The organism is Pseudomonas sp. Leaf59 (assembly GCF_920984685.1).
Taxonomy (GTDB): Bacteria; Pseudomonadota; Gammaproteobacteria; order Pseudomonadales; family Pseudomonadaceae; genus Aquipseudomonas.
This window is the reverse complement of the sequence record NZ_CAKLBR010000019.1, coordinates 1-112,278: the sequence shown is the minus strand read 5'-3', so window position 1 is coordinate 112,278 and position 112,278 is coordinate 1. Positions and strand designations below refer to the sequence as shown.

At 62.3% G+C, this 112,278-nt stretch carries 98 protein-coding genes and 6 pseudogenes; 59 read left to right on the top strand and 45 right to left on the bottom strand.

The window, feature by feature from the left end; genetic code table 11:
- Positions 1-305 precede the first annotated feature (305 nt).
- From dxs to LUB09_RS19085, 3 genes are read left to right on the top strand one after another with little or no spacing between them, the layout of a single operon-like run.
- A complete protein-coding gene (dxs, locus tag LUB09_RS19095) occupies positions 306-2,135 on the top strand; it encodes a 1-deoxy-D-xylulose-5-phosphate synthase (protein ID WP_231423408.1) in 1,830 nt (609 codons plus the stop codon).
- Positions 2,132-3,061 carry a 4-hydroxy-3-methylbut-2-enyl diphosphate reductase gene (gene ispH / locus LUB09_RS19090; protein ID WP_231423407.1) on the top strand — a complete coding sequence of 310 codons (930 nt, stop codon included), beginning with the start codon at positions 2,132-2,134 and terminating at the stop codon, positions 3,059-3,061. Before dxs ends, ispH begins: the two co-directional genes overlap by 4 nt.
- A gap of 30 nt (positions 3,062-3,091) precedes the next feature.
- The gene (locus LUB09_RS19085) at positions 3,092-4,063 is read left to right on the top strand and encodes a terpene synthase family protein (protein ID WP_209982426.1); all 972 of its coding nucleotides are present in this window, start codon (positions 3,092-3,094) and stop codon (positions 4,061-4,063) included.
- Positions 4,064-4,084: 21 nt separating this feature from the next.
- On the opposite strand, the gene LUB09_RS19080 is transcribed toward LUB09_RS19085, so the two are convergent.
- On the bottom strand, positions 4,085-5,440 hold the full coding sequence (locus LUB09_RS19080) for an MATE family efflux transporter (RefSeq protein ID WP_209982429.1): 1,356 nt from the start codon (positions 5,438-5,440) through the stop codon (positions 4,085-4,087).
- A gap of 196 nt (positions 5,441-5,636) precedes the next feature.
- Between LUB09_RS19080 and LUB09_RS24140 the strand changes: the two are divergent.
- Both LUB09_RS24140 and LUB09_RS24135 read left to right on the top strand, forming a co-directional pair.
- A pseudogene (locus tag LUB09_RS24140) lies at positions 5,637-6,143 on the top strand (MCP four helix bundle domain-containing protein); the annotation flags it as partial.
- 75 nt (positions 6,144-6,218) lie between these two features.
- Entirely contained in the window at positions 6,219-7,283 is a 1,065-nt protein-coding gene (locus LUB09_RS24135) for a methyl-accepting chemotaxis protein (RefSeq protein WP_442964107.1), read from the top strand.
- 37 nt (positions 7,284-7,320) lie between these two features.
- On the opposite strand, the gene LUB09_RS19070 is transcribed toward LUB09_RS24135, so the two are convergent.
- Positions 7,321-7,983, bottom strand: a complete 663-nt coding sequence (locus LUB09_RS19070) for an isochorismatase family protein (protein WP_209982433.1) — start codon at positions 7,981-7,983, stop codon at positions 7,321-7,323.
- Between the two features lie 144 nt (positions 7,984-8,127).
- Here LUB09_RS19070 and LUB09_RS19065 point away from each other — a divergent pair, with 144 nt between their 5' ends.
- A complete protein-coding gene (locus LUB09_RS19065; RefSeq protein ID WP_209982435.1) occupies positions 8,128-8,907 on the top strand; it encodes a TSUP family transporter in 780 nt (259 codons plus the stop codon).
- Here the strand turns inward: LUB09_RS19065 and nudC are convergent.
- Both nudC and LUB09_RS19055 read right to left on the bottom strand, forming a co-directional pair.
- Positions 8,875-9,708 (bottom strand): NAD(+) diphosphatase, encoded by an 834-nt coding sequence (gene nudC, locus LUB09_RS19060; RefSeq protein ID WP_209982437.1) that lies wholly within the window; start codon positions 9,706-9,708, stop codon positions 8,875-8,877. The two genes, LUB09_RS19065 and nudC, sit on opposite strands and share 33 nt — an antisense overlap.
- 5 nt (positions 9,709-9,713) lie before the next feature.
- Entirely contained in the window at positions 9,714-10,526 is an 813-nt protein-coding gene (locus tag LUB09_RS19055) for a crotonase/enoyl-CoA hydratase family protein (protein WP_231423405.1), read from the bottom strand.
- A 204-nt stretch (positions 10,527-10,730) separates the two neighbouring features.
- Between LUB09_RS19055 and LUB09_RS19050 the strand changes: the two genes are divergently transcribed.
- The 6 genes from LUB09_RS19050 to LUB09_RS19025 all read left to right on the top strand — a co-directional run bounded on the left by LUB09_RS19050 (position 10,731) and on the right by LUB09_RS19025 (position 19,076).
- Positions 10,731-11,285 carry a UPF0149 family protein gene (locus LUB09_RS19050; protein WP_209982440.1) on the top strand — a complete coding sequence of 185 codons (555 nt, stop codon included), beginning with the start codon at positions 10,731-10,733 and terminating at the stop codon, positions 11,283-11,285.
- Positions 11,286-11,375: 90 nt separating this feature from the next.
- Positions 11,376-12,632, top strand: a complete 1,257-nt coding sequence (locus tag LUB09_RS19045) for a 3-phosphoshikimate 1-carboxyvinyltransferase (protein WP_231423404.1) — start codon at positions 11,376-11,378, stop codon at positions 12,630-12,632.
- Between the two features lie 32 nt (positions 12,633-12,664).
- Positions 12,665-13,054 (top strand): hypothetical protein, encoded by a 390-nt coding sequence (locus LUB09_RS19040; RefSeq protein WP_231423403.1) that lies wholly within the window; start codon positions 12,665-12,667, stop codon positions 13,052-13,054.
- Between the two features lie 173 nt (positions 13,055-13,227).
- Positions 13,228-14,469 (top strand): multidrug efflux RND transporter periplasmic adaptor subunit MexE, encoded by a 1,242-nt coding sequence (mexE, locus tag LUB09_RS19035; RefSeq protein WP_231423402.1) that lies wholly within the window; start codon positions 13,228-13,230, stop codon positions 14,467-14,469.
- A 15-nt stretch (positions 14,470-14,484) separates the two neighbouring features.
- On the top strand, positions 14,485-17,664 hold the full coding sequence (locus LUB09_RS19030; protein ID WP_231423401.1) for an efflux RND transporter permease subunit: 3,180 nt from the start codon (positions 14,485-14,487) through the stop codon (positions 17,662-17,664).
- Complete coding sequence (locus LUB09_RS19025; RefSeq protein ID WP_231423400.1) at positions 17,661-19,076, top strand: efflux transporter outer membrane subunit; 1,416 nt, start codon at positions 17,661-17,663, stop codon at positions 19,074-19,076. The genes LUB09_RS19030 and LUB09_RS19025 overlap by 4 nt, the downstream gene beginning before the upstream one ends.
- A 153-nt stretch (positions 19,077-19,229) precedes the next feature.
- Here LUB09_RS19025 and LUB09_RS19020 read toward each other — a convergent pair whose 3' ends face one another.
- A complete protein-coding gene (locus LUB09_RS19020; protein ID WP_231423399.1) occupies positions 19,230-20,249 on the bottom strand; it encodes an AraC family transcriptional regulator in 1,020 nt (339 codons plus the stop codon).
- 168 nt (positions 20,250-20,417) lie between these two features.
- Here LUB09_RS19020 and efeU point away from each other — a divergent pair, with 168 nt between their 5' ends.
- From efeU to efeO (LUB09_RS19000), 4 genes are read left to right on the top strand one after another with little or no spacing between them, the layout of a single operon-like run.
- Complete coding sequence (efeU, locus tag LUB09_RS19015; protein ID WP_231423398.1) at positions 20,418-21,263, top strand: iron uptake transporter permease EfeU; 846 nt, start codon at positions 20,418-20,420, stop codon at positions 21,261-21,263.
- A gap of 10 nt (positions 21,264-21,273) precedes the next feature.
- Entirely contained in the window at positions 21,274-22,476 is a 1,203-nt protein-coding gene (gene efeO, locus LUB09_RS19010; RefSeq protein WP_231423397.1) for an iron uptake system protein EfeO, read from the top strand.
- 13 nt (positions 22,477-22,489) lie between these two features.
- A complete protein-coding gene (gene efeB / locus LUB09_RS19005; protein WP_209982458.1) occupies positions 22,490-23,794 on the top strand; it encodes an iron uptake transporter deferrochelatase/peroxidase subunit in 1,305 nt (434 codons plus the stop codon).
- Between the two features lie 16 nt (positions 23,795-23,810).
- On the top strand, positions 23,811-24,629 hold the full coding sequence (gene efeO, locus LUB09_RS19000) for an iron uptake system protein EfeO (protein WP_209982460.1): 819 nt from the start codon (positions 23,811-23,813) through the stop codon (positions 24,627-24,629).
- 63 nt (positions 24,630-24,692) lie between these two features.
- On the opposite strand, the gene LUB09_RS18995 is transcribed toward efeO (LUB09_RS19000), so the two are convergent.
- Together LUB09_RS18995 and pssA are read right to left on the bottom strand one after the other, a co-directional pair.
- Positions 24,693-29,444: a hypothetical protein gene (locus tag LUB09_RS18995; protein WP_231423396.1), complete on the bottom strand. Its 4,752-nt coding sequence runs from the start codon at positions 29,442-29,444 to the stop codon at positions 24,693-24,695.
- 259 nt (positions 29,445-29,703) lie between these two features.
- On the bottom strand, positions 29,704-31,047 hold the full coding sequence (gene pssA / locus LUB09_RS18990) for a CDP-diacylglycerol--serine O-phosphatidyltransferase (protein ID WP_231423395.1): 1,344 nt from the start codon (positions 31,045-31,047) through the stop codon (positions 29,704-29,706).
- A 150-nt stretch (positions 31,048-31,197) separates the two neighbouring features.
- Between pssA and LUB09_RS18985 the strand changes: the two genes are divergently transcribed.
- The gene (locus tag LUB09_RS18985; RefSeq protein WP_209982464.1) at positions 31,198-31,677 is read left to right on the top strand and encodes a nuclear transport factor 2 family protein; all 480 of its coding nucleotides are present in this window, start codon (positions 31,198-31,200) and stop codon (positions 31,675-31,677) included.
- A 58-nt stretch (positions 31,678-31,735) separates the two neighbouring features.
- On the opposite strand, the gene LUB09_RS18980 is transcribed toward LUB09_RS18985, so the two are convergent.
- Both LUB09_RS18980 and LUB09_RS18975 read right to left on the bottom strand, forming a co-directional pair.
- Complete coding sequence (locus tag LUB09_RS18980; protein ID WP_231423394.1) at positions 31,736-32,893, bottom strand: PQQ-dependent sugar dehydrogenase; 1,158 nt, start codon at positions 32,891-32,893, stop codon at positions 31,736-31,738.
- 13 nt (positions 32,894-32,906) lie between these two features.
- Positions 32,907-33,221, bottom strand: a complete 315-nt coding sequence (locus LUB09_RS18975) for a hypothetical protein (protein WP_209982468.1) — start codon at positions 33,219-33,221, stop codon at positions 32,907-32,909.
- Positions 33,222-33,404: 183 nt separating this feature from the next.
- Here LUB09_RS18975 and ku point away from each other — a divergent pair, with 183 nt between their 5' ends.
- On the top strand, positions 33,405-34,244 hold the full coding sequence (gene ku, locus LUB09_RS18970) for a non-homologous end joining protein Ku (protein WP_209982471.1): 840 nt from the start codon (positions 33,405-33,407) through the stop codon (positions 34,242-34,244).
- A gap of 113 nt (positions 34,245-34,357) precedes the next feature.
- Here the strand turns inward: ku and lpxO are convergent, their stop codons facing one another.
- Positions 34,358-35,257, bottom strand: coding sequence for a lipid A hydroxylase LpxO (gene lpxO / locus LUB09_RS18965; RefSeq protein ID WP_231423392.1), 900 nt, complete (start codon positions 35,255-35,257; stop codon positions 34,358-34,360).
- 695 nt (positions 35,258-35,952) lie between these two features.
- Entirely contained in the window at positions 35,953-37,296 is a 1,344-nt protein-coding gene (locus tag LUB09_RS18960) for an LPS O-antigen chain length determinant protein WzzB (protein ID WP_231423391.1), read from the bottom strand.
- A gap of 272 nt (positions 37,297-37,568) precedes the next feature.
- Between LUB09_RS18960 and LUB09_RS18955 the strand changes: the two genes are divergently transcribed.
- Positions 37,569-37,955, top strand: coding sequence for a TIGR03067 domain-containing protein (locus tag LUB09_RS18955; RefSeq protein WP_231423389.1), 387 nt, complete (start codon positions 37,569-37,571; stop codon positions 37,953-37,955).
- A gap of 137 nt (positions 37,956-38,092) precedes the next feature.
- Here the strand turns inward: LUB09_RS18955 and LUB09_RS18950 are convergent, their stop codons facing one another.
- On the bottom strand, positions 38,093-38,905 hold the full coding sequence (locus LUB09_RS18950) for a class I SAM-dependent methyltransferase (protein ID WP_231423388.1): 813 nt from the start codon (positions 38,903-38,905) through the stop codon (positions 38,093-38,095).
- 148 nt (positions 38,906-39,053) lie between these two features.
- On the opposite strand from LUB09_RS18950, the gene LUB09_RS18945 reads away from it, so the two are divergent.
- Entirely contained in the window at positions 39,054-40,295 is a 1,242-nt protein-coding gene (locus tag LUB09_RS18945; RefSeq protein ID WP_231423410.1) for an MFS transporter, read from the top strand.
- 46 nt (positions 40,296-40,341) lie between these two features.
- On the opposite strand, the gene LUB09_RS18940 is transcribed toward LUB09_RS18945, so the two are convergent.
- Positions 40,342-40,545, bottom strand: a complete 204-nt coding sequence (locus LUB09_RS18940; RefSeq protein ID WP_231423387.1) for a hypothetical protein — start codon at positions 40,543-40,545, stop codon at positions 40,342-40,344.
- Between the two features lie 161 nt (positions 40,546-40,706).
- Here LUB09_RS18940 and LUB09_RS18935 point away from each other — a divergent pair.
- The 3 genes and pseudogenes from LUB09_RS18935 to LUB09_RS18925 all read left to right on the top strand — a co-directional run.
- Positions 40,707-40,926, top strand: a pseudogene (locus LUB09_RS18935) (integrase); the annotation flags it as partial.
- Positions 40,927-40,931: 5 nt separating this feature from the next.
- A complete protein-coding gene (locus LUB09_RS18930; RefSeq protein ID WP_082638529.1) occupies positions 40,932-42,518 on the top strand; it encodes an ABC-F family ATPase in 1,587 nt (528 codons plus the stop codon).
- A gap of 321 nt (positions 42,519-42,839) precedes the next feature.
- Positions 42,840-44,012, top strand: coding sequence for an MFS transporter (locus LUB09_RS18925; RefSeq protein ID WP_209982482.1), 1,173 nt, complete (start codon positions 42,840-42,842; stop codon positions 44,010-44,012).
- On the opposite strand, the gene LUB09_RS18920 is transcribed toward LUB09_RS18925, so the two are convergent.
- Together LUB09_RS18920 and LUB09_RS18915 are read right to left on the bottom strand one after the other, a co-directional pair.
- The gene (locus LUB09_RS18920; RefSeq protein ID WP_209982484.1) at positions 44,006-45,043 is read right to left on the bottom strand and encodes an alpha/beta hydrolase family protein; all 1,038 of its coding nucleotides are present in this window, start codon (positions 45,041-45,043) and stop codon (positions 44,006-44,008) included. The two genes, LUB09_RS18925 and LUB09_RS18920, sit on opposite strands and share 7 nt — an antisense overlap.
- A 219-nt stretch (positions 45,044-45,262) precedes the next feature.
- Positions 45,263-45,874: an FMN-dependent NADH-azoreductase gene (locus LUB09_RS18915; protein WP_209982486.1), complete on the bottom strand. Its 612-nt coding sequence runs from the start codon at positions 45,872-45,874 to the stop codon at positions 45,263-45,265.
- A gap of 127 nt (positions 45,875-46,001) precedes the next feature.
- Between LUB09_RS18915 and LUB09_RS18910 the strand changes: the two genes are divergently transcribed.
- Both LUB09_RS18910 and LUB09_RS18905 read left to right on the top strand, forming a co-directional pair.
- Positions 46,002-46,910, top strand: coding sequence for a LysR substrate-binding domain-containing protein (locus tag LUB09_RS18910; RefSeq protein ID WP_231423386.1), 909 nt, complete (start codon positions 46,002-46,004; stop codon positions 46,908-46,910).
- Positions 46,907-47,263 (top strand): MmcQ/YjbR family DNA-binding protein, encoded by a 357-nt coding sequence (locus tag LUB09_RS18905; RefSeq protein WP_231423384.1) that lies wholly within the window; start codon positions 46,907-46,909, stop codon positions 47,261-47,263. The genes LUB09_RS18910 and LUB09_RS18905 overlap by 4 nt, the downstream gene beginning before the upstream one ends.
- Here LUB09_RS18905 and LUB09_RS24130 read toward each other — a convergent pair.
- On the bottom strand, positions 47,252-47,500 hold the full coding sequence (locus tag LUB09_RS24130) for a DUF1294 domain-containing protein (RefSeq protein WP_442964106.1): 249 nt from the start codon (positions 47,498-47,500) through the stop codon (positions 47,252-47,254). The genes LUB09_RS18905 and LUB09_RS24130 overlap by 12 nt on opposite strands.
- A 131-nt stretch (positions 47,501-47,631) precedes the next feature.
- Positions 47,632-48,462 carry an undecaprenyl-diphosphate phosphatase gene (locus tag LUB09_RS18895; RefSeq protein WP_209982493.1) on the bottom strand — a complete coding sequence of 277 codons (831 nt, stop codon included), beginning with the start codon at positions 48,460-48,462 and terminating at the stop codon, positions 47,632-47,634.
- 220 nt (positions 48,463-48,682) lie between these two features.
- Between LUB09_RS18895 and LUB09_RS24125 the strand changes: the two are divergent.
- From LUB09_RS24125 to LUB09_RS18875, 5 genes and pseudogenes are all read left to right on the top strand, one after another.
- A pseudogene (locus tag LUB09_RS24125) lies at positions 48,683-49,459 on the top strand (cache domain-containing protein); the annotation flags it as partial.
- A gap of 123 nt (positions 49,460-49,582) precedes the next feature.
- Positions 49,583-50,317: a methyl-accepting chemotaxis protein gene (locus LUB09_RS24120; RefSeq protein ID WP_373460627.1), complete on the top strand. Its 735-nt coding sequence runs from the start codon at positions 49,583-49,585 to the stop codon at positions 50,315-50,317.
- Positions 50,318-50,403: 86 nt separating this feature from the next.
- Positions 50,404-50,967: a nicotinamide riboside transporter PnuC gene (gene pnuC / locus LUB09_RS18885; protein WP_231423381.1), complete on the top strand. Its 564-nt coding sequence runs from the start codon at positions 50,404-50,406 to the stop codon at positions 50,965-50,967.
- Entirely contained in the window at positions 50,964-51,500 is a 537-nt protein-coding gene (locus LUB09_RS18880; protein WP_231423409.1) for an AAA family ATPase, read from the top strand. The genes pnuC and LUB09_RS18880 overlap by 4 nt, the downstream gene beginning before the upstream one ends.
- Positions 51,501-51,585: 85 nt before the next feature.
- Positions 51,586-53,106 carry an FAD-dependent oxidoreductase gene (locus LUB09_RS18875; protein ID WP_231423380.1) on the top strand — a complete coding sequence of 507 codons (1,521 nt, stop codon included), beginning with the start codon at positions 51,586-51,588 and terminating at the stop codon, positions 53,104-53,106.
- 506 nt (positions 53,107-53,612) lie between these two features.
- Here LUB09_RS18875 and ggt read toward each other — a convergent pair.
- On the bottom strand, positions 53,613-55,337 hold the full coding sequence (ggt, locus tag LUB09_RS18870; RefSeq protein ID WP_231423379.1) for a gamma-glutamyltransferase: 1,725 nt from the start codon (positions 55,335-55,337) through the stop codon (positions 53,613-53,615).
- Positions 55,338-55,505: 168 nt separating this feature from the next.
- Between ggt and LUB09_RS18865 the strand changes: the two genes are divergently transcribed.
- Positions 55,506-56,645, top strand: coding sequence for a MalY/PatB family protein (locus LUB09_RS18865; RefSeq protein WP_231423378.1), 1,140 nt, complete (start codon positions 55,506-55,508; stop codon positions 56,643-56,645).
- A gap of 61 nt (positions 56,646-56,706) precedes the next feature.
- Here the strand turns inward: LUB09_RS18865 and LUB09_RS18860 are convergent, their stop codons facing one another.
- Positions 56,707-56,922 carry a TOBE domain-containing protein gene (locus LUB09_RS18860; RefSeq protein WP_003173733.1) on the bottom strand — a complete coding sequence of 72 codons (216 nt, stop codon included), beginning with the start codon at positions 56,920-56,922 and terminating at the stop codon, positions 56,707-56,709.
- Between the two features lie 174 nt (positions 56,923-57,096).
- Here LUB09_RS18860 and LUB09_RS18855 point away from each other — a divergent pair.
- A pseudogene (locus LUB09_RS18855) lies at positions 57,097-57,207 on the top strand (ABC transporter ATP-binding protein); the annotation flags it as partial.
- Here the strand turns inward: LUB09_RS18855 and LUB09_RS18850 are convergent.
- Positions 57,204-58,118: a FecR domain-containing protein gene (locus tag LUB09_RS18850; RefSeq protein ID WP_231423377.1), complete on the bottom strand. Its 915-nt coding sequence runs from the start codon at positions 58,116-58,118 to the stop codon at positions 57,204-57,206. The pseudogene LUB09_RS18855 and the gene LUB09_RS18850 overlap by 4 nt on opposite strands.
- Entirely contained in the window at positions 58,115-58,633 is a 519-nt protein-coding gene (locus tag LUB09_RS18845) for a sigma-70 family RNA polymerase sigma factor (RefSeq protein WP_209982507.1), read from the bottom strand. The genes LUB09_RS18850 and LUB09_RS18845 overlap by 4 nt, the downstream gene beginning before the upstream one ends.
- Before the next feature lie 186 nt (positions 58,634-58,819).
- Between LUB09_RS18845 and LUB09_RS18840 the strand changes: the two genes are divergently transcribed.
- Positions 58,820-59,200, top strand: coding sequence for a RidA family protein (locus tag LUB09_RS18840; protein WP_209982509.1), 381 nt, complete (start codon positions 58,820-58,822; stop codon positions 59,198-59,200).
- On the opposite strand, the gene LUB09_RS18835 is transcribed toward LUB09_RS18840, so the two are convergent.
- Positions 59,188-59,814: a helix-turn-helix transcriptional regulator gene (locus LUB09_RS18835; protein ID WP_231423376.1), complete on the bottom strand. Its 627-nt coding sequence runs from the start codon at positions 59,812-59,814 to the stop codon at positions 59,188-59,190. The genes LUB09_RS18840 and LUB09_RS18835 overlap by 13 nt on opposite strands.
- Before the next feature lie 70 nt (positions 59,815-59,884).
- On the opposite strand from LUB09_RS18835, the gene LUB09_RS18830 reads away from it, so the two are divergent.
- The gene (locus LUB09_RS18830; RefSeq protein WP_231423375.1) at positions 59,885-60,988 is read left to right on the top strand and encodes an alanine racemase; all 1,104 of its coding nucleotides are present in this window, start codon (positions 59,885-59,887) and stop codon (positions 60,986-60,988) included.
- A gap of 95 nt (positions 60,989-61,083) precedes the next feature.
- Here LUB09_RS18830 and LUB09_RS18825 read toward each other — a convergent pair whose 3' ends face one another.
- The gene (locus LUB09_RS18825) at positions 61,084-61,752 is read right to left on the bottom strand and encodes a GNAT family N-acetyltransferase (RefSeq protein WP_231423374.1); all 669 of its coding nucleotides are present in this window, start codon (positions 61,750-61,752) and stop codon (positions 61,084-61,086) included.
- A 173-nt stretch (positions 61,753-61,925) separates the two neighbouring features.
- On the opposite strand from LUB09_RS18825, the gene LUB09_RS18820 reads away from it, so the two are divergent.
- Positions 61,926-62,777 (top strand): CAP domain-containing protein, encoded by an 852-nt coding sequence (locus LUB09_RS18820; RefSeq protein WP_231423373.1) that lies wholly within the window; start codon positions 61,926-61,928, stop codon positions 62,775-62,777.
- Between the two features lie 171 nt (positions 62,778-62,948).
- Positions 62,949-65,137, top strand: a pseudogene (locus tag LUB09_RS18815) (ATP-binding protein).
- Position 65,138: 1 nt separating this feature from the next.
- Here LUB09_RS18815 and LUB09_RS18810 read toward each other — a convergent pair.
- From LUB09_RS18810 to LUB09_RS18795, 4 genes are all read right to left on the bottom strand, one after another.
- Positions 65,139-66,305 carry a GGDEF domain-containing protein gene (locus LUB09_RS18810; protein WP_231423371.1) on the bottom strand — a complete coding sequence of 389 codons (1,167 nt, stop codon included), beginning with the start codon at positions 66,303-66,305 and terminating at the stop codon, positions 65,139-65,141.
- Between the two features lie 52 nt (positions 66,306-66,357).
- Positions 66,358-68,595: a 1,4-alpha-glucan branching protein GlgB gene (gene glgB, locus LUB09_RS18805; RefSeq protein ID WP_231423370.1), complete on the bottom strand. Its 2,238-nt coding sequence runs from the start codon at positions 68,593-68,595 to the stop codon at positions 66,358-66,360.
- Complete coding sequence (gene treS / locus LUB09_RS18800; RefSeq protein WP_231423369.1) at positions 68,592-71,939, bottom strand: maltose alpha-D-glucosyltransferase; 3,348 nt, start codon at positions 71,937-71,939, stop codon at positions 68,592-68,594. The genes glgB and treS overlap by 4 nt, the downstream gene beginning before the upstream one ends.
- A gap of 92 nt (positions 71,940-72,031) precedes the next feature.
- Complete coding sequence (locus LUB09_RS18795; RefSeq protein WP_231423368.1) at positions 72,032-74,020, bottom strand: alpha-1,4-glucan--maltose-1-phosphate maltosyltransferase; 1,989 nt, start codon at positions 74,018-74,020, stop codon at positions 72,032-72,034.
- 203 nt (positions 74,021-74,223) lie between these two features.
- On the opposite strand from LUB09_RS18795, the gene LUB09_RS18790 reads away from it, so the two are divergent.
- Both LUB09_RS18790 and LUB09_RS18785 read left to right on the top strand, forming a co-directional pair.
- On the top strand, positions 74,224-74,382 hold the full coding sequence (locus LUB09_RS18790; RefSeq protein WP_209982529.1) for a hypothetical protein: 159 nt from the start codon (positions 74,224-74,226) through the stop codon (positions 74,380-74,382).
- A 205-nt stretch (positions 74,383-74,587) separates the two neighbouring features.
- Positions 74,588-75,220 carry a hypothetical protein gene (locus tag LUB09_RS18785; protein WP_231423367.1) on the top strand — a complete coding sequence of 211 codons (633 nt, stop codon included), beginning with the start codon at positions 74,588-74,590 and terminating at the stop codon, positions 75,218-75,220.
- Between the two features lie 31 nt (positions 75,221-75,251).
- On the opposite strand, the gene LUB09_RS18780 is transcribed toward LUB09_RS18785, so the two are convergent.
- On the bottom strand, positions 75,252-75,746 hold the full coding sequence (locus LUB09_RS18780; RefSeq protein ID WP_209982532.1) for an MgtC/SapB family protein: 495 nt from the start codon (positions 75,744-75,746) through the stop codon (positions 75,252-75,254).
- 135 nt (positions 75,747-75,881) lie between these two features.
- On the opposite strand from LUB09_RS18780, the gene mapR reads away from it, so the two are divergent.
- Positions 75,882-77,291: a GntR family transcriptional regulator MpaR gene (gene mapR, locus LUB09_RS18775; RefSeq protein WP_231423365.1), complete on the top strand. Its 1,410-nt coding sequence runs from the start codon at positions 75,882-75,884 to the stop codon at positions 77,289-77,291.
- On the opposite strand, the gene LUB09_RS18770 is transcribed toward mapR, so the two are convergent.
- Together LUB09_RS18770 and LUB09_RS18765 are read right to left on the bottom strand one after the other, a co-directional pair.
- A complete protein-coding gene (locus LUB09_RS18770) occupies positions 77,288-78,034 on the bottom strand; it encodes an SDR family oxidoreductase (RefSeq protein ID WP_231423364.1) in 747 nt (248 codons plus the stop codon). The genes mapR and LUB09_RS18770 overlap by 4 nt on opposite strands.
- Before the next feature lie 54 nt (positions 78,035-78,088).
- Positions 78,089-80,185: a putative bifunctional diguanylate cyclase/phosphodiesterase gene (locus LUB09_RS18765; RefSeq protein WP_231423362.1), complete on the bottom strand. Its 2,097-nt coding sequence runs from the start codon at positions 80,183-80,185 to the stop codon at positions 78,089-78,091.
- Positions 80,186-80,602: 417 nt separating this feature from the next.
- Here LUB09_RS18765 and LUB09_RS18760 point away from each other — a divergent pair, with 417 nt between their 5' ends.
- From LUB09_RS18760 to LUB09_RS18735, 6 genes are all read left to right on the top strand, one after another.
- Positions 80,603-81,853: a ribonucleotide-diphosphate reductase subunit beta gene (locus tag LUB09_RS18760; protein WP_209982540.1), complete on the top strand. Its 1,251-nt coding sequence runs from the start codon at positions 80,603-80,605 to the stop codon at positions 81,851-81,853.
- An 84-nt stretch (positions 81,854-81,937) separates the two neighbouring features.
- On the top strand, positions 81,938-82,426 hold the full coding sequence (locus LUB09_RS18755) for a DUF1289 domain-containing protein (protein ID WP_231423359.1): 489 nt from the start codon (positions 81,938-81,940) through the stop codon (positions 82,424-82,426).
- A gap of 63 nt (positions 82,427-82,489) precedes the next feature.
- The gene (locus tag LUB09_RS18750; RefSeq protein WP_209982544.1) at positions 82,490-83,410 is read left to right on the top strand and encodes a class I SAM-dependent methyltransferase; all 921 of its coding nucleotides are present in this window, start codon (positions 82,490-82,492) and stop codon (positions 83,408-83,410) included.
- A gap of 150 nt (positions 83,411-83,560) precedes the next feature.
- Positions 83,561-84,277, top strand: a complete 717-nt coding sequence (pcsA, locus tag LUB09_RS18745) for a phosphatidylcholine synthase (protein ID WP_003239175.1) — start codon at positions 83,561-83,563, stop codon at positions 84,275-84,277.
- Between the two features lie 104 nt (positions 84,278-84,381).
- Entirely contained in the window at positions 84,382-85,200 is an 819-nt protein-coding gene (locus LUB09_RS18740; RefSeq protein WP_209982546.1) for an alpha/beta fold hydrolase, read from the top strand.
- Between the two features lie 163 nt (positions 85,201-85,363).
- Positions 85,364-86,362: an NAD(P)H-quinone oxidoreductase gene (locus tag LUB09_RS18735; protein WP_231423357.1), complete on the top strand. Its 999-nt coding sequence runs from the start codon at positions 85,364-85,366 to the stop codon at positions 86,360-86,362.
- Positions 86,363-86,667: 305 nt separating this feature from the next.
- Here the strand turns inward: LUB09_RS18735 and LUB09_RS18730 are convergent, their stop codons facing one another.
- The 3 genes from LUB09_RS18730 to LUB09_RS18720 all read right to left on the bottom strand — a co-directional run bounded on the left by LUB09_RS18730 (position 86,668) and on the right by LUB09_RS18720 (position 89,173).
- A complete protein-coding gene (locus LUB09_RS18730; RefSeq protein ID WP_231423354.1) occupies positions 86,668-87,792 on the bottom strand; it encodes an alkene reductase in 1,125 nt (374 codons plus the stop codon).
- Positions 87,793-87,869: 77 nt separating this feature from the next.
- On the bottom strand, positions 87,870-88,547 hold the full coding sequence (locus LUB09_RS18725; RefSeq protein WP_003239372.1) for a type 1 glutamine amidotransferase domain-containing protein: 678 nt from the start codon (positions 88,545-88,547) through the stop codon (positions 87,870-87,872).
- Positions 88,544-89,173, bottom strand: a complete 630-nt coding sequence (locus LUB09_RS18720; RefSeq protein ID WP_209982552.1) for a TetR/AcrR family transcriptional regulator — start codon at positions 89,171-89,173, stop codon at positions 88,544-88,546. Before LUB09_RS18720 ends, LUB09_RS18725 begins: the two co-directional genes overlap by 4 nt.
- 171 nt (positions 89,174-89,344) lie before the next feature.
- Here LUB09_RS18720 and LUB09_RS18715 point away from each other — a divergent pair, with 171 nt between their 5' ends.
- A complete protein-coding gene (locus LUB09_RS18715; RefSeq protein ID WP_209982555.1) occupies positions 89,345-90,289 on the top strand; it encodes a GlxA family transcriptional regulator in 945 nt (314 codons plus the stop codon).
- Here LUB09_RS18715 and LUB09_RS18710 read toward each other — a convergent pair.
- A complete protein-coding gene (locus LUB09_RS18710; protein ID WP_231423352.1) occupies positions 90,267-90,770 on the bottom strand; it encodes a GNAT family N-acetyltransferase in 504 nt (167 codons plus the stop codon). The two genes, LUB09_RS18715 and LUB09_RS18710, sit on opposite strands and share 23 nt — an antisense overlap.
- 177 nt (positions 90,771-90,947) lie before the next feature.
- On the opposite strand from LUB09_RS18710, the gene LUB09_RS18705 reads away from it, so the two are divergent.
- On the top strand, positions 90,948-91,820 hold the full coding sequence (locus tag LUB09_RS18705; RefSeq protein WP_209982559.1) for an undecaprenyl-diphosphate phosphatase: 873 nt from the start codon (positions 90,948-90,950) through the stop codon (positions 91,818-91,820).
- Positions 91,821-91,842: 22 nt separating this feature from the next.
- Here LUB09_RS18705 and rtcA read toward each other — a convergent pair.
- Positions 91,843-92,775: pseudogene (gene rtcA, locus LUB09_RS18700) on the bottom strand (RNA 3'-terminal phosphate cyclase); the annotation flags it as partial.
- A 59-nt stretch (positions 92,776-92,834) separates the two neighbouring features.
- On the bottom strand, positions 92,835-93,422 hold the full coding sequence (locus tag LUB09_RS18695) for an NUDIX domain-containing protein (protein WP_209982561.1): 588 nt from the start codon (positions 93,420-93,422) through the stop codon (positions 92,835-92,837).
- Between the two features lie 172 nt (positions 93,423-93,594).
- On the opposite strand from LUB09_RS18695, the gene LUB09_RS18690 reads away from it, so the two are divergent.
- A complete protein-coding gene (locus tag LUB09_RS18690; protein ID WP_231423349.1) occupies positions 93,595-94,521 on the top strand; it encodes an alpha/beta hydrolase in 927 nt (308 codons plus the stop codon).
- Positions 94,522-94,698: 177 nt separating this feature from the next.
- Here the strand turns inward: LUB09_RS18690 and LUB09_RS18685 are convergent, their stop codons facing one another.
- Together LUB09_RS18685 and LUB09_RS18680 are read right to left on the bottom strand one after the other, a co-directional pair.
- Positions 94,699-95,412, bottom strand: coding sequence for a DUF72 domain-containing protein (locus LUB09_RS18685; RefSeq protein ID WP_231423347.1), 714 nt, complete (start codon positions 95,410-95,412; stop codon positions 94,699-94,701).
- 72 nt (positions 95,413-95,484) lie between these two features.
- A complete protein-coding gene (locus tag LUB09_RS18680; RefSeq protein ID WP_231423346.1) occupies positions 95,485-95,694 on the bottom strand; it encodes a hypothetical protein in 210 nt (69 codons plus the stop codon).
- Between the two features lie 193 nt (positions 95,695-95,887).
- Here LUB09_RS18680 and LUB09_RS18675 point away from each other — a divergent pair, with 193 nt between their 5' ends.
- Entirely contained in the window at positions 95,888-96,391 is a 504-nt protein-coding gene (locus LUB09_RS18675; RefSeq protein WP_231423343.1) for a DUF4142 domain-containing protein, read from the top strand.
- Between the two features lie 30 nt (positions 96,392-96,421).
- Positions 96,422-96,982, top strand: a complete 561-nt coding sequence (locus tag LUB09_RS18670) for a type 1 glutamine amidotransferase domain-containing protein (RefSeq protein ID WP_231423341.1) — start codon at positions 96,422-96,424, stop codon at positions 96,980-96,982.
- Positions 96,983-97,042: 60 nt separating this feature from the next.
- On the opposite strand, the gene LUB09_RS18665 is transcribed toward LUB09_RS18670, so the two are convergent.
- Entirely contained in the window at positions 97,043-97,249 is a 207-nt protein-coding gene (locus tag LUB09_RS18665) for a hypothetical protein (RefSeq protein WP_209982573.1), read from the bottom strand.
- A 303-nt stretch (positions 97,250-97,552) separates the two neighbouring features.
- Between LUB09_RS18665 and LUB09_RS18660 the strand changes: the two genes are divergently transcribed.
- The 5 genes from LUB09_RS18660 (at position 97,553) to LUB09_RS18640 (ending at position 100,812) form a co-directional block, all read left to right on the top strand.
- On the top strand, positions 97,553-98,029 hold the full coding sequence (locus LUB09_RS18660) for a hemerythrin domain-containing protein (RefSeq protein WP_209982575.1): 477 nt from the start codon (positions 97,553-97,555) through the stop codon (positions 98,027-98,029).
- Between the two features lie 157 nt (positions 98,030-98,186).
- Entirely contained in the window at positions 98,187-98,474 is a 288-nt protein-coding gene (locus LUB09_RS18655) for a hypothetical protein (protein ID WP_231423340.1), read from the top strand.
- A gap of 302 nt (positions 98,475-98,776) precedes the next feature.
- Complete coding sequence (locus LUB09_RS18650; RefSeq protein WP_231423338.1) at positions 98,777-99,382, top strand: SCO family protein; 606 nt, start codon at positions 98,777-98,779, stop codon at positions 99,380-99,382.
- On the top strand, positions 99,382-99,858 hold the full coding sequence (locus tag LUB09_RS18645) for a copper chaperone PCu(A)C (RefSeq protein WP_209982579.1): 477 nt from the start codon (positions 99,382-99,384) through the stop codon (positions 99,856-99,858). The genes LUB09_RS18650 and LUB09_RS18645 overlap by 1 nt, the downstream gene beginning before the upstream one ends.
- 60 nt (positions 99,859-99,918) lie before the next feature.
- On the top strand, positions 99,919-100,812 hold the full coding sequence (locus LUB09_RS18640; RefSeq protein ID WP_231423337.1) for an AraC family transcriptional regulator: 894 nt from the start codon (positions 99,919-99,921) through the stop codon (positions 100,810-100,812).
- Here the strand turns inward: LUB09_RS18640 and LUB09_RS18635 are convergent.
- Positions 100,754-101,341: a LysE family translocator gene (locus LUB09_RS18635; protein WP_209982583.1), complete on the bottom strand. Its 588-nt coding sequence runs from the start codon at positions 101,339-101,341 to the stop codon at positions 100,754-100,756. The genes LUB09_RS18640 and LUB09_RS18635 overlap by 59 nt on opposite strands.
- 419 nt (positions 101,342-101,760) lie before the next feature.
- On the opposite strand from LUB09_RS18635, the gene LUB09_RS18630 reads away from it, so the two are divergent.
- Entirely contained in the window at positions 101,761-102,150 is a 390-nt protein-coding gene (locus tag LUB09_RS18630; RefSeq protein WP_231423336.1) for a helix-turn-helix domain-containing protein, read from the top strand.
- Between the two features lie 58 nt (positions 102,151-102,208).
- Complete coding sequence (locus LUB09_RS18625; protein ID WP_231423335.1) at positions 102,209-104,953, top strand: ATP-binding protein; 2,745 nt, start codon at positions 102,209-102,211, stop codon at positions 104,951-104,953.
- Here the strand turns inward: LUB09_RS18625 and LUB09_RS18620 are convergent.
- Positions 104,900-106,345: a winged helix-turn-helix domain-containing protein gene (locus LUB09_RS18620; protein WP_231423333.1), complete on the bottom strand. Its 1,446-nt coding sequence runs from the start codon at positions 106,343-106,345 to the stop codon at positions 104,900-104,902. The genes LUB09_RS18625 and LUB09_RS18620 overlap by 54 nt on opposite strands.
- A gap of 148 nt (positions 106,346-106,493) precedes the next feature.
- Entirely contained in the window at positions 106,494-107,444 is a 951-nt protein-coding gene (locus LUB09_RS18615; protein ID WP_209982590.1) for a GlxA family transcriptional regulator, read from the bottom strand.
- Between the two features lie 179 nt (positions 107,445-107,623).
- Between LUB09_RS18615 and LUB09_RS18610 the strand changes: the two genes are divergently transcribed.
- Positions 107,624-108,346, top strand: a complete 723-nt coding sequence (locus tag LUB09_RS18610) for a pirin family protein (RefSeq protein WP_231423332.1) — start codon at positions 107,624-107,626, stop codon at positions 108,344-108,346.
- Between the two features lie 44 nt (positions 108,347-108,390).
- Here the strand turns inward: LUB09_RS18610 and LUB09_RS18605 are convergent, their stop codons facing one another.
- From LUB09_RS18605 to LUB09_RS18595, 3 genes are all read right to left on the bottom strand, one after another.
- A complete protein-coding gene (locus LUB09_RS18605; RefSeq protein WP_231423331.1) occupies positions 108,391-109,566 on the bottom strand; it encodes a sugar transporter in 1,176 nt (391 codons plus the stop codon).
- 124 nt (positions 109,567-109,690) lie between these two features.
- Positions 109,691-110,047 (bottom strand): type 1 fimbrial protein, encoded by a 357-nt coding sequence (locus LUB09_RS18600; protein WP_209982596.1) that lies wholly within the window; start codon positions 110,045-110,047, stop codon positions 109,691-109,693.
- 85 nt (positions 110,048-110,132) lie between these two features.
- The gene (locus LUB09_RS18595; protein WP_209982598.1) at positions 110,133-111,131 is read right to left on the bottom strand and encodes a bile acid:sodium symporter family protein; all 999 of its coding nucleotides are present in this window, start codon (positions 111,129-111,131) and stop codon (positions 110,133-110,135) included.
- An 85-nt stretch (positions 111,132-111,216) separates the two neighbouring features.
- Between LUB09_RS18595 and LUB09_RS18590 the strand changes: the two genes are divergently transcribed.
- Positions 111,217-112,005 carry an AraC family transcriptional regulator gene (locus tag LUB09_RS18590; protein ID WP_209982600.1) on the top strand — a complete coding sequence of 263 codons (789 nt, stop codon included), beginning with the start codon at positions 111,217-111,219 and terminating at the stop codon, positions 112,003-112,005.
- Positions 112,006-112,278 lie beyond the last annotated feature (273 nt).

Here is a 112,278-nt window from a genome sequence, read left to right as displayed (position 1 = left end):
CAGGCTTGTCCTGCGTTGGGCTGCGCAGCAGCCCCAAAACCAGACGCTGAGCCGTATCAGGTACACCGCGTTTTGCTTGATTGGGGGCGCTTCGCACCCCAACGCGGGGCAAGCCCGCTCGCCACAACAAGCTAGCCTTCGCGCGTATACAACCCATTGATCGCCTTGTGAATAACGTCAATTCGAAATCAAACTAAGGCCAACCCTTGTTTTCTGCCCTTGATTCACTAAGTTTACATTTCGTTTCCTCAATCCCATTTGGTCCGCAGTACCGTCCGATGGCATAGACACTTCGGAGTCATGCTATGAACCAACGCCTCGGCACTGTCGACAACCCTGCTGATCTGCGTGCCTTGCCCACGCAAGCGCTGGCCTCGTTCGCTGATGAACTGCGCAATTTCATCCTCAACAGCGTCAGCGCCACTGGCGGGCATCTGTCTGCGAACCTGGGCACTGTGGAACTGACCATCGCCCTGCATTACGTCTTCGATACCCCCGACGACCGGATTATCTGGGACGTGGGACACCAGGCGTATGCCCATAAAATCCTGACCGAGCGCCGTGCGCAGATGGGCACCATTCGCCAGTTTGGCGGGATTTCAGGCTTCCCCCGACGCAGTGAATCCCCTTACGACTGTTTTGGCACCGCCCACTCCAGCACCTCGATCTCGGCCGCGCTGGGCATGGCCATTGCCTCCCGCCATCACGCGCGCAAGAGGCATTGCGTCGCGGTGATCGGTGACGGCGCATTGAGTGGTGGCATGGCCTTTGAAGCCATGAACAACGCGGGGTTGTATCGGGACCTTCCCCTGCTGGTAATCCTGAACGACAACGCGCTGTCCATCTCGCCGTCGGTAGGCATGCTGCGCGAGCACTTGGACGCGTTGGCCGCCAGGCGCAGTGACGGCCCTTCGGCAAACCTGTTCGAGGCCATGGGTTTCACCTACACAGGCCCCATCGACGGGCATGACCTCGGGCAATTGCTCGACGTGCTCTACACCTTGAAAGACCGTCGCGGGCCCCAATTGCTGCATATCGTTACCGAAAAAGGCCACGGCTACCCGCCCGCCGCGGCCGACCCGGTGCTCTATCACGGGCCGGGGAAATTTGACCCCATCGTCGGTATTCGCTCGGCGGCCCCTGCTGCACCTACGTATACGCAGGTGTTCGGTCAATGGCTGGCTGATGAAGCCGAGCGCGACCCACGAGTGGTCGTGATTACCCCCGCCATGCGTGAAGGATCGGGCCTGGTGGAATTTGAGCGTCGATTTGCCGATCGCTACTTCGACGTCGGTATTGCCGAGCAGCATGCGCTGACGTTTGCCGCAGCCTTGGCAGCCGAGGGCATGAAACCGGTGGTGGCCATCTATTCGACGTTCTTGCAGCGCGGCTACGATCAACTGATCCATGACATCGCCCTGCAGCAGTTGCCGGTGGTACTGGCCATTGACCGCGCCGGGATCGTCGGCGCCGATGGCGCAACCCATACGGGCGCATTCGATATTGCCTGCCTGCGCTGCATTCCCAACCTCATCTTGATGGCCCCCGCAGACGAAGACGAATGTCGACAGATGCTGCACACCGCACTGCAACAATCCGGACCCTGCGCGGTGCGTTACCCACGAGGGTCAGCAAACGCATCCAAACCGTGCTGCGAACCGAGGGAACTGCCGATTGGCAAAGGTGAGATTCGTCGCACCAGCACCCAGGCCCACGGGCAGCGCATCGCCGTCCTGGCATTTGGCTCAATGACGCAAAGGGCGCTGGAAGCGGCAACACTGGTCGATGTCACAGTGGCCAATATGCGGTTCATAAAACCGCTGGACGCCGAGCTGATCCTGTCGCTCACGCAGGCACATGACGCACTGGTGACCGTTGAAGAGGGCTGCATCATGGGCGGTGCCGGATCAGCCTGCCTGGAGTATCTGGCCGGCCTGAAACAACGCCCGCCGCTGCTGCAACTGGGCTTGCCCGACCATTTCATCGAACATGGAACACCTGACGAGCTATTAAGCCACTACCGCCTGGACGCAATCGGCATCGCCCGTTCAATACAGCAATTCGCCCGTGAGCAGCAGTTGGGTTCCCTGGCGCCCGACGCTATGTCGGCCTGCCAGGCGAGTGCACGAACATGAACATTTTCCTGGCTCAGCCACGGGGTTTCTGCGCCGGTGTGATACGCGCCATCGACACGGTCGAGCAGGCCCTGGAGCAACATGGCCCCCCTGTCTACGTACGGCATGAAATCGTGCACAACCGCCATGTTGTTCGGACATTGCAGGATCACGGCGCCATTTTTGTCGAAGAGCTTGACCAGGTGCCGAGTGGTGCCGTGACCATTTTCAGTGCACACGGTGTGACGCGCGCTGTGGAGCAGGAGGCGTCGCAGCGCCATCTTCATGTGCTGGATGCCACCTGTCCGCTGGTGACCAAGGTGCACAACCATGGCCGCCAGTACGCCTCCATGGGTTATCGGCTGATTCTGATCGGCGAACCCGGACATCCTGAGGTCATCGGCATACTGGGCCAGATAGACGCCTCGATCACCCTGATCCAGACGGTCGATCAGGTCAACGCACTGGGATTTTCTCCCCGTACACCGCTCGCTTATCTCACCCAGACCACCTTGAGCGTCGACGACACGCGCAAGGTGGTCGACGCCCTGAAACGGCGCTACCCCGACATCGTGGGGCCGTCCAGCCGCGATATTTGCTATGCCGTGCAAAATCGCCAGCGAGCCGTACGCGAACTCTGCACACAAGTGGATGTGTTACTGATCGTCGGCAATGCCAACAGCGCCAACGCGATGACGTTGTGCACGTTGGCCAATGACAGCGGCACGCCCAGCTATCTGGTGGCCGACGGCAGCGAAGTGGATCCACGCTGGTTTACACCGCAGATGAGCGTTGGCATCAGTGCAGGCGCTTCAACCCCCGAGGCCTCGGTGCAGGATGTGATTGCAGCCCTGGCACGCATTGAACCGTTGCACATACACACCTTGCCCGGTCGCGAGGAGCACGCTCAGTTTCAACTGCCTCACGGGTTGATCGCCCGACAATAACCGTCACGCTATAACGCAGGAGCAGGCACGATGAATAACCTCCGTCTGGAGATACCGCCGCTGGAATGCCCTTCACCGACGCATATCGATGAAGCGCTTGGCAATCACGTCAACGACCTGTTACTGGCGTGGGTCAGTGAGGTGGGCATATTCGAGGGGCAGACGGACAAGGTACGCGCTTCCAATTTCGGGCGATTTGCGATGCTCTGCCACCCCGATACCGACGTACCGGACCGCCTGCTGCTGTCGGCAAAATGCATAGCGGCGCTGTTCGCGGTGGACGATCAGTATTGTGACGATGAACGCAGCGGCTCGGCTCCCAGGCTGCTGGGCCCGCGCCTATCGCTGGCGCTGGCGGCACTGGACAAGGCCTATCTGACCTCGCCGCACGATTTGTCATTGCAACGCGCGCTGAGCGCCGATCCGGTATTGCGCGGCCTGCAAGGTTATATGAGTCATCTGGCGCGCTACGGCTCCGAGCCCCAGATGGCTCGCGTTCGGCTGGAGACGATTGCCATGTTCGTCACCATGAACGCTGAAGCCTCATGGCGCATCGAACTCAGTCTGCCCTGCGTCTGGGAATACCTGGCGCAGCGACAGGTCAACAGTTTTCTACCCTGCATGGCGTTGATCGATATTGTGGGCGGCTATGAACTGGACGCCGCTGTATATTTCTCCGCGCCGGTGCGCGAAGTGGTCAATCTGGCGGCCAGTGCAACCATCATTGCCAATGACGTCTACTCCGCGCCCAAGGAAGCGCAGCCGCAAATAGGCGACTTCAACCTGCCATTATTGTTGGCTCACGAACAGCACTGTTCCTTGCAGGAAGGCCTGTGGCTGACCGCCGACATCCACAACAGCATCATGCATCAGTACCAAGCCCGGGAACGTGCACTGCTCGAACACGCCTCGCCATCCCTGCAACGCTTCCTGACCGGCGTAAAAGCCTGGCTGGCCGGCAATAACGAATGGCACCGCCACAGCGCGCGCTATCAGGTATGAGTCAGCCTGATTGCGCGTCTGTCAGATCAACCGCTTGATCTGCTTGTGGCGCCACACCAACCGGTAGTACGCGATCTGCAGGGCGAGCATCATCAGGTAGGTCACCGGAAACGCCATCCACACGCCTTCGAGGCCGAAGTGCGCATTGAGCAGGTACGCCACCGGCAGCTCGACGAACAGCACACAGACAATCGAGATCACCACCGGCATCAGCACCACGCCGCTGGCGCGCATGATGCCGCCGATCACGGCCTGGAAGCCGAACACCAGGATGCTCCACAGCATGATGTGCAACAGGTGTTCGGCATTGACCCGCGCGGTGTCGTCGGTGATGAACAACCCCAGCAACCAGTGTGACAGGCCGTAACCCAGCACGATCAGGCCGCCGGTCAGGCAGGTATTGATCAACAGCCCGGCGCGCAGGATCGGCCCGATGCGCTCCACACGCCCCGCGCCAATCGCCTGGGCACCGAGGATCGAGGCGGTGATGGCAATCGACAGCGCCGGAAACTGCACATAGTTGACGATCTGCGTCACCGCGCCATAGGCCGCGGTGGCTTGGGAACCGTGGCCGTTGACCAGTGCCAGAATCACCAGCTCCGACAACGACAGCACCACCATCTGCAGCCCCGTCGGCAGGCCGATGCGCAGCACCTTGCCGAGGATCGCACGGTCCAGGCGTAACGCCGCGAGCAACTGGCGATCCGGCGCCATCACGTGCTTTTTATGGCGCAGGCGCAGGATCAAAAACAGCATGGCCAGGGTGTTGCCCACCAGCCCCGCATAGACTGCGCTCTGGATGCCCATGGGCGGCAGGCCGATCCAGCCGCGAATCAACGCGGGGGTCAGCAGCAGCCCCGTCAGGGTCGAGACCATCAGCGCCAGCAGTGGCGACACCGTGTCGCTGACCCCGCGCAGCAACTGCGTATAAAGGATGAACACCAGCAGCAGCGGCATGATCAACATCATTACCTGCGCGTAACCCACCGCATCGTCGAGCACGTCCAGCGGTGTACCCAGCGCCTGCAACGCCGGCCGCGCAAACAGGCTGCCCAGCACGGCCGCGATGAGCCCCACCAGCGCGCCGAGGGTCAGCGTGGCACCGGTGATGACCTTGACCATGCCCGTCTCGCCAGCCCCCCACGCCTGGCCGATCAATACCGAAGCGCCCGCCCCCAGGCCGATCACCAGGGCAATGAAAAAGAACACGATGGGAAACATCCCCGACACCGCCGCCAGCGCCTGGGTGCCGAGCATTTGCCCGACATAAATACCGTTTAACGTGCCGGAAAAGCTCTGCAGGAAGTTGGACAGCACCATCGGTGCGAGAAAGAACAGGTAGGTCTGCCACAGCGGGCGTTGCACAAGGTTTTGCATGAAAAAACGGTGCCTCGAAGAACTAACGCATCCACAAGTTATACCGTATGTGGATCCAATGTTCCCGCGCTTGATCAATTTGCTCAATGACAAGTGCGCGAATTACTGATTGGACGCGCCGGTTGCGGGTGAGTAGATTCCATGCCGGGAATAGCTATTAGCCATCATCTCTCATCCCTCTGGAATCGAGCCTCACATGAAAAAACCTGTCTCGCTGGCGATGCGTATCGGCCTGGGCTTTGCTTCCACCCTGTCACTGTTGGTGCTGATCACCGCCGTGGGTATCCAGCGCGTGGGCTTTATCGACAGCACGCTCAAGGACGTCGCCGAAAAAGCCGCCGTGGCCCAGCGCTACGCCATCAATTTTCGAGGCAGCGTGCACAACCGCGCCATCGCTATTCGCGATGCGGTACTGGTCACGGATGAGACCGCGCTCAATCGGCACCTGGCCGAGATCGACCAGCTCAAGCGAGACTATCAGGACGCCGCCCTGCCACTCGACCGCCTGTTCGGCAACGGCGGCGCCAGCGCCGAGGAAACCCGCCTGCTGAACGATATCAAGGCTATCGAGACGCAGACCCTGGCGTCTTCGGAGCGCGTCATCAGCCTGCGCCGCAATAACGACATCGCCGGCGCACAGGCGCTGTTGCTGGCCCAGAGTTCAGACCTCTATTCCGAGTGGCTCAAACGCGTCAACGCATTGATTGACTTTGAAGAGGCGCGGATCCGGCACCAGCTTGGCTCGGTGCAAACCGCAGCGAGCAACTTCGCGATATTGATGCTGCTGGCCAGCGCCGTGGCGATTGTGTTGAGCGTACTGGTGTCGCTGCTGATCATCCGCAAGGTCAAGGCCACCCTCGGTGCCGAGCCGGAAGAAGTGGCCGAGGCGATCCGGCGCCTGGCTCAGGGTGACTTGAACCAGCGTATCGAGACGCGTCACCCCGACAGCGTAATGGGCATTCTCAAAAATGCCCTGATTCGCCTGGGCGACACCATCACCGAAGTGCGCGCATCGGCCCAGGCCTTGCGGGATTCATCGGTGACCCTGTTGTCTGCGGCTGGCGACAACCGCCAGCAGATCACCCTGCAAACCAGCGAAGCCCAGCATGTGGCCGCCGCCATTACGCAAATGGCCGCGTCGGTCAATGAGGTATCGGGCTACGCCTCGGCCGCCGCCAGGGCCACCCTGCAGGCCGATGCCGAAGTCAACAGCGGCCACCGTCTGGTGGGTGAAGTGAGCGTGGCGATTGAAGAACTGGCGGAAATTCTCGAACAGGCCACTACCCGCGTGAATCAGGTGTCCAGCGACAGCGAAAGCATCGAAACGGTGATTGAGGTGATCAACTCGATTGCCGCGCAGACCAACCTGCTCGCCCTGAACGCCGCGATTGAAGCCGCACGCGCCGGTGAACATGGCCGCGGCTTTGCGGTGGTGGCCGACGAAGTGCGCTCGCTTGCAACTCGCACTCAGGAGTCCACCCAGGAGATCCGCGACATGATCGGCAAACTGCAAAGCGGCACTCAGAGCGCCGCCGACATCATGCAGCGCAGCCGCGCCCTGGCCCAGACCACGGTCGGCCAGACCCGCGATTCGCAAGTGTCATTGGGCAAGATCAGCGAGGAAGTCGGCGCGATCAACACCATGAACGCGCAGATCGCCAGCGCCTCGGTGCAGCAGAGCGCCGCCGCCGAAGAGGTCGCGCAGAACGTCACGCGTATCCACAGTTCCACCGTGCAATCGGCAGTTGGCTCCGAAGTGGTGGAAAACGCCAACCAGGAACTGGCGGAACTGGCGGACAGGTTGAGCACCAAGGTAGCCTTTTTCAGCGTGGCGACCCGCTGACCGCCATAGGTCCCGTTATCTTTTTTTGGCCGTCTGATCAATCGCAGGAATGGGAACGTACGAGCGTCGCGGCCAGTTCTTCACGGGTCCGGCTGATGACGGCGCCTGCCGTGAGCAACTGATCGACGGCATCCAGGCCGCCCTCCGGCGTGATCGCGCGGCAGGCCGGCAGGTGCAGCACCACCGCCAGACCCGCCTTGAGCAGTTGCAGGGCGGTGATCTTGACGCAGTAGTCCAGAGCCAGGCCGCCGACGATAACCCGCTGCACGCTGTGAGCCTTGAGGTACTCGATGACGCCCGTGGAGAGCTTGTCATGCAGATCGTGGTAACAGGCACCGTAGGGATGCAGGTCGGGTTCGACGCCTTTCCAGACGAAGTAATCGTAGTCGTAGGGCGTGGGCAGTTCATCCAGCAGGGTGAAGCCCTCGGTGCCAGGCACACAGTGGTTGACCCAGGTGACATCGGCATGCGCCAGGCCCGTGGGCTGCAGCATTTCGCTGTGCCGAGAGACTACCCAGGGTGCGTGCGGGGTGTGCGCGTCCTTGCTGCCAATACGATGACCGGCAAGGCTGGCCATGTAGTTGAGCTCGGCGCCGATCTGGTCACCACCGGCCACCGGCAACTCATTGGGGCACAGTGGCGTGAAGCTTTTCTGGGCGTCGACATCGAATGAGGCGATGGCGATTTTTGCGAGGGGCATGGCGGTTCTCCCGTGGCCAGGCAGGAAGTGTATAGAGGTCCGTTTTTTGATTACAGTTTTGCGATTGAAAGCCTGACGGTCAGGTAAGATAGCGCCGTTTGTCACAGCCACCCCGTTGTGCCCGCCAACCCAAGTCGACTGCCCATGCCCTTCGAACTCAGCGTAGACCTCACCACCCTGGCCATCCTCGCCGTGGTTGCCTTTGTCGCCGGTTTTATCGACGCCATCGCCGGCGGTGGCGGCTTGCTCACCACGCCTGCCCTGCTCACGGCCGGCATGCCGCCGCACCTGGTGCTGGGCACCAATAAGCTCAGCTCGACCTTCGGCTCGGCCACCGCCAGTTTCACCTTCTACCGGCGCAAGCTGTTCCATCCGCGCCAGTGGGTGCACGCCATCGTCGGCACCCTGATTGGTGCACTGACCGGCGCCGTGGTCGCGCATTACCTGCCCGCCGAAACGCTGAACAAGATGCTCCCGGTGATTGTTTTCGCCTGTGGTGTGTATCTGCTGTTCGGCGGAACGCCCAAGGCGCCGCTGGATGCCGATGCGCCGATCAGGAAGAAATGGCAGGCCACCCAGGGCTTCGGTCTGGGTTTCTACGACGGCGTGGCCGGGCCCGGCACGGGCGCGTTCTGGACCGTCAGCACGATGCTGTTGCACCCCATCGACCTGGTGAAAGCCAGCGGCGTGGCGCGCAGCATGAACTTCGTCAGCAACGCGGCGGCGCTGACGGTGTTCATCATCAACGGATCGGTGGACTGGATCGTCGGCCTGGCCATGGGCCTGTCGGTGATGTGCGGTGCATTCTTTGGCGCACGCAGCGCAATCAGCGGCGGCGCCAAATTCATTCGCCCGGTGTTCATCACCGTGGTGCTCGGTCTGACCGTACGCCTAGCCTGGCAACACTGGTTCAGCGTGGCCTAGGCGACGGGCCAGGTACAGGTCGATGAGATAGCGCGCAATCGAGCGCGACGCGGGCAACGGCGGCAACGCGTGGATATTGAACCACTGCGCGTCCTCTATCTCGTCGGCCTGGGGCACGATCTCGCCGCCGGCGTATTCGGCATGAAAGCCCAGCATCATCGAGTGGGGAAACGGCCAGCATTGGCTGCCCCTGTACTGAATGTTCTTCACCTCCACCTGCACTTCTTCACGCACCTCACGAATCAGGCACTCCTCGGCCGACTCGCCCGGCTCGGCAAACCCCGCCAGCGTGCTGTACACCCCCGTGACAAAGCGCGGTGAACGCGCCAGCAGAATCTCGTCGCCGCGGGTCACCAGCACGATCATGCTCGGCGAAATGCGCGGGTAACTGCGCAAATCGCAGGGCGGGCAGAACATCGCGCGCTCGCGCGGCACCTGGACCATGGGCTGACCGCAACTGCCGCAGAAACGGTGCTCACGCGCCCAGGTGCCGATTTGCGCCGCATAACCCAGCACCTTGTACAGGGTGTGATCGCCCTGCAGCATGAAGCCGCGCAGGCCCTGCCAACTGCAGCCTGGCACGTCGGCGGCACTGTTGAGCTCCAGCAGGTACACCGGCTCGCCATCGAGGTGGCCGATACCGTGCTCGGCGAACACCGACAGGTCCTGGCGCTTGAGCCATTCACGCGGAAACAGCGGGCCATTGGCGTCCTGTAAAAAGCCCTCGCGGCTGCGCGCAACGGCCCAGCCACCGGGAGTCTCGTTGTCCAGCAGCGTTGTGGTAATCCAGCCTGGAGTCATGTCGGTCAATCCACAAAGTCGGGTTTCTGTTTACTCATATGGGCCGCGATGGCCACGCGCAAATCGTTGGATTGCAACATAGCCGCGTTCCAGGTGGCAACGTATTCCAGACCGTCATTGACGCTGTGGTCCCGCATGTAGCTGAGCATGGCCTTGGTGCCAGTCACGGCAATTGGCGATTTGGCGGCAACCTCGCGGGCAATCTCCAGGACCCCGGCCAACAGGCTGGCGTGATCGGGGTACACACGGTTCACCAGGCCAATGCTGCGCGCTTCTTCGGCGCCGAACTGACGGCCGGTGTAGGCCAGTTCGCGCAGCATGCCGTCACCGACGATGCGCGGCAGGCGTTGCAGGGTGCCGACATCAGCGGCCATGCCAATGTCGACTTCCTTGATGGAGAATTGCGCATCCTCGGCGGCGTAACGCATGTCGCAGGCGCTGATCAGGTCGATGGCGCCGCCGATGCAGTAGCCCTGGATCGCCGCCAGCACCGGCTTGCGGCAATTGTCCACCGCGTTGAACGAGGCTTGCAGCTCGAGGATCTTGCGCCGCAGCAGCCGTGCGTTACGCCCCACGTCCTTGCCCAGGTCATTGGCCACCTGGGCCAGCAGCATCAAGTCGATACCCGACGAGAAATGCTTGCCCGCACCGCTGAGTACCACGGCGCGCACGGCGTCGGTGTCTTCGACCCATTGAAAGATCTCGACGATTTCACGCCAGAATGCCGCGTTCATCGCGTTGATCTTTTCCGGGCGATTGATCTGCACATGGGCAACGTTGCCGCTGAGTTCGACAACGAAGGCTTGGTATTCGGACATGGCAGTGATCCCTGACTGACGATTGATAAGGGCCAGACTATAACAAGGCTGCGCAAGGGCGCATCGGCCAAAAGCCGGACGCGCCCTTATCGGCGCCATGGGCACCGAGCCGCTGGGAAAATGCTGGATAAAACCCCGCGCACCCGCCATCCTTCGCGCTTTAAGCCGCCCGCTCGCGGCGCTCCATGCTCAAAGGACATGCCCATGCACAGCCACCCTCTCGCCCTGGCCGATTTCGACTTTATCGACGAAACCCTGCTCAAATACGGCGACGACCATTCGGTACTCAACCTGGCAGAACTCGATGGCTACTTCACCGCGCTGGTGTCGAGCCCGGCCCGGGTGGATGTCGGCGAGTGGTTCCCGGCGATCTGGGGCGGACACAACCCGGCCTGGGAAAGCGCGGACGAAGCCCAGGGTTTCCTCGAACTGTGCGTACGCCACATGAATACCCTGGCCGCCCAACTGGCTAACGATGCCCGGGGGTTCAAGGCCCGTTTCGATGACACCGAGCATCAGGGCCACACCCTGACCCTCGCCGAAGAGTGGTGCTTTGGCTACATCCGTGGCGCGGCCATCGCCCACTGGCCTGACCTGCCGCCCGAGCAGGCCGCGCACCTGGAAAAAATCGCCCAGTGCGCCGAGCAGGACAACTTCGAGCTGCCGGCCGACCTCGATGTACAGGCGCACCAGCAGCGCGTCAGCGAGATCGAACCGGCCGCGCGCGCCCTGCACGATTACTGGTTGGCCTTGCGCTAAGCCTCGACAAGCACCGCTGCTTTGGCCGATTATTCGAGTCCGCCCGTCGGCCACTCCGTGCCACCTTGCCCTGATCAGGAGCCTTGCACCTTGAGTTCGCAGAAAACCGTGACCGTTACCCCGCCCAATTTCCCCCTGAACGGCAAGGTCGCGCCCCCCGGCTCCAAATCCATCACCAACCGCGCCCTGTTGCTGGCCGCCCTGGCCACCGGCACCAGTCGCCTGACCGGCGCGCTGAAAAGCGATGACACCCGGCATATGTCGGTGGCCTTGCGCGAGATGGGCGTGACCATCGATGAGCCGGATGACACCACCTTTGTGGTGACCGGTTCCGGCAAGCTGCAACGGCCCCTGCAACCGCTATTTCTCGGCAATGCCGGCACGGCGATGCGCTTTCTCACCGCCGCTGTGGCCACCGTGCAAGGCAGCGTCGTGCTGGACGGCGACACCTACATGCAAAAACGCCCGATCGGCCCGCTGCTGACCGCCCTCGGGCAGAACGGCATTCAGGTCGACAGCCCCACCGGCTGCCCGCCGGTGACCGTACACGGCGTGGGCAAGGTGCAGGCCAAGCGCTTCGAGATCGACGGCGGCTTGTCCAGCCAGTACGTCTCGGCGCTGCTGATGCTGGCGGCGTGCGGCGAAGCACCGATTGAAGTGGCACTGACCGGCAAGGACATTGGCGCTCGTGGCTATGTGGACCTGACGCTGGACTGCATGCGCGCATTCGGCGCGCAGGTGGAGGTAGTCGACGACAGCACCTGGCGCGTCGCCGCGACCGGCTACCGTGCCCATGACTACCTGATCGAGCCGGATGCGTCCGCCGCCACCTACCTGTGGGCGGCCGAAGTGTTAACCGGCGGCCGTATCGATATCGGCGTGGCCGCGCAGGATTTCACCCAGCCGGACGCCAGGGCCCAGGCGGTGATCGCGCAGTTTCCGAACATGCCGGCCACCGTGGTGGGCTCGCAGATGCAGGACGCGATCCCGACCCTGGCGGTATTGGCCGCCTTCAACAACACCCCGGTACGCTTCACTGAACTGGCCAACCTGCGCGTGAAGGAATGTGACCGCGTGCAGGCCCTGCACGACGGCCTCAACGAAATCCGCCCGGGCCTGGCGACCATTGAGGGCGATGACTTGCTGGTAGCCGCCGACCCGGCGCTGGCCGGCACTTCCTGCAATGCGCTGATCGACACCCACGCCGACCACCGCATCGCCATGTGCTTTGCGCTGGCGGGGCTGAAGGTCGCGGGCATTCGCATCCAGGACCCGGACTGCGTGGCCAAGACCTATCCTGATTACTGGAAAGCCCTGGGCAGCCTGGGCGTTGCGCTGACCTATTAAGTCGGTGGCGCCGCAATGGGGAGGGAATGCACATGACAATTCGCCAACCCTGCCCACCCGGCGCCTGTATTTGCGCCCGTGAACAGCTGCTGCAGGCGCCGGGTGCGGACCTGCGGGTGCTTGGCCTGACGCGTCAGGAAGAAAAAAAGCTGCTTGCCCGGCTGGAAGATCTCAAGAGTCTGCAGGACCTGGAGCACATGCAGCAGCGCATGTATGAGCTGCTGGGGATTCGCGTGCAGGTGGCGCCCGGGCATACCGAGGTCAGGAGCATGCGGGGAATTCAGATTGTCATCGATGAACTGCAGGGAATGTGCCGCAAGACACGGCAGGCGATTCCGGCGGCGATTCGCCGGGGCCTGGAGAAACGGCCGGAGATTGCTTATCGGTTGCTTGATGCTTATGACTTGTTTGGCCAGGGGTGATGAGACGGCATATCCATTGCTGAGGTAACGGATAGGTACCCAGGCCCAAGCCAGCATCCCCCCTCCTGCTTATATCATTCCGAATGATAGTCACCTTCGCCTCATTCGATTCGTGACATACCCCTACCCCGCGCATGATCCGCCCATCTCAAATACATTGGCGGATGCACCTCATGGAACAGTCACTCAAACACTTGCGCTTCCCCCTGGCGATATTGGCCGTGGTGGTGATGAGCGCCTGCGGCAAGACCCCCGATCAGGCCGCCGCCATGCCACCGGCGAAAGTCAGCGTGGCCAAGGTGCTGGAACAACCGGTCAACGAGTGGGACGAATTCACCGGCCGTCTCGAAGCCCCGGAAACTGTGCAGATTCGTCCTCGGGTCTCTGGCCAGATTGATCAAGTCGCTTTTACCGAAGGCGCTTTGGTCAAGAAAGGCGACCTGCTGTTTCAGATCGACCCGCGCCCGTTCCAGGCGCAAGTGCGCCAGCTTGAAGCCCAGTTGCAACAGACCAAGGCCGCCGCCAACCGCAGTGACAACGAAGCCCAGCGCGGTGACCGTCTGCGCCAGAGCAATGCGATTTCCGCCGAACTGGCCGACTCGCGCACCACCGCCGCCCAGGAAGCCCGCGCTGCCGTCGCCGGGATCCAGGCGCAGCTGGACCTGGCCAAACTGAACCTGAGCTTTACCCGCGTGACCTCGCCGATCAGCGGCCGGGTCAGCCGCGCGGAGATCACCGCCGGCAACCTGGTAACGGCCGATACCACCGCGCTGACCAGCGTGGTTTCCACCGACAAGGTGTATGCCTACTTCGACGCCGACGAGCGCGTGTACCTCAAGTACACCGAGCTGGCGCGCCAGGGCCGCCGTGGCGCGACCACCCCGGTGTACCTGGGCCTGTCCAATGAGGCCGGCAACCCGCACCTGGGCCAGATGAACTTCGTCGACAACCAGGTCAACCCGGCCACCGGCACCATTCGCGGGCGCGCCGTGTTCGATAACAGCAAGGGCGAATACACCCCTGGCCTGTATGCCCGCCTCAAGCTGGTGGGCAGCGGCACCTATTCTGCCGTGCTGATCAACGACGAGGCCGTGGGCACCGACCTTGGCAAGAAGTTCGTGCTGGTGATGGAAGGCGACAAGCCGGCCTATCGCGCCGTGGAGCTGGGGCCGAAGATCGAAGGCTTGCGCATCGTGCGCAGCGGCCTGGGCAGGGACGACACCATTGTGGTCAAAGGCCTGCAGCGCGTGCGCCCGGGTACGCCGGTTTCCCCGGAGACCATCCCGATGGCCAGCCAGGAAACCCTCGCCGCCCTCGCCCAACAACGACAAGCGCTTGAAGCCAGCAACCTCGAACAGGTGGCGCCGGAAAAAACCGCGCCCAAGCTCGCTGCTGTCGCGACTCCACGCGGTTAAGGGATACGACTCAAGATGAATTTTTCCAAGTTCTTCATTTCGCGGCCGATCTTCGCAGCGGTGCTGTCGCTGTTGATCCTGATCGCGGGTGCAATCTCGCTGTTTCAATTGCCGATCAGCGAATACCCGGAAGTGGTGCCACCCACCGTGGTGGTACGCGCCAACTTCCCCGGCGCCAACCCCAAGGTCATCGGCGAAACCGTGGCCGCGCCGCTGGAGCAAGCAATCACCGGCGTCGAGAACATGCTGTACATGTCCTCGCAATCCACCGCTGACGGCAAGCTGACCCTGACCATCACCTTCGCCCTGGGCACCGACCTGGACAACGCGCAGGTGCAGGTGCAAAACCGCGTGACACGCACTCAGCCAAAACTGCCCGAGGAAGTGACACGCATCGGCATCACCGTGGACAAGGCCTCCCCGGACCTGACCATGGTGGTGCACGTTACCTCGCCCGATCAGCGCTACGACATGCTCTACCTGTCCAACTACGCGATCCTCAATATCAAGGACGAACTGGCCCGCCTCGGCGGCGTCGGCGACGTGCAGTTGTTCGGCATGGGCGACTACTCCCTGCGCGTATGGCTGGACCCGAACAAGACCGCCTCGCGCAACCTGACCGCCACCGATGTGGTGACGGCGATTCGCGAACAGAACCGCCAGGTAGCGGCCGGTGCCCTGGGCGCGCAGCCTGCGCCCAACGACACCAGCTTCCAGCTGTCGGTGAACACCCAGGGTCGTCTGGTCACTGAAGAAGAGTTCGAGAACATCGTGATCCGCGCCGGTGACAACGGCGAGATCACCCGTCTCAAGGACGTCGCACGGGTTGAGCTGGGCTCCAGCCAATACGCCCTGCGCTCGCTGATCGACAACCAGCCGGCCGTGGCGATCCCGATCTTCCAGCGCCCTGGCTCCAACGCCATCGACATCTCCAACGAAGTGCGCGCCAAGATGGCGGAGCTGAAGAAGAGCTTCCCCGAAGGCATGGATTACCGCATCGCCTACGACCCGACGGTGTTCGTGCGCGGCTCCATCGAAGCGGTGGTGCATACCCTGTTCGAAGCGTTGATCCTGGTTGTGCTGGTGGTGATCCTGTTCCTGCAGACCTGGCGCGCGTCGATCATTCCGCTGGTGGCGGTGCCGGTCTCGTTGATCGGGACCTTTGCGGTGATGCACCTGTTCGGCTTTTCGCTCAATGCGCTGTCGCTGTTCGGCCTGGTGTTGGCCATTGGTATCGTGGTGGACGACGCCATCGTGGTGGTGGAGAACGTCGAGCGCAATATCGAGCTGGGGCTGGACCCCTACCCGGCCACGGAAAAGGCCATGAGCGAAGTGACCGGCCCGATCATCGCCACGGCGCTGGTGCTGTGTGCAGTGTTCATTCCGGCGGCGTTCATCAGCGGCCTGACCGGGCAGTTCTACAAACAGTTCGCCCTGACCATTGCGATTTCCACGGTGATCTCGGCGTTCAACTCGCTGACCCTGTCCCCTGCCCTGGCCGCCGTGTTGCTGCGCAGCCATGACGCACCGAAGGACCGCTTCTCCAAAGTGCTCGACAAACTGTTCGGCGGCTGGCTGTTCCGTCCGTTCAACCGCTTCTTCGAGAAAGCCAGCCACGGTTACGTCGGCACCGTGCGCCGGGTGATTCGCGGCAGCGGTATCGCGTTGTTCCTGTACGCAGGGTTGATGGTACTGACCTGGTTCGGCTTTGCCCACACCCCCACCGGTTTCGTGCCGGCCCAGGACAAGCAATATCTGGTGGCCTTCGCGCAATTGCCGGACGCCGCCAGCCTGGACCGTACTGAAGCGGTGATCAAGCGCATGTCCGACATCGCCTTGAAACAGCCGGGCGTGGAAAGTGCCATCGCCTTCCCGGGCCTGTCGATCAACGGTTTTACCAACAGCCCGAACAACGGCATCGTGTTCGTGACCTTGAAGCCGTTCGATGAGCGCAAGGACGCGAGCCTGTCCGCCGGTGCGATTGCCGGTGCCTTGAACGGCCAGTACGCCGGCATCCAGGAAGCCTATATGGCGATCTTCCCACCGCCGCCGGTACAGGGCCTGGGCACCATCGGCGGCTTCCGCCTGCAGGTCGAAGACCGTGGCAACCTGGGCTACGACGAGCTGTACAAGGAAGTGCAGAACATCATCACCAAGAGCCGTGGCGTGCCGGAGCTGTTCGGCCTGTTCACCAGCTACACGGTCAACGTGCCCCAGGTCGATGCCGCCATCGACCGTGAGAAGGCCAAGACCCACGGCGTGGCGATCAGCGACATCTTCGACACCCTGCAGATCTACCTGGGCTCGTTGTACGCCAACGACTTCAACCGCTTTGGCCGCACCTACCAGGTCAACGTGCAGGCTGAACAGCAGTTCCGCCAGGACGAAGACCAGATCGGCCAGTTGAAAGTGCGCAACAACAAGGGCGAGATGATCCCGCTGGCGACCTTCATCAAGGTCAGCGACACCTCGGGGCCCGACCGCGTGATGCACTACAACGGCTTTATCACCGCAGAGATCAACGGCAACGCCGCACCGGGCTACAGCTCCGGCCAGGCTCAAGCGGCGATTGAAAAACTGTTGAAGGATGAACTGCCCAATGGCATGACCTACGAGTGGACCGACCTGACCTATCAGCAGATCCTCTCGGGCAACACCGCGCTGTTCGTGTTCCCGCTCTGCGTGCTGCTGGCGTTCCTGGTGCTGGCCGCGCAGTACGAAAGCTGGAGCCTGCCACTGGCGGTGATCCTGATCGTGCCGATGACCCTGCTGTCGGCGATCACCGGGGTGATCATCTCGGGCAGCGACAACAACATCTTCACCCAGATCGGTCTGATCGTACTGGTGGGCCTGGCGTGCAAGAACGCGATTCTGATCGTCGAGTTCGCCAAGGACAAACAGGCCGAGGGCCTTGACCCGCTGGCTGCGGTGCTCGAAGCCTGCCGCCTGCGTCTGCGGCCGATCCTGATGACCTCGTTCGCCTTCATCATGGGTGTGGTGCCACTGGTGCTGTCCAGCGGTGCCGGTGCCGAGATGCGCCATGCCATGGGCGTGGCGGTGTTCTCCGGGATGATCGGGGTGACCTTCTTCGGCCTGTTGCTGACGCCGGTGTTCTACGTACTCATTCGTCGCTATGTGGAGCGCAGCCAGGCGCGCAAAGCGGCCAAGGCCTTGAAGCTGGAGACACAGCCATGAGCGTGAAACTATTCCTGCCGAGCCTGCTGGTACTGGCGCTCGCCGCCTGCGCCGTCGGCCCGGACTACAAAACCCAGACGCCGGAGGCGGCGAACATCACCGCCGCTGCAGACGCAAAGCAATACGATCACGCCAAGTTCGAAGGTATCTGGTGGCAGCAGTTCGAGGACCCGACCCTCAATCAGTTGGTGACTCAGTCGCTGCAAGGCAACCGTGACCTGCGCGTGGCGTTTGCCCGTCTGCGTGCGGCCCGGGCGATTCGTGATGACGCCAGCAATGACGCCATGCCGACCATCACCAGCCGCGCCAGCAGTGACTTGGCCAAGGGGCAGATCCCTGGCCAGACCACTCGGCGCGTCAACAGCGAGCGTTATGACCTGGGGCTGGACATGGCCTGGGAGCTGGACCTGTTCGGCCGCATCCAGCGCAATCTGGAAGCCAGCGACGCCGACCAGCAGGCAGCCGAGGCCGACCTGTACCAGTTGCAAGTGAGCATGATTGCCGAACTGGTGGATGCCTACGGCCAGTTGCGCGGTGCGCAACTGCGCGAACGCATTGCCCTGGACAATCTGAAGAACCAGCAGGACTCACGCAGCATCACGGTGAGCCTGCGTGATGCCGGCGTGGGCGACCAGCTCGATGTGGAGCGCGCCGATGCACGCCTGGCCTCGGTGGAAGCCAGCGTGCCGCAGCTGCAGGCCGAACAGGTGCGCGAGCGCAACCGCATCGCCACCCTGCTCGGCCAGCGCCCGGACAAGCTCAGCGTCGACCTGAGCCCCAAAGACCTGCCGGCGATTGCCAAGGCGCTGCCGATCGGCGACCCGGGGCAACTGCTGCAACGGCGTCCGGACATCCTCAGCGCCGAACGCAAGCTGGCCGCCGCCACCGCCCGCATTGGCGTGGCCAAGGCCGATCTGTTCCCACGGGTCAGCCTCAGCGGCTTCCTCGGCTTCACCGCCGGGCGCGGTTCGCAGATTGGCTCATCGGCAGCCAATGCCTGGGCGCTCGGCCCAAGCATTACCTGGGCGGCGTTCGACCTGGGCAGCGTGCGTGCGCGCTTGCGCGGCGCGGACGCCGAGGCCGATGGCGCGCTGGCGACCTATGAGCAACAGGTGCTGCTGGCATTGGAAGAATCGGAAAATGCTTTCAGTGATTACGGCAAACGCCAACAGCGGTTGCTGTCGTTGATCCGTCAGAGTGAGTCCAGCCGCGCCGCCGCCGACCTCGCGGCCATTCGTTATCGCGAAGGCACGGTGGACTTTTTGGTGTTGCTTGATGCCCAACGGGAACGTCTGGCCGCCGAAGACGCCCAGGCTCAGGCCGAAGTGGACCTGTATCGCGGGATTGTCGCGATCTACAAGGCGCTGGGCGGTGGCTGGCAGCCGGATACGGTCATCGCGAACGCGAAGTAATGTAAAGAGCTCCTTTGGTTGGTCGCATCCAGCCAATTTTTAGCCCCGCGCCCCATTCGGTCGCGGGGCTTTTTTTGGGTCTTGGGAAAGGAGCTACGTGGCAAATTCCTAAAAGAATGACGCTGTCAGCGACGTTCTGGTCCCACACTGGCACTACTTGCCAGGCATTATTTCGTTCAGGATCAAACTGCGATAATGGCCCGGATTTGATCCGGACCATTTGCGAAAGGCTTTATAAAACGAACTGGTGTCTGCAAATCCCAACCGCGCGGCAATCTCGGCAAAGCTGATCTGCGGTTCGGCCAACCATACGATGGCCAACTCTTTACGCACGTTGTCCTTGAGACCCAGGTAGGTCTGCCCTTCTTCAGCCAGACGGCGTCGCAGGGTCGAGGCGGACACGCACAGCGACGCCGCGAGGCCGTCGGTTTTCGGCCAGGTGTCGGGCGGCAGTTGGCGCAGGTCGTGTTTGATGCGCGTGGCCAGGCTTTGCGGATCGCGGTATTTGACCAGAATGTTGGCTGGCGCATGCGCGAGGAAGCGCTTGAGCTCTTCGGGGCTGCGCTTGATCGGCAGGTCCAGGCAATCGGCGGAGAAGATCATGCGCGTGCGCGGCCGGTCGAAGCGCAAGTTGTCGGAGAACATCACCCGGTAATCGTCATAAAAGGCCGGTTGCGGACACCGCAGCTCAATGGCCAGGATCGGGATACGCCGGCCCGCCAGCCAACAGGCGACGCCGTGCACGATCATCCAATAGGTGAAATAGGTAAACGCGCGTTTAGGAGCGGGTTCGAGCAACACGATTTCGGCCAGGCTTTGTTGGCGCACCAGTTGAGCGGGCATCTGCTCCAGCATCAAGGACAGAAAACCCAGGCCGGTTTCCAGGCTCGCGCCCAGGTTCGGTTGCGCCATTGCGGCGCGACACAGGAACGCCAGGCTGCCGGACTTGAGCTTGCGCGGGTCCATGCCGAAGAACTCATCGTCGCTGCGCCGTGCGAGCAGACGCCACAGGCGCGCATAGGCTGTGGCGGGAACGCGGGCGAGCGGCTGCTCCAGCAGCGCCGGGTCGATGCCGACCTTGCTCAGGGCCTCAAGCGTAGCGGCGCCCGGCGCGCAGCTCTGCAACAAAGCCTCGCGCACAAGGTGGACAGAGATGGTGTCTTTTTCCGACATGGGCTACGGGGCAATCCGATCACACTGGAGATGGCGAGCATCATAAGGGCGCTTGCGCTTTGCCACCACCGTTCAGCCAGGGTTCAGCAAACGTCAAGTTTTCCTGTTTAGTAATGAGTATCATTATGTTACAACTTAGCACCCTACCTAATTACCCTGTGGTGCCGAATGCTTGTCCCCTTTCTCATCATGCTGCGCGAGGGCATTGAGGCCGCGTTGATCGTTGGCATCATCGCCAGTTACCTGCAGCAAACCGGCCGTGGCCAGTGGATGCCGGCGGTGTGGATCGGGGTGTTTCTCGCCGCTGCGTTGGCCTTGCTGGTGGGCGGTGGATTGGAACTGGTGAGTGCCGAGTTTCCGCAAAAGCAGCAGGAATTGTTCGAAGGCATTGTCGGACTGGTGGCCGTGGGCATCCTCAGCTCGATGGTGTTCTGGATGCGCAAGGTGGCCCGCTCGATCAAGCACTCGCTGCACGCCTCCCTCGATCACGCCCTGACCGGTTCCCGGCACCAGGTCACGGCCTTGATCCTGATGGTGTTTTTCGCCGTGGCCCGCGAAGGCCTGGAAACCGTGTTTTTCCTGCTGGCGGTGTTCCAGCAGAGCGAAGGCCCTGGCGCGCCGATCGGTGCGCTGCTCGGCCTGATCCTGGCGATCATCGTCGGTTTCCTGATCTACAGCGGCAGCATGCGCCTGAACCTCGGCGCGTTCTTCCGCTGGACCGGCCTGTTCATCCTGGTGGTGGCCGCCGGCATCCTCGCCAACTCGGTGCAGGCCCTGCATGAAGCCGGTGTGTGGAACCACCTGCAAACCGTGCTGTTCGATTTCAGCAGCGCGCTGCCAATGGACAGCCCGCTGGGCTCGGTACTGGCCGGGATGTTCGGCTACCAGGAAGCGCCGACCGTGAGCACCCTTGGCGCCTATCTGATTTACCTGGTGGTGGCACTGGTGATGTTTTTCCTGCCCGCATCGCCTGCTACGCCCGTCGTCCAATCCTCTTCCGCTTCCAGTCAGTAAGGACCGTCTCTTGTCCAGCCCAACGCCTCAACCCGCCCCGCCGTCCCGCGCCCTGCGCTGGGCCGTGGCGGGCTCGGTGGTCGTGATGATCGCCGCCGGTGGTTTGTTCTACTACGCCTCGCAATTGGCCGCAGGCAAACGCCAGGCCAACCACAATGAAATCACCGTGACCCTCCACGGCCATGCCTGCGAGCCCAATGCGCTCACCGTGCCGGCCGGCCGCGCGAGCTTTCGCATCGTCAACCGTTCGGACCGCGCCGTGGAGTGGGAAATCCTCGATGGCGTGCTGGTGGTCGAGGAGCGCGAGAACATTGCGCCGGGCCTGAGCCAGGTGATCAACGCCAACCTGCAGCCCGGCGACTACGCAATCACCTGCGGGCTGCTGAGCAACCCGCGCGGCACCTTGCGGGTAACGCCGACTGCGCAGTCCGACGCCCAGGCCAAGGCCAAACCGTCGATGGTGGCTTTTATCGGACCACTGTCGGAATTTCGCGTGTACCTGAGCGGCCAGGGCAGCGCGCTGGTCAAGACGACAACGGCGCTGCAACAAGCCATCGACGCCGGCGACCTGGCCCAAGCCCAGGCGCTGTATGTGCCGGCGCGTGAGGCCTACCAGCGCCTGGCGCCGGCTGCTCAGCGCCTGGCCGAACTGGACAACGCGATCAACGCGCGCGCCGATTACTTTGAAAAACGCGAGCAAGACCCGGCCTTCAGTGGCTTCCACCGCCTGGAATACAGCCTGTTCCAGCAGCGCAGCCTCGATGGCCTGGCGCCGATTGCGCAGCGCCTAGTGGCCGACGTCACCACGCTCAAGCAGCAGTTGCTGGCCCAGTCCCTGCCGCCGGAGCAACTGGTGAGCATTGTGGTGCGCAACCTCAACAGCCTGGCCGATGTACGTGCGGCCAGCGGTGAAGAGGAACGCTACAGCCATATCGACCTCAACGGGTTTGCCGCCAACCTCCAGGTCGCGCACAAAGTGGTGGAGCTGATGCGACCACTGCTGAGCAAGTCCGCCGCCGACCTGTTGCCCACTATCGACAGCGCCCTCGCCGCCTTCGACAGCGAACTCCAGGGGTTCAAGGTGGATAACGGTTACGCCCGCTACGACAGCATCACCGTTGATCAGCGCAAGCAGATCGCCGACAAGGCCAAGGCACTGGCCGCCGCACTCGATGGAATCGACCCCGCCCTTGGCCTTTCCGGCCTGCAGTGAGACGAACGCATACATGAGTGATTCAGAGCAGTTTTCCGCACAACGCCGCCGTGTCCTGCTGGGCATGGCCGCCACCGGCGCTGCGATTGCCGGCAGCAGCCTGAGCTGCCCGGCGATGGCCGCCGCGGCCGAACAGGTCACCACCGCACCGCGCAGTGACAAGACCCAGGACCACCACGATTTTTTCGGCACGCACCAGAGCGGCATCGTTACCCCCCGCCCGGCCTGCGGCATGCTGGTGGCATTCGACGTATTGGCCAGCGACCGCGAAGACCTGGAGCGGCTGTTTCATACCCTCAACGAGCGCATCCGTTTTCTGATGACCGGCGGCACCGTGCCCCAGGTCGACCCGAAACTGCCGCCCACCGATTCCGGCATCCTTGGGCCGGTGGTCACGCCGGACAACCTGACCATCACCGTGTCGGTCGGCGAGTCGCTGTTTGATGAGCGCTTCGGCCTTGCAGCGGTCAAGCCCAAGCGGCTGAGCCGCATGGTCGGTTTCCCCAATGATGCGCTGGAGCCGGCGCAGTGCCACGGCGACCTGAGCCTGCAGTTCTGCTCCAACACGACCGACACCAATATCCATGCCCTGCGCGACATCGTGAAAAATCTGCCCGACCTGCTGCTGGTGCGCTGGAAACAGGAAGGCAGTGTGCCGCCCCAGGCACCGACCAAACCCGGCGAGCCGGCGCAGAGCGCGCGTAACTTCCTCGGCTTTCGCGATGGTTCGGCCAATCCGGATTCCAACAATGCCAAGACCATGGACCAGATCGTCTGGGTCCAGCCCGGCAGCGATGAACCGGCCTGGGCCGCCCATGGCAGCTACCAGGCGGTGCGCATCATTCGCAACTTCGTCGAACGCTGGGATCGCACGCCGTTGCAGGAACAGGAAAGCATCATCGGCCGCGTCAAACCCACCGGTGCACCCATGGGGGGCCACAGCGAATCCCAGGTGCCGGACTACAGCAAGGACCCGGAAGGCAAGCTGACCAAGCTCGATGCGCACATCCGCCTGGCCAACCCGCGCACGCCGCAGACCCAGGCCAACCTGATCCTGCGCCGGCCGTTCAACTACTCCAACGGTGTCAACAAGAACGGTCAGTTGGACATGGGATTGCTGTTCATCTGCTACCAGGCCGACCTCGAGAAAGGCTTTATCAGCGTGCAGACCCGGCTCAATGGCGAGCCTCTGGAGGAGTACCTCAAGCCGGTGGGCGGCGGGTATTTCTTCACCTTGCCCGGCGTTACCGGGCCCAGGGACTTTATCGGGCGCACGCTGCTGGCGGCCACGCCCCCTCAAACCACTGCCAATACCTAAAAAACCGGAGCGTCCCATGAAGAAGTCGACTATTGCGTTGTCGTTGCTAATGACCCTCTCGCCGCTGAGCGCATTTGCCGCCACCGCGCCCCTGGACCTGGTCGGTCCGGTGTCGGACTACAAGATCTACGTCACCGAAGAGATCGCCGAGCTGGTCACCCAGACCCAGGCGTTCACCGCTGCGATCAACAAGGGCGACCTGGCCACGGCGAAAAAGCTCTACGCGCCGACCCGTGTGCACTACGAGTCCATCGAGCCGATTGCCGAACTGTTCAGCGACCTGGACGCGTCCATCGACTCACGTGTCGACGACCACGAAAAAGGTGTGACCGCCGAAGACTTCACCGGCTTTCACCGCATCGAATACGCGCTGTTCTCGCAGAACAGCACCCAGGGCCTGGAAGCGCTGACCGCCAAGCTCAACACCGATGTCAATGACCTGAAAACCCGCGTCGACGGCCTGACCTTCCCGCCGGAAAAAGTCGTCGGCGGCGCCGCCGCACTGCTGGAAGAAGTCGCCGCGACCAAGATCTCCGGTGAGGAAGACCGCTACAGCCACACCGACCTGTACGACTTCCAGGGCAACATCGACGGCGCGAAGAAAATCGTTGACCTGTTCCGCGGCCAGATCGACAAACAGGACAAGGCGTTCCTGACCAAGGTCGACAAGAACTTCGCAACGGTGGACAAGATCCTCGCCAAATACAAAACCCCGGACGGTGGTTTCCAGACCTACGACAAGGTCAAGGAAAACGACCGCAAGGCCCTGGTGGGTCCGGTTAATACCCTGGCCGAAGACCTGTCGACCCTGCGGGGCAAGTTGGGTTTGAACTGATATGCCACGGAGTGTTCGGACCGCCTGTATGGGCGCCCGAACGCTTTTGGCGTGTTTGCCGGGCTACACATGGAAGTCAGATAACGGTGTTCCATCCGGCTTACCCGTTTGCGGGTTGAGCGCATACCAGACACCGTTGACCCTGGACGCTACGACGGCGACACCCTGACTGGTACCGGCCTGGCCTGATTGGCGAGGCGCTGGTGCCGAATCCAATCCACCGGCCAACCAATAAGCCCTCAATTTCTCTTCAATCGTGATCAGGTGGGGCGAGGCCTTGCCGAGCAACGATGCACTTGGCACCAGCCGCGATAGCTTGAACACGCCCTTGACGGCGGCTGCTGTCAACTGCGCGTAACCATCCGCCGGATTCATGACCCCGTTTGCCAATAATGCCGACTCCTTGATGAAGTTGAACGCCCTGTCGCTGAAGCTTGCAACCGGCTTTGTCCAGGCCTTACGCGGTGTCAGGGGCGCAACCGCACTTCCCAACCGGCGAAATGCGCTACCCAACGGGTTGGGCGTAAGCGCCTTGGCCGTACGCAACAACGACCGCACCTGGCCTCCGGCTCCAATAAGGAGCCCGCCCACGTCCAATGTCAGGGCGAACAACCCACTGCCGATATTGCCGTCCGAAAACTCCTGATAAGCACCGAGAAAGGGGACGAGGCCCTTCAAAATAGCCTTGTCCCGGGCGAGCGCTTCGCGTTTTTTTTCCAGCGGCAAGGTACCTTCGGCCCTGAGCAGCATCTGCTCATCGCTTTCATACAAATTCTTGTCGGCAATCAGCGTCGCGATGCTGTGGGTCTTCGGCGATGCATACGTGTCAATCATGTCCGAGCTGGGTGCACCACCGGCCGATTTAACGCCGCCAATGGGCTCGCCAATGCGTTCAACGATAACCTTGGACGACACGTTCGGCCTGGGCGTAGCACCTTTCAAGTAAGCGTCCAGGTCCAGGTTGAGTTTGAATCCGCCCGTAAAGGCCTTTACGTAGATACCATTCAAACCTAACGGATTGGGTTTACCTTTAAGCACATCACCCTCTCTCAGTTGTTGAGGAAGGTCAGTGCGTTTGATGATTTCCCCATTGACAAACACCTCGAAATAACACACCTGCCTGCCCAGTTCGACCCTCATCAATGTACCTTGCCGACCTCTCGCGGCTTGCACATCGGCGTCGGTCTGCGTGGCGGGCGGCAGCCCGGTCTCGCCGCGCACGGTAAACACAGTGACGACGCTCTGCGGGTGGTCAAGCAGTTGACGGTCGGCCAGGGGGAGTTTGGCAAACATGAGTTTGAGCTGAGTGGCGTAGGCAGTCTTGAGGGTCGCGCTGTGCGCATCGACGGCTTGTTCAAGCAGCGGCTTCAACGCGGGAAGTCTACGAATTCGTTCATCGAGTTCTGCGCGCTTCTCGGCGGGCGCCTCAACGGCGAGGTTCGTCTGAAAGGGAGTCGATCGATGCCTTGACAGCCTTTCAGGCATGTCATTCCTAAGTATCCATTTGCCTGGCATCAAGTCGCCGGTCATGTAGGTTTCGATGAGCGAACGTGCGCGAGGCTCGGAAATGGGCGTATTGCGTCGAGCATCGGAGTCGGCAAGCAGTACTTTCATCGTTTCCAGCTCGTTGCGCGTGATGCCCGGAAATACCTTGAGCAGTTCCCTGATGGCAATGGCCTTGCGCGCCGGTAGCTCTGCGACGGCGTTCAATGCGTCGTTGACCTCCCGGCGTTGTTTGAAAAAGGCTGCGGTGGCAGTTTTGAGCGCCGATTCGGGATGCTCTCCCGCCACAGCAGCAGGGATGACCCCATTGAGCACTGCCCAGTCGAGCAGGATCCTCATGGCCGGCAGCTGAATCAGGGTAGCCTGCTCTTCGCTGGTGGCGGCCAGCGTGGTCAGATCGCTGATCTGCTGTTCGTTCATCATGCGGCTGGTGCCTGGGCCCTTCAGTTCTGCCATGGCAGCACCCAGCCGCAGCTCCATCCAGCCAGGCGTGCCAATTCTGATTTCCTTGGGCACGTCCCTGATCAGCAATTCGGGCGCCACCTGCGCAAGGCCGACCTGTGCCACCAGTACCGCAAGTTTCGGGTCAAGGCCCCGCTCAAGCTGCAGATGTTTCTCAAGGTCGCGCCTTACTGCGTTGAAGGTGCGCCCCATGTTGCTCGGTTGGTAGAGTGCATAGCCCGCGATATAGCCGGGCCGGGGCGGTACGTTCACTCCTGCGTGCAAGGTGAGCGCAGCGAGCGCCAACTGTTGCCGCACGGCTTTGGGCACTGGTGACGCTTGCCATTTCAACATGTGGGCAAACGCGTCACCGTCGTTGAGAACCTCGCGGCTGTTCAGAAATTTTTCCAGGCACTCCGCCGGGTTCTGTTGCAGCAGTTCCAGCGATGTCTCTTCAAGGTAGTCGAAAACCGGCGGACTCTGCCCACCCAGACGCCTGTCGGCCTCGGCCTTGAGGCTGGCTTTATCGCCTGCCGTCAATCTGCCAGGAGACCACGGTTCTTCCAAAAGGCCGGAGTAATTCCCCAACGGCGGCGCCGGCGGCAACGCACTGCGCAACCATCGCACCACATTGCGCGTCTCGCCAACCGTGCGCGGTGAGCCCAGGCCCTTATAGTCCAGGAGTTGGCGGACGTCGTATGACGGCACCGAATAAAGCGCATGTCCCCGGGCATGGCTCAGATCCATCAACTGGTGCAGCTCCAGTTCCAGCCCGCGATCCGCACTGATGACGCTTGTAAGATCCAGCCAACCCCCGTCCGGGAGCTGATGCTCGAATTTGCCTTCGGACAGCCGAAATGGCTGCCCCTCCCAGAAGAAGCCGGCTTTTTCCAGATGAGTGCGCAGCGCGGGCGATTCAGTCAATCGCTGAAGACTTGCCCGAACCCTATGATCACCCGCGACCAACGATGAGCTGGCGGATGGCTGCACCGCATGTTCGGACCAGTCCCAAGGCGCATCGTCAGGCGCATTGCCGATCTTGCGCTCCAGGTAATCGCCCAGGTAGGCGCGCTCATCCAGGTCACCGATCGTTTGCCGCACGTGCTCCAGACGGCTGCCGAGGCTCTGGTACTGTCTAGCGGGCATCACCAGCGCGCCGGTTTGCAGCTGCGCCATCACCGGGTTTCGGCCTTCGTAAGCGTCAAGCTGCGGCAATCCATACGCCTGCACGACGACCCCGACAGGCAGCCACGACTCCCCCTCTTTCAGGTAATACAGGCCCTCGTCCGCCGGGTCCAGCACCTCTGTGATCAAGCGCAGTTTCTCGCTGACCTGCCACCAGCCGGAATTGTCAGCGGTGCTGAAGGTCACGGCCGTGCGCACGCCGTCAAGGTTGGCATAGCCGCTGATGCTGTCCCGGTGAAACTCCAGCCCGTCCGTTTCCAACCCTTTGCTTTTGATCCACGCCTGCAGGTCGGGCTGGGCCAAGACCTGGCGGTAAATGTCCAGAGCAGGCGCCAGGGACGTATCGTCAGGGATCTTTACAAGTGCATAACCGGTTTGCATCGAGCTGAGCAGGTACTTGCCAAAACCCGCGTCCGCCCATGCACGATTCGGGTTCTCCGGCCGTGTAGACGGCAGGGTCCAGCGCGGTGGGGCTGGAGGAAGATTTTCGCTCAGTCCGCTGATGGCCGCGTAAACCTGCGCCAGTGTGCGGGGGGATCCCAGCCCGGAAAAAACCAGGTACTGACGCGCATCGTATAGAGGCTGCGAGTACACAGTATTGCCGATCGACTTGCACATTTCCTGCAACTGACCGAAGCGCTTGTCCAGGGTCTCTATAGCCTGTTTTTCTTGCGGACTGCCACCGACGCCGACCTTACTGATCTCGTCCTGCAGAAAACTGCCCAGGGGAAACCATTGGCTACGCCGGTCAAGTATTTGCAGATCGCCATCGACTATCCTGTAGACCTGGTCCACGCCGCCGAAGCCAACTTTTTCAATGAATGTCTTGAACGCGGGCAGCGCAAGCCATGCTGCAAAGTGCTCACGCGGTGCCTGGCTTTTTTGCGCCAGCGTGGACTCGGGCCGAACCACTGCCAGTCTGTCGCCAAGGCTGAGGGTATCGGTGTCAACGGCATCTTTAACCAACTGCAAGAGTTGAGTCGCGAGGCTTGATCGAGCATCAATATCGCTGATTTTCTGTAGCAGCTGCGCGTACTGCTGACGCCACAGACTGCGTTTATCGTCGGTTATCGCCGGCCAGCCAGCGGTCTTGAGCAGTTCACCAAGGGACGCTTTTTGCTGATCGCTGTGGGGCGGTTCCACACCGTAGAAATTGAAGACGGTATCCAGATCCACGAAGCGACCTTTCTGCGGCAGCAGTACCCCGGCGGAGTTGGGGGACAATTTGTCCGCTGCCTCAGTCAACCTGGCGCCGACCTCGTTCCATCCTGACCCGTCAGTGGCGGTGAATCTGCATTTGACCTGCTTGCCTTTGATCAACACAGTGCCTTCCACACCATCGCTGAACACGCGCACCGATGAGACATCCATGCCCATGGATTTTAACCAGGCCTGCACCTTTGGCTCCCGTGCGGCCTTGTTGAAGACATCAATGAAGGGCTGGATAGAGGCATTTCGAGGGAAGAGGTGGTCTTTGGACTTGCCGGTAATCAGCCACTCAATCAAGGATTGTTGTAACGTTTCATCAGCCTTTTGCGTAAACCCTGGGGTTCCGAATTCTACCAAAGCCGCAGGGCCAGTATTTGCAGCGCGACTCTCGCGCTTGTGGCGAGCGGCGACAGGCTCAAACCGCGCCTGTCTCAGTTGCCCATCCTGTCGCCGTGGTGCGCCCGGAACCTCAGTCACCGTGCGACCGTCCCCAGGGCTTGATCCTGCCTGAGAATGGTCAGGTTCGTTTTCAGCTCGGCTGACTGTAGATACGAATGAAGATGGGGCAGAACCCACTGATGCAAGTGTCGACATTTCAAGTTCTCTTCACGATTGAACGCAAGAGTTCTCGTCCTTAAGAACCGTCAACAAAAAGCCTATGAGATAACCCATAGGCCGCATGTAGGAGAGTTCTCAATACACCCGATGAAGAAGTGTCACCTTGTGGGGTTGCCCGCTACAGGATGCGATAAAGCAACCGCTCGATCCGCACCCGGCTGACCCGGCGCAGGAACTTGCCGACCGCCGCCGGGTAATCCACCAGCGTCTGCAGATGCTGGTAGCCATCGATACGCGTGGTATGGCGGAAAATCTGCGCCAGCTCCTGCGCGCGCGGCGCCAGCCATTGGCCTTGCGGGTCGTCGATCAGCAGGGCATTTTCCAGGTCGAGGCGAAATGCCCGTGGGTTGAGGTTATTACCGGTGAGCAAGGTGTAGCGCTCGTCCACCCACATGCCCTTGAGGTGGTAGCTATTGTCGCCGTGGTGCCACAGGTGCAGGTTCAACTGGCCGCTGTCGATCATCGGCTGATGGCGCTTGGCGAAACGGCGCAGGCTGATTTCATACAGGTACGGCAGCGCCGCAATCACTTTGAACGGCTCGCTGGGCGGGATGTAGAAGTCGTTGGCGGTCTTGTCGCCGACAATGATGTCGATCTTCACCCCACGCGCCAGGGCCCGGTTGATTTCGCGGGTCACCGGCAGCGGCAGGTTGAAGTACGGCGTGCAGATGGTCAGTTGCTGCTGGGCGCTGGCGATCAACTCGAGAATCACCCGGCTCAGGGGGTTGTTCTTGCCCACCCCCAATAGCGGGCAGACCGACAGGTGACCGTTGGGCAACTGCCCGGCCGTGGTGTCATACGCGGCGTGCTTGAGACGACTGCGCAGGTCGCCGATGTCGTTGCGCAGGCTGCGGGTGGTCGGCGGGTTCGGCAGGTCCAGGCGGTGCACGGCCCTGGAGGCGATCAGGCCGTGTTCCACCAGGTGCTGCATGGAGTCGGCCAGTGGCTGGCTATGAATCAGGTGATAACGGTCGAAGCGGTACTTGTCGAACTTGTGCAGGTACACGTTGTTCAGGCTGGCGCCACTGTAGAGCACGCTGTCATCGATCACGAAACCCTTGAGGTGCAGCACGCCGAACAGCTCGCGGGTCTGCACCGGCACGCCGTACACCGGCACTTCACTGGCATGCGACTGGGTCATCGCCTGATACCAGGCGCTGTTGCCCGGTTGCTTGCCGGCGCCGATCAGGCCGCGCTGGGCACGCAGCGAGTCGACCACCACCACGATCTCAAGCTCGGGCCGCGCAGCCTTGGCGACGTGCAGCGCGTCGTAGATCTCCTGCCCGGCCTCGTCCTGCTGCAAGTACAGCGCGACGATGTAGATGCGTCGGGTGGCCTGGGGGATTTTTTCCAGCAGGCAGTGCCGAAAGGCCGCGGCGCCGGACAGCACCTCGATCGCTTCGGTGGACAGTGGAAAACCGCGCAGTTTGGGCAACAGGGAGCGTTTGAAGAACGACGGCATAAGGCTCGCAATGGGTCGAATCCGAAGAGGCCCCGAGCTTACACCATGAGACTGCCGAGGTCTCGAAAGCCGCGCTATCATCGTTGCCGTCAAACACCCGATAATCCGTCGCCGCAACCAGGGGCGACGTTCGATCCCGAGGAGTCGCCAATGTCATCCACGTCTGAAGCCCGCCCGCCGCTGCCGCCGTTTACCCGTGAGTCGGCCGTCGAAAAAGTCCGCCTGGCCGAAGACGGCTGGAACTCGCGCGACCCGCAGCGGGTATCCCTGGCCTACACCCTGGACACACAGTGGCGCAACCGCACCGAATTCGCCTGCAACCGTGAAGACGCCAGGCAGTTCCTTGCGCGTAAATGGGCCAAGGAACTCGACTACCGACTGATCAAGGAACTGTGGGCGTTCACCGATAACCGCATCGCCGTGCGTTATGCCTACGAGTGGCACGACGATTCGGGCAACTGGTTCCGCTCCTATGGGAATGAGAACTGGGAGTTCGATGACAACGGCCTGATGGCTAATCGGTTCGCCTGCATCAACGACCTGCCGATCAAGGAAAGCGAGCGCAAGTTCCATTGGCCGCTGGGCCGGCGCCCGGATGATCATCCGGGGCTGTCCGAGCTGGGCCTCTAGCGCTCTGTAAAGCGTGGAAGGGGCTGCACCCTTCCACCATTGGATGTCATCGAATCCGTCAGTCCTCGTTCAAACCGACGCGATACAACATGCCATTGGCTTCATCGGTGAGCACATACAGGTAGCCGTCAGGCCCCTGGCGCACATCGCGGATGCGCGCTTTCAATTCCCCGAGCAGGCGCTCCTCATGCACCACCTTGTCGCCGTCGAACTGCAGGCGGATCAGCTCCTGGGTGGCCAGCGCGCCAATGAACACGTTGTGCTGCCACGGCTTGAAACGGTCGGCGTCGTAGAAGGCCATGCCGCTGATGCCCGGGGATTTTTCCCAGACATGGTGCGGCGCCACCGTACCCTCCACCGTCTTGCCCTTGGCCTCGGGGATCGGCGTCAGCGAATAATCGATACCGTGGGTTGCCAGCGGCCAGCCGTAGTTCTTGCCGCGCTCGATAATGTTGATTTCATCGCCGCCACGCGGACCGTGTTCGTTTTCCCAGATCGTGCCACTCCAGGGATTCAGTGCCAGGCCCTGCGGGTTGCGCTGGCCATAGGACCAGATCTCGGGACGCACGCCCGGCTGGCCGACGAACGGGTTATCGTCGGGTACCCGCCCGTCGGGGAAGATGCGCACCACCTTGCCCTGCAACTTGTCGAGGTCCTGGGCGGTGGGCCGGTCGTTGTTCTCGCCAAGGGTGACGAACAGATAACCGTCGCGGTCGAATGCCAGCCGCGAGCCGAAGTGATTGCCGGTGGACAGCTTGGGCTCCTGACGCAGGATCACCTTGAAGTCTTTCAACCCGCTCAAGTCGTCCGCCAGGCGCCCGCGCCCTACCGCAGTGCCGGCTGTGCCACCCTTGCCGCCGCCTTCGGCATAAGACAGGTACACCATGCGGTCCTGCTTGAAGTCCGGCGAGAGCACCACATCAAGCAAACCGCCCTGCCCCTTGGCCCAGACCTCGGGCACGCCGCTCAGTGGCGCCGAAAGCTTGCCCTCGGGGCTGACAAACCGCAGATGGCCGGGACGCTCGGTCACCAGGAAACCTTGCTTGTCCGGCAAGAAGGCCACTGCCCACGGGTGATCGAGGCCCTTGGCGACGGGCGTGACGGTGACACTGCCCTGCTCGCCGGGAAACTGTTGCTGATCGGCGGCGTGTACCGCCGCGACGGGAAGAAAGGTGGTTGCGCACAGCGCAGCGAGCAGCGTTTTGCGTAAAGGCATAAGACACGGTTCCTTAGCGACGATTGCCGTTGGCGTCATAGGTGGGGGCTTTGGTTTCGGTCGAAGGCCGGCTGGGCGCGGCCTCGCGCTGGGGGTAGCGGTTGCCGATGCCACGGTTTTCCAGGGTCGGCGCAGGCGTGGTGGGGCCGGTCTGATTGCCACGGATGGCCGGCGCGTTGGGCTGAGTGCCCTGCATGCTGTTGGGGTTGGCCCGGTGGATCGGCCCCTGATTGGCGTTGCTGTTGCCAGGCAGGTTCTGCGCCTGGGCCATGGAAACACACGTAAGGCCCAACGCGAGCGCTGCAAGGTGACGCACACAAGTGTTCATGACAAAGCCTCTCTGAGCGAGTGGTACCTGCTTTCGATAACACGCTACGCCCCGGGTTCGTATTTCGACACTAAATACTTCCTCATCAGGTGTAACACCATCTGTCCGCACATCCGCGTGGCGAAACTTTTACCGGACCCAGCGAGTCACCAGAAGACCGTCAATTCACTAGGAGCCGCACCCATGCCAAGGTCAATCTGGAAAGGCGCCATCAGTTTCGGCCTGGTCCACATCCCGGTCTCGCTGGTCTCGGCGACCTCTTCCCAAGGCGTCGACTTCGACTGGCTGGACAAGCGCAGCATGGACCCGGTGGGCTACAAGCGCATCAACAAGACCACCGGCAAGGAAGTCACCAAGGAAAATATCGTCAAGGGTGTGGCCTACGAGAAGGGCCGCTATGTGGTATTGAGCGAAGAGGAAATCCGCTCGGCCCACCCCAAATCCACCCAGACCATCGAGATCATCGCGTTTGTCGCCAGCGACCAGATCCCTCTGCAGAATATCGACACCCCCTACTTCCTCGCGCCCGACAAACGCGGCGGCAAGGTCTACGCATTGCTGCGTGAAACCCTGAAGAAAACCGGCAAGGTCGCCCTGGCCAATGTGGTGTTGCACACCAAGCAGCACCTGGCGGCGTTGATGGCGCTCGATTCTGCGCTGGTGCTGGTGATGCTGCGCTGGCCTGCCGAGGTGCGCAGCCTGGACGAGCTGGAACTGGGCAGCGACGTGATCAAGCCCACCCTGGCCAAGGGCGAACTGGACATGGCCAAGCGCTTGGTGGAAGACATGAGCGCGGACTGGAAGCCGGAGGAATACCGCGACAGCTTTCAGGAGAAGATCATGGCGCTGGTGGAGAAGAAGGCCAAGGCGGGCAAGATCGAAGATGTGGAGAGCGCTGAAGGCGTTGAAGAGCGCAAGTCCGCCGATGTGATCGACCTGACCGAGCTGCTCAAGCGCAGCCTGGCGGGCAAGCCTGCGGCAAAAAAACCAGCGGTGAAAAAATCCGCTAAGAACGCTTCCTGAGTCACTGTCCGTGGTCGTTCAGTTAAACCGACGCAATGCTCAAAGCGATGCAGATCAAATGTGGGACTCTGCGTTTAGGCCCGCTCGGCAAGGCGTCGAAGCCTGGCGCCACTTCAGATCAACAGGAAAACAGCCGCCAGCGCGGCGAATATCGCCCATTTTTCCAGGTAGTAGCGCGTACGGTTACGCTTTTTCAGCTCTTTACCGCGCAAGCGGATCTTGTACAAGCGCGTAAACGCGCGGTTCAGCGCGCCGGTCTTGTCGCCGGCATCATTGGGCGAACCCGCCGCCGCCATCACATTGCGACTGAACCAGCGATTGAATGCCGCCGCCCAGCGGTACTTCATCGGCCGCTCGATATCGCAGAACAGGATGATGCGGTTGTGCTGGGTGGTGTTTTGCGCGTAGTGAATGTAGGTCTCGTCGAACATTACCGGCTCGCCATCGCGCCAGTAATAACTCTCGCCATCTACATTGATGTAGCAGCCCGGGTCGTTGGGCGTATCCAGGCCCAAATGGTAGCGATAAGAGCCGGCGTAAGGGTCGCGATGGCGCACCAGCCTGGAGCCGGGCGGCAGCTCGGCAAACATCGCCGCCTTGATCGAACCGATACTCTGTACCAGTTCGGTGGTGCGCGGGCACAGCTTCATTGCCGACGGATGGCTGTCGCCGTACCACTTCAGGTAGAAGCGCTTCCAGCCGGACTTGAAGAATGAGTTGAAACCCACATCGTTGTACTGCTCCGACCGTTTGATCTCACCCGCACGCATCAGGTTCTGGCCTTCCTGGCGGATTTCCTGCCAGTGTTCCTGCAAAGGGCTCAAGTCCGGAAAGTCACTGGGCGACAGATATGGCCGGCTCGGCAGCCTGGAAAACAGATAGAGAAAGCAGTTGATCGGCGCCAGGAACGTGGAGTGGTCGCTCAATTGACGGCCCAACTTGTGCCGCACCCGACCGCGCAGGTGGACATACGCAATGGAGACGACGTAGAGAACAACAATGATGAGTTTCAAGAGATTTCGTCACAAGTCAGTAGAGAACAGGCTGCTCCTGCGCGCCCACGACGGCCGAGGATTGGATAGCAGCACCTGATTTCACAATTCACAGACAGGCGATAATCGGCAGTTTGATGGCAAACCGCTTTACGGCCATTGGCCGTTATTTAGCCACACTTTGTAACCAAAGGTTAACCAAGAATTGTGAAAAACTGTCGACGAAGTGTGCATCGAAGAAGTGAGGCAAAGCAAAGCAAAAGCAGTGTGATATCCATCAGACAAATGGAGATCCACATGTGGGAGGGGGCTTGCTCCCGATGAGGGTGGATCAGCTACACATAAGCTGACTGACACTCAGCCATCGGGAGCAAGCCCCCTCCCACAGTTTGTACAGCGTACGACAGACAACCTCGGTCGGCTCTAAGGCCGCCGCGCTCTTGATCTTGATCTTGATCTGAGGCGCCCCGTCAAACACGCTGGCCGAACGCAGGCGAGGTGCCGAGTGTTGGGGCAAGAGCCCTTTTGGTTACTTTTGGCTGGGCCGGCATTCCGGGCTCTTTTCCAAAAGTGACCCGCCGTAAGGGCGGAACCCTAAGTCGCCGTTACCGCACAAACCGATATGTACACCGAAGAGTCGCACCGCTCATTGCTTCGAGCATCACACTGGCTTAACTGAACGGCATTAGGGCCTGCCCCGCGGCAAGCCCTGCGTGTCACACCAACGGATCGTCGTCCTTGCGTTCACGACGGGCAAAGCGTCCATCCTCAAGCGACGAATAAGGCGCAGGTTGATTGCGCGAGCTGATCAGGTGACGAATCAGTGCAATCAGCATCCCGAGGACCAGACCTGCGATCAGGCTCACCGCCAGGATGATGGCTTTTTTCGGTTTGATCGGTGCCAGAGGCTCCTGGGCGCGGCGGTCAACCGTGACCAGCTTCAGGTTGCTCATGTCGATGTTCAAATTGCGCAAACGAGCGACCTCGGCACGCAATGGCTCGACGTCCTGCAGGAAAATGTCTTCGTTGCCACGCTTGCGCAGCACTTCGACCTCACGATTGGTTTCCAGCAGTTGCAATTCCTTACCAATCTGGGCGATCCGAGGATTGGTAAAGTCGTCACTGGTACGTTGCTGCAATGCCGTGCGCTCAGCCTCAAGGGCCTCGGTGCCGAGGAAGTACAGCGGAATCTGCTGGTTATTGACCTCGGTACGCATCACCTGGCTCGAACCGCTCCGCGTGGCGTCAGCCATGGAAGACGGTGTGGTCGGCGTCTTGATGCCCATGGACTTGGCAATCGAGATCGCCTCCGCCAGTTCGGCGAGGCGGTTGGTACGCTCCATTTTCATCTGCAGGCGCAGGGCGCTCAATTCATCCTGCAACCGGGCGCGCTTGAGGCGGTCATCCTCAAGGAGCTTGGCAATCTTCGATTCTTTCTCGGTGTCATAATTGGCACGCGCCGCGTCGATCTTGCCCTTCAGCTCGTTCAAGCGGTTGTTGACGATCACCTTGAGGTCGGCGCCCACCTGCTCACGCTCGGAGGCGATGGCATAGTCGACGAACCCGTTGAGAATCGACACGCCGTCCACGTCCGAGGGGTATTGCAATTCGAGGCGGATGTAGCTGCTCAAAGAGTCGGATTTCTTGGGGTCCGGCAGGATCAGGTTGACCGAGTTACGGTTGAAGTCCTCGAAACTTTGCTCAAGGCTTTGCCCCGGCTTTTGAAAGGCGGTGAACAACTGCTCATGGGACCGAAAAAATCCAAGCCGCGCTTCATAGGAGTCCAGCTGTGCGCCGACTTTGGCCAGCGCATCCGCCGGCGGTAGTTTGTAAACCTCGGAGCGGTTCAGCGCGTCCAGCTCATTGATCGCTGCCGGGCGCAGTACACTGCTGACTTCGTAGGTTTTAGGCGCCAGAAACGCATAGCCTGCCCCGAGCACGCCCGTCAGCAGCGCACAGCCCAATACCAGTTTTTTCTGTCGCCAAACAGCATGCAGCAATTCAAACAGGTCAATTTCATCCGACGCAGGATAATTACTGGACTGGGAAGTTCGATTCAAAATGTATGCACCTTAAAACCAATATCAAAGAGCTATCACGAAGACCTCGAATACCCAGCAGGGACAACGCCCTGACACCGATAACAAGGCTCGCCAATTCAGGTCTGACCACCGGGTCTAGAAGAAAAATCCCAAGCCGTCGTAGTTTCTTTCCGTCGTATTCACAATAGACGTTAGTAAAGACACACATGACGTAGGATTATTCTAATCACAAGCGTAGTAAAAAGATCGATAAATAGTTGCCGATAAAGGGAAAATTAAAAGGACCTTATATGCAGACCCTCACCGACCCGGATTACCAAGCCCTCCAGGGCACCTGGGAGCAGACGTCGCTCGAAGACAGCGGCGTGCTCAACCCTGCGGATGCCCACAGCGCCCCCGGTGCAATGACTACAATTGCCGCAGATCAGTTTGAAGTGGTCACCGTTGATGGCGAGGTCTTGCTGGCTGGGCGATTCACGCTGGACAGCAGCCAGCGCCCCAAAAGCATTACCTGGGTAGACGCCATCGGCGATGACGCCGGTAAGCCGCTACCCGCCAGCTATCGACTTGATGGCGACACATTCGTGTTTATCGCTGCGGATGCGGGCCAGCCGCGTCCTGCTTCATTCAGCACCGGACCAGGGCAAACCATGCGCACGTTCGTGCGCAGGTCCTGATCACCAGAGCATCCGAATTCACCACAGAATTTTCACGAAGCCTTCACTTTCCGACCTATAGGGTGAGGCCTACCTACTCCAGTGAATCACTTGGCCCGCCTCTCCTCGCGGGCTTTTTTTTGCCTGTGGGAAACACTTCAGGGCACACGCCTGGTGGCTGTCATCGTGAAACACAGCGGCAACTGCGCAGGCTGGTGCTGATACTGGTCGTAAAGTTCCTCGCGATTGGAGTGCGGATACTCCTGCAAATGACCGATCTGCAAGTGCGCAGCCACCGCCGCGCTGATCACGCTGCCCATGGTATGCACATACCAGTAGGATGTCGGCCCCTTCAAGTGCTGTGCACCCTCATAGACAATCGACTCCTGCAACACAAAGGGCTCGCGTTGAAAGTATGAACTGGCAGGCAGCATCGGGTTGGGCGCGCGCGGGTCGAACATCTCCAAAAACGGATGCGTTTCGTACACCACCAGCGTGCCGCCAGGTCTCAAGGTGCTCGCGACATGCCGCATGAACAGCGCCACATCCGGCATCCAGCCCAGTACACCAATGGTCACAAGAGCAATGTCGAAGCCTGCCTGCAAACGTTCGGGCAGTTGGTGGACATCGGATTCGATGAACTCGGGTTCATGAGGCGAGGCGCCAGCCAGTTCCCGCGCCTGCGCCAGGAATGCCGCAGATTGATCGATACCTACTACAGAACGCGCGCCCAAGCCGAATAATGACAGACTTTCGCGGCCGTTATTACAGCACAGTTGCACAACGTCCTTGCCCGCGACGCCAATGTCTTGCAGCACAGCCGTGAGGGTAGTATCAAGGCAGGAAAACCCGGGATTCGTCACCGCATCCATTAACGCCCGCCAGGTGTCGGTATTCTTATGCAGCTTGGCGGATGCATTCCAGGCGTCCTTATTGCTGGCAATTGCCTGTAGAGCTGATGGCATTTCCATGTGTCTCCAGATAACGAATACAACAGAAAATAAGCCAATCACCCGTAAGATGAAACCCTAAGCCTCGCGCGAAACTTATAGCAAGTGCCGCAGGTCATTAGCCCAACGAGTGTCCAGCCCCGTGGACGCCGCTCTCGAAGATCCTGCCGTGGCCCGACACTCCGACCTGCGCACTACCCTGTCCCTGGACAGCCTTAACTTCTTCCTGGCCGATGTGCGTGACGGCCTCGGGCCTTACCTGGCCATCTACCTGCTCGCAGTGCACAAGTGGGACCCGGCCAGTATCGGCGTGGTGATGACCCTGGCGGGCATCGCCGGGCTGCTGACCCAGGGCCCGGCGGGGGCGCTGCTCGATCGAACCCGCAGCAAACGCGCCGTCATCGCCATCGCCGCAATCCTGGTGACAGCCAGTTGCCTGATACTGCCGTTTGTCAGCAATTTCAGCCTGGTGGCACTGACCCAGGCCGCCAGCGCCGTGGCGGCTTCCGTATTTGCCCCGGCGATTTCAGCGATTTCCCTGGGGATTACCGGGCCCAAAGCCTTCACGAGGCGCACCGGGCGCAACGAAACCTTCAACCATGCAGGCAATGCCGTGGCCGCGCTATTGGCTGGCGGCCTGGCGTACCTGTTCGGGCCGGTGGTGGTGTTTTACCTGATGGCCTTCATGGCGGTCGCCAGTCTTGTGGCGGTCAGTTGCGTGCCCGCCGCGGCTATTGACCACGAAGTCGCACGTGGTTTTGACCCTGCCCATCACACCGACGACGAGCAACCCTCCGGAGTGAAGGTGTTGCTGTCGAACCGCCCGCTTCTGCTGTTCGCCATTTGCTGTGCCCTGTTCCACCTGGCCAATGCTGCCATGCTGCCACTGGTCAGCCAGAAGCTCTCTCAGATCAACCTGCAGATGGCTACGCCGCTGACCTCGGCCTGCATCGTCGCTGCGCAGTTGGTGATGGTGCCGGTGGCCTGGCTGGTGGGCGCCAGGGCGGATGTGTGGGGGCGCAAACCGTTGCTGCTGGCCGGTTTCATTATTCTGCCGCTGCGTGGGGTGCTCTATACCCTGTCCGGTGACCCATACTGGCTGGTGACCGTGCAATTGCTGGACGGCATTGGTGCAGGCATTTTCGGCGCGCTGTTCCCGGTGATCGTCAAGGATCTGACCCAGGGGACCGGGCGCTTCAATGTCAGCCTGGGTGCGATCTCGACGGTGTTTGGGCTGGGAGCGGCACTGAGCAGTAGCCTGGCCGGTTTTGTGGTGCAGCAGGCGGGCTACAACGCCGCCTTCCTGACCCTGGCCGGCGTCGCCGCCGTGGCACTGGCGCTGGTGTGGCTGGCCGTGCCTGAGACGTTGGCAAAAAAACCGACGTTTGCGGGGGTTGGAACGGTCGCTTGAATACGCGTGCAAGGTGGTGAGAGCCGGTCAGCTCTCACCCGCTGACTCACTCTGCGGTGCTGGCGAGGAATTCGCCGGCTTTGCGCACAAGCTTCCTCCACTCTCTCCCATCGATGAGGCCGTTGCTCTCCATATCATCGGCCGTCCTCAGCAATTTGAAATATTTGTCCTCAATATTCTGTTCGTTCACCACCTGGGTGTAGATCTGTGCCCAGGTTCTTACCGCAGAGCGCCGCAGTGATCGTTGCATTTTTGCACCTGATTATGTCCGCGGACATAGAGCGCCGGCCTGAGAACATCGTTCAGCGGCGCCACTGCTGACCCGACGAACGGTGGCAGCAGGCCATTATTGATGCTGCTACGCCCTTTCGGCGCAGTGGTTCAGAGCCGACTCACAGCGGTTGCGCCTGCAAACCGCCATACAACTGTCGTCACACCTATGCGACAATGCGCGCCATGTCTGGCATGAACCCCGCCTTCATCTCCCAGCAGCCCGGCCATCACGTCAGGCGCTGCTCTCGACTTATGCGCGTTGGATCAACAAGCTCGGACTGGAGCCAATGGAAAGGCTCCAGATGGCCCCGCCCTGGGTCCAACTCACATAAGCGCACCCCAAGCTATTGATAGGTAAAGTAATTGATCTCCACAGCTAACATCACCATGCAGTTCGGCGCCAAGCCGCTCTTCGAGAACGTCTCGGTCAAGTTCGGCGCCGGCAACCGGTATGGTCTGATCGGTGCCAACGGTTGCGGCAAGTCGACCTTCATGAAAATCCTCGGTGGCGACCTGGAGCCGTCCGGCGGCCAGGTCATGCTGGAGCCGAATGTGCGCCTGGGTAAACTGCGCCAGGATCAGTTCGCCTACGAAGAATTCAACGTGATCGACACCGTGATCATGGGCCACGAAGAGCTGTGGAAGGTCAAGGCCGAGCGCGACCGTATCTATTCGCTGCCGGAAATGAGCGAAGACGACGGTATGGCGGTGGCCGAGCTGGAAACCGAATTCGCCGAGATGGACGGCTACACCGCCGAATCCCGTGCCGGTGAACTGCTGCTGGGCCTGGGCATTCCCCTGGAACAGCACTTCGGCCCGATGAGCGAAGTGTCTCCTGGCTGGAAGCTGCGTGTATTGCTGGCCCAGGCACTGTTCTCCGATCCGGAAGTGCTGCTGCTCGACGAACCGACCAACCACTTGGACATCAACACCATCCGCTGGCTGGAAAACATTCTGACCCAGCGCTCCAGCCTGATGATCATCATCTCTCACGACCGTCACTTCCTGAACAGCGTGTGCACCCACATGGCTGACCTGGACTACGGCGAGCTGCGCCTGTTCCCGGGCAACTACGACGAGTACATGACCGTGGCGACCCAGTCCCGCGAGCAACTGCTGTCGGACAACGCCAAGAAGAAAGCGCAGATCTCCGAGCTGCAATCCTTCGTCAGCCGCTTCTCGGCGAACGCCTCGAAGGCCAAGCAAGCCACCTCCCGTGCCAAGGCGATCGACAAGATCCAGCTGGCCGAGGTCAAGCCATCGAGCCGCGTGAGCCCGTTCATCCGTTTCGAACAGACCAAGAAGCTGCACCGCCAGGCCGTCATGGTCGATCGCATGGCCAAGGGCTTTGACGGCAAAACGCTGTTCAAGGACTTCAACTTCCAGGTTGAAGCCGGCGAACGCGTGGCAATCATCGGCCCGAACGGCATCGGCAAGACCACCCTGCTGCGCACGCTGGTGGGCGAGCTGACCCCGGACGCCGGCTCCGTCAAGTGGACCGACGCCGCTGAGCTGGGCTACTACGCCCAGGACCACGCCCACGACTTTGAAAACGACATGAGCCTGTTCGACTGGATGGGCCAATGGACCCAGGGCGAACAGGTTATCCGCGGCACCCTGGGCCGCATGCTGTTCTCCAACGATGAGATCCTCAAGTCGGTCAAGGTAATCTCCGGTGGTGAACAGGGTCGCATGCTGTTCGGCAAGCTGATCCTGCAGAAACCCAACGTGCTGATCATGGACGAACCGACCAACCACTTGGACATGGAATCCATCGAAGCGCTGAACCTGGCGCTGGAAAACTATCCGGGCACGTTGATTTTCGTCAGCCACGACCGCGAGTTCGTCTCGTCCCTGGCCACCCGCATCATTGAGCTGAGCGCCAGCGGCGTGATCGACTTCAGCGGTACGTACGACGACTACCTGCGCAGCCAGGGCGTGGTGTTCTAACTTGCCGTGATCGTCAGGCTCCATGTGCCTGACAGCCTCCCTGTGGCGAGCAGGCTCCCTGTGGCTGACAGGCTCCCTGTGGCGAGCAGGCTTGCCCTGCGTTGGGCTGCGCAGCAGCCCCAATCAAAAACACCGCGTTCTGTCTGGCAGAATGCGGTGTCTGGTTTTAGGGCTGCTGCGCAGCCCAACGCAGGGCAAGCCTGCTCGCCACATTAAAAGCCCATCCAATGCGACAGGCTTCAGGCGAAGTAGTTAGCCTGCTTTCATTTCCCGCAAGCCCTTGCCATGATGCAGCCACCGCCCGCCCGCGAATGAGTTGCCATGTCCGCCGCCCCTTCCTCCCTGTCGATCACCCTGCAGATCGTCTCCATCGTCTTCTACACCTTCATCGCCTTTATCTGCATCGGCCTGCCGATTGCGGTGATCCCGGGCTATGTGCACGAGCAACTGGGCTTCAGCGCGGTGGTGGCCGGGTTCACCATTGCGGCGCAGTACCTGGCCACCCTGCTCAGCCGGCCCTTTGCCGGGCGAGTATCGGACAACGTGGGCACCAAACGCGCGATTGTGCTGGGCCTGACCGGCATTCTGCTCAGCGGCGTGCTGACGTTTTTTGCCACGCTGGCGCAGAGCCTGCCGACCCTGAGCCTGGGTATCCTGATTGCCTCACGGCTGCTGCTGGGCGTGGCCCAGGGCCTGATCGGGGTGGGCACCATCAGTTGGTGCATGGGCGCCGTCGGTGCCGAACACACCGCGCGCTCGATTTCCTGGAATGGCATTGCCTCCTACGGCGCCATTGCCATTGGCGCACCGTTGGGGGTGGTGATGGTTGCGCACTATGGCTACACGAGCCTGGGCCTGGCGCTGTCAGTGCTGGCGGCACTCGGGCTGGTGTTGATCCGCAATAAACCTTCGGTGCCGGTGGTGCGCGGCGAGCGGCTGCCCTTCCTGGCGGTATTCGGGCGCATCGCGCCGTTTGGCGCCAGCCTGTGCCTCGCCTCGATTGGCTACGGCACGCTGACCACCTTCATTACGCTGTACTACCTTAATCGCGGCTGGGCCGGTGCGGCGTACTGCCTCACCGTATTTGGGGTGTGTTTTATCCTGTCGCGCCTGCTGTTCATTTCCGCCATCAGCCGTTTTGGCGGTTTTCGCGCCGCCATCGTCTGCATGTTCATCGAAACCCTGGGCCTGATTCTGTTATGGCTGGCACCAACGACCGGCGTGGCGTTGCTCGGTGCCGGGCTAACCGGCTTCGGACTGTCGCTGGTGTATCCGGCGCTGGGCGTGGAGGCGATCAGGCAGGTCCCCAACAGCAGTCGCGGCGCGGGCCTGAGTGCGTATGCGGTGTTTTTTGACCTGGCGCTGGCGATTGCCGGCCCGCTGATGGGGGCCATCGCGCTGAACCTGGGTTACGGCTGGATCTTCTTCTGCGCGGCGTTGCTGTCGGTCAGCGCGCTGGGCGTGACCCTGTTGCTCAAGCGTCGCGCTTACTGATCCGCCGTCTGCAAACCGGCACGGCTGGACTGGCCCAGGGTGTGGCTGAAAAAGCGCCCGGCCTCGGAGATCAAGTCGCGGTGAATGCCCTCACGGTCAACCCCGTCGGCATCGGTGCACACCGCCGGCATGGCCGCCAGTTGATCGCTGTCGCACGGCGCCATGAACACAAAGTGCCCGGCGCCGGCCAACAGTTTGAAGTCCGGCGGCTCGGGCAATTTGCGCGCGAGCGCGGCGGCGTTCTTGTCCACGGCCACCAGCTTGTCGCCGTCACCGCTGTAGAGCAGCACCGGCACATGCACATCCGCCAGGGTATGGCGACCGAACATCAGGCTCAGCGGCGCCATCAGCATCAGCGCGTGGATGCGTGCATCGGCATGCGGCTGCAAATCGTCACGGTCCACCACCAGTTCGCCTTTGGTGGTGCAGGCGTCATGGTCTTCGGGGCGTTCCTGGCAATAGCGGCGCAGGCGGTCAAAGTCCGGCTTGGCCCCGGCGAGGATCAACGCGGTCTCGCCGCCCGCCGAATAGCCGATCACGCCCACCTGCTCGACGTTGACGAACGGCGCCAGCATCGGGTCGCCCAGGGTGGCAGTGATCGCTTCGGAAATCTGGATCGGCCGCCCGTACAGGTTGCTTACCGTGCCCAGCCGGCTGTGGTCCTTGTAGTTGTCGCCGGGGTGCAGCACCGCCACCACCACAAAACCCTTGCGCGCCAGCGAAGTGGCCAGATCATGCAGCGCCAGCGGCGTGCCGGTGTTGCCATGGGACAGCATCAGCATCGGGAAACGCCCGATGGCGACTTTGGAATCTTCCGTGGCGCCGACGGTGTAGGCCCCCACCTGCGTGGTGTGCTCCATGCCCGTGGAGGGGTAGAACGCGACGGCTTTCATCGGCTGCTGGTCCACCGGATCGAGAAAACTCATACGATGGAAACCCACACTCCAATGGGGGAGCGACACCGGTGCGGCCTGCACTGAAATCAGGCCGCCGAGGAGGGAAAGAGCCATTACTGCACATAGACGCATCATGGGGATGTCCACCTGTGCCGCGTGAGAACCAACATCGAATGAGAAACCCGGGATCGTGATCCCTTGCCTGCCTACGATCTGCATAACCCGGGCCACATTGAAAGGACCGCGCGCAAACGAAAAAACTCCGTACTCCGCTCGCGTTCAGGCGATCAGAATACAGAGTTTAAGCGCCGTGCTTCAGATTGATACCGGAGCGCGGCGAATTTTACACAAGCCTTACGCAGCGGCGAACAGCTGCTCATTGATTAACAGGTTAGCCTCGCTCATGGCCTTGCTGCGCACGTCATCGCCGTAGGCCAGGCCTTCGGCCCGCACCACTTCGATATCGGTGATGCCCAGAAAGCCGAACAGCAGCTTCAGGTAGCCTTCATGGGCAGCGCCCGACGCCTGGCCCGCATGCAGGCCACCGGCGGTGGAGACGATGATGACTTTCTTGTTGCCGCACAGGCCTTCAGGACCGGCTTCGCTGTAGCGGAACGTCTGGCCGGCCACCGCGATGCGGTCGATCCAGGCCTTCAACTGAGTCGGGATGGTGAAGTTGTACATCGGCGCACCCACCACCACGGCATCGGCGGCGAGGAATTCAGCCAGCGACACGGCACTCAGCTCGGCTTCGTGCTTCTGTGCGGCATCGCGCAGTTCTGCGGCGGTGCCCAGGGCGCCCAGGGTGGCGCCGGAGAAGTGATTGATCGCGTCGCTGGCGAGGTCGCGGTACGTCACTTCCACACCTGGCTGCGCGGTCTGCCAGGCCTTGACTACCTCGGCACTGAGCTGGCGGGAAGCCGAGTTGTCACCGAGGATGCTGGAATCGATATGCAACAGTTTCATGGTGGATCTCCGTGAGTGGGATCGACAGTGGCGATCAGATGGTGGTGATGCTACGCATGAAACCAATAGCCGATAAGCCAGCTAAAATGCGATAGTTTGTCCCACTGACAGGACAATAGGCGCCCCTATGCAAGACCTCAACGACCTCTACTACTTCGCCAAAGTCGTCGAAGCCGGCGGCTTTGCGGCGGCCGGCCGGCTGCTGGGGATACCCAAGTCGCGGCTGTCGCGGCGCATCGCCGAGCTGGAAGAACGCCTGAGCGCACGCCTGCTGCAACGCACCACCCGGCAACTGACGCTGACCGCGGTGGGCGAGCGTTACCTGCGCCACTGCCAGGCGATGCTGTTGGAAGCGGAAATGGCCGACGAGGCCGTGGCCAGTATGTCCAGCGAACCCCGTGGCCGCCTGCGGGTGAGCTGCCCGGTGGGCATGGCCCAGCACATGATGTCGGAACTGGTGGCCGGATTTCTCGCGGCGTACCCGCTGGTGCAGCTGGACATGACCCTGGTCAACCGCCGCGTCGATCTGGTGGCCGAAGGCATCGACGTGGCCCTGCGCGTGCGCGAACTGGGCGATGAAGACCCGTTGCTGGTGACCAAGCGCCTGCGCCAGGCCCAGACCGTGCTGGTGGCCAGCCCGGGCTTCATGCGCGAGCGGCGGGTCAACAGCCTCGAAGACCTGAAACAGCTGCCGATCCTCGGCGCACTGGAGGCCGACCGCATGGTCCATCAGCGCATTCTCGACCCCCGGGGTAATGCCCACGATCTGGTGATGGAGGCGCGCCTGGGCATTGACGACTTTATCGTGCGCAAGGCCAGCGCCGTCATGGGCCTGGGCTTTACCGTGCTGCCGATGATGTATTGCGAAGAGGAGCTGGCCAGCGGGCGTCTGGTGCAACTGCTGCCGCAATGGTCATTGCCGGGCGGCTGGCTGCAGGCCGTGTACCCGCACAGGCGCGGCGTGCTGCCAGCCATTCGCGCGTGGATCGATTACCTGGAAGAAGGCTTCAAAGGCTGTGGAGACCGCTTGCTATGACGATGACCGAAGCGCAAGTTGCGCAGTTCTGCCTGAGCCTGCCCGGCGCGCGGGAAGACTACAAATGGGGCGGCGTGCGCGTATTTTCGATTGCCGGCAACAAGATGTTCGCCCTGCAGAACCTGCGCGGTGACTCGCTGGCGTTCAAGGTCGACAAGGCACTGTTCCTCGGTCACGTCGATCGCCCCGGTATCCAGCCGGCGCCGTACCTGGCTCGGGCGCAGTGGATCATCATGCACGTGCCCTACCCGCTCGGCGCGCAGGAACTGCGGGGTTTGTTGCAGCGCTCCCATCAGTTGGTGGTGAGCAAACTGCCCAGGCGCACTCAGCTCGGTTTATGGCTAGAGCACTGACAACAGCGTGCCGCCAAGGAACAACTGGTCAAGCCAGAACACCTGGTGCAGCAGCACAATCACCCAGAACAGCACCTGGTAAGACACCTTGCGCGTCTTGTGCCGGAACACCTGCTGGGCAATCAGCGCTCCCGGCCATCCGCCTGCCAGTTCCACAGCGTGCAGGATGTTTTCCGGGATGCGCCGGCCTTCGGACTGCGCCTTGCGCTTGTCGCTCCAGTACAAAAAGAACGCCATCACACTGACCACCGCGTAGGCGGCCAATGGCAGCAGGGTTTCACCGCGCTGCCACACCAGCACCGAACCCAGCAGCGGCGCCGCGCACAACAGCGCGAAAATCAGCGCTTTAAGGCGTGGGTGCTGGATACTCATGCGTTGGCTGCCGACCAGTCGATCCAGCCGAACTGCCAGGTCGCCAGGATCAGCAGGCCGAAGCCGATGCGATACCAGGCAAACGCCGCGTAGCTGTGGTTGGCGATGAACTTGAGCAGGCCCTTGACCGCGATCATCGCGAAGATGAACGAGGTGACGAAGCCGATGGCAAACACCGGCAGATCGGCCGGCTGAAACAGGTCGCGGTACTTGTAGCCCGAGTACACCGCTGCGCCGACCATGGTCGGCATCGCCAGGAAGAACGAAAACTCGGTGGCGGTCTTGCGCGACAGGCCGAACAGCAGGCCGCCGATAATGGTCGAGCCGGAACGCGAAGTGCCCGGGATCATTGCCAGGCACTGGGCCAGACCCACCTTGAGCGCATCCTTCCAGGTGATCTCGTCGACGGTTTCGGCGTGCACCTGGTGTTCACGGCGTTCGGCCCACAGCATGATGATGCCGCCGACCACCAGCGCCGTGGCCACGGTAATCGGGTTGAACAGGTAGTGATGGATCAGGTCGGCGAAAATCACCCCGAGCACCACCGCCGGCAGGAACGCAATCAGCAGGTTGACGGTAAAGCGCTGGGCATTGCGCTGGGTCGGCAGGCCGGTGACCACGTCGAGGATCTTGCGCCGGAACGCCCACACCACTGCGAGAATGGCGCCGAGCTGGATGATGATGTTGAACGCCATCGCCCGTTCACCGCCGAAATTGAGCAGGTCGGCGACGATAATCTGGTGGCCGGTGCTGGAGATCGGCAGGAACTCTGTCAGCCCTTCCACAACGCCAAGAATCAATGCCTGAATGGCGGTCCAAAAATCCATACTTCCCCCAAAGGTCATGCGCGACGGCACGCCTCATTTCTATTTTTAAGTGGTTCATTGACGACACGACCCGGCGCAGACACGCACTGCAGGGCTGCAAAAAATCCGTGAAAAATCAGTCAGTACTCAGGTTTTGCGCTGACGGGCCGAAAGCCTATCAGACCCGCCGCAAATGTCGATGCAACACCCACAATTATAAAAAGCCCGGAGTGACAGGACGATGAACAGTTTGCGCACTATGTCGATCAGCCGCCGTCTGTGGCTGATCCTGATCGTCGCGGTACTGATGCTGCTGACCCTCGGCGTATTGATGCTCAAGCAGATCCACGACGACCTCTACCAGGCCAAGCGCCAGCAGACCCAGCACGTGGTGCAGACCGCCAGCGGCATCCTCACCTACTACCACACCCTCGAAACCAGCGGCGTGATGACCCGCGACGCCGCCCAGAAACAGGCCCTGAGCGCCGTGCGCGGCCTGCGTTACGACCATGACGACTACTTCTGGATCAACGACCTCACGCCCGTGATGATCATGCACGCGGCCAACCCCAAACTCGACGGCCAGAACCTCTCGGCGATCCGCGACCCGGACGGCTTTGCGGTGTTCAACGAGTTCGTGGGCCTGGCCAGGGCCAAGGGCGCCGGCATCGTCAATTACCGCTGGCCCAAGCCCGGCGCCGAAGCGCCGGTGCAGAAAACCTCGTACATCCAGCTGTTCGAACCCTGGGGCTGGATCATCGGCTCCGGGGTGTACGTGGACGACGTGCAGGCCGAGTTCAAGGGCCAGGTGTGGAAAGCCTCGCTGATCGGCCTGGGCATCGCGCTGGTGATGGCGCTGCTGGTGCTGTTGATCGCGCGCAGCATCGTGCAGCCGTTACAGGCGGCGGTGAATGCCATGGCCAACATCGCCAGCGGTGAAAGCGACCTGACCCGCAGCCTCGACACCCACGGGCGCGACGAAGTCACCCAGTTGTCCCGACACTTCAATAGCTTTACCGCCAAGCTGCGCCTGGTGGTGGGGCAATTGCAGACCTGCGCCAACGCTCTGGGCCACTCGTCCGTGGAGCTGGGCACCAACGCCAGTCAGGCCCATGACCGCAGCCAGCAGCAGTCGCAGCAGATGGAGTTGGTGGCCACCGCGATCAACGAAGTCACCTACGGCGTGCAGGACGTGGCGAAAAACGCCGAACACGCCGCCAGCGAGATGCGCGACGCCCAGGCCCAGGCGCAACAGGGCCAGGTCAATATCGACAGCAGCTTGCAGCAGATCGACCAGCTTTCCAGCACCATCAGCCAGGCCGTGGACGTGATTCGCACCCTCTCCAGCGAAAGCACGCAGATCGGCAGCGTGCTGGAGGTGATCCGCTCGATTGCCGACCAGACCAATCTGCTGGCGCTCAACGCCGCCATCGAAGCGGCACGCGCCGGCGAGCAAGGCCGTGGCTTTGCCGTGGTTGCCGATGAGGTGCGGCTGCTGGCACAGCGCACGCAGACATCCACCGCCGAAATCCAGGCCATGATCGAACGCCTGCAAGGCCACTCGGAAGCGGCGGTCAAGGTCATCAGCGACAGCCACAGCGCCTCGCAACTGACCATCGAGCAGGCCGGCCGGGCCGGCGCCAGCCTTACCGCCATCGGCCAGGCGCTGCACAACCTCAACGGCCTGAACGCGTCGATCGCCAGCGCGACCCTGCAGCAGGCGCAGGTGGTGGAAGACATCAATCAGAACGTCACCCAGGCAGCGGGGCTCTCCCAGAGCACCGCGCTGGCGGCCCAACAGTCCAGCGTAGCCAGTGCGCAGTTGCGCGGATTGAGTGAACAACTCGACAGCCTGCTGCGCCAATTCAGGATCTAGCGTCACCGTGTAGAGTGGCTGTGTTTTGTAGACCAGCGACCTCTGGGTACAATCACCGCCCTCTTCCACGCTCCCAAGGTACCGCCATGTCCGGGCTTGAATTGTTCGCCGCCGCCCTGGGGGTGATTGCTGTCTGGCTGACGGTCAAGCAGGACCCCTGGTGCTGGCCCATCGGCCTGGTGATGGTGCTGCTCTACACCTGGGTGTTCTACGACGTGAAACTCTATTCCGACATGCTGCTGCAAGTGGTCTACGCCGCGCTGCAAGTGTATGGCTGGTGGCAGTGGACCCGCGCCGGCGAAGTCAGGCAGGGCCGCCAGGTAACCAGCCTCAAGGCCCCGGCAATCCTCGTCAGCCTCGCGGTTGGCGCGCTTGGCAGCCTGCTGCTCGGCGCCGCCATGGCGCACTGGACCGATGCCGCGCAGCCCTGGCTGGATGCCGCCCTCACCGGCTTCAGCCTGGTGGCGCAGATGTGGATGGCGCAGAAACGCGTGCAATGCTGGCCACTGTGGATAGCGGTGGATGTGATCTTCGTCGGGCTGTTTCTCTATAAAGGCCTCTACCTCACGGCCGCGCTCTACGCGCTGTTCACCGTGATCGCTGTGCAAGGCTGGCGTGAATGGCGCGCCGACCCGGCGTTGCGCCCATGAAGGTGGTGGTATTGGCGGGCCCTGAGTCCAGCGGCAAAAGCTGGCTGGCGACGGAGTTGCATCGGCATTTTGGCGGGCTGATGGTGGGTGAATACGTGCGCCACTTTATCGATCACCACCAGCGCGACACTACCTTTGCGGACATACCGACCATCGCCCGTGGCCAACTGGCCTGGGAAGACGCGGCACGCGCGCAGCAGCCGCACCTGTTGATCCTCGACACCCACCTGCTGACCAACCAGCTGTGGAGCCTGACCCTGTTCGGCGACTGCCCCGCCTGGCTGGACGAAGAACTGCTGGCCCGTCACTACGACCTGCACCTGCTGCTGTCCCCCGAAGACGTCGACTGGACTGCCGACGGCCAGCGCTGTCAACCGGCACTGGCGGACCGTCGCGCGTTTTTCCAGAGCAGCCTGGACTGGATCGAACGGCACCGCCAGCCTGCCCTGGTGATTCGCGGCCAATGGGCAGCACGCCGCGCCGAGGCATTCGCCGCCGTCCATCAATTGCTGGATCAGCCACCTCGCCCCTAGGCGCTCGTTGCTTCGCCTACCGACTATCGGGCCGACGCAGTCCGCCTGCCGCACCGCCAGTCAACCTTCTAAAGGAGACTGGCCCATGAACCTGCGTATCGTTGCCCGCCTGATCAATTTGCCCGAAAACCGTGCCGTCCGGGTGCAAACGGCGGCGCACCCGCTGTTGCTGCTGCGTATTGGCGACCAGGTGCGTGCGTTCCAGGCCGATTGCCCCCACGCCGGCGCGCCATTGGAAGACGGCGTGATCTGCAACGGGCACCTGATCTGCCCCTGGCACAAAGCCGCCTTTGCCGTGGACAGCGGCGCCGTCATGGAACCGCCGGCACTGGTCGGACTCAGGCAATACCCGGTGCAGGTGCATGCCGGCGTGGTCAGCGTCGGCGACCAGCCCATTGCGGCTGAACCGCCGGTTCCACGCCTCGACGCGCGCTGCTTCGCAGTCATTGGCGCGGGCGCTGCGGGCACGGCGGCCGTGGCCACGCTGAGACGCGAAGGGTTCGCCGGACGCCTGCTGTGGATCGACCGCGAAGCGAATCCCGCCTACGACCGCACGGCCTTGAGCAAATTCGTGATCAGCGGGGAAATGGCCGCTGAAGATACCCCGCTGCTGCTGGAACACAGCTTCGCCGACTTCGGCATTCACGGCGAGGTCAAACGCCTGGACGCCGCCGCCAAATGCATCGAACTGGTGGACGGGCGCCGCTTCGACTATGACGCTGCGCTGGTTGCCAGCGGCGGCGCAGCACAGCCTTTGGACATCCCTGGCGCGGTACTGAGTAACGTGTTCGTACTGCGTAGCCGCGACGACGCCGCGCGCATCGCCAACGCCGCGCAGTCAGGCGCATGCGCAGTGATTATCGGCGACAGTTTCATCGGTCTCGAAGCGGCCTCGGCGCTGCGCCAGCGCGGGCTGGTGGTGCAAGTAGTCAGTCGTCACGAGATACCGCTGGCGGCGCAGTTGGGCCGGCGTATCGGCGCGGCCCTGCGCCAACTGCACGAAGACAACGGGGTGATCTTCCACAGCAACACCGAGCCCGAGCGCTTCGACGGTCATGGCGCCGTCAGCACCGTGCTGCTCAAAAACGGCAAGCGACTGGCCGCCGACCTGGTGCTGATGGGCGTCGGCGTCAAGCCTGCCACCGCCTTCGTTCACGGCGTCAGGCATGCGGATGACGATTCACTGAGCGCCGACGCTCACCTGCAACTGGCACCGGGTTTGTGGGCCGCCGGCGACAATGTCACCTTCGCCTGGCAACAGCTGCCGGTGCGCATCGAACACTGGCGCCTGGCTCAGCAACTGGGCGTGCTGGCCGCGCGCAACATGCTCGGCGATACGCAGGCGTTCAGTGACGTGCCGTTCTTCTGGACCTACCACTTCGGCAACACCTTCGAGGTGCTCGGGCGTGCGCAACACTGGAACCGCCTGCACCTGGAAGGCGACCTGCAACGCCACACCTTCATCGCCCTGCTCTGCCGCGACGATCAGGTCGAGGCGGTGATCGCCTGCCAGTATCAGCAGGCCATGGCGCGTCTTTCCCGGCGCATGCGGCAACCGCTGGGCAAGGCCGAAGCGCTTGAGCTGATCCGTCAGACCCAGCACTGACCTGTGGGAGCGGGCAAGCCCTAATGCCGTTCAGTTAAGCGCAGATTCCCTGTGGCGAGCAGGCTTGTCCTGCGTTGGGCTGCGCAGCAGCCCCAAAACCAGACGCTGAGCCATATCAGGTACACCGCGTTTTGCTTGATTGGGGGCGCTTCGCACCCCAACGCGGGGCAAGCCCGCTCGCCACAATAAGCCCACAAGCGCAGATTCCCTGTGGCGAGCAGGCTTGTCCTGCGTTGGGCTGCGCAGCAGCCCCAAAACCAGACGCTGAGCCATATCAGGTACACCGCGTTTTGCTTGATTGGGGGCGCTTCGCGCCCCAACGCGGGGCAAGCCCGCTCGCCACAGAGGCTCCAGTTTGCTGCGCGACAGCGCTAAGTCGAAGACTTGGCGGAGCCTCCCACATTTGATCGTGTTTACACGCCCCTATTCCGGTCGGCTCTCAGGCCGCCGCGATTTTGCTTTTGATCTGGAGCGCCCCGTCAAACACGCTGGCCAAGGGGCTCCCGTCAGTAACCCAGCGACAGCCCGGTATTGCGGCGCGGGTCATTGGCGCCATAGAAGCGGTTTTTCCCCACCGGCTTGCCATCCAGTGACGGCGCGCCCACCAGGATCGCGGCGAGGTGGTTGGCGTCCTGCGGGCCGGCAAACGTATGACCCCAGCTTTCAAGGATCTTGCGCGTGTCCGGGCTGACCGCGAAAGTCTCGAGGTTGGTGGCCGGCGGCATCCACTGCTGGTGGAAACGCGGTGCGTCCACGGCTTCCTGAATGTTCATCTTGTAGTCGATCACGTTGAGGATGGTCAGCAAGGTCGCAGTAATGATGCGGCTGCCACCCGGCGTGCCCACCACCATCACGGCCTTGCCATCTTTGGTCACGATGGTCGGGCTCATCGACGACAGCGGCGCCTTGCCAGGTGCAATGGCATTCGCTTCACCCTGCACCAGGCCGTACATGTTCGGTACACCCACCTTGACGGTGAAGTCGTCCATTTCATCGTTGAGAATCACCCCGGTAGTGCTGGCCATCACGCCGGCCCCGAACCAGTCGTTGAGGGTGTAGGTAACGGACACCGCATTGCCCCACTGATCAACGATGGAATAGTGGGTGGTGTTATTGCCTTCGTGGGGCGACACGCCTGGTTTGATCGCCTGGGAGTCTGCGGCCTTTTGCGGCTCAATGGCGGCACGCAGCTTGGCGGCGTAGTCCTTGTCCAGCAGGTGGGCGATAGGGTTTTTGACGAAATCCGGATCGCCCAGGTAGCTGTTGCGGTCCACGTACGCGTGGCGCATCGCTTCGATCTGGTAGTGCAGGCCCTGGGCCGAGTGATAGCCCAGCTCGGCCATCGGATAGCCTTCGAGGATGTTCATGATCTGGCAGATCACCACGCCACCCGAGCTTGGCGGCGGCGCCGAGACCACATGGTAGCCGCGGTAATCGCACTCGATGGGCGCCAGTTCGCGGGTTTTGTAATTGTCCAGATCGGCCTGGGTGATGATGCCCTTGCCGGCCTGGCTGGACGCCACCAGAGCCTTGGCCACCCAGCCCTTGTAGAAACCGTCGCTGCCCTTGGCGGAAATCTCCTTGAGGGTCCTGGCCAGGTCCTTCTGTACCAGCTTCTGCCCGACCTGCAGCGGTTGACCGTTGTGCAGGAAGATGCCGCGCAGGTCCTTGTCCTTTTCGAACTCGCCGGTGGCGGTGTGCAGCAGGTCGATATCACCCTGCTCCAGGGCAAAGCCGTTTTCCGCCAGGTTTATCGCCGGGGCGATCACCTGGGCGCGCTTGAGGGTGCCGTACTTGCTCAACGCCAGTTCCATGCCGGACACGGTGCCGGGCACGCCCACAGCCAGATGGCCCTTGGCGCTGAGGCCGTCAATGACGTTGCCGTCCTTGTCGAGGTACATGTTGGCGGTGGCCGCCAGCGGTGCTTTTTCGCGAAAATCGAGGAAGGTCCTGCGGCCGTCGGCCAGTTGCACGGTCATGAAGCCGCCGCCGCCGAGGTTGCCTGCGGCCGGGTACACCACCGCCAGCGCATAACCGACGGCCACGGCCGCGTCCACCGCGTTGCCGCCGGCCTTGAGTACATCCACGCCCACGTGTGTGGCCAGATGCTGGGCCGTGACCACCATGCCGTTTTCACCGCCGACCGGGGCCTGGGAGGCGGCCTGCACTGCGCTGACGGTGAAGACGAGGGCGGTAGCGATCAAGGTGCGGCTGAAGGGTTGGTAATTCATCCATGGATACTCGGCTGATTGAGATGCACCAAATTAGCCCTTCCCGGCGCCGATCCCCAGCGCGGTGCCGTTTTTAGTACAGAACCTGTCGGGGATAGAACCTGCGTGCTCGCGCCTGCGCTAGAATCGCCGCCATTGTTTGTCCGCCCCCCTGATACGAGCCCGCCCATGAGCTTTGATTTCGATACGATCCACTCCCGCCTCGGCACCGGCAGCACCAAGTGGAACCGCTACCCGCACGACGTTTTGCCGATGTGGATCGCCGACATGGACATCGCCGCACCACCGGCCGTGCTGCAAGCCCTGCACGCGCGGCTCGACCAGCAGGTGCTCGGCTACAGCGTGGCCGGCCCGGACGTGCGCGAGGCGATCATCGCCGACCTGTGGGCCAAGTACGCCTGGCGCGTCCAGCCTGAAGAGCTGCTGTTTTTGCCCGGCGTCGAACCCGGCTTCAATATGGCGCTGCGCGGCTTTGTGCAACCGGGCCAGCCGGTGGTGCTGCAAACCCCCAATTATCGGCCGATCCGCCTGGCGCCCGGCCACTGGAACCTGCCGCGCATCGAAGTGCCATTCGTGCTGGTCGACGGCGAATACGTCACGCCCATGCCCGCCATGCGCGAGGCGCTGAAGGGTGCCGGCGCCTTGCTGCTGAGCAACCCGCACAACCCGATCGGCAAGGTGTTCCCCCGCGAAGAACTGCTGGCACTGGCCAACGCCTGCCTGGAAAACGGCGCGTTGATCATCTCCGATGAAATCCACGCCGAGCTGTGCTTCGACGGCCGCCGCCACATTCCCACCGCCAGCCTCAGCCCCGAGATTGCCCAGCGCACCATTACCCTGATGTCGGCCAGCAAGGCCTACAACGTGGCCGGTTTGAAGACCTGTTTCGCCGTGGTGCAGAACGCCCAGGTACGTGAACACTTCAACAACGCCCGTTGCGGCATGGTCGACAGCGTCAGCCCCCTGGGCCTGGAAGCCACCCGCGCCGCCTACAGCCAATGCGGCGAGTGGCTTGACGCACTCAAGCAGTACCTGCAAGCCAACCGCGACTACCTGCTGGACGCGGTGAACACGCGCTTGCCCGGCGTCAAGATGCACGCGCCACAAGGCACTTACCTGGCCTGGCTGGATTGCAGCGCCCTCGGCCTGGAAGACCCGCAGCGCTTCTTTCTGGAACAGGCCAGGGTAGGCTTGAGCGCCGGTATTGAGTTCGGCGATGACAGCCAGCAGTTCGTGCGGCTGAACTTCGGCTGCCCACGGTCGATGCTCGAGGAAGGCCTGCAGCGTATGGAACGGGCCTTGCGCTAAAACCCGTGAACCTCTGTGAGCTCCTGTTGCGGTGAGCGCCTGCATCAATGGGTGCAGGCCCTCACAATTTGGCGATGGACACTTCCGTCGATTTCACGAATGCAATCACTTCGCTGCCCACCTTCAATTCCAGGTCACGCACCGAACGGGTGGTGATCACTGACGTGACGATGCCGGACGCGGTCTGCACGTCGATTTCAGACACCACTTCGCCCAGCAGAATCTCTTTGATAACGCCCTTGAACTGGTTGCGCACGTTGATCGCTTTAATGGTCATGTCGGCTTTCCTGTTGGCTGTTGGGTCAATCCGCACGAATGCGCAGGCCCTCAAAATGCGCTATCAACCAATAAATCAAAAGGAATATATAACTCTTTATTTATTCGATATGGATATATATGAACTATTCGCCTGCCAACCCCTGATCAACAAATTGCCTTGTTTTGCCCGCCGAGGCAGGAACTGGCGGTGCAGTTGCCACACCCCAGGGACCGCCGTGACCCGCTGCTGGCCCGGCTCAAGGCGCAGGCCCTGACCGAGTTGCAGCAGGCCCATGTGATCTAGACGGCGGTCAATGTCACCCAGAACCGCGTGCGTGCCTGCACCTCGAACCCCAGGGTTTGCGCCAGCAGGTTGAGGATACGGTCGGTATCTTCCAGGCGAAAACTGCCGGTGACCCGCAAGGCTTCCAGGCGCGGGTCCCAGCGCAGCACGCCTGGGCGGTAACGCTCAAGCTCACGCAGGAAGTCGCCCAAGGGCTGGTTCTGCGCGGTCAGCACACCGTCGCGCCAGTCCGGCTGCGTCACATCGAACGGGGCTGTGCGCCCGAGGCCAACCGCGCTCAACGGGGCCTGCTCACCCTTGTGCAACGTCGTCATCTGCCCCGTCAGGTCACGCACCTGCACCGCGCCCTGCAGCACCGACACCCGGCAACCACTCGCCAGTTGCCGCACACACACCTCGGCCTGGCTGACCCTCAACTGCCCGTAGCGCGTCTGCACCTGCAGGGCTGACGGCCCCGGCACCTTCAACGCCAGCTCGCCCTCGACGAGGGTGAGATGCCGCCGCGCCAGGTCCACATCCACCGCCGTGGCGGTATTGAGTTGCAGGCTGGCGCCCTCGGCCAGGGGCAGGCGCCTGCGTTCGCCGGTGGCGGTATGCAGGTCGGCGCGCCAGGCCTTGATGGGCAGCTGTCGGCTGATCAGCCAGGCGGTCGGCACCAGCACCGCCACCCCCAGGGCGCGCTTGAGCACGGCGCGCCGACCTGGCTGCGCACGGTCGAGGCTGGCCAGCGCCAGCGCCTGGGGCAACTCGCTGAAACGCTGACGCAGGGACTGCGCTTTCTGCCAGGTCTGTTCGTGTTGCGGATGGCTGTCGCGCCATTGCTGCAAGGCGGCATGATCACCCTCGGTGGCCGCGCCCGACTCCACCAGCGCCAACCAGTGCGCCGCTGCCCGCGCGACCTCGCGACTCATTCGTCCACCAGCAGGCAATGCTCATAGGCCTGGGCCATGTAGCGCTTCACCGTGCGCTCGGACACCTGCAGCCGCTCGGCGATCTCGCGATAGCCCACGCCCTCGAGCTGGCTCCACAGGAAGGCACGACGCACCGGCGCAGGCAGCCCGTCGAGCAGTTCATCGAGGGCCTGCAGGGTTTCCAGCAGCAGCCAGCGCTGCTCGGGCGACGGTACGCAGGCTGGCGGCAAACTGGCGAGGGCATTCAGATACGCCTGTTCCAGGCTGCGCCGCTGATGAAAGTTGACCAGCAGCCGCTTGCCGACCGTCACCAGGTACGCGCGCGGCTCCTGCATCTGCGCAATCGGCTGCGCGCTGGCCAATACCCGCAGGAACGTATCCTGGCTCAGGTCCGCGGCATCCCAGGCATTGCCCAGGCGCCGCCGCAGCCAGCCTTCCAGCCAACTGCGATGATCGCGATAAAGGCTCGACAAGGTCGGTTCGGGGGCGTGCGTGGGGACAACGGCATCATTCATGGCAAACCACCTGCACGGCGCGATTGAGTCTCAAATGAGATTCATTCTATTTAATATCGTGCTGGCACACCACGATCTTTTAAACAGGTCGTTTAGAAACCGGCCTGGAAAAGTTGTCTTTACTATTTGTCTTGTTATGGATATTTTATCCAAACGCTGGATAACCACCTTGATCGGCGAGGCCCCATGAAGACTGTCCACACCCGAGACGCCGCTGCGCCCGCAGGTCATTATGCTCAGGCAGTGGGCCACAACGGCACGCTGTATATCTCCGGACAATTGCCGGTCAGCCCGGACGGCGGCCATAACTTCTCGGCGTCATTTGCCGAACAGGCGCAGATTGCGCTGGGCAATCTGCTGGCCATCTTGCACGCCAGCGGCGGCACCCCGGCGGATTTGCTCAAGGTCACGGTGTATGTCACCGGCATCGCGCATTGGCCAGAGTTCGACCGCCTCTACGCCGCCGCGCTGGGCGAGCACCGCCCTGCCCGCGCGGTGGTGCCGGTGCCGGAGTTGCACCATGGTTATCTGATCGAAATCGAAGCGGTGGCGCGCTATTTGGCGTAGGTGTAGACCGCCGCGCGCGACACGCCCAGGTGTGACGCGACCGTCTCCATGGCCCGGCGCACGTCCATGCAGCCCGAGTCCTTGAGCTCCTGCATCAGCACGCGGCGATCAGCAGCCTTGAGCGCGCGGGGGGTGGTGGCCAGGCGGGCGGCGAATTGATCGATGCGCGCACGGATGACATCTGCGCCGGAGGGGTCGAGGGATTCGCCCGGTGTGTCATCGCCGACGCTGCTGAACTGTTCGAGCATGCCCTGCAAGCCGCGGAACAGCGACAGGTCGACATTCATGCACAAGGCGGCGACGTACTGGCCGCTGGTGTCCTTGATGCCGATCGAGGTGCTTTTGACCTGACGCCCGTCGCGAAACTGGTTCTGGTAGTTGGCAATGACTTGCGGGTAATCGGGGTCGGCAATCCGCGCCAGCCCAAGCTCGGTGGCCGGGTCATCGGGCTGGCGCCCGGAGAGGTTGTTATGGATGGCCAGGATCGCGTGCTGTGGGTCGCGCAAGTCGTGCAGCACCACTTCGCAGAAGGGGCTGAAGGTCTTGCTCAAGCCTTCGGCAATCTGTTCGAGCTGGCTGATCAGGTGAGTGTGTTCGATAGAGAGGTTTTTCATGCAAGACAACATATCCAGTCCTGGACAGGCCGTCAATTTGGCCGCCGTCCCCCTTTGTGGAGCTGCAACCATGGACACCCCTGCCGCACTGCTCGACACGGTCAAACTGCAGCGCAATATCCAGCGCATGCAGCAGCGCGCCGACAGCCTGGGCGTGCACCTGCGCCCCCATGTCAAAACCCATAAATGCGCGCAAGTCGTGGCCGCGCAGCTTGCCGCCGGCGCTCGCGGCATCACCGTGTCGACGCTCAAGGAAGCCGAGTACTTTTTCGCGCTGGGCATCGAGGACATTCTCTACGCCGTGTGCATTGCCCCGCACAAACTGCCCCAGGCGCTGGCATTGTGGCGCCGTGGTTGCGCGCTGACGCTGATCACCGACAGCCTTGCCGGCGCCCGCGCCATCGTCGATTTCGGCAAAGAACACGGCGCGACCTTCGCGGTCATGATCGAGATCGACTGCGACGGCCACCGCTCCGGGGTCAAGCCGCAGGCCCCGCTCTTGCTGGAGATTGCCGCCGTGCTCGGCGACAGGCTCGCCGGGGTCATCACCCATGCCGGGGAAAGCTACGGCCTGGACACGCCCGACGCGTTGCAGGCCATCGCCGAACAGGAACGCGCCCGCTGCGTTGAGGCCGCCGAGCGCATTCGCGCCAGCGGTCAGCCCTGCCCCCAGGTCAGCGTCGGCTCCACGCCCACTGCGCTGTCGGCGGCGCACCTGGACGGCGTCACCGAGCTGCGCGCCGGCGTGTACGCGTTTTTCGACCTGGTAATGCACAACATCGGCGTATGCCGCCTCGACGAACTGGCCTTGAGCGTGCTCACCACGGTCATCGGCCATCAGCCGGAAAAGGGCTGGATCATCACCGATGGCGGCTGGATGGCCATGAGCCGCGACCGTGGCACTCAATCCCAACAGCACGATTTCGGCTATGGCCAGGTCTGTGATGAGCACGGCGAGCCCATCACCGGATTACTGCTGGGCAGCGCCAACCAGGAACATGGCGTAGCGCACTTCGCGCACCACGACCTCGACGTGGTCACCCGCTTTCCGCTCGGCACACGCCTGCGCATCCTGCCCAATCACGCCTGCGCGACAGGCGCCCAGTTCGGCAGCTACAGCGCACTGCTGAAAAACGGCCAACGCCAGGACTGGCCCCGCCTGCGAGGCTGGTAGAACGACAACCCCATCAATCTGACTCGATGTTTGTGGAAGCTGGCTTGCCTTAATGCCAGTCAGTCAAGCCCGCTCCCACATTTGATCCAATCCCATTACCCCAAAAACAACCGAACCTTGTGCTCCAACTGATCCAAATGCCGGTCGCGCTGCTTCTCCGCATCCACCATCGCCCGCTTGCCATGCTTCTGAAGCAGATACGCATGAATCTGCCGCACCTCCAGCGAGCCATAGATGGACGCCACATCCAGCACCCCCATCAACCCATCCGAGCGGTAATCGCGGGTATTCATCACCACCTGCGTTCCGCGCCCGCCCAGCACCTGAAACCCCATGGCGGCAAACACCGCAACCTTCTCAACCGCACACCCCAGCTCCACGTGCGGATAACGCGCCAGCACCTCACCCATCATCGCGCGCGCCACGCCCTGGCGTCGGCAGCCGGCCTGCACGGCCATAAAGGCCACGCCGCAGGCCTCGGGGTCATTCTTCACCGGCAGGTACAGCAGAAAGCCGATGACCTTTTCCGGCTCGCTATCGTCGGTGGCCACGATCAACTCGACCGCAATGCCCTTCTCCCCCGACAAGGCCTCAAGATACAGGTGCACCTCAAAACCGATGGCGTACTGATAGAGGTTGTAGAGCAGATTGCTCGGCGGCAACGCAACGCTGCTGATGTCGGTGAGGTTGTCCACCACCATCTGCAGAATCTGGCTGTTGACCGGCTCGGGGCACGGCGTGGTGTAGCGGGTAAGGCTGAACATGCACATTCCTGGGGCTTCGCTTCAAGACTGGCGCGATTGTACCCGTAGCCGCCCGGTCAGTGCCCGCACGCCGTGCGCAAACAACCGCTGACGCAAAAAAACAAAAAAGGCGTTGCACCAGACCGGGTTACATCGCGCATCATGGGCACTTTCAAGTTCAAGGGTTAACGTCCATGCGCGTTCTGTCATTGATGATGGGTCTCACGACGCTGGCCGCCAGTACGGTGTTCTGCGCCAGCGCGATGGCGAATGAAGAAAGTCAGCTGGTGCAACAGATCAACGAGTACCGCAGCCAGGTGCAGCGCTGCGGCGACCAGGGTTCCCAGGAACTGCCGCCGCTGGCCAGCGATACGCGACTGGTGCTGCCGGCCAACAATGTCGGCGATCTGCAGCAGGCCCTGGCCCGCGCAGCCTACCCGATGGTGAATGTGCAGGCCATCAGCCTGTCCGGCCCCAGGGATGCCCAGGCGGCGATGAAGGCGGTGCGTGAGAGTTTCTGCCGGGTGGTGCTGGACCCGCAATTTGTCGATATCGGCGTGAGCAACAGTGGCCAGGACTGGCGCATCGTGCTCGCCCGCCCGCTGCTCACCAGCGGCCTGGGCGACTGGCAGACCGAAGGCCGGCAAGTGCTCAACCTGATCAACGCCGCGCGCGAACAGTCGCGCCAGTGCGGCACCCAGGCATTTGCCGCCACCACGCCACTGTCGTGGAACGACACCCTGGCCAGCGCCGCCAACAGCCATACACGCAACATGGCCAACGGCAACTTCTTCGATCACCTGGACCACGACGGGCGCACGCCTGGCGACCGCGCCGAACTGGCCGGGTATATCGCAAAGAACATCGGCGAAAACATCGCCGCTGGCCTGGATACGCCGCGCAAGGTGGTCGACGGCTGGCTCGCCAGCCCCGGCCATTGCGCCAACCTGATGAACCCGCAATTTCGTGAACTGGGCGCCGCCTACGCGATGGACCCGAAAAGCGACGCGGGCATTTACTGGACCGCCGTATTTGCCGCCCAGTGACCCTTGGGCGGCGGCCCAAAAAACCTGATGTTTCTCTATCCGATTGGATAGAGCATCAAAGTGCCACCTAGTAGACAATTGCGCTGAACTGGCGACGATCGTTCAGGTCTGTAACTGGCGACCTGACATTTCAGGCAATACTCGAACCGTGGCAGATAAGGTGTTGACCCGATGATGAATTGGCTGCAGGGCAGCAGCGGCATGGCTGAGCGGGTACGCCAGCATGATTGGGCCAGTACGCCGTTGGGGCCGCCTGATCAATGGCCGGACGTGCTCAAGACCACCGTCGCGCTGTGCTTTGCCTCCAGCTTTCCCCAGGCGATTATCTGGGGCCCCCGGCTGATCACGCTCTACAACGATGCGTTTGCGCCTATTCTCGGCAACAAGCCCGAGGCCCTGGGCCGGCCATTCAACGAGATCTGGCATGAAGTCTGGGACGATATCAGCCCCATCGTCGCCGACGCGTTCGAAGGGCATGCCACCTATATCGAAAACTTTCCCCTGGTGATTGAACGTGAAGCCATGCCGGAGCAGGCGTACTTCACGTTCTGCTACAGCCCGATCCGCGACCCCCAGGGCCGCGTGGTCGGCATGCTCGACACCGTGACTGAAACCACCCCCACGGTATTCCTCGCCCGCCGTCTGACGGTGCTCGAAGCCATCGGCCGCAGCGTCACCAGCGCAACCGATGCCCAGACGATCATGACGTCCACTACGCAGCTGCTGGCCGAACACCTGCAGGTGTCCATCTGCGCCTATGCCGACATGGATGCGGACGAAGACGGCTTCACCCTCCGTGGCGAATGGTCGGCGCAGGGTATGCCAAGTATCCTCGGCCGCTACCGCCTGGCCGACTTCGGTGAACGGGCCGTCACCTGCCTGCGCGCCGGCCAGCCGCTGGTGATCCGCAACAACCTGGAAGAACTGCCGCCCCACGAGTCCGTCAACTTCCAGGCCCTGGGCGTGACCGCCACCATCTGCATGCCGCTGATCAAGGATGGCCGACTCACTGCGTTGATGGCCGTACACGACAGGCAGGCGCGCTTCTGGTCGACCTATGACCTGGCCCTGCTGGGCGAAGTCACCGAACGCTCATGGGCCATATCGAGCGCGTGCGCGCCGACGTCGCCGTGCGTGAAGGCCTGGCTGCCTACACCGAGCTGAACGCGACGCTGGAGCAGCGCGTGGAAGAACGCACCCTGGCGCTGGCCCAGGCCGAAGCCGCGCTGCGCCAATCGCAAAAGCTGGAGGCCATCGGCCAGTTGACCGGCGGCGTGGCCCACGACTTCAACAACCTGCTGACAATCATCCGCTCATCGGTGGATTTTCTGCGCCAGCCCGGCCTGTCGCAAGAGCGTCGCCAGCGCTACATGGGTGCGGTATCCGACACCGTGGAACGCGCCAGCAAGCTGACCAGCCAGTTACTCGCCTTTGCCCGGCGCCAACCGCTCAACCCGGAAGTCTTCGACGTGAGCCAGCGGGTGCGCAGCATCGGCGAGATGCTCAAAAGCGTCACCGGCGCACGCATTCATGTGCGCGTCGAGCTGCCTGACCAGCCCTGCTACGCGCGCATCGACCCCAGCCAGTTCGAAACGGCGCTGATCAACATCGCCCTCAACGCCCGCGATGCCATGGACGGCCAGGGCACGCTGAGCCTCAAGGTCGCCTGCGATCAGCCTCTGCCGCGCATCCGTGGGGAGGCCTCATCGAGCCAGCCGCACATCAGCCTGTCCCTGGCCGACACCGGCGCGGGTATTGCCGACGACAACTGCGAGCGCATCTTCGAGCCCTTCTTCACCACCAAGGCGGTGGGCAAAGGCACTGGCCTGGGGCTGTCGCAAGTGTTCGGCTTTGCCAAGCAGTCGGGCGGCAATATCGATGTGGCCAGCACGCCGGGCCAAGGCACGGTGTTTACCCTGCACCTGCCGCAGGTGGAAGGCGAAGCGCGAGCGCAGCCGCCTGCCGAAGAACAGCCGCTCACGCTCATTCAGAACAACGCCCTGCGCCATGTGCTGATCGTGGAGGACAACCTGGAGGTGGGCCGCTTCGCCAACCAGATCCTCCAGGACCTGGGCTATCAAACCACCTGGGCCACCGACGCTGAACAGGCACTGGCGCTGGTGGGCGCCGACGCCATGGTGTTCGACGCGATCTTCTCGGACGTGGTGATGCCGGGCATCACCGGCGTGGCCATGGCGAAGATGCTGCGCCAGCAGCGACCGGAGTTGCCGGTGGTACTCACCTCGGGTTACAGCGACGAGCTGGCGGACAGCGGCTACGAAGGCTTCGAATTCCTGCCCAAGCCCTACTCCGCCGACCAGGTCGCGCGGATATTGGCCAGGGCCTTGGCCCAGGAATGAGCTATTCCGCCACGGCCACCTGATTGCGGCCCATGGCCTTGGCGCGATACAGCGCCTTGTCGGCGGTGTTCATCAAACCGTGCAGGTCGAGGTCCTGGGCCTGGGTCGAGGCCAGGCCCAGGCTGGCGGTAAGGCCATGCACCGGCTCGGACGCCAGTCCCGCAACCGCCTTCACCAGTTGTTCGGCGATGGCCCGAGCGGTTTCCAGTGACGTGTTGGGCAACAGCACCGCAAATTCCTCGCCGCCCAGACGGCCATACACATCGGCCTGGCGAAACGAAGTGCTGATCACCCCGCCGATCTGGCGCAACACCTGGTCGCCGGCCTGATGGCCGTAGGTGTCATTGATCGCCTTGAAGTGGTCCATGTCCATCATCAGTGCACACAACGGCTGCTGCTGATGACGGCATTGCGCGTACAGCACATGGGCATGTTCAAAAAACGCGCGGCGATTCATCAGGCCGGTGAGTTCGTCGGTCTGTGCGGCGCGCGTGGAGATGCTGTGGGCCCGCTCCATCTGGCGGGTCAGGCGGAAGGCTTTTTCCAGCGCATCGGACAACTTGCGCGTGGCGCTGACTACAAAGGAGGAGAACACCAGTACGGCGATGCCCACGCCCACCTGCATGGGCGACGGCTGCAGCAGCAGCCACAGTGTGCAAGGCAGTAACACCAGGCCGATGGACACCAGCGTCATGGAGCGGTACACCGAGTAACAGGACACTGCGCTTACCGACATGCCCACGGTAAAGAGCATGATCAGCACTTGTGACAGACGGTCGTCGGTGGGCATCAGCGCAAAGGCACCAGCGCCCCATACGGCGGCCGAGAGAATGAGGGTGATCCAGTAACGGCGCTCCCAGCGTTGCGGGGTGCGCTCGCTGTTGGGGCAACGGAACCAGTCGGTGAACATCTTGACCCGCAGCAGCGACGTCAGCGCCAGCGCCACCAGCCATAAGAGCATGACGCGATGATCAAAACGGTCCCAACACAGCCAGCAGAGCATGACGGCAGCCATGTAGCTGCCGAAAATCGCGGAAAAGGATTGGCGAAAAAGCTGATGCAAACGGTCGGTTCGCACCTGCTCTTCGATAAAACCATCCTGGTCCTGCCCACGCCCTAGGCCATTCATGAAAGCTGCCCGCTCCGCCTGCCATGACAAAGGCGCCATTGTGGCACCCTGCCACTAGCCTGGACAACTGAATCCAGCACGGTAGAGCCTTTTAACTCAACTCAGGGCGCAAAATCAGTACGCCCAGCGGTGGCAGATTCAACGACAGCGACACCGGTTGCCCATGGCGTGGCTCATCGTGGGTGAAGACGCCACCGCCGTTGCCAAAATTGGAACCTGCGTAGGTGTCCGCATCACTGTTGATCACCTCGCTCCAGCGCCCGGCAAACGGCACGCCCACGGTGTAGCCCTCACGGGGCACCGGGGTAAAGTTGGCCACCACCAGCACCGGTTTGCCGTCCTTGCTCCAGCGCAGCCAGGCAAAAACGCTGTTGATGGCGTCGTCGCCGATCAGCCACTGGAAGCCCTGCGGCGCATCGTCCTGCTCGTGCAGCGCCGGTTCCTCGCGGTACAGGCGGTTCAAATCGCCCACCAGCTTCTGCACGCCCCGGTGTTCCGGGTACTGCAGCAGGTACCAGTCCAGCTGCTGATCGTGATTCCACTCGCGCCACTGGCCAAACTCGCAGCCCATGAACAGCAGTTTCTTGCCCGGGTGCATCCACATGAAACTCAGGTAGGCCCGCAGGTTGGCGAATTTCTGCCAGCGGTCGCCGGGCATCTTGTCGATCAGCGAGTGCTTGCCGTGCACCACTTCATCGTGAGAGATCGGCAAAATGAAGCGCTCGGACCAGGCATACACCAGGCCGAAGCTCAGCTCATTGTGATGATGGGCGCGGTACACCGGGTCCTGCTGGATGTAATGCAGCGAATCGTGCATCCAGCCCATGTTCCACTTGTAATTGAAGCCCAGACCGCCCTGCTGGGTCGGCTGGCTGACGCCGGGCCAGGCCGTGGACTCTTCGGCAATCACCAGCGCGCCAGGCGCTTCGAGGGCGACCACGTCGTTCAAGTGGCGCAAAAAGTCGATGGCCTCGAGGTTTTCCCGCCCGCCGTGGCGGTTGGGCACCCATTCACCGGCCTTGCGCGAATAGTCGCGGTAGAGCATCGATGCCACCGCATCCACGCGCAGACCGTCGATGTGGAAATGCTTGAGCCAATGCAGCGCCGACGCCAACATGAAGCCGTGCACTTCGGTGCGGCCCAGGTTATAGATCAGCGTGTCCCAGTCCTGATGGAAGCCTTCCAGCGGGTTGGCGTATTCGTACAGCGCGGTGCCGTCGAATTGCGCCAGGCCATGGGTGTCGGTCGGGAAATGCGCCGGTACCCAGTCGAGAATCACGCCGATATCGGCCTGGTGCAAGGCGTTGACGAAGTACGCAAAATCTTCCGGCGAGCCAAACCGCGCGCTCGGTGCAAACTGCGACAACGCCTGATAACCCCACGAACCGCCAAACGGGTGCTCCATAATCGGCATCAGCTCGATATGGGTGAAGCCCAACTCCTGCACATAAGGAATCAACCGCTCGGCCAGTTCACGCCAGCCGTACTGGCGCGAAACCTCACCCGCCTCGTCCAGCTCGCATTGCCAGGAGCCCACGTGCAGCTCGTAGATCGACAGCGGCGCCGAGGGTTTCTGCTTGTCGGGGCGCGCCTGCATCCAGTCGTGGTCCTGCCAATCCACCTGCAGCGGTGGCGCCACTTTGGACGCGGTGTCGGGCGGCAGCTGAGTGGCCAGGGCCATGGGGTCGGCCTTGAGCGGCAGGATACCGTGGGCGCCGAGAATCTCGTATTTGTAAGCCGCACCCGGCTGCAGGCGCGGGATAAAGAGTTCCCACACGCCCGACGGGTGCCGCAGGCGCATCGGATGACGGCGACCGTCCCAGATATTGAAATCGCCCACCACCGACACGCGCCGGGCGTTTGGCGCCCACACGGCAAACCGTACGCCGTGCACACCGTCGACACTGGTCACCTGGGCGCCCAGGCAACTGCCAAGGTCGCGGTGATTGCCTTCGGCAAACAGGTACAGGTCCATTTCACCGAGCAGCAGCTGGCTGAAGCTGTAGGGGTCTTCGGTGATCTGCTCACCGCCGGCCCACTGGATTTTCAACAGGTAATCCTGACGCGTGGCAAAGTGCCCGATGAACAGGCCCGGCACCTGAGTCGCCTCCAGGCTGCCGATCGATTCGCCGCCGTCGCGTGTCAAGACCTGCACACTCAGGGCTTCGGGCAGGAACGCGCGGATGAATTGCCCGCCCTGCTCATCATCATGTGGGCCCAGAATCGAGAACGGGTCCGGGTGCTCGGCGCGCACCAGCGCTTCAACGTCTCTGGACGCCGGCATTGCAGTCAACTTGGGCTGCAGCGGTTCTTTATTGATATAACTCATGACGTCTCCCCACCGCGTGCAGTTTTCGATATAGGGGCAAGCCCGCTCAACAATGCGTGCAAGCCTTGTAATGGCACCGCCAACCAGGTCGGGCGATTTTCCGCTTCGTAAGCCACTTCGTACGCAGCTTTCTCCAGGCTGAACAGTGTCAGCGCGGCGTCCTGGCCTTTGGCGTCCTGCCAGTCATGCGCCAGTGTAGACGCAGCGGCCTCATAGGCCTGGATAAATGCCTGGCGCGCCTCCTTGAGGTAGCGATCGGTCACGCGTTTGCGCGCAAGGTCCGCTTCGGGGGAGTGATCCACCCCCTGCACGTTCAGCGCCATGGCGGCCGCGTAATCAAACGAACGCAACACACCGCTCACATCCTTGTAGGGGCTGTGCTTGCCGCGCCGCTCATGCAGCGGCCTTGCCGGCTCGCCCTCGAAGTCGATCAGGTAGGCATCGCCCTTCACCACCAGCACCTGGCCCAGGTGCAAGTCACCGTGCACGCGAATGCGCAGCCCGCCCAGCGTGGCTTTCGCCAATGCCTGGACCTGGCTGCCGATGGCTTTTTTCTGCGCCAGTAGTTCACTGACCAGCGTCTGATCAGCGGGGTTCAACTGATGTTGGTTGAGCTTGAGCAATTGCAGGGCGCGTTCGATCTGCGCGCCCACGTCCTTGGCCCAGGCCTGGGTGTCCTTGGTCGAGGTGGTTTCTGGCCTGAAGTCCTTGTTTTCAGTGGGCGCACCCAGCACGCCGTGCATTTCGCCCAGACGCTGGCCGAGCAGGCCGGCAAAGTCCGCCAGCTCGCCCAGAGCGTTGTAATGCTGCTCTTGATCGGACATGGCCTCGGCCAGTTCGTCGCGGATCGCTCGCTCCAGGTTGTTCTGGGTCCAGCTCCACGCATCGCCCTGGTTGCTCAGGTAACCCTGGGCGATCATCAGCAGGTTGTCCTCGCCCTCAGCGTCACGCCGAATCATCGACCCCATCAGCGGCGAGATATTCGGGTAGCCGGCCTCGGTGAGGTAAGCGCTCATTTCAAGCTCGGGGTGCACCCCGGCGCTGACTTTGCGGATCAGCTTGAGCACCAGGCGTTCACCCACCACCACCGAGCTGTTGGACTGCTCGGCAGAGAGGTAACGAACCGATACGTCGCTGCTCAGTTGCAGCGCGTCCAGGTGCGGGGTCGCTGCAAAGCGCAGGGCACCGTCGCTGCTGTCAAGCACGCTGCCGGCCTGCAGGGCCTGGATCACCGCACGAATGAAATGCTCGAGGCTGAACGCATCGGTTACCAAACCTACCTCGCGGGTGCGCCGTACGCGGGCCAGGGCCAATTGCTGGGGCAAGGCGCTGGTGAACTGGTCTTCGCGCAGCAAACCGAACGGCAACTGATAACGGCTCACCTGCCCGCCGCTGCTCACCTCGATTTCGCTGAGCAACACCGGATGCTCCGGGTCGCCAAACCGCACGCCGTAAGCGATGTGCACGCTGTCGATGGTGGCGTCCTTGCCGGCAAACCAGCGGCGCTTGGGCAGCCACAGCGGCAGTGAGTCGTGTTCGAGGGTGTTGCGGCAAGGTTCTTCGAGCAATTCTTCCATGCGTTTTTTCAGTACCAAAGTGGTGAAGTCGGGAATGCTCTGCGCCGGCTCGACATGCCAGCTGGGCATCTGATTCTCGGCGGCCAGCACAAACCAGTAGAAGCCGTACGGCGCCAGGGTCAGCAGGAAGTTGAGTTGGCCAATCGGTGGGAACGCATTGCCGCCGAGCATCTCCACCGGGACCATGCCGGCGAATGCCGACAGGTCCAGCTCCGCCGCCTGGGCGCTGCGTGACACGTTGGCCACGCACAATATGATTTCCGTGCGCCCGTCCTCGCCGGTGAACTCGCGGGTATAGGCGAGGATGCGACGGTTGCTCGGCGAGAGCATTTTCAGGCTGCCGCGACCGAACGCCTTGGACTGCTTGCGCACTGCGAGCATGCGCCGCGTCCAGTTGAGCAGCGAGTGCGGGTCCTGGGCCTGGGTCTCGACGTTGACCGACTGGTAGCCGTATTGCGGGTCCATGATCGGCGGCAGCACCAGACTCGCCGGGTCGGCGCGGGAGAAGCCGCCATTACGGTCGATGGACCACTGCATGGGCGTACGCACACCGTCGCGGTCGCCCAGGTAGATGTTGTCGCCCATGCCGATTTCATCGCCGTAATACAGGGTCGGCGTGCCGGGCATCGACAGCAGCAGGCTGTTGAGCAGCTCGACGCGGCGGCGGTCGCGCTCCATCAACGGCGCCAGGCGCCGACGAATACCTAGGTTGATACGCGCGCGGCGGTCGGCGGCGTAGTAGTTCCACAGGTAGTCGCGTTCCTTGTCGGTGACCATCTCCAGGGTCAGCTCGTCGTGGTTGCGCAGGAAAATTGCCCATTGGCAATTGGCCGGGATCTCCGGGGTCTGGCGCAAAATATCGGTGATCGGAAAGCGATCTTCCTGGGCCAGCGCCATGTACATGCGCGGCATCAGCGGGAAGTGAAAGGCCATGTGGCATTCGTCGCCGTCGTCGCCCTTTTTGTCACCAAAGTACAGCTGTGTATCTTCAGGCCACTGGTTGGCTTCGGCCAGCAGCATGCGGTCGGGGTAATGCGCGTCGATCTCGGCGCGGATCTGCTTGAGCACGCCGTGGGTTTCCGGCAGGTTCTCGTTGTTGGTGCCATCGCGCTCGATCAGGTAGGGAATCGCGTCCAGACGCAGGCCGTCGATGCCCATGTCCAGCCAGTAGCGCATCACCGACAGCACGGCTTTCATGACTTGCGGGTTGTCAAAGTTGAGGTCCGGCTGGTGCGAATAGAAGCGGTGCCAGAAGTATTGACCGGCCACCGGGTCCCAGGTCCAGTTGGACTTTTCGGTGTCGAGGAAAATGATGCGGGTGCCGTCGTACTTCTGGTCGTCATCGGACCAGACATAGAAATCCCGCGCGGCCGAACCGGGCTTGGCCTTGCGCGCACGCTGGAACCAGGGGTGCTGGTCGGAGGTGTGGTTGATCACCAGCTCGGTGATGACCCGCAACCCGCGCTTGTGCGCCTCGGCAATGAAGCGCCGGGCATCGGCCATGGTTCCGTAGTCGCTGTGCACGCCACGGTATTCGGCAATGTCGTAACCGTCGTCGCGGCGTGGCGAGGGGTAAAACGGCAACAGCCAGATGGTGTTGACGCCCAGATCGGCGATGTAATCAAGTTTGGCGATCAGCCCGGGAAAGTCGCCGATCCCGTCATTGTTGGAGTCGAAATAGGATTTGACGTGAACCTGGTAGATCACCGCGTCCTTGTACCAGAGCGGATCCTTGATGAACGTGGCTGCCTTGGGTTTCTTCGCCATTGGACACTCCTGAAAACTCGAAAAAACGTGCTGACGCAATCCGGTCAATGTGGGAGGGAGCAAGCTCCTTCCCACCTTTGACCTCGGCAGGCTTAAGACGCGGTAATGCGCCAGATCCCAAACGGCATCTGCGGATCGAGACGGGTCCACTGGCTCTTGCCGTACCAGGTCCAGCGATGGCCGTTCATCAGGTCCTCGCCCTGGGTCTGCGCATCGTCCGGCAGGCCCATTTCCCATAGCGGCAATTCGAAGTGAGCTTCCTGGGCATTGAACGGATCGAGGTTGACCGCCACCAGGATGAAGTTGCTGCCATCTTCGCTGCGCTTGCCGAAATACAGGATGTTGTCGTTCCAGGCGTTGTAGAGCTTGAGCCCCAGGTGTGTCTGCAGGGCCGGGTTCTGGCGGCGGATGCGGTTGAGTTGGGCGATTTCGGCAATGATGTTGCCCGGCGCGGTGAAGTCGCGCGGGCGAATCTCGTACTTCTCCGAGTCCAGGTACTCTTCCTTGCCGGGCACGGGTGCCGCTTCGCACAACTCAAAGCCCGAATACATCCCCCACAGGCCCGAGCCCATGGTGGCCAGCGCGGCGCGGATCAGGAAGCCCGGACGGCCGGATTCGTGCAGAAAGCCAGGGTTGATGTCCGGCGTGTTGACGAAGAAGTTCGGCCGGTAGCACTCACGCCACGGCGACTGGTTGAGCTGGGTGAAATACTCGCTCAACTCGGCCTTGGTGTTGCGCCAGGTGAAGTAGGTGTAGCTCTGGGAATAGCCGACCTTGCCCAGGCGCGCCATCATCGCCGGCGTGGTAAAGGCTTCCGCAAGGAAGATCACCTCGGGGTATTTGGCGCGCACATCGCTGATCAGCCATTGCCAGAACGGCAACGGCTTGGTGTGCGGGTTGTCGACGCGAAAAGTCTTCACGCCCTCTTCCACCCAGCCCACCACAACGTCGCGCAGCTCTGTCCACAAGCCGGGAATGGCGTCGGCAGCGTAGAAATCGACGTTGACGATATCCTGGTACTTTTTCGGCGGGTTTTCCGCATATTTGATCGTGCCGTCCGGGCGCCAGTTGAACCAGCCCGGGTGCTGCTTGAGCCATGGGTGGTCCTGGGAACACTGGATAGCGAAGTCGAGGGCGATTTCCAGGCCATGGTCGGCGGCGGCCTTCACCAGGCGGCGGAAATCATCACGGCTGCCCAGTTGCGGGTGAATCGCCTCGTGACCGCCGTCCTCGCTGCCGATGGCATACGGGCTGCCGGGGTCATCGGGGCCGGCATGCAGTGAATTGTTGGGCCCCTTGCGGTGGCTGCGGCCAATGGGATGGATGGGCGGAAAGTAGAGCACGTCGAAGCCCATGTCATGGATCATCGACAAACGAGAGTGCACATCGTTGAAGGTGCCATGGCGCGCCGGATCATCGGTGATCGAGCGCGGAAACAGCTCGTACCAACTGGCGAACTGCGCACGTTCACGTTCCACATCAATCGGGTAGACGGTGCTGATGCTCAGATAGGCGCGGTGGTCGGCCTGGGTCATCAGGTGTGCACTGTCTTCGTGCAGGAACTGCGCAACCTGCTCGGTTTCCAGCAGGCCGGAGAGTTGGTGGTGCAGCAGCATCAGACGGTCGCGCAGCTCGTTGTCACTGCGCTCGGCAGCCTGCAGCACCAGGCTGCGGCCCTCCTGCAGCTCGAGGCTGACCGGTACACCGGCTTCGTGCTTCTTGCGCAGTTCATAGCAGAAACTGGCGAAGGTATCGATCCAGGCTTCGATGCAGAACTCATGCGGGCCTTGCTCGGTAACGGTAAACGCGCCCTCCCAGCCGTTGTTGCCAACATCGGCCATCACCACGCTGTGCCAGGTTTCTTCGTGCAACGGGCGCCAGCGAATCAATACAGCCAGCTTGTCGTGGCCGTCGGCAAACACCTTGCTGGTGACGTTCACGCGCTGGTTCACCACGGCTTTTACGGCAAATTCGCCGCCGTCGATCACGGGCGTGGTGTCTTCAATGGCGATCCTGGGCAGCAGCAAGGCCTGGGACAATGGTAATGCGCAGTTATCTGAAGCCAGTGTTTCAGCAGTCATCGAGCATCTTCCCCTTACGCCCTGTGGACGCTCTTTTGCTTGATCCGAATTCTGATACGGCGGCGCTCTCCCTGAGCGGGGCCGTCTTAGGTCCGAGCCTGTGTGCGAGAGAAAAGTTCAGGCGGATATGCCGCCACCGGGCGGGAATCAAATCCGCCACGCGGTTGTCCACCGCTGGAGCAAAGCACAAAGGAGGCCACACCATGACTATTCCGATTCCGGCTGAGACACCCGACCCCAATATTGACGACCCAACGTTACCGCCTGTTGAACCGCCGCCGGTTCCTGAACAGGAACCGCCGGAAAACCAGCCGCCACCGGTGCAGGAGCCGCCTGGAGGTGAACCGCCAGTGGTTCTTTGAGGCTTTCCACGCGGTGTTCCGCATTCGCTTGCGCAGACTACGCAACCGGGTTGCGCAAGCGGACCTTGATCGTGGCAATTTCCCACTCGATAAAAAGCTCTAGTCCTAACTCCAACGAACGTGCGGGTTCTCATACTGATTTTTCGCTCGCCTGAACGTCACGCATCAGGCAAGACGTAATCCAATCTGTTTATGAGGAATCAGCATGACGACCATCAGCGCACCGCCGGCCTTTGCGTTCAACGCACCTCACACCGCCCCGACCAGCCCCCACCCGCTCAAGCAACCCGAGGTATCCACGCCTGCGCTCTACCTGGAGCGACACCTTGAGGATATAAGCGCCCGTGTGGACCGTAATACCATTGACCACATGATGCGTAACCTGGATTCGAAAGAGTCAAAGGATTACTTCGAGAAAATCGACGCATTGCTGACCCCGGACAACATCAAGCGCCTGGCAACCGGCCCCAAGGCGAAATCTCACATCAAGGCGCTTGCCCATATCGAAACCCGTTTTAATAGCGGCTCGATCGATAAGGTATCAACCCCCGTCGAGTGGAAGCATGTCGAGGACTATCGCAAAGCCGTGGAGGCAGAACTGTTCGAGTTGACGATCAGCATGCTTAAAGCCCCGTGGGAGAAGGGCTCTGATTTGGCTCGCGGTTTCTTCCATAATGAAATCGCCCCGCATATCCTGCACGGGATGCATGACCTTCAGTCCAAATGCACGCACCTCAGTGAAATAGCCAAGTTGGTGAAAAACATACTCGAGTCGTTGCAGGATGCGCACCTTACAGAGCGCGCGCAGGATTTGTCGCGAGGGTATGCGGTCAGGTGAAAGAACCGGACCCGTTGACCCGAATCGGTAGTCACTCGTCCTTCTCGAACGCACGCACGATCCGCGGCATCACGCTGAACACCGCCAGGGCCAGCAAGGTACTCAACAATGCTGTGGATTCCCGGCCCAGGCCGGCCGCGACGCCAATCGCGGCGGTCATCCAAAGCCCTGCTGCGGTGGTCAGCCCTTTGACGTGGCCCGCGTCCTCATCCTTGCCCTTGATGATGGTGCCCGCGCCCAAAAAGCCGATGCCGGCGATCACGCCCTGCACCACGCGGCTCATGGCATCGGCCTGGTTACCGGACATCTGCGGCACCAGCACGAACAGCGCCGCGCCCAGCGCCACCAGCATGTGCGTGCGTATCCCGGCCGCCTTGCCCTTGCTCTCGCGCTCAAAACCGAGGATGCCGCCGAGAATGGCCGCCATCAACAGCCGCACGGTCATCTGGGTGACCTGTTTTGCATCGCCGATATCGGCGAATTCGGCCTGCAGGGTCAGCCACGCTTCTTGCCACCATGCGTCCATGGATGCGCTCCTTTGTGATTGTTGGTAAAAGATGGACAGCGGCGACCGCCAGTCAGTTGCCTGTAACGCCTGGACATCGGCGAGCCTGCTGCTACCTTCCGGTCCGATTACCCACTGAACCTGTTTTAAGGCCCGATGAAACGCTACGAAAAATTTGCCGATGCCATTGCAGAACTGATCCGCTCCGGCGTGCTCGGGCCTGGTCAGCGTGTGCCTTCCGTGCGCTACGCCAGCCAGACCTACGGCGTCAGCCCCTCCACGGTGTTCCAGGCTTATTACCTGCTCGAGCGCCGTGGCCTGATCCGCGCGCGGCCGCGCTCGGGTTATTTCGTCAACACCCATGCGCCCAGCCCGCTGGCCGAGCCGATGCCGAGCGAGCCGGTGCGCGACTCCACCGAGGTGGATGTGAGTGAGCTGGTGTTTTCGGTGCTTGACTCCATCAAAGACCCTAATACGGTGCCGTTCGGCTCAGCCTTTCCCAGCCCGCTGCTGTTCCCGTTGCCGCGCCTGGCCCGTTCCCTGGCCCGCGCCGCTCGCGAAATGGACCCGCGCCTGGTGGTCACCGACATGTCGCCGGGCAACCCGCAACTGCGCCGGCAAATCGCGCTGCGCTACAGCGTCGGCGGGCTGGTGGTGCCGATGGAAGAACTGCTGATCACCAACGGCGCCCTGGAAGCGCTCAACCTGTGCCTGCAGGCCGTGACCGAGCCGGGCGATCTGGTTGCCATCGAAGCGCCAGCGTTCTACGCCTGCCTGCAAGTACTCGAGCGGCTGAAGCTCAAGGCCGTGGAAATTCCCGTGCACCCGCGCGATGGCATCGACCTGGACGCCCTCGCCCAAGCCCTGGCGCGCTACCCGATCAAGGCCTGCTGGACCATGACCAGCTTTCAGAACCCCATGGGCGCCACCTTGCCGCAGGCCAAAAAGCAGGCGTTGGTGGAACTGCTGCGCAGCCACCAGGTGCCGTTGATCGAAGACGATGTGTACGCCGAGTTGTATTACGGGCAACACGCGCCGAAACCGGCCAAGGCCTTCGACACAGACGGGTTGGTGATGCATTGCGGCTCGTTTGCCAAGAGCCTGGCGCCGGGTTATCGGGTGGGCTGGGTCGCGGCCGGGCGCTATGCGCAGAAGGTCGAGCGTCTCAAGCTGATGACCTCGTTGTGCCCGTCGATGCCGGCCCAGGCGGCCATCGCCGATTACCTGCAACACGGCGGTTATGACCGCCACCTGCGCAGACTGCGCTATGCCCTGGAAGAACAGCAACACGCCATGCTGGCCGCCATTGCCCGCCACTTTCCGGCACAGACCCGCGTCAGCCAGCCCACCGGCGGCTATTTCCTGTGGCTGGAACTGCCGGAGCAGACCGACTCGCTGAAACTCTTCCAACGGGCCCTGGCCCAAGGCATCAGCCTGGCGCCTGGGCCGATCTTCTCGGCGACCCGGCGCTTTCGCCACTGTATCCGCTTGAATTACGGCAGCCCCTGGACCGCGGCGTCCGAGACAGCGATGCAGACCCTGGGGCGGCTTGTGCAGTCGCTCTAGCGGCCGCCGCCCAGGTCGATAAAGGTGCCGGTTGCATACGAAGCCTTGTCCGACAGCAACCAGATAATCGCCTCGGCCACTTCATCCGGCCGCCCGCCACGGGCCATGGGAATGCCGGGCTCGAGCTTGCTGACGCGGTCCGGGTCGCCGCTCAGGGCGTGGAAGTCGGTGAAGATGTAGCCGGGGCGCACCGCGTTGACCCGGATACCCTCGCCCGCCACTTCCCGGGACAGGCCCAGGGTGAAGGTGTCGAGCGCGCCCTTGGAGGCGGCGTAGTCGAAATACTCGCCGGGCGACCCCAGACGCGCCGCTACCGACGACACATTGACGATACTGCCGCCCTGCCCGCCATGGCGTGGCGACATGCGCAGCAGCGCCTGTTTGGCGCAGAGGATCGGCCCCAACACGTTGGTCTTGAGGACCTTGAGGATGCGGAACTCGGACATGTCCTCCACCCGCGACTTGTGCCCCACCGTGCCGGCGTTGTTCACCAGCGCGGTGACACGGCCCAGCTCGGCGTCGACCCGGCTGAACAGCGCGATCACTTCATCTTCGATACTGACATCGGCGCGCACCGCAATCGCCTCGGCGCCCAGGGCGCGCACCTGTTCCAGCACCGCCTGGGCGGCGGTTTCGTCAGACTGGTAATTGATGCAGATGCGATAGCCTTCGCGGGCGGCGAGCAAGGCCGTCTCGGCGCCGATTCCGCGGCTGCCTCCGGTAATGATGACGACTTTGTCCATGCCAGCGATCTCCTGAAATACCCTGATGTTTGCGGTTGGATCCAAGAGTAACCGTCACGCCCGGTATTTGTCAGGCTCGAGGAATGCTTGCGCGCGCTGGATATCGGCCATGAAGCCTGCCGCCGGTAACGGATGGCCGAGCAGGTAGCCTTGCAGCGCGTTGCAGCCCAGCCGCGTGAGGAAATGCTGCTGCGCATCGGTCTCCACGCCTTCGGCGACAATCCGCAGGCCCAACGCCTGGCCCAGTGCAACGATGGCGGACACAATGGCGGCGTCGTCGCTGTCGTGCTCCAGGTCGCGTACAAAACCGCGGTCGATCTTCAGTTCGTTGGCTGGCAGGCGCTTGAGGTACATGAGACTCGAGTAGCCGGTGCCGAAATCGTCGATGGACAAGTCGACGCCCATCTCCGAGAGCTGCTGCAATACTGTCATGCTCGCATCGGCGTCGCTCATGGCCGTGGTCTCGGTGATTTCCAGGGTCAGGCTGTTGGCCGGCAACTGGTGACGTGCCAGCGCGGCGGCAACGCTCTTGACCAGCCCGGCATGACCGAACTGCAACGCCGACAGATTGACCGCGATGCGCCAGTCTTCATAGCCCTGGGCGTACCACATGCGCATCTGGCGGCAGGCTTCATTGAGCACCCACTCGCCGATCGGGATGATCAGACCGGTCTTTTCCGCCAGTTCGATAAAACTGACGGGCAGCAGCAGGCCCTGTTGCGGGTGCTCCCAACGCAGCAGCGCCTCGGCGCCGACCGGCATGCCACTGACCGCGTCGAACTTGGGCTGGTAATACAGTTGAAATTGCTCGAGCTCCAGGGCGTTGCGCAGGTCCTGCAACAGTTGCAGTTGCTTGCGCGCGTTGGTGTTCATCGAGGCTTCAAAGAAGCTGTAGCCGTTCTTGCCCAGGCCCTTGGCGTGATACATGGCGGCGTCGGCGTTCATCAACAGTTCCTGAGGGCTGTTGCCATTGCCCGGAAACAGGGCGATGCCGACGCTGGCGGAAATTTTCAGGTCATGCTCGGCCACCTGGAATGCGCGATTGATCAACACCACCTGGCGCTCGGCCAGGCCCAACGCGTCGGCCGGCTGTGTCAGTTGCACCAGCAGCACGAACTCATCGCCGCCGATACGCGCCAGGGTGTCCTGGCTGCGCAGGTCCTCGCGCAGGCGCTGGCCGACGTCGCGCAGCAGCAGGTCGCCCAAGTGATGGCCAAAAGCATCGTTGACCGGTTTGAAACCGTCCAGGTCAATGAACATCAGCGCAAAGCAACCGCCCTGCTCCCTTACCGCCTGCATCGCCTGCGCAATGCGGTCGGCGAGCAAGGTCCGGTTGGGCAGCCCGGTGAGCGTGTCATGCAGGGCCAGGTGGGTCAGTTCCTGGTTGGCCAGGGCCAGGGAATGGGCGAGCACGGCGGTACGCGCCTGCAGACGGGCGTCCAGCAGCGAGGTGAGCAGCGCAATGAGCAGCACCGCCAGCGACGTGACCAACTCCAGATTGTCCAGGCCCCTGCCGCTCAGGCCGTTCAAGGCTGCGCCACAGAAACTGTCGTCGGCAAACCGCGCCGCGGCCATGCCGGTGTAGTGCATGCCGACAATCGCGACGCCCATCACCATGGCCGCACCGCCTCGCGCCAGCCGCACATAAGGGGTATTGCGCCGCAGGTTGAACGCAATCCACAACGCCGCGCCGGACGCTATCACCGCGATCAGCAGCGAGGCACCCAACAGCGTGGGGTCGTAATCGATACCGGGCGTCATGCGCATGGCAGCCATGCCGGTGTAGTGCATGCTGGCAATACCGGCGCCCATAATCAGCGCGCCGAATGCCAATTGCCAGACGGGCAGACGCGGCTGGCTGACCAGCCATAACGCAAAGCCGCTGGACAGCACGGCGATCAACAGCGACAGCGCGGTAATGCCCACATCAAAGCCCAGAGCAAACGGCAGGCGCAGGGCCAGCATTCCGATAAAATGCATCGACCATACGCCCACCCCCATTGCCAACGCACCGCCGGCAATCCACAGATAAATGGCGCTGCCCCTGGCCGTGGCAATCCGCCCCGTGAGGTCAAGGGCGGTGTAGGACGCAAGGATGGCAACACACAGGGAAATGGCGATAAGGGCGGGTGAATAACTACCGATCAGCATGGGACTTCTCGCGGGCACTGGTTTGACACGACCGTACCAAGTGGCAAAGCGGCGGATTGTAGCGAGAATAATTCTTGAACAGGCGATTAATTATCAAATCGCCACTATCGGTTTTTTGACGTCAATTGCGCGGCTTTTGCGAAGCACAGCCGGCTCCATCTGATCCACGCAAAACCCACTGTGGGAGCGGGCTTGCTTGCGAAAGCGGTGGATCAGTCACAGATAGAGTGTCTGGGACCGCGCATTCACGAGCAAGCCCGCTGCCACATTTCCCAATCCGCGCAGCTCATTGACCAGCTGGGTTACACACCATATAGTGTGCCCACTAGCAGGCCAGACCACTACATAGTGTGCAGCGTCGGTATTTCTCGACCACACTCTGTGCAGTATTTCAAGCGATCAGGAAGGAATATTTCAATGCTGAGTTGGGATGAAGTCGACAACGAGGACACTGGCGAAGCCGTCATCAGGGGCGCCAACGCCGGCCATGCCAGTGAAGCCAACATGGACCGTCTCGACGGTGCCGGCGCCGCGGCTGCCCTTGAAGCGCGCAACGTGACCGCCAACGACTCGGCGGCGATCATCCGCGCCAAGGCAGCGCTGGACAAACTCGACGTCGCCGAAGGCCTCGCCGAACTCGAAGGCTCCGCCGCCCGCGTCGCCGTCGACGAAAAGCGCATGATCAACTGCCGCGCCGACCTCAACCAGCTCGTGCCTTTCAAATACGACTGGGCCTGGCAAAAGTACCTCGACGGCTGCGCCAACCACTGGATGCCGCAAGAGGTCAACATGACCGCCGACATCGCCCTGTGGAAAACCCCAGAAGGCCTTACTGACGACGAACGCCGCATCGTCATGCGCAACCTCGGCTTCTTCTCCACCGCCGACTCGCTGGTCGCCAACAACCTGGTGCTGGCCGTGTACCGCCTGATCACCAACCCGGAATGCCGCCAGTACATCCTGCGCCAGGCCTTCGAAGAAGCGATCCACACCCACGCCTACCAATACTGCATCGAATCCCTGGCCATGGATGAAGGCGAGATCTTCAACATGTACCACGAGATTCCATCGGTCGCTAAAAAAGCAGCCTGGGGCCTCAAGTACACCCGCTCGATCTCCGATCCGAAGTTCGAAACCGGCACCGTCGACACCGACAAAGAGCTGCTGCGCAACCTGGTCGCCTACTACTGCGTATTGGAAGGCATCTTCTTCTACTGCGGCTTCACCCAGATCCTGTCCATGGGCCGCCGCAACAAAATGACCGGCGTGGCCGAGCAGTTCCAGTACATCCTGCGCGATGAGTCGATGCACCTGAACTTCGGTATCGACGTGATCAACCAGATCAAAATCGAAAACCCGCACCTGTGGGATGCCGAGATGAAGGAAGAAGCGACCCAGATGATTCTGCAGGGGACGCAACTGGAGATTGAATACGCGCGGGATACCATGCCGCGCGGCGTTCTCGGCATGAATGCCGCGATGATGGAGGATTACCTCAAGTTCATCGCTAACCGCCGGTTGTCGCAGATTGGGTTGAAGGAAGAGTACCCAGGGACTACTAACCCGTTTCCGTGGATGAGCGAGATTATGGATTTGAAGAAAGAGAAAAACTTCTTCGAAACCCGCGTGATCGAGTACCAGACCGGCGGCGCGCTGAGCTGGGACTGAATCAACATAGCGCCGGAAAAATGTGGGAGGGGTATGCTCCCTCCCGCATGAGCCTGTGTTCTTTAAACGTGTGTACACCCTTTTATGCCCAATCAAACCATCAAAACCCCCTGCGTAGGCCTGTGTTCCACCGTTTACGGTGACCTGGTGTGCCGGGGCTGCAAGCGCTATCACCACGAAGTCATCCAGTGGAATGGCTACAACGCCGATGAAAAACAGGCGGTGTGGCTGCGCCTTGAGCAACTGCTGGTGCAGGTGATGACCAGCAAGCTTGAAGTGTTCGACCCCCAGCGCCTGCGCCAGCAGCTGGAAGACCGCAAGATTCGCTATGTGCCGCACCAGTCGCCGTATTGCTGGGCCTATCAGTTGATTGCCCGGGGCGCGCGGGTGATTTCACGTTTGGACGCCTATGGCCTGGCGTTGTTGCCGGAGTTTCGCGAACGCAGCCTCAGCGAGCTGCGCGATGCGATCGACCGCGAGTTTTTCCTGCTATCGGAGGCCCATTACGAGCGCTACATCGCGCCGGGGTTTCTGCAGGAGGCATTCGGGCCGGCACTGATCGCCAGCACCTGAACCGCCCCACTCCCCTCGTCATTGTGTTTAAAATGCGGCCCGCTCAAACACCGACGCTCACCGATGACCCCAGACGCACTCGCCACCCTGCACGCCCATTTGCTGACCGCCCTGGCCGACGCGCCCGCTGAAACCCGGCGCCTGTTCCACGGCCGTGGCCGCTGCTGGCCGGGGCTTGAGCAGTTGACGGTGGACTGGCTGCAAGGCGTGGTGCTGGTGGCGCTGTTCAAGCAGACCGAGCAGCTGGACGCCTTGAAACAGCAACTGTTGCAGATCGACTGGGCAACCCTGGGTGTGCGCGCCGTCGCCCTGCAACACCGCTACCTGCCGCAAAGCACCACCGAGTGGCTGGTGGGCGAGCCCATCGACGAGTTGACCATCACCGAAGGCGGCCTGCGCTACCTGATCGACCTCGGTAAAAAGCAGAACAGCGGCCTGTTCCTCGACATGCGCTATGGGCGCAACTGGGTGCGCGAACAGGCCCGGGATCAACGGGTGCTCAACCTGTTTGCCTACACCTGCGGGTTTTCGGTGGCGGCTATCGAAGGCGGCGCGGCCCATGTGGTCAACCTGGACATGGCCCGTGGCGCCCTGAGCCGAGGTCGCGACAACCATCGCCTGAACGGTCACGACCTGGGCAAGGTCACCTTTCTGGGCCACGACCTGTTCAAATCCTGGGCCAAGGTCACTCATAGCGGCCCGTACGACCTGGTGATCATCGACCCGCCGTCCTTCCAGAAAGGCAGCTTCCTGCTGACCAAGGACTACCAGCGCGTGCTGCGCCGCCTGCCGGATTTGCTCACGGCGCAGGGTACGGTGCTGGCCTGCATGAACGATCCGGCGTTTGGCGAAGACTTCCTGATCGACGGCGTCACCCGCGAAGCACCGGGCCTGCGCTTTGTAGAACGCCTGGAAAACCCGCCGGAATTCCCCGATATCGACCCACAGAGCGGGTTGAAGGCCCTGGTGTTTCGCCAAGGCTGATGCCGAAACGTCCTACGCTTGCTAACCTAAGCGGTAGATCGGGGTGGTGAACCTTATCCCCCCATTCCCGGTCGATACCTGCATTCCCCCGGCCAGACTCGACGGCGTCACGTTGTCGGCTGCCCTGTTACACCTTTTGGAGAAACGCCCGTGATCTCGACCCTGCATGTAGCCAGACTCAAAGCCTGGGGCGCCCATGGCTTTACCGCCACCGGCGTGGTCCTGGCCTTCCTGGCCACCCTGGCGCTCCTGGAAAACTCGCCCAAGGCCTGCCTGCTGTGGCTGGGTCTGGCGCTGGTGGTGGACGGCGTCGACGGCTCTCTGGCGCGCAAACTCAACGTCAGCACGGTATTGCCCAGCTTTGACGGCTCGGTGCTGGACCTGGTCATCGACTACCTCACCTACGTGTTCATTCCCGCGCTGTTTATCTATCGCTACATCGACCTGCCGGAATTTACCCACCTGTTCACCGTGTCGGTGATCCTGGTGTCGTCGCTGTTCTGCTTCTGCAACGTCAACATGAAGAGCAAGGACAACTACTTCGTCGGTTTCCCGGCTGCCTGGAACGTGGTCGCGTTGTGCGTCTACATCATCCAGCCGGACGCCTGGGTGACCCTGACCACCGTGATCGGCCTGGCCCTGCTGACCGTCACCCCGATGAAGTTCCTGCACCCGTTCCGTGTGAAGCGCTTCATGCCGATCAACATTGCGGTCACCACTATCTGGCTGCTGTGCAGTTTCCTGATGGTCGTGGACCACCCCAACACCAACCCGTGGACGTTCGGGCTGTGGTCGCTGATGTCGGCGTACTTCCTCGGGATCTGCGTGTGGCGCACCGGGCTTGAGTGGCTCGAAGCGCGGCGTTGAGCCGTTATTGCGCAACGAAGCACGCCCGTACAAGCCCGGTGCCGGATTTAACGCAATAGTGATGCAGTTTTTCACTCTGGCTTTAATGCACAAGGGAGTTTCAGATGAGCGCATTCGTTGCCAAAGACGGCACCCGGATCTACTTCAAGGACTGGGGCAGCGGCAAGCCCGTGTTGTTCAGCCACGGCTGGCCACTGGATGCCGACATGTGGGAATACCAGATGGAGTACCTGAGCAGCCGTGGCTACCGCACGATTGCCTTTGACCGTCGCGGTTTCGGGCGCTCCGACCAGCCCTGGACCGGCAATGACTACGACACCTTCGCCGACGATATCGCCCAACTGATCGAGCACCTGGACCTTGCGGACGTGACCCTGGTCGGCTTCTCCATGGGTGGCGGCGACGTGGCGCGCTACATCGCGCGCCATGGCAACGCCCGGGTCGCAGGCCTGGTGCTGCTGGGTGCGGTGACGCCGATCTTCGGCCAGCAGCCGGACTATCCAACAGGCGTGCCGGCTGAGGTGTTCGACGGTATCAAGGCCGGCCTGCTGAAGGACCGTGCGCAATTTATCAGCGACTTCAGCAGCGCATTCTTCGGGATCAACAAGGGCCAGCAGGTTTCCCAGGGCGTGCTGGCGCAAACCCTGCAGATCGCCCTGCTGGCGTCGCTCAAGTCCACCGTCGACTGCGTCACTGCGTTCGCGCAAACCGACTTCCGCCCGGACATGGCGACAATCGAGGTGCCGACCCTGGTGATCCATGGCGACGGCGACCAGATCGTGCCGTTCGAAACCACCGGCAAAGTGGCGGCGCAGATGATCAAAGGTGCTGAATTGAAGGTGTACAAGGACGCCCCCCACGGGTTTGCCGCGACCCATACCCAGCAGCTCAATGAAGACCTGTTGGCGTTTCTGCAGCGCTGATCAACCGTTTGCACGCAACGCACAGCCACTGTGGGAGCCTCTCTCCCACAGTGGCCTGCGGATCCCTGGCTGACGCGCACTGCCCGTTGCTGGACAATGGTTGGAATCAACCGCCGCAGGCTGCGGTCCCAGTACACACGCTCACTGCAACAGGTATCCCTCCATGACACTGCCCCACACCATGACCCTGATTGAAATCACCGAATTCGGCGGACCTGACGTGCTCAAGCCACGCCAGGAAGCCGTGCCGACCCCAGACCCGGGTGACCTCCTGATTCGCGTGCACGCCGCCGGCGTCAACCGCCCCGACGCCTTGCAACGCGCCGGCAAATACCCGATGAAACCCGGCATGAGCCCGATCCCGGGCCTGGAAGTGGCCGGTGAAGTGGTGGCGCTGGGCGACGGTGTCACCCAATACAGCCTGGGCGACCGGGTATGCGCCCTGACCAACGGCGGCGGTTACGCACAGTTCTGCACGGTGCCGGCTGGCCAGGCGTTGCCGATCCCCGAGGGCATGGACTGGATTCAGGCCGCAGCCGTCCCGGAAACCTTCTTTACCGTCTGGGCCAACCTGTTCGGCCTGGGCAATGCCCACACCGGCGAACGCGTGCTGATCCATGGCGGCACCAGCGGCATCGGCACTACCGCGCTGATGCTGTGCCGCGAGTTCGGCATCCAGGCCTTCGCCACCGCCGGCAGTGCCGACAAGTGCGCGGCCATCGCCAAACTGGGCGCCGAACCGATCAATTACCGCGAGCAGGACTTCGCCGACGTGATCGCCAAGAAAACCGATAATCAGGGCGTGGACGTGATTCTCGACATCATGGGCGCCTCCTACCTCAACAATAACCTCAAGGCCCTGGGCATGGACGGCCACCTGGTGATGCTGGGCTTCCTCGGCGGCGGCAAGGCCAACGACGTCGACCTGCTGACCATCCTCAGCAAGCGCGCAGTGATCACCGGCTCGCTGCTGCGGGCACGCACCGCCGATGAAAAGGCCGCGATTGCCGACCAGCTGCGCGAATACGTGTGGCCGGTGCTGGCGCAAGGACGCTGCCTGCCGATCATCGACCAGGTGTTCGACTACACCCAGGCCGACCAGGCCCATGCCCGCATGGAAGGTGGCGACCACATCGGCAAGATCGTGCTGCGAGTGATTTAAAACCAGTAAGGAAATCCCGCTGCCTCTGTGGGAGCGGGCTCAGTGGAGAGCGGGCTCCTGTGGCATGCCGTTCAGTTAAGCGCAGATTCCCTGTGGCGAGCAGGCTTGTCCTGCGTTGGGGGGCGCAGCAGCACCAAAACCAGACGCTGAGCCGTATCAGGTACACCGCGCTTTGCTTGATTGGGGGCGCTTCGCACCCCAACGCGGGGCAAGCCCGCTCGCCACAGGAGCCCGCTCGCCACGGGAGCCCGCTCGCCACAGGGGCGCGTGATTATCTGGGATGGATCACAGCACAGTGAGTTGTGCTACTCGGCGTACGTCGGGTAATCCACATAGCCCAATTCAGAACCGCCATACATCCCTTCAGCACGCAACGGGTTCAACGGCCAACCGTTGAACAATCGCTGCGGCAGGTCCGGGTTGGCGATGAATGGCCGGCCGAATGCAATCAGGTCCGCCAGCCCCGCTTCGACCAACCGCGCGCCACGCTCGGCGGTGTAGCGGCCGGCGTAGATGATGCGGCCGCTGAACGCACTGCGCACGGCCTGGCGGAAGGTGTCGGGCAGGTCGGGGGCGTTGTCCCAGTCGGCTTCGGCAATGGACACGTAAGCGATACCTGACTGTTCCAGCACTTTGATCGCTTCGATATAGGTGTGGTGCGGGTCTTCTTCCACCAGGCCGATGTAGACACGGTCCTGATCGGTGCCGCTGAACAGCGGTGAAAAACGCACGCCCAGCCGCTCGGGCCCGACCACCTGGCTCACCGCCTCGACCACCTCGCGCAGGAACCGCAGGCGATTGTCCAGCGAGCCGCCGTACTGGTCATCGCGCTGGTTGGAATGTGCCGAGATGAACTGGTTGACCAGGTAACCATTGGCCGAGTGAATCTCCACCCCATCGAAGCCCGCGTCCAGCGCATTGCGGGCGGCCTGGGCGTACTGTCCGACCAACTCGTCGATCTCCAGCAGGTTCAACGCGCGCGGCACCGGTGGCTGCACCAGGTCGCCGGTCCCCGGGCCGGTGGCGATAAACGCCTTGGCCTGCTGCGCCTGAATCGCCGACGGCGCCACCGGCGCCGCACCCTCGGGCTGCAAGGCATTGTGGGACACCCGGCCGACGTGCCACAGCTGGGCAAAAATCACCCCGCCCTCGGCGTGTACGGCGTTGGTGACCTTGCGCCATCCTTCGATTTGCGCAGGGCTGTAGATGCCCGGCGTCCAGGCATAACCCTGGCCACGGGGTTCGATCTGCGTGCCTTCGCTGACCATGAAACCGGCGGTGGCGCGCTGACGGTAATACTCCGCCATCAAGTCAGTGGCGATATCATCCGGCTGGGCGCTGCGCTGGCGGGTCAGCGGCGGTAATACCACGCGGTTGTTCAAGAGGTGATGGCCCAGCTTTACCGGGGTGCTTAAAACGTTGGCAGTCATTGCGATATTCCAAATTCGGGACGAACGAAAACGTTGGCGACTCGTGCGAGTCGCCAGCGATAAAACGGTTAATTGAATTAAGCGGTGAGGTTGAGCAGGGCCTGGGCCACTTCGCTCGAACTGCCGGGGTTCTGCCCGGTAACCAGGAGGCCGTCGACAATCACGAAGGACTGCCAGTCAGCGCCCTTCTCATACTTGCCGCCCAGCTTCTTGAACTCGTCCTCGACCAGGAACGGCACCACGTCGGTCAATTGCACCGCCGCTTCTTCGGAGTTGGAGAAGCCGGTCACGCGGCGACCCTTGATCAACGGCTCGCCATTGACCGCCTTGACGTGACGCAGAGCACCCGGTGCATGGCAGACGAAACCGATAGGCTTGCCGGCACGCTCGAACGCTTCGATCAGCGCAATCGAGGTGGGCGACTCGGCCAGGTCCCACAGCGGTCCGTGGCCACCTGGGTAGAACACGGTGTCGAAATGGTCCGCGTTGAGTGTGTCCAGCTTCACGGTGTTGGCCAGGGCCTGTTGCGCGGCCGGGTCCGCGGCGAAGCGGCGGGTCTGCTCGGTCTGGGCGTCCGGTTGATCACTGACCGGGTCCAGTGGCGGCTGGCCACCGGCCGGGGATGCCAGCACTACCTCAACGCCAGCGTCCTTGAACACGTAATACGGGGCTGCAAACTCTTCGAGCCAGAAGCCGGTCTTGCGGCCGGTGTCGCCAAGCTGGTCGTGAGAGGTGAGTACCATTAATACTTTCATTTTCCAGTGCCTCGATCGATGTGGATGTCAGGGTGTGCAGGGCTGCCCAACAACTGCTGGGTCAGCGACAGCGCTTCGGCAAACGGCTCGGCGCTGCGGGTGATCTTGCTCATGACGCTGGTTCCCAGCCACAGCGCATACAGGCGCCGGGCCAGGCCTTCGGGGGATTGCTCGATAGTCAGCGAACCCTCTTCGACCCCGCCGCGTATCCCCTCGGCGAGTACTTCGATGGTGCGCGAAGTGCCACGTTGCAGGGCCAGGCGCATCGGCTCTGAAAGGTCTGACACCTCGGCACCGAGTTTGACAGCCAGGCATTTGCCGGAATCGGTGCAGCCGGTCTGGTTGTCGATCCAGGCCTGCCAGTAGCGCATCAACATGTTGTGCCGGGACAGGTCGGGCTGGCTGAACAACTGCTGCATGCCGTGCACGTAGTTGTCGAAGTAGGTGTCGAGCAACACCACACCGAATGCGTCCTTGGAGTTGAAGTAGTGATAAAACGAACCTTTGGGCACCGCAGCGGCCTGCAGTATTTCGTTCAGGCCCACCGCAGAAAATCCCCTGGCGCCGATCAGCGGCTGCGCGCTGTCGAGAATCACTTGCCGGGCACTTCTGCTGTCGTTGCTCATGCTTGCCTTCCTCCGATTAGACCAGTCGTCTAGTTCGTGAAGCCATGGTAGGCAGCGTGGCAGAACCTCACAATGTCAGATCCGCAAGGATTTCGGACATGGGTCGAAGTCGGTTGCCGTTTACCCGGCGCCCGCCGACAATTCACTCCCCGCGCCCCTTGGAGAATAACGATGCACAGCGTTGCGCTGATGGTTTACCCGAACTTCCAGTCCTTGAGCCTCAGCCTGGGCTCGGTGTTCGAGTGCGCGAACCTGCTGCGCGGCGAGCCGGCCTATGCGTTTCATCTGGTGTCGGAGAGCGGCGGCGCGGTGATGACGTCCCAGGGCTTTTCGGTGAACACATCGCCCCTTCGGCCAGAGGGTTATGACACGTTGATTGTCAGCGGCTACCTGGAGTTTCGCCTGCCGGAAGCGAACCTGCTGGAGCTGGTCAAGGCCGCGTCCGCGCAGTCACGCCGGGTGGCGTCGCTGTGCATGGGGATTTTCGTGCTGGCCGAAGCCGGGTTGCTGGAGGGCAAGCGCACCACCACCCACTGGATTCACGCGCCAGCGTTTCGCAAACGCTATCCGCACATCCGCCTGGAAGAAGACAAGCTGTTTGTGGTGGACGGCCAGGTATGGACCGGCGCCGGCATGAGCGCCGGGGTCGACCTGGCCCTGGCCATGGTGGAGAACGACCTGGGCAGCGACCTCGCCCGGCGCATCGCGCGCAAGCTGGTGATCGCCCAGCGCCGCGGCAGCGAGCAATCGCAGTTGTCGGCCCTGCTGGAGCTGGACCCCAAGTCTGACCGCGTGCAACTGGCCCTGGCCTACGCCCGCGAGAACCTCACCCATGACCTGTCGGTGGACGCCCTGGCTGAGGTCGCCCGGCTCAGCCCGCGCCAGTTCAGCCGGGTATTTCGCGAAGAAACCGGGCAGACGCCGGCCAAGGCCATCGAATCACTGCGGGTGGAAGCCGCGCGGGCGATGATGGAAACCAGCCGGCACCCGGTTGAGGTGGTGGCCCGCGAAACCGGATTCGGCGACCGCGAGCGCATGCGCCAGGCGTTTCTGCGGGCCTTCGGGCAACCGCCTCAAGCGATGCAGCAGGCCTTCAATGCAGCGCCGCCCGCGTAATCAGGTAAGTCACCAGGTGCGGGTCATCGTCCAGCTCAAGGGTCTGCACCGGGCGCGGCAGGTAATCGAGCACCGTGCGCCAGAACGCCTGTGACACTTCATCCTGGTCATAAAAGCGCACCAGCCAGTTGGCCTCGCCGCTGCACAGCACCTGGGTGGCGATGGCGCGGCCGATGCCCCTGCGGCGGTAGCGCTTGAGGATGAACAGGTCGGCCAGCTCCAGGGCATCCAGGCCCAACTCGCTGCCTTCTATCAGCATGAAGCCGGCAATGCAGCCATCCACCAGCAGCAGGTTGGCGCTCCATTGCGGGTCTTGCCAGTAGCGGGACAGGTGTTCGTCATGGATATAGAAACGGCCATCCGCTTCGACATCCTCCTGCTCCCAGTCCGAGGACTCGTAGGCATAGTACTGGTACAGATTGCGGATCAACTCGGCTTCTTCGGGGCCGGTCTGGATCAATTCGACGGTGGTTTCAGGCATGGGGCTCTCAGTGAAATAACGCAGGGCGCCATTGTTCACAAAACCTCGCATCAAGCCAATGCCGAGTGAATCCTTTCTGTTGGCTGAACGGAATGCAGATAGCGAGGGCGCCGGCCACCATCCTGAAACATTTGGAATAAACTTCGCCGATTCCCGCGCTTCTCAAGGACATGCCTCGTGACCAACGTTTGTACCGCCGGCCTGGATGTCGGCTTTGCCTCCCTGGATTACCTGCAGATTTTCTTTTTGGGCGTGATTCAGGGCATCACCGAACTGCTGCCGGTGTCGTCCACCGCCCACATGCGCGTGGTCCCCGCCCTGCTCGGCTGGCAGGATCCGGGCTCGGCGTTTTCGGCGGCCATGCAATTGGCGGCGCTGGCGGCCGTGGTCAGTTACTTCTGGCGCGATGTGCGCCAAGTCACCACCGGCAGCATCGACGCGGTGCGCCGGGGCGACTACAACGACCGCTGGTTCAAGCTGGCGGTGGCGATTGTGCTGGCGACCATCCCGATCTGCATTGCCGGGCTGGTGCTGTCTTCGACCCTGAATGCGTGCAACTCGCCGTTGCGCGGGCTGATGGTGATCGGTTTTTCCTGCGTGGTGATGGCGGTATTGATGGCGGTGGCCGAGCTGCGCGCCCGGCATACCCGTGACGTCAGCCAGATGCGCCTGCGTGATGCGCTGATTGTAGGGGTTGCACAGATTGGCGCGCTGATTCCCGGGGTATCGCGCTCGGGCTCCACGCTGACGGCGGCGCTGTTTCTCAACTTCAAGCGCGAGGAAGCCGCACGTTTCTCCTTCCTGCTGGGCCTGCCCGCCATCGCCCTGGCCGGGTTGAAAGAGCTGTGGGTGTTGCTGCACGCCGACCTGCCCGCGCACGCCTGGCCGCACCTGCTGTTCGGGCTGGTGGTGGCGAGCATTTCGGCATTTTTTGCGATCTGGGGGCTGATGAAGTTTCTGGAGCGCTTTTCAACCTGGCCATTTGTGGTCTACCGGGCGCTGCTGGGCGTGTTTTTAATTGTAGCGGTCAGTACCGGCCTGTTGAGCTGAGCCGCCTTGCACTGAAAAACCCTTAAAGCCTGCGACATTCGACGTTCAGTCCGCCAGCCTCAAGTAGCTGGCTCTCGATCACTACTGGCAGGCAACGCTGAATGACGGCGATATTGCTGCGCAAGTGGTCGCTCATCTGCGGCGTGGTGAAGCTGCCACCGCCTGCCAATGCCATCGGCAACAGCAGTTGATCAGCCAAGTGTTCGCCCACCGCCGAGTCAGAGCCTTGCCAGCGCAACGCCTGCTCAATCGCCTGGTCGGCGACGGTTTCGGCGCGTACCCGGGCCAGGCCAAAGGCGCTGAACAAATCGGTAACGTGCTCGTGGGCGTATTCCAACATCAACACATTGCCCGGGCCTTGCGCTGGATCGACCTCCATCGGGAACCATTGCGAGGCAACAAACCCCAACCGCTGGCGCACGCGCTTGAATTCCCGCGCACTCACTTGGGCCGGTAAGCCAGCGCTCAGCGTGATGACCCGAGCCTCAAGAAGCTTGCCACGCTGCATCAAGTGCAACGGCGTCAGTTCACCGGGCCGAATCAGCGCCTCCAATTCGCCACCGCCCGCCGGAACAAACCCGTGTCGGATCAGGTTCAACTCGACGCTCGCGCCCATGCGCCGCAACAGCGGCAGCCACGCACGCTGCAGGAAGTCCACAGGGGGGGCCAGTGGATTGTGCGTGCCACCGCTGATCGTCACACGACTGATCGTCGGCGCCCGCAATAACGCCGGTATTAAAGTCTGCAACACCAGCGTGCAACTGCCGGCGGTGCCAATAGCAAAGCGGTACTCGCCGCCTCGAATCGGTCCGGGCTCAAACACCAATACCTGCGAGCCGAGTTCAGCCCCCTCTACCCGCGCACCGCATACCTCGACAGCCGCCAGCACCGCCGTCAAGTGTTGGCGCATCAACCCCGGACGACTGCGCCGGGCGCGGATATTACGAATACGAACGAAACAACTGAAGCCCTAGCGGACGGTGTGGGAGCTTGCTCCCACATTCGGGTGTTGGATTACCAGCCTTCCTTCAACATGCGCAGCTCCAGATGCTGCAACAGCATGATGGTCTTGCCATCGACAATCTCGCCACTGTGCACCATCGCCAGCGCCTGCTCGAAGCCCAGCTCCAGCACCTCGATGTCTTCGCCCTCTTCTTCCAGGCCGCCGCCCGCGCCGACTTGATCGGCCGGCTGATATTCGCCAAGGAAAAAGTGAATGCGCTCGGTGACCGAACCCGGGCTCATGAACGCCGCGTAGATTTTCTCCACATGGCCGACGCGGTAGCCGGTCTCCTCTTCGGCTTCCAGGCGGATGCGTTCTTCGGGGCTGGCGTTGTCCAGCAAACCGGCGGCAGCTTCTATCAGAAAACCTGGGTAATCATTGACGAAGGTGGGCATGCGAAACTGGCGCACCAGCAGCACGCTGCGCTGCTCGCGGTTGTACAGCAGGATGGTCGCGCCGTTGCCGCGGTCGTACACCTCACGGGTCTGGGCTTGCCAGCTGCCGTCCCGGCGGCGCAGGTCGAACGTGTATTTTTTCAGCAGATACCAATTGTCCGAGAGGGTTTCTTCGGCAGTGATCCGTACGGGGCTGTTGTCCATGGTCGGGCCTTAGTGCGTGGGAGGTGGAGCATGTCGCGGCTGTCTTGCCAGCGTCAAGTTGAAGCAGCTTGCAACACCTTGCAAGCAACCGGTCGCTACGGCTGTCGCATTAATCCCTGCCGTTGCAGGCCATCTGGTAAAACCCGTGCTTCATCTCATTTCAGGAATGTTCATGCCTTCACGTTTATTGTCCCGCCTGGGCCTGCGCTGGTTTGCGCTGCTGTGCATGACTCTGCTGATCGTCGGCCTGCCGGTGGGATGCGCCGTGCTGCAACACAAGGAGCGCGAGTTGGTGTTCCGCATCGAACCGGGCACCGCCGGCTGGTACAGCGGTTTACCCAAAACCGTGCAGGAATTCGAGCTCAAGCCTGCCAGTTTCAAGGCGGGACAGAATATCCATGGCTGGTGGTACCCGGCAGACCGTCAGGACGCACCCTCGATCCTTTACCTGCACGGCGTGCGCTGGAACCTGACCGGCCAGCTGTTTCGCATCGAACAGTTGCACGCCCTGGGTTACTCGGTGCTGGCCATCGACTACCGCGGCTTCGGCCAGAGCCACGGCGACCTGCCCTCGGAAACCAGCGTCTACGAAGACGCGCGCATCGCCTGGGAGCGCTTCCAGGTGCTGCAACCGGACCCTGGCAAGCGGCTGATCTACGGGCATTCCCTGGGCGGCGCGGTGGCCATCGACCTGGCGGCGCAACTGGGCAGACAATCCCCTCTGCCCGTGCGCGGTCTGGTGATCGAATCCACCTTTACCTCGCTGGCGGATGTTGCCACGGCCGTGGCCAACACCTCGCTGCCGGTGCGCTGGTTGCTCTCGCAGAAATTCGATTCGATCGACAAGATTGCCGACATTCATATGCCGCTACTGGTGGTGCACGGCCTGGATGACCGCTATGTACCGCCGCGTTTCAGCGAGCAACTGTTTGACGCCGCGCGCGAGCCCAAGCGGCTGTTGCTGGTACCCGGCGCCAGCCACAACAACAGCCTGAGCCTGGCCGGGCGCAATTATCGCGAGGCACTGGATACCTTGATGCGAACCGAGATGCCGGCACAGGTGGTCACACCGTCCACAGGGCGCGGCGGCGACTCCTGATTGCGCTTTTCGGCACTGGCTTCGCGCTTGCGTGTCAAGCGCCAACCCTGCCCATGCTGGCCCGCGCCCGAAGTTGATCAAATAATAACCTGAGCTTAAATCGCCAAGCCTGCCGGGCCTTCGCAAAGTTATCCACAGAGATACCCACGGTTTTCGTGGACAACTCTTTTTATATTTTTACGGTTTTTTTTCCAGCAGACACAGCGCATCGGCCACGGCATGGCCACTTGCGGTGTTATCGAAGATGCACCAGGTGGGCACGCCGGCGTCAGTGGATTGGCGCAACGCTTGCGCCTGGAGCGCAACGCGCTCGGGGCCATAGGCACTGTGATAGATGCGCGGCGAACCATGCAGGCGCCAATAGCGCACGCCCTGCCAGGCGTCGACAGCATCAATGACCACCGGGTCAGCGGTCACCCAGCCGATCTGGTACGCCTGCAACAACGCCCCGGCCGCCGCCCAACTGGCATGCCGCGGCTCCAGCACCACATCGCCGGCAAAGCGTCGGCGCAGTGCCTCGAAAAAATCGCCGGCCACTTCGGCCTCGTAGCTCAGCGACGGCGGCAACTGCACCTGCAGGCAGCCGAGTTTCTCGCCCAGGTGCAGGCATTGTGCGAAAAATTCATCGAGTGCCGTTTCGCAGCGCTGCAGGAGCAACTCATGGGTAATGTGCTTGGGCACCTTCACCGAGAAGCGAAATGCCGACGGCACCGATTGCGCCCAGCGCTCATAGGTGTTGGGCAGGTGCGGTCGGTAAAACGAACTGTTGATCTCTACTGCGTTGAAACGCGACGCATAGCGCTGCAAGTGGCTGCCCTCGTCGGCAAACGCCGGCCAGTGCTCACGCGGCAGACTCCAGCCCGCGCAGCCCACAAACAGCGCTCCGGTCAAAACAGCACCATCACGTCATCGGCTGGCTCAGGCTCGATGCCCGGTTCAGACGCCGTGATGGCGCTGGCCATTTCAGTGACCCTTGGCGAGCTGTTCATTGATCGCATCGGTCTGGCGCTCGAGGTCCTTGATCTCGGTAGGCGTCAGCACTTTATCGACGGTTTTGGTCTTCGCGTTCGGGCGCTCCAGGGTCTGCCCTTTGGCGGGGCCGGCCGTGCCTTTTTGCGCGTCTTCAGAGCTGATCGGGTCCGGGGTTTTATCGGCGGTGGTGTGGTCGGTCATGGTGATAGTTCCTGGCAATTGAAGGCCGCCAAATCGGCGGGTGCTTATGCAGCAGAGCCCATCGAAATTCGATGGTTCAAGAAAATTGCCAGGGCCGACCGTTGGGAAAATCGCTTTAAAAAAATTTAAACCTTTTGCCCTGGCACCGGTTCAACAAACAGGTACGGCATCACCCCACTCAAGGAGATTCACCATGACTAATTTGCTGATGAAACAAATGGGCCTGACCTTTGTGCTGGTTGCAGGCTCGATATCCGCCGCGATGGCCGCCACGTCCAATGACTTTGTCGACCATGCCGCGCAAGGGGGTATCACCGAAGTCGAGGCCGGCAAACTCGCGCTGGAAAAAAGCAGCTCGGCTGACGTGAAGACCTTCGCCCAGCACATGGTTACCGACCACACCAAGGCCAATCAGGAACTGATGGCCCTGGCGAAAAAACTCGACATCGAAGTACCGGATGACGCAGCGCTGACCGACAAGACCAAGAAAGCCATCCTGGAAATGCGTGATGAATCGTTCGACAAGGCCTACGCCAACAACCAGGTAGACGCCCATGAAAAAACCGTCGAACTGTTCAGGAAAGAAGCCGCTTCCTCGGACAACGCCGAACTGAAAGCCTTCGCCACCAAGACCCTGCCAACCCTTGAAGCCCACCTGAAAATGGCCAAGGAGCTGCAAGCCAAGCACGCCCATTAATTCATAACTGACTCAAGGAGACACCTGATCATGAGTACGCAACTCAACGGCAAGAAGATCCTTGTCATCACCTCCAACACCGGTATCGAGCGCGACGAATTGCTCAAGCCGCTGCAAGCCCTGCGCGGTTACGGCGCTACGGTTACTCACGGCTCCAGCAAAGGCGGCACCACGCAGACCTTTGTCGGCGACACCGAGAAAGACCAGACCGTGGAATCCGATGTGCAGCTGTCGGATGTGGCCAGCAGCGATTTCGATGCGCTGGTCATCCCTGGCGGCACCGTCAATGCCGACACCCTGCGTCAGGACCGGGCCGCACTGCGCCTGATCAACGACTTTGCCAAGAGCGGCAAGACCATCGCGGCGATCTGCCACGGCCCCTGGGCGCTGATCGATGCCGGCGTGATCGAAGGCAAGACGCTGACCTCGTACAAGAGCGTCCGTATCGACCTGGAAAACGCCGGTGCTGCCGGTTGGGTCGATGCCGAGGTCAAGCAGTGCAAGGCCAATGGCTGGACCTTGATTACCTCGCGTACACCGGATGACCTGCCGGCGTTCAACGAGGCGATTGCCACGGCACTCGCAGGCTGATTGCCCGGTACAACGTAAACAGGCGCCATTCGGCGCCTGTTTTATTCAATCCTCAGCACTTCAGCTTTTGCGATGATCTGCCATCTCACGCTTGGGACCGAACATTGCCCATGCAATCAGTCCAAGCAACGGCACAAAGATCAGGATGATCAGCCACAACCCCTTCGTCTCCCAGCCGCCCGTGCTGCGCAGCACCACATTGATTGCCCACAATTCTGCGAGCAGCAGAATCACCGCCAATATGATCCAGATATATTCCAATTGCATGATTCACCTCCTGAGGTCTATGCATTAGGTCAAGCAGATCGCCCAAGGGTTCCATTGAATTCTTGCGAGCGGCGCTCGCGCCTGCGTGCGCTGCACGCTCATGAAGCGCTGCCGGTGCAGGCGTTGTGCAATCCCCCAGTGATGCAACCATGCAAGGTGCACGACGGCGCCGCGTTGGATTCAAAATAAATTCTTGATTCCTATAGGTTTTATTTTTAAAGCAAGCTGGTACGCCTGATGCAACCCTTCTACGGACGAGGCGCGCACTTCGACGCGCCCGAACGTTATCCGTGAGGTTCGACCATGAATGCCATTGACCTTCTCAAAGCCGACCACGAACGCGTCAAAGCCCTGCTGACCCAATTGAGCGAGTCCACCGAACGCGGCGTAAAAAAACGCACCGAGTTGCTGGCCAAACTGGAAATGGAGATCAGTCTGCACACCAAGCTGGAGGAAGAAATCCTCTACCCGGCCTTTAGAAAAGCCGGCGGCAAAGAGCAGGACATCATGTACCACGAAGCCAAGGAAGAGCACCGTACCGTCGACTCACTGGTGCTGCCCGACCTCAAGCAGACCGAGCCCTCCACCACCGAGTTCTCCGGTCGCGTAAAAGTGGTCAAGGAACTGCTGGAGCACCACATCGAGGAAGAGGAAAGCGAGATGTTCCCCCAGGCTAAAAAACTGCTGGGCAAGGAAATACTCGAAGAACTCGGCGCCGAGATGGAAGCCATGAAAGCGGCCTACAAGAAAACCATGGGCACCAAGCCAATGGCGGCCTGATGCGCAATCGCCGCTTGAAGTCGAAGGGTTTCACACTACGCTCTCCATGTAGGTGTTCCCAATCAGGCGACAGCATTGTTTGATCTGGTTGAAATACGATCCGGGCGCTGCATTGGCAGCGTTCGGGTTTCAGTCAATGGATCGAGGGGATTACGTCATGAAGACCATCACATCCCGCAACCTGTTTCTGGTCATGGCGTTGTCAGCTGCCCTGGCAACCCCGGCATACGCTGCGTTTGGCGATGATGTCGGACCGGCGGCGACCCCGCTGAACGGCGGTTCTGCCCTGCCACCGGGCGCCGGGCATGGCAGCCGCTCTGACCACGACAAGAAAAAAACCACCCGCGTAAAAACACAGAAGCCTCACGCTACGCAGACCCACACACCCAAATCTTCCGAGCGTTCGCAATCGCCTGACGACGAGAAACCTCGTCCGGCTGATTGAACAGGCAAAATGGTTCCAGATGTTGCCGCACCACGTGCAGCCCAAGCCTGCGCGGGATAATTCTGCCCGTGTGATTTTCCTGTCACACAACGCGCAGGCGCGGTGTAGTGGGCGCGCCCGCGCCGCTGACATCTAAAAAATCACTCGCGCACGCTGCACCTGTGGCAGAACGTCGCAGATTACGCCGGCTGGCCAGGGTTGATAGACTGGGCGTCCTCTACGCTTGTTCTTTCAATGCCTGCTGCTCAAAGCCTGATGTGTCCATTCGGCGCAGGGCGGGCGTTACACAGGATGCACCGTTGATGAGTACGTTATTCAACCGCCGCACAGTGTTGACCGGCATGGGCCTGCTGGGCCTGGGCCTGCTCAGTGGCTGTGACAGCAGCCCCAGGCTGAACTTCAAGTACGGCAAGGACCTGAGCGACAAGATCATGGGCCGTACCTTCAAGCTCAAGAACACCGAGGGTGAGACCGTCACCCTCAGCTCCTACCGTGGCCTGATGCCGGTGGTGTTCTTCGGCTTCACCCAATGCCCGGCCGTGTGCCCGACCACCCTGGCCCGCGCCGCCCAGGCCAAAAAGCTGATGGGCCGCGACGGCGAGATCATGCAGGTGATCTTCATCACCCTTGACCCTGAACGTGACACGCCGGAAATCCTCGACAGATACGTCAAGGCGTTCGACCCCAGCTTCGAAGCGCTGTACGGCACCCCGGAAGAAATCGCCGTGGCGGCCAAGGAGTTCGGGATCTTTTATGAAAAGATTCCCGCCGGCGATACCTATACCCTGTCCCACACCGCCACCAGCTTTGTATTCGATACCCGTGGCAACCTGCGCCTTGGGCTGCAGGCGTCCCTTACCGCTAAAGAGTGCGCAGAAGACCTGCTCACCGTCATGGAGGTCTGCTAATGACTGCCGTTCAACACCTCAAACGCCTGACCGCGGGCCTGGCCCTGCTCGGCCTCGCCGCCCACGCCAGCGCCCAGGTCCAGGTGACCGATGCGTGGGTGCGCGCCACCGTGCCCGGCCAGCCGTCCAGCGGCGCCTTCATGACCCTCACGGCGGACAGCGACAGCACGCTGGTGAGCGTGGCGACGCCAGTGGCCAGGGACGTGCAGATCCATGAAATGAGCATGAAGGATGACGTGATGCGCATGGGCCCGGTGGATTCGGTCGCGCTGCCGGCAGGCAAGGCGGTCAAGCTCGACCCCAACGGTTACCATGTGATGCTGATGGGCCTCACCGGGCAGATCAAGGAAGGCGAGCAGGTGCCGCTGACCGTCACGGTGGAATCGGCCAAGGGCGAGAAACAAGTGATCCAGCTGCAGGCCCCGGTGCGCGGGCTCGATGGCATGGAGCACATGGACCACAGCAAGATGCATTGATCGCCCGGTGGCTGACCGATACCGGACGTGTCGCCACCGCCCAACGATGGAGCCGCTGCCATGATGCTCACGCCCCCTGATGCCCCTGCGCACGCGCCGCGCTTCTGGCGCGATGCGCGCCTGCCATTCATCGAAGCGCGGACCATCGCCGACGGGCGCAAGGTGACGTACGCCCGTCACGCCCACGAACACTTCTCCATCGGCGCGATCATCACCGGGCGCAGCTATTACCACCATGGCGCGCAGACCTTCCAGATCAGCGCCGGCACCGTGGTGTTGATGAACCCCGGTGATGTGCATGCCTGCAACCCCATCGACAACACACCGTGGTCCTACCACATGCTCTACCTCGATACGCCGTGGTTGACCGACCTGCAATATCAATTGGGCTTCAGCACGGATCATGGTTATCGCCCTTTCAGCACGCCCTATTCACGCGACGCCGTGCTCTACAACGGCTTGCTCGCACTCTACCGTCTGCTGGTGGATGAACAGGCCGAACTCCTGCAAAAACAGAGCGCGCTGGTGAGCTACTTCACCGAGGTGCAGCAGCGCCTGAACCCTTCGCGGGCGCCGCTGCGCGAGGCCAATCACAAGCTGGAACGCGCCGCCGATTACATCCGTGCGCACTGCACCGACACCTTGAAGCTGGAGGACATTTGCCTGGCGGCCGAGCTCTCGCCTTCGTACCTGATCCGCGCGTTCAAGCAGTATTGCGGGCTGACGCCGCATGCGTTCCTGGTGAACCAACGCATCCAGTTTGCCCGCAGCCAATTGCGCAATGGCGAGTTGATCGCCGACGTGGCCCTGGCTGCCGGCTTTGCCGATCAGGCGCATTTCCAGCGCGCCTTCAAACAGCACTTCGCGGCCACGCCCGGGCAATACCGCGACGCGCTCAAGTCATCAGCAAATAACCCACACTGGCCACCAGCAACGCGGCCATCACGCGGTTGAACACGCGCACGCCGCGCGGGTTGGCCAGGTAGCGGCGCAAAAAGGTGCCGGCATAGGCCCAGCACGCCACCGACAAGTAGCAGATCACCAGATAGATCGCCGCAAACAGCCATACTTGCGCGGCATCGCCATCCGCCACGAACAACCCCATGCCTGCAACGCAAGCGAGCCAGGCTTTCGGGTTGAGCCACTGCATCACCGCGCCGTAGAGCATCGACGGCGCGCTGGCGCGGCCATCGGCGTCGAGCCGGCCGTCATCCGTCGCGAGTTTCCACGCCATATACAGCAGGAACGCCACGCCGCCCCATTGAATCACCTGAGTCAGCAATGGCCAGCGCACCAGCACCTCATGCAGCCCCAGACCGATCAGCACCAACAGCACGGTAAAACCGCTGGCCGCACCGAGCACATGCTTCTGGCTGGCGGCAAAACCAAAGCGCGCCCCGGAGCTGAGGGCGACCACGTTCACAGGGCCTGGCGTGATGGAAGTGGCCAGAGCGAAGGCAGCCATGGAAATGATCAGGCTCATTGCGGTTCCTTTTTGTGAGCGAAGCTGGAGATAGCTCACGGTAAGGCGCTCAGCGGCTGCGGTATTGAACAAAATGCCCCTGCTGAAGGATTGCCCGAGCCCCCAACATTCCAACGGTGGGAGGGGGCTTGCGCCCGATGGCGGTGTACCAGCCAAAGATATACCGACTGATTCACCGCTATCGGGAGCAAGCCCCCTCCCACATTGCGGTTCATGGTGGTATCCAAACGATTGGCAAGGACTCAGGTAACCATGCAACACGGGCTTTGCATTGCACATCTTTGCTGTGCTTTGCAGCCACGCACCTGGCGAAATTAACAACGATTAACTCGCCAGCCAGGTGACCGGGCACCATCATCAAGCGCGTCTACACTGCATCCATTCACCGGGAACGCTCCCATCGAAAACGGATATTCGTCATGGCCCGACTTGAGTATTGCGCCCCCCGTGCGCCCACCGCCGGCGGCTTGTGCCCGCGACGCGAGCGTATCGCCAAACAGCTGATCCTCGCCCACCTTGGCGAAAGCCTGGCGATTGCCGACCTGGCCCAGGCCTGCGCGCTGTCACGCAGCCATTTTTCCCGCGCGTTCAAATGCACCACCGGGCTCTCGCCCCAGGAATGGATCCGTCGGCAACGCATCCAGCGCGCCAAGGAGCTGATCACCGGGTCGTCCTTGAGCCTCACGCAAATCAGCCTGGAATGCGGTTTTTGCGATCAGGCGCACTTCAGCCACATCTTCACCCGCAGCGAAGGCGTCAACCCCATGACCTGGCGAAATCACCACTCGCGCCCGGTCATCGCCGCCTAGTGGTCGGTGCGGGCCTGGACTATGCTGAGCGTCTCCGTCTCCCCGAGCATGGCCGTCCATGAACGACCTCAGCGACCCGGCCGTGCACTTCGGCCCCTATCAGGTTCACCCGCGCCAGCGCCGGGTGCTCGAGGCAGGCCGGCCGTTGCGCCTGGGCCGGCGTGCGGTGGACATTCTGCTGGTGCTGCTGGAGCACGCAGGCGATGTGGTGAGCAAGCAGGCATTGATCGCGCGGGTCTGGCCCACCAGCGTGGTGGAGGACGGCAACCTGCGTGTGCACATGGCGGCGCTGCGCAAGGCTCTGGGCGACGGCCAGGCCGGGCAGCGCTATATCGTGACGGTGGCCCAGCGCGGCTACAGTTTTGTCGCGCCCCTGAGCATCGAGCCCATGACCTTGCCCCATGACGGCCCACGCCCGTGCCACAACCTGCCGCTGCGCCGCACCCGCATGATCGGGCGCCAGGCGCTGATCGACACACTGGTGCAGCAACTGCCCCGGCAGCGCTTTATCACCCTGACCGGCGCCGGCGGCATCGGCAAGACCACCGTGGCGCTGCGGGTGGCGGAGCTGCTGATTGGGCACTACCGCGACGGCATTCGCCTGCTGGACCTTGCGCCGCTGAGCGCGCCGTCGATGATCCTGCCCAACCTCGCCACCCTGCTCGACCTCACCCCCAGCGCCGATGAGCCGCTGCCGAGCATTGCCCGCAGCCTGCACGAACGCCAGTTGCTGCTGGTGATCGACAACTGCGAGCACCTGCTCGATGACATCGCCCTGATCAGCGAAACCCTGCTACGCCAAGCGCCTGGGCTGCACATCCTCGCCACCAGCCGCGAAGCCCTGCGCGCCGAAGGCGAACAGGTGCAACGCCTCGAGCCGCTGGCCTGCCCGCCCGCCACCGGCAACCGCGCCCAGGCCCTGGGTTACCCGGCCATGCAGTTGCTGATCGAGCGCGCCATCGCCCATCAGGACAGCTTCACCTTGAGCGAGGCCGAACTGCCGCTGGCGATTGAGATCTGCCGGCGCCTGGACGGCATTCCCCTGGCGATCGAACTGGTCGCGGCGCAGGTCGAGCGCTTCGGTCTGCCGGGCCTGCTGGTGCAGCTGCAAGACACCTTCCGCCTGCTGACCCATGGCCGGCGCAGCGCCCTGCCCCGCCAGCAAACCCTGCGGGCCACGCTCGACTGGAGCTTCGACCTGCTCAACGGCGGCGAACAGAGCTGCCTGCGCCGTCTGGCCGTGTTTCGCGGAGGTTTCAGCCTGGCCAGTGCGGTGGCGGTGATCGCCGGAGCGCAGCAGGTGCCGGCCGATGTGCTCGGTTCAATCACGCAACTGGTCGCCAAGTCCCTGCTGAACGTGGAGCCCGGCGACGACGAAGTGGTGTATCGCCTGCTGGACATCACCCGCACCTACGCCCTGGAAAAACTCACCCTGGCGGCTGAACTCGACGCCACCCACGAACGCCATGCCGCGCGCTGCCTGGTGCTGATGGAGCAGGCCCGCGACGACTGGGAACTGACCGCAACCCAGGCCTGGATCGACCGCTACGCGCCGCTGCGCGAAGACATCCGCGCCGCCCTCGATTGGGGCCTGGGCGATGCCGGCGCGCACGTACTGGGGATTCGCCTGACGGTCAGCGCCATGCCGCTGTGGCAGGAGCTGTCACTGCTGCGCGAACAGGCGCTGTACGTGGGCAAGGCACTGGCCCTGCTGCAGCGGGCCAAGGTGCCGTGCACGCAACTGGCGATGCAACTGCAACTGGCGCTGGGCAGCCTGTCCTACCACGCCATGGGCGGCGCGCCGCAGACCATCGACGCCTTCGTCAGCGCCCGTCGGCTGGCCGAAACCCGCGGGGACATTGCCGGTCAGTTGCGCGCGGTGTCCGGGCATATGGCGGTGAGCCTGTGCGCCGGTCGCTACCGTGAAGCCCTGAGCATGAGCACTCAGTTCGATCGCCTCGACCCGCTGCTGGACTTGAGCGCCCAACGCCTGCGCGTGCTGGCGCAGCATTACGCAGGCAACCAGGCGCTGGCCCGACACAACGCCGAGCAAGTGATCCAACGCATGGCCCAGAGCGGCCATCTCAATCGCTTTACCCACTCTTTTGGCGTGCAATACGACCAGAGCGTCGCCTCGCTCACCGTGCTGGCGCGGGTGCTGTGGCTGCAAGGCTTGCCCGAGCAGGCGTGGCGCACCGCCAGCCAGGCCCTGGAACTGGCGCTGCAGATCAACCATGGCACCACCCTCTGCTACACCCTGGCGCTGGCCGGCGTGGTGATTGCCCGCTACAACGGCGATGAAGCGTCAGCGCAGTCGTTGCAGGCGCTATTGGAGCAGCAGGCGCACAAGCATTCGGCGCAGTTGTTCCAGACCTGGGCGCAGCTGTATGCGCAGCACCTGTCGATCGACGCCATGCAAGGCCTGGACCTGGTCAAGGACATCCTGATCACCCTGGGCGTGGGGCACGTGGATGATGCCTGGTTCGAACGCGTGCGCAGCGGCGATGGCGGCTGGTGCGCACCGGAGATTTTGCGCGTACGCGCCCAGGCGTTGCCCGACAGCGCCGCCGCCGAGGCGTTGCTGCGCGACGCCCTGGGCCTGGCGCACCAGCAAGGCGCCCTGGCCTGGGAGTTGCGCTGCGCAACCTCACTGGCGCGGCTATGGCAGCGCCAGGGTCAGCGGCACGCTGCGCACCAGTTGCTGAGTTCGGTCTACGCGCGCTTCACCGAAGGCTTCGCCACCCGCGACCTAATGCGCGTGCGCTGCCTGCTCGACGAGTTGCAGGACAAACGGCTGGCCTGAAAACGGCCCCAGGTAGTGCCCATAGTGCTGCTGCAAACGCGCCACCTGCTGCGGGTCACGTAACTGCGCCAGGGCGTAGCTGCGCACGCAGTTGAGCAAGCGATAACGCGACGGGCCAGGGCCCGGTTCCACCTGCAATAACGAGGTGTCGACCAGCCGCGCGAGCAGGTAAGGCAGGTCCGCGTGAGCAAGCTCGGTGCCGGCGATTCGCTCGGTCAATGCAGGCAAGGTCAGCGCCATCCGGAATACCCCCAACTGCAGGAACAACCAGCGTTCGGGCACGCTCAAGCGCTCGTAGCTCCACTCCAGCGCGGCGGTCAGGGACTGATGCCGTGCGACCGCCGTGCGGCGGCCACGGGCCAGCAGTTGCAGGCCATTACGCAACTGCGCCTGCACACCCTGCACACCCAGCGCATGGACCTGGGCGGCAGCCAGCTCCAGGGCCAGGGGAATCCCGTCCAGCCGCCTGCAGATATCGTGCAGCGCCGGCAAGTCCTGCGCACGCAAGACAAAGCCCTGCTGGGCGGCCTGCACCCGAGCGACAAACAGCTGCACCGCCGGGTACGCCATGGCCTGTTCAACAGGGCCGCCGGCTGAGGGCAGCGCCAGAGCCGGCACGCGCTGCAGCCATTCGTCCGGCAACTGCAAGGCTTCGCGGCTGCTCAACAGCACCGTTACCTGGGGCGCCTGTTCCAGCAGGCAGCGCACCAGGTGGCGGCAGGCACCGAGCAGCAGGTCAGCGCCATCGAGCACCAGCAACAGCTGGCGCCCGGTCAATTGGCGGCACAGTTCGCCGACGGTGTCACAGGACACCAGCTGCAACGCGCTGCACAGCTGGCGCAGCATCGACTGCGGCGCCGCAACCGTGGCCAGGTCCACCCACCACACACCCTCGCGGTAACGCGGCAGTACGCGTTCGGCCAGCGCCAGCGCCAGGGTGCTCTTGCCGATACCGGCGCATCCGGTGAGGGTCATCACGCGTTGCCCGCACAAGCGTCGCCCCAGGGCACCCAACAGCTCGGCGCGGCCGATCACCGGGCTGAGCCGGGCTGCGAGGTTATGGCGCGCGATTGTGGGGGGATCGACGGCTTGCAGCGGCGCGACAAAGCAGTAGCCGCGCTGCGGGTCATTGACGATGCAGCGCTGCCCATCCAGCGCCCGGCGCAGTGCCGCGATGTGCACGCGCAGGTTGTTTTCCTCCACCACGCTGCTCGGCCACACGCGGGCAATCAACGTCTCCTTGCCGACAAACCGGCCACGCGCCTCCAGCAGCACCACCAGGATATCCAGCGCCCGACCGCCCAACGGCACCGGCCAGCCGGCCTTGCTGACCAGGCGCTGTTGCGGGTGAAAGGTGTAAGGACCGAAACTCAGTGTCGGGGCATTGTTCATCTGTGCACAGCGCTGGAACACCCGACCTTGGGCGTCTGCGCATCCTTTTCCAGGGGCCTGGCGTTATCTTGCCAGCTGGCCGCGACGGGACAATCCCGGCACGGGGAACCAGACGGACATTGGTGTGCCTGAGACGGACAATCGCGCCTTAACTGAACTGTTGACGGTACTGGGTGGGATTCAGACCGAGTTTTTCGCTGAACAGAAAGCGCATATGCCGCACGCTGCCAAAGCCTGCGTGGAAGGCCACGGTCTTGAGCGGCAGGTCGGTGGTTTCCAGCAGGTGCCGGGCGCGGTCGATGCGCGCGCCCTGCAGGAACGCCATGGGTGTCATCTGCACTTCCCTGGCAAACAGCCGCGCAAAATGCCGCGCGCTCATGCCGGCCAGCGCCGCCATCGAGTCGATGCTGAACGGCTGGTCCAACTGCGCGAGCACCTGGTTCTGCACGCGGGTGATCACGGTTTCGTGGGGGGCCACTGCGGCGGTCATCGGGCTGAACTGGGCCTGGCCGCCCTGGCGTTTCATCACCACCAGCAGCACCTTGGCCACGTCCACCGCAACCTGCTTGCCATGGTCCTGGGCCACCACCGACAGCGCGAGGTCGATGCCGGCGGTGACCCCACCCGAGGTGATCAGGCGGCCGTCCTGCAGGTAGATGTGGTCGGTCTCGACAGTGGCCTTGGGAAAACCCTTGATCAATCGCTCGGTATAGTGCCAATGGGTCGTGACCCGACGACCGTCGAGCAGCCCGGCGTGCCCCAGCACAAAGGCACCGGTGCAGATCGAGCCATAGCGTGTGGCCCGTGGTGCGGCGGCCTTGAGCCAGGGCAACAGCGCGGGATGGCATTCGTTGTAGGCACCGGGGCCGCCGGGCACCAGCAGCAGGTCGTAGGCGGCGTCGGACTGGTGCAGCAGCAGGTCGGGCTGCACCTTCACACCGTTGGAGGCGATCACCTGGCCCGCATCGATGCCGAGGGTGACGATCCGGTAATGGTCCGCCGCCGGCAGGTAGCGGTTGGCAATCGAAAACACTTCGAGCGGGCCGGCCATGTCGAGCAGCAGGAAGTCCGGAAACAGCACCATGGCCACGGTTTTCATAGCGTCAACATCCATCACGAGGGAAAGCGGCGGCCATTATGGCATGGCTTTTACTGTCAACTCTGGGGAGACGGTTATTCAGCTTTCATCGTCTTAATGAATACCTGCGTAACCATTAACCTTCTTCTCAACGCCAGCGCCCTGCCTGTTGCAGCCCGCGCTCACTTGAGGACACCACCATGCTGACCCTTCGCAACGCTTCTGAACGCGGCGCCGCCAATCACGGTTGGTTGAAGTCGTTTCACACCTTCTCCTTCGCCAGCTACTGGAACCCTGCCGAACAGGGCTTTTCCGACCTGCTGGTGATCAACGATGACCGCGTCGCTGCCGACAAGGGCTTCGGCCAGCACCCGCACCGCGACATGGAGATTTTCTCCTATGTGCTCGAAGGCGCCCTGGAACACAAGGACACCCTGGGCACCGGCTCGGTGATCCGCCCCGGCGATGTGCAACTGATGAGCGCCGGCAGCGGCGTGGCCCACAGCGAGTTCAACCACAGCCAGCGTCAGGGCGTGCACTTCCTGCAAATCTGGATCGTGCCGAACGTGTCCGGCGCCGAACCGCGCTATCAGCAGGAACACTTCAGCGAGGCGCAGAAACGCGGGCGGTTGCAATTGATCATTTCGCCGGATGGCGCCGACGGCTCGCTGCATGTACGCCAGGACGCGCGGGTGTATGCCGGCCTGTTCAACGGCGACGAAACCGCGACCCTGGACGTGGCGACCGAGCGCCATCTGTATATCCACGTGGCGCGCGGCAGCGTCGAGGTCAACGGCCAACGCTTGCATGAAGGCGACGGCGCCCGGGTGCGTGACGAGCGGCAGATCCATCTGAGCCAGGGCGAGGACGCCGAAGTGCTGGTGTTCGACCTGCGCCCCCATGAACTGCCGCAAATGCCATGATCTTCCCTGGCATCAGGCAGCCCCCTGTGGGGGTCGCCTGAGGGTTACATACCCTGCCCAAACCGCCGAATGGCCAGGCAATACCCCACCAACGCGACCGCCGCCAGCAACCCGCCCGCCGCGCCGATCCAGGCGAAGCCGAAGTGGCTGCCGACCCAGCTGCCCATGAGGGCGCCGCCGCCGATGCCGATGTTGTAGATGCCGGAGAACATCGCCATCGCCACGTCCGTGGCGTCGGGTGCAAGCACCAGCACCTTGGACTGCATGGCGAGGCCAAAACCCATGATCGCCATGCCCCAGAAAATGCTCAGCAGCACCAGGTAGGACTCGGCGCCGCTCAGCGGCAGCATCAGGGCCAGGCATACGGCGAGAATGAACACCGCACCGACCACGAACAGATGGGGATTGAAACGATGCACCAGGCTGAACAGCAGCGAGCCGATGATGCCCGCGCCGCCGAACACCAGCAGGATCAGGGTGACCGCGCTGCCGCTCATGCCGGCCACGCCTTCGACGAAGGGTTCGATGTAGCTGTAGGCGGTGAATTGCGCCGTCACCGTCAGCGCGGTGAGCACGTAGAGCGCCACCAGCGCCGGGCGTTTGAACAGCAGCGGCAGGCTGCGCAGCGAACCGGAGTTCTGGCTCGGCAGCAGCGGCAAGGTGCGCGCCAGCCAGAACACCAGCGCGGCGGCAAAGGCGCCGATCACCAGGAAGGTGGTGCGCCAGCCCATGGCTTCACCGAGCAGGCGGCCCAGAGGAATGCCCAATACCATCGCCAGTGACGTACCGGTGGCGAGCAGGCCGAGGGCCTGCACCTGCTTGCCCCCCGGCGCCAGGCGTACCGCCAGCGAGGCGGTGATCGACCAGAACAGGGCATGGGACAGCGCAATGCCGACGCGACTGACCATCAACAGGCCAAAGCTGGTAGCGACGCTGGAGAGGATATGGCTGGCGATAAACATGCCGAACAACACGATCAGCAATTTGCGCCGCTCGATGTTGCGCGTCAGCAGCATCACCGGCAGCGAGGTCAGGGAAACGATCCAGGCATAGATGGTGAGCATCAGACCGACGTTGGCAATCGGCATGTCGAAGCTGGCGCCGATGGCGCTGAGCAGGCCGACCGGCACGAATTCGGTGGTGTTGAACACAAACGCGGCCAGCGCGAGGGCGATGACCGGCTGCCAGTTGGGCTGGGGTGTTGCGGCTGAAAGGCTCATGGAACGGCGAGGTACTCTGAAGAGGGTCAAAACGGCCACGCAGAACCTGCGTGACCGCCGAGCATTCTATAGGTTTCTCGCCGGCGCTGTGGGCGCCGGGCCTGCCCAGCTGTCGGGCAAGGGCTCAGGGCGACGTCAGGGTAATTAAATAGTTGCCCGATTCGAGCGGCTTGCCGGTGGCGTCGACCAGCTGGTAGCGCTGGTCAAAATAGCGCCCGTCACGGCTCTGCGACACCAGCTGTGCGCGGGCCGCGCCGCCGCCCGTGGCCATGTTGCGCGCCTCCAGGCGGCTGCTGCGACTGTCAGCGATGCAACCGCTCAATTCCATCACCGCACCGCTGCGCGCAGTTGTCGCGCACCCGGCCTCGACGATGCTGCCCCTGAACTCGATCACCCCGTGGCCGGCCGACTGCGCCGCGCTGCACACACCTGCGGCCACACACAACAGGCCCGCCACTACCGAAACGCTCTTGATCTTCATGCTGACTTCCTTCCTGGGCTCTTGAGAAGTAAGTCGTCTGGCGCGGCGTTAACTTGAGCTTATTCGTCGGTGCCTATGACCTGGATCAAGGATCCACCTGCGCCATCAGCTCCGGAATGCTTTCCGGCCGATTCGCATAGCGCTGCGCCAAGCCCGCGCACACCATCAACTGGATCTGGTGAAACAGCATCAGCGGCAGGATCAGCACGCCCATGCTCGCCCCGGCAAACAGCACCTGCGCCATCGGCACGCCGGTGGCCAGGCTTTTCTTCGAGCCGCAGAACAAAATGGTGATGCGGTCCTCCTGATTGAAGCCCAACAGCTTGCCCAACAGGGTCGACGCCACCAGCACCAGGGCGAGCAGTACGCAGCAGGCCAGCACCAGCCCGCCCAGTTCCCACAGCGGAATCTGATACCAGATACCTTCGTTGACCGCTTCGCTGAACGCACCGTAGACCACCAGCAGAATCGAACCCTGGTCGACAAACTTGAGCCAGGATTTATTGCGCCCGACCCAGTCGCCGATCCAGCGGCGGGCAATCTGCCCGGCGATAAACGGCAGCAACAGCTGCACGCTGATTTTCAGGATCGCATCCACCGTGGAGCCGCCGTCACCGTGCACGTTGAGCAGCAGCGTCACCAGCAGCGGCGTGAGGAAGATGCCGAACAGACTGGACGCCGCCGCGCTGCAGATCGCCGCCGGAATATTGCCGCGTGCCAGGGAGGTGAAGGCAATCGCCGACTGCACCGTGGCCGGCAACGCGCACAGGTAGAGCATGCCCATGTACAGGTCTTTACCGATCAGCGGCGACAGCACCGGCTTGAGCGCCAGCCCCAGCAGTGGAAACAGCACGAAGGTCAGGCTGAACACCAGCAGGTGCAGGCGCCAATGGCCGGCACCGGCGACGATGGCAGTGCGCGACAGCTTGGCGCCGTGCAGAAAAAACAGCAGCGCAATCGCCAGGTTGGTCACCCAGCCGAAGGCCACCGCCGCTTGGCCGTTGACCGGCAACAGGGAGGCGAGGATCACCGTGGCGATCAGGGTCAGGGTGAAATTGTCGGGGAGAAAACGTGGACGGGTCATAAGCAAATCTTCCAGGGGTTGCCAAGCGCACCGTGGCGACTCTAACGTAACGGCCTGTTACCGACTAACGCCAATGAGCCAGTAAATGCCGCCTAAAGGACACGACAAGACCGTTCGGCGCAGTGTGCCCGGGCTTTCCAGCCTGCCGCGTCCGGTGTACGGGCGCACCGAATCCCTGCCCAATCGCGCCCTCACACGCCGGCACAGCCACCCGTGGGTGCAATTGTCGTACGCGATTTCCGGGGTATTGGAGATTCAGACCAGCGCCGGACGCTTCGTCGCCCCGCCGCAGCGCGCGGTGTGGATCCCGGCGGGCATGCCGCACCGGGTGTACAGCGCGCCGCACACCGAGATGCGCAGCTTGTACCTCGATTGCAGCGTGACCACCTGGGCGGTCGAGCGCTGTCATGTGCTGGAGGTGAGCAGCCTGTTGCGCGAGCTGATTCGCAGCTTCAGCGCGTTGCCGGTGGCCTACGCCGAGGACGGGCCGCAGGGGCGTCTGGCCCAGGTGCTGCTGGATCAGTTGGCGGCAGCGCCGCAGGTGGACTTGATGCTGCCCCTGCCCCACGACCCGCGCTTGCGCCAGATCTACCGCAGCCTGAGCCTGCATCCGGAACAGCAGACGACCCTGAGTGAGTGGAGCCGCAAACTGGCGGTGAGTGAGAAGACGCTCAGCCGGTTGTTTTTGGGGGATACCGGGTTGACCTTTCGTGCCTGGCGTCAGCGCTTGCGGTTGCTCAGTGCACTGCCCGCGCTGGAACAGGGTGAGCGGGTGACGGATGTGGCGTTGGGGTGTGGGTATGAATCGACTTCGGCGTTTATTAATGCGTTTCGGCAGCAGTTTGGGGGGACGCCTGGGGAGTTTTTTCGCTAGCCGACTGGGTACATATCCGTTAGTTGGGTAACGGCGGGTATGGGTTCCGCCCTTACGGCGGGTCACTTTTGGAAAAGAGCCCGGAATGCCGGCCCAGCCAAAAGTAACCAAAAGGGCTCTTGCCCCACCACTCGGCACCTCGCTAGGGCTCGGTGTGCCCGCACGCAGGCTTGAATCCGTGGGCCGCCGCAATGGGCCATCCCTGGCCCAGTGCGGCTAACCCGGCGTCCTGCCGGGTTACCCACGGATTCAAGCCTGCGTTCGGCCAGCGTG

What these genes read in the sequence shown, in the direction of transcription:
- dxs (WP_231423408.1), top strand. Translation starts at nt 306, where the DNA reads ATGAACCAACGCCTCGGCACTGTCGACAACCCTGCTGATCTGCGTGCC.
- ispH (WP_231423407.1), top strand. Translation starts at nt 2,132, where the DNA reads ATGAACATTTTCCTGGCTCAGCCACGGGGTTTCTGCGCCGGTGTGATA.
- LUB09_RS19085 (WP_209982426.1), top strand. Translation starts at nt 3,092, where the DNA reads ATGAATAACCTCCGTCTGGAGATACCGCCGCTGGAATGCCCTTCACCG.
- LUB09_RS19080 (WP_209982429.1), bottom strand. Translation starts at nt 5,440, where the DNA reads ATGCAAAACCTTGTGCAACGCCCGCTGTGGCAGACCTACCTGTTCTTT.
- LUB09_RS24135 (WP_442964107.1), top strand. Translation starts at nt 6,219, where the DNA reads ATGCTGCTGGCCAGCGCCGTGGCGATTGTGTTGAGCGTACTGGTGTCG.
- LUB09_RS19070 (WP_209982433.1), bottom strand. Translation starts at nt 7,983, where the DNA reads ATGCCCCTCGCAAAAATCGCCATCGCCTCATTCGATGTCGACGCCCAG.
- LUB09_RS19065 (WP_209982435.1), top strand. Translation starts at nt 8,128, where the DNA reads ATGCCCTTCGAACTCAGCGTAGACCTCACCACCCTGGCCATCCTCGCC.
- nudC (WP_209982437.1), bottom strand. Translation starts at nt 9,708, where the DNA reads ATGACTCCAGGCTGGATTACCACAACGCTGCTGGACAACGAGACTCCC.
- LUB09_RS19055 (WP_231423405.1), bottom strand. Translation starts at nt 10,526, where the DNA reads ATGTCCGAATACCAAGCCTTCGTTGTCGAACTCAGCGGCAACGTTGCC.
- LUB09_RS19050 (WP_209982440.1), top strand. Translation starts at nt 10,731, where the DNA reads ATGCACAGCCACCCTCTCGCCCTGGCCGATTTCGACTTTATCGACGAA.
- LUB09_RS19040 (WP_231423403.1), top strand. Translation starts at nt 12,665, where the DNA reads ATGACAATTCGCCAACCCTGCCCACCCGGCGCCTGTATTTGCGCCCGT.
- mexE (WP_231423402.1), top strand. Translation starts at nt 13,228, where the DNA reads ATGGAACAGTCACTCAAACACTTGCGCTTCCCCCTGGCGATATTGGCC.
- LUB09_RS19030 (WP_231423401.1), top strand. Translation starts at nt 14,485, where the DNA reads ATGAATTTTTCCAAGTTCTTCATTTCGCGGCCGATCTTCGCAGCGGTG.
- LUB09_RS19025 (WP_231423400.1), top strand. Translation starts at nt 17,661, where the DNA reads ATGAGCGTGAAACTATTCCTGCCGAGCCTGCTGGTACTGGCGCTCGCC.
- LUB09_RS19020 (WP_231423399.1), bottom strand. Translation starts at nt 20,249, where the DNA reads ATGTCGGAAAAAGACACCATCTCTGTCCACCTTGTGCGCGAGGCTTTG.
- efeU (WP_231423398.1), top strand. Translation starts at nt 20,418, where the DNA reads ATGCTTGTCCCCTTTCTCATCATGCTGCGCGAGGGCATTGAGGCCGCG.
- efeB (WP_209982458.1), top strand. Translation starts at nt 22,490, where the DNA reads ATGAGTGATTCAGAGCAGTTTTCCGCACAACGCCGCCGTGTCCTGCTG.
- efeO (WP_209982460.1), top strand. Translation starts at nt 23,811, where the DNA reads ATGAAGAAGTCGACTATTGCGTTGTCGTTGCTAATGACCCTCTCGCCG.
- pssA (WP_231423395.1), bottom strand. Translation starts at nt 31,047, where the DNA reads ATGCCGTCGTTCTTCAAACGCTCCCTGTTGCCCAAACTGCGCGGTTTT.
- LUB09_RS18985 (WP_209982464.1), top strand. Translation starts at nt 31,198, where the DNA reads ATGTCATCCACGTCTGAAGCCCGCCCGCCGCTGCCGCCGTTTACCCGT.
- LUB09_RS18980 (WP_231423394.1), bottom strand. Translation starts at nt 32,893, where the DNA reads ATGCCTTTACGCAAAACGCTGCTCGCTGCGCTGTGCGCAACCACCTTT.
- LUB09_RS18975 (WP_209982468.1), bottom strand. Translation starts at nt 33,221, where the DNA reads ATGAACACTTGTGTGCGTCACCTTGCAGCGCTCGCGTTGGGCCTTACG.
- ku (WP_209982471.1), top strand. Translation starts at nt 33,405, where the DNA reads ATGCCAAGGTCAATCTGGAAAGGCGCCATCAGTTTCGGCCTGGTCCAC.
- LUB09_RS18955 (WP_231423389.1), top strand. Translation starts at nt 37,569, where the DNA reads ATGCAGACCCTCACCGACCCGGATTACCAAGCCCTCCAGGGCACCTGG.
- LUB09_RS18950 (WP_231423388.1), bottom strand. Translation starts at nt 38,905, where the DNA reads ATGGAAATGCCATCAGCTCTACAGGCAATTGCCAGCAATAAGGACGCC.
- LUB09_RS18940 (WP_231423387.1), bottom strand. Translation starts at nt 40,545, where the DNA reads ATGCAACGATCACTGCGGCGCTCTGCGGTAAGAACCTGGGCACAGATC.
- LUB09_RS18925 (WP_209982482.1), top strand. Translation starts at nt 42,840, where the DNA reads ATGTCCGCCGCCCCTTCCTCCCTGTCGATCACCCTGCAGATCGTCTCC.
- LUB09_RS18920 (WP_209982484.1), bottom strand. Translation starts at nt 45,043, where the DNA reads ATGATGCGTCTATGTGCAGTAATGGCTCTTTCCCTCCTCGGCGGCCTG.
- LUB09_RS18915 (WP_209982486.1), bottom strand. Translation starts at nt 45,874, where the DNA reads ATGAAACTGTTGCATATCGATTCCAGCATCCTCGGTGACAACTCGGCT.
- LUB09_RS18910 (WP_231423386.1), top strand. Translation starts at nt 46,002, where the DNA reads ATGCAAGACCTCAACGACCTCTACTACTTCGCCAAAGTCGTCGAAGCC.
- LUB09_RS18905 (WP_231423384.1), top strand. Translation starts at nt 46,907, where the DNA reads ATGACGATGACCGAAGCGCAAGTTGCGCAGTTCTGCCTGAGCCTGCCC.
- LUB09_RS24130 (WP_442964106.1), bottom strand. Translation starts at nt 47,500, where the DNA reads ATGGCGTTCTTTTTGTACTGGAGCGACAAGCGCAAGGCGCAGTCCGAA.
- LUB09_RS18895 (WP_209982493.1), bottom strand. Translation starts at nt 48,462, where the DNA reads ATGGATTTTTGGACCGCCATTCAGGCATTGATTCTTGGCGTTGTGGAA.
- LUB09_RS24120 (WP_373460627.1), top strand. Translation starts at nt 49,583, where the DNA reads ATGGAGTTGGTGGCCACCGCGATCAACGAAGTCACCTACGGCGTGCAG.
- pnuC (WP_231423381.1), top strand. Translation starts at nt 50,404, where the DNA reads ATGTCCGGGCTTGAATTGTTCGCCGCCGCCCTGGGGGTGATTGCTGTC.
- LUB09_RS18880 (WP_231423409.1), top strand. Translation starts at nt 50,964, where the DNA reads ATGAAGGTGGTGGTATTGGCGGGCCCTGAGTCCAGCGGCAAAAGCTGG.
- LUB09_RS18875 (WP_231423380.1), top strand. Translation starts at nt 51,586, where the DNA reads ATGAACCTGCGTATCGTTGCCCGCCTGATCAATTTGCCCGAAAACCGT.
- ggt (WP_231423379.1), bottom strand. Translation starts at nt 55,337, where the DNA reads ATGAATTACCAACCCTTCAGCCGCACCTTGATCGCTACCGCCCTCGTC.
- LUB09_RS18865 (WP_231423378.1), top strand. Translation starts at nt 55,506, where the DNA reads ATGAGCTTTGATTTCGATACGATCCACTCCCGCCTCGGCACCGGCAGC.
- LUB09_RS18860 (WP_003173733.1), bottom strand. Translation starts at nt 56,922, where the DNA reads ATGACCATTAAAGCGATCAACGTGCGCAACCAGTTCAAGGGCGTTATC.
- LUB09_RS18850 (WP_231423377.1), bottom strand. Translation starts at nt 58,118, where the DNA reads ATGAGTCGCGAGGTCGCGCGGGCAGCGGCGCACTGGTTGGCGCTGGTG.
- LUB09_RS18845 (WP_209982507.1), bottom strand. Translation starts at nt 58,633, where the DNA reads ATGAATGATGCCGTTGTCCCCACGCACGCCCCCGAACCGACCTTGTCG.
- LUB09_RS18840 (WP_209982509.1), top strand. Translation starts at nt 58,820, where the DNA reads ATGAAGACTGTCCACACCCGAGACGCCGCTGCGCCCGCAGGTCATTAT.
- LUB09_RS18835 (WP_231423376.1), bottom strand. Translation starts at nt 59,814, where the DNA reads ATGAAAAACCTCTCTATCGAACACACTCACCTGATCAGCCAGCTCGAA.
- LUB09_RS18830 (WP_231423375.1), top strand. Translation starts at nt 59,885, where the DNA reads ATGGACACCCCTGCCGCACTGCTCGACACGGTCAAACTGCAGCGCAAT.
- LUB09_RS18825 (WP_231423374.1), bottom strand. Translation starts at nt 61,752, where the DNA reads ATGTTCAGCCTTACCCGCTACACCACGCCGTGCCCCGAGCCGGTCAAC.
- LUB09_RS18820 (WP_231423373.1), top strand. Translation starts at nt 61,926, where the DNA reads ATGCGCGTTCTGTCATTGATGATGGGTCTCACGACGCTGGCCGCCAGT.
- LUB09_RS18810 (WP_231423371.1), bottom strand. Translation starts at nt 66,305, where the DNA reads ATGGCGCCTTTGTCATGGCAGGCGGAGCGGGCAGCTTTCATGAATGGC.
- glgB (WP_231423370.1), bottom strand. Translation starts at nt 68,595, where the DNA reads ATGAGTTATATCAATAAAGAACCGCTGCAGCCCAAGTTGACTGCAATG.
- treS (WP_231423369.1), bottom strand. Translation starts at nt 71,939, where the DNA reads ATGGCGAAGAAACCCAAGGCAGCCACGTTCATCAAGGATCCGCTCTGG.
- LUB09_RS18795 (WP_231423368.1), bottom strand. Translation starts at nt 74,020, where the DNA reads ATGACTGCTGAAACACTGGCTTCAGATAACTGCGCATTACCATTGTCC.
- LUB09_RS18790 (WP_209982529.1), top strand. Translation starts at nt 74,224, where the DNA reads ATGACTATTCCGATTCCGGCTGAGACACCCGACCCCAATATTGACGAC.
- LUB09_RS18785 (WP_231423367.1), top strand. Translation starts at nt 74,588, where the DNA reads ATGACGACCATCAGCGCACCGCCGGCCTTTGCGTTCAACGCACCTCAC.
- LUB09_RS18780 (WP_209982532.1), bottom strand. Translation starts at nt 75,746, where the DNA reads ATGGACGCATGGTGGCAAGAAGCGTGGCTGACCCTGCAGGCCGAATTC.
- mapR (WP_231423365.1), top strand. Translation starts at nt 75,882, where the DNA reads ATGAAACGCTACGAAAAATTTGCCGATGCCATTGCAGAACTGATCCGC.
- LUB09_RS18770 (WP_231423364.1), bottom strand. Translation starts at nt 78,034, where the DNA reads ATGGACAAAGTCGTCATCATTACCGGAGGCAGCCGCGGAATCGGCGCC.
- LUB09_RS18765 (WP_231423362.1), bottom strand. Translation starts at nt 80,185, where the DNA reads ATGCTGATCGGTAGTTATTCACCCGCCCTTATCGCCATTTCCCTGTGT.
- LUB09_RS18760 (WP_209982540.1), top strand. Translation starts at nt 80,603, where the DNA reads ATGCTGAGTTGGGATGAAGTCGACAACGAGGACACTGGCGAAGCCGTC.
- LUB09_RS18755 (WP_231423359.1), top strand. Translation starts at nt 81,938, where the DNA reads ATGCCCAATCAAACCATCAAAACCCCCTGCGTAGGCCTGTGTTCCACC.
- LUB09_RS18750 (WP_209982544.1), top strand. Translation starts at nt 82,490, where the DNA reads ATGACCCCAGACGCACTCGCCACCCTGCACGCCCATTTGCTGACCGCC.
- LUB09_RS18740 (WP_209982546.1), top strand. Translation starts at nt 84,382, where the DNA reads ATGAGCGCATTCGTTGCCAAAGACGGCACCCGGATCTACTTCAAGGAC.
- LUB09_RS18735 (WP_231423357.1), top strand. Translation starts at nt 85,364, where the DNA reads ATGACACTGCCCCACACCATGACCCTGATTGAAATCACCGAATTCGGC.
- LUB09_RS18730 (WP_231423354.1), bottom strand. Translation starts at nt 87,792, where the DNA reads ATGACTGCCAACGTTTTAAGCACCCCGGTAAAGCTGGGCCATCACCTC.
- LUB09_RS18725 (WP_003239372.1), bottom strand. Translation starts at nt 88,547, where the DNA reads ATGAAAGTATTAATGGTACTCACCTCTCACGACCAGCTTGGCGACACC.
- LUB09_RS18720 (WP_209982552.1), bottom strand. Translation starts at nt 89,173, where the DNA reads ATGAGCAACGACAGCAGAAGTGCCCGGCAAGTGATTCTCGACAGCGCG.
- LUB09_RS18715 (WP_209982555.1), top strand. Translation starts at nt 89,345, where the DNA reads ATGCACAGCGTTGCGCTGATGGTTTACCCGAACTTCCAGTCCTTGAGC.
- LUB09_RS18710 (WP_231423352.1), bottom strand. Translation starts at nt 90,770, where the DNA reads ATGCCTGAAACCACCGTCGAATTGATCCAGACCGGCCCCGAAGAAGCC.
- LUB09_RS18695 (WP_209982561.1), bottom strand. Translation starts at nt 93,422, where the DNA reads ATGGACAACAGCCCCGTACGGATCACTGCCGAAGAAACCCTCTCGGAC.
- LUB09_RS18690 (WP_231423349.1), top strand. Translation starts at nt 93,595, where the DNA reads ATGCCTTCACGTTTATTGTCCCGCCTGGGCCTGCGCTGGTTTGCGCTG.
- LUB09_RS18680 (WP_231423346.1), bottom strand. Translation starts at nt 95,694, where the DNA reads ATGACCGACCACACCACCGCCGATAAAACCCCGGACCCGATCAGCTCT.
- LUB09_RS18675 (WP_231423343.1), top strand. Translation starts at nt 95,888, where the DNA reads ATGACTAATTTGCTGATGAAACAAATGGGCCTGACCTTTGTGCTGGTT.
- LUB09_RS18670 (WP_231423341.1), top strand. Translation starts at nt 96,422, where the DNA reads ATGAGTACGCAACTCAACGGCAAGAAGATCCTTGTCATCACCTCCAAC.
- LUB09_RS18665 (WP_209982573.1), bottom strand. Translation starts at nt 97,249, where the DNA reads ATGCAATTGGAATATATCTGGATCATATTGGCGGTGATTCTGCTGCTC.
- LUB09_RS18660 (WP_209982575.1), top strand. Translation starts at nt 97,553, where the DNA reads ATGAATGCCATTGACCTTCTCAAAGCCGACCACGAACGCGTCAAAGCC.
- LUB09_RS18655 (WP_231423340.1), top strand. Translation starts at nt 98,187, where the DNA reads ATGAAGACCATCACATCCCGCAACCTGTTTCTGGTCATGGCGTTGTCA.
- LUB09_RS18650 (WP_231423338.1), top strand. Translation starts at nt 98,777, where the DNA reads ATGAGTACGTTATTCAACCGCCGCACAGTGTTGACCGGCATGGGCCTG.
- LUB09_RS18645 (WP_209982579.1), top strand. Translation starts at nt 99,382, where the DNA reads ATGACTGCCGTTCAACACCTCAAACGCCTGACCGCGGGCCTGGCCCTG.
- LUB09_RS18640 (WP_231423337.1), top strand. Translation starts at nt 99,919, where the DNA reads ATGATGCTCACGCCCCCTGATGCCCCTGCGCACGCGCCGCGCTTCTGG.
- LUB09_RS18635 (WP_209982583.1), bottom strand. Translation starts at nt 101,341, where the DNA reads ATGAGCCTGATCATTTCCATGGCTGCCTTCGCTCTGGCCACTTCCATC.
- LUB09_RS18630 (WP_231423336.1), top strand. Translation starts at nt 101,761, where the DNA reads ATGGCCCGACTTGAGTATTGCGCCCCCCGTGCGCCCACCGCCGGCGGC.
- LUB09_RS18625 (WP_231423335.1), top strand. Translation starts at nt 102,209, where the DNA reads ATGAACGACCTCAGCGACCCGGCCGTGCACTTCGGCCCCTATCAGGTT.
- LUB09_RS18620 (WP_231423333.1), bottom strand. Translation starts at nt 106,345, where the DNA reads ATGAACAATGCCCCGACACTGAGTTTCGGTCCTTACACCTTTCACCCG.
- LUB09_RS18615 (WP_209982590.1), bottom strand. Translation starts at nt 107,444, where the DNA reads ATGAAAACCGTGGCCATGGTGCTGTTTCCGGACTTCCTGCTGCTCGAC.
- LUB09_RS18610 (WP_231423332.1), top strand. Translation starts at nt 107,624, where the DNA reads ATGCTGACCCTTCGCAACGCTTCTGAACGCGGCGCCGCCAATCACGGT.
- LUB09_RS18605 (WP_231423331.1), bottom strand. Translation starts at nt 109,566, where the DNA reads ATGAGCCTTTCAGCCGCAACACCCCAGCCCAACTGGCAGCCGGTCATC.
- LUB09_RS18600 (WP_209982596.1), bottom strand. Translation starts at nt 110,047, where the DNA reads ATGAAGATCAAGAGCGTTTCGGTAGTGGCGGGCCTGTTGTGTGTGGCC.
- LUB09_RS18595 (WP_209982598.1), bottom strand. Translation starts at nt 111,131, where the DNA reads ATGACCCGTCCACGTTTTCTCCCCGACAATTTCACCCTGACCCTGATC.
- LUB09_RS18590 (WP_209982600.1), top strand. Translation starts at nt 111,217, where the DNA reads ATGCCGCCTAAAGGACACGACAAGACCGTTCGGCGCAGTGTGCCCGGG.